This window comes from Pararhizobium polonicum (assembly GCF_001687365.1).
Classification (GTDB): domain Bacteria; phylum Pseudomonadota; class Alphaproteobacteria; order Rhizobiales; family Rhizobiaceae; genus Pararhizobium; species Pararhizobium polonicum.
Genome location: NZ_LGLV01000004.1, coordinates 453979 through 565287, shown reverse-complemented (window position 1 = coordinate 565287; position 111309 = coordinate 453979). Strand labels below are relative to the sequence as shown.

At 61.8% G+C, this 111309-nt stretch carries 112 protein-coding genes (1 of these 112 only partly in view); 76 read left to right on the top strand and 36 right to left on the bottom strand.

Annotated features, from left to right (window positions below):
- Window positions 1-242: 242 nt before the first annotated feature.
- The 3 genes from ADU59_RS04420 (at window position 243) to ADU59_RS04410 (ending at window position 4758) form a co-directional block, all read left to right on the top strand.
- Window positions 243-1127 carry a helix-turn-helix domain-containing protein gene (locus tag ADU59_RS04420; protein WP_068952013.1) on the top strand — a complete coding sequence of 295 codons (885 nt, stop codon included), beginning with the start codon at window positions 243-245 and terminating at the stop codon, window positions 1125-1127.
- A gap of 182 nt (window positions 1128-1309) precedes the next feature.
- Window positions 1310-3475, top strand: coding sequence for a TonB-dependent siderophore receptor (locus ADU59_RS04415; RefSeq protein WP_068952596.1), 2166 nt, complete (start codon window positions 1310-1312; stop codon window positions 3473-3475).
- A 290-nt stretch (window positions 3476-3765) separates the two neighbouring features.
- Complete coding sequence (locus tag ADU59_RS04410; RefSeq protein WP_068952011.1) at window positions 3766-4758, top strand: BMP family lipoprotein; 993 nt, start codon at window positions 3766-3768, stop codon at window positions 4756-4758.
- A gap of 86 nt (window positions 4759-4844) precedes the next feature.
- On the opposite strand, the gene ADU59_RS04405 is transcribed toward ADU59_RS04410, so the two are convergent.
- Window positions 4845-5048: a SlyX family protein gene (locus tag ADU59_RS04405; RefSeq protein ID WP_068952009.1), complete on the bottom strand. Its 204-nt coding sequence runs from the start codon at window positions 5046-5048 to the stop codon at window positions 4845-4847.
- 291 nt (window positions 5049-5339) lie between these two features.
- On the opposite strand from ADU59_RS04405, the gene ADU59_RS04400 reads away from it, so the two are divergent.
- The 7 genes from ADU59_RS04400 (at window position 5340) to deoA (ending at window position 12407) form a co-directional block, all read left to right on the top strand.
- Window positions 5340-6875 carry an ABC transporter ATP-binding protein gene (locus ADU59_RS04400; protein WP_068952007.1) on the top strand — a complete coding sequence of 512 codons (1536 nt, stop codon included), beginning with the start codon at window positions 5340-5342 and terminating at the stop codon, window positions 6873-6875.
- On the top strand, window positions 6872-8005 hold the full coding sequence (locus ADU59_RS04395) for an ABC transporter permease (RefSeq protein ID WP_068952005.1): 1134 nt from the start codon (window positions 6872-6874) through the stop codon (window positions 8003-8005). The genes ADU59_RS04400 and ADU59_RS04395 overlap by 4 nt, the downstream gene beginning before the upstream one ends.
- 3 nt (window positions 8006-8008) lie before the next feature.
- Window positions 8009-8980, top strand: a complete 972-nt coding sequence (locus ADU59_RS04390; protein WP_068952003.1) for an ABC transporter permease — start codon at window positions 8009-8011, stop codon at window positions 8978-8980.
- A gap of 2 nt (window positions 8981-8982) precedes the next feature.
- Window positions 8983-9375 (top strand): cytidine deaminase, encoded by a 393-nt coding sequence (locus ADU59_RS04385; RefSeq protein ID WP_099050742.1) that lies wholly within the window; start codon window positions 8983-8985, stop codon window positions 9373-9375.
- Entirely contained in the window at window positions 9372-10169 is a 798-nt protein-coding gene (locus ADU59_RS04380) for a purine-nucleoside phosphorylase (RefSeq protein WP_068952001.1), read from the top strand. The genes ADU59_RS04385 and ADU59_RS04380 overlap by 4 nt, the downstream gene beginning before the upstream one ends.
- Before the next feature lie 133 nt (window positions 10170-10302).
- Window positions 10303-11076 carry a deoxyribose-phosphate aldolase gene (gene deoC / locus ADU59_RS04375; protein WP_068952590.1) on the top strand — a complete coding sequence of 258 codons (774 nt, stop codon included), beginning with the start codon at window positions 10303-10305 and terminating at the stop codon, window positions 11074-11076.
- Window positions 11073-12407 carry a thymidine phosphorylase gene (gene deoA / locus ADU59_RS04370; protein WP_068952592.1) on the top strand — a complete coding sequence of 445 codons (1335 nt, stop codon included), beginning with the start codon at window positions 11073-11075 and terminating at the stop codon, window positions 12405-12407. Before deoC ends, deoA begins: the two co-directional genes overlap by 4 nt.
- On the opposite strand, the gene ADU59_RS04365 is transcribed toward deoA, so the two are convergent.
- The 7 genes from ADU59_RS04365 to ADU59_RS04335 form a co-directional block, all read right to left on the bottom strand.
- Window positions 12397-12915, bottom strand: a complete 519-nt coding sequence (locus tag ADU59_RS04365; RefSeq protein ID WP_068951999.1) for a TIGR02281 family clan AA aspartic protease — start codon at window positions 12913-12915, stop codon at window positions 12397-12399. The two genes, deoA and ADU59_RS04365, sit on opposite strands and share 11 nt — an antisense overlap.
- A 152-nt stretch (window positions 12916-13067) precedes the next feature.
- Complete coding sequence (gene upp / locus ADU59_RS04360; protein ID WP_068951997.1) at window positions 13068-13697, bottom strand: uracil phosphoribosyltransferase; 630 nt, start codon at window positions 13695-13697, stop codon at window positions 13068-13070.
- A gap of 109 nt (window positions 13698-13806) precedes the next feature.
- Window positions 13807-14775 carry an adenosine deaminase gene (locus ADU59_RS04355; protein ID WP_068951995.1) on the bottom strand — a complete coding sequence of 323 codons (969 nt, stop codon included), beginning with the start codon at window positions 14773-14775 and terminating at the stop codon, window positions 13807-13809.
- Window positions 14772-15992: a phosphopentomutase gene (locus ADU59_RS04350; RefSeq protein ID WP_068951994.1), complete on the bottom strand. Its 1221-nt coding sequence runs from the start codon at window positions 15990-15992 to the stop codon at window positions 14772-14774. Before ADU59_RS04350 ends, ADU59_RS04355 begins: the two co-directional genes overlap by 4 nt.
- 174 nt (window positions 15993-16166) lie before the next feature.
- A complete protein-coding gene (locus ADU59_RS04345) occupies window positions 16167-16823 on the bottom strand; it encodes a TadE/TadG family type IV pilus assembly protein (RefSeq protein ID WP_083198116.1) in 657 nt (218 codons plus the stop codon).
- Between the two features lie 11 nt (window positions 16824-16834).
- Window positions 16835-17422 carry a TadE/TadG family type IV pilus assembly protein gene (locus ADU59_RS04340; protein ID WP_068951991.1) on the bottom strand — a complete coding sequence of 196 codons (588 nt, stop codon included), beginning with the start codon at window positions 17420-17422 and terminating at the stop codon, window positions 16835-16837.
- A 212-nt stretch (window positions 17423-17634) separates the two neighbouring features.
- Complete coding sequence (locus ADU59_RS04335) at window positions 17635-18060, bottom strand: pilus assembly protein N-terminal domain-containing protein (protein WP_083198115.1); 426 nt, start codon at window positions 18058-18060, stop codon at window positions 17635-17637.
- 255 nt (window positions 18061-18315) lie between these two features.
- On the opposite strand from ADU59_RS04335, the gene ADU59_RS04330 reads away from it, so the two are divergent.
- The 9 genes from ADU59_RS04330 (at window position 18316) to ADU59_RS04290 (ending at window position 27300) form a co-directional block, all read left to right on the top strand.
- A complete protein-coding gene (locus ADU59_RS04330) occupies window positions 18316-18492 on the top strand; it encodes a Flp family type IVb pilin (RefSeq protein ID WP_068951989.1) in 177 nt (58 codons plus the stop codon).
- Between the two features lie 155 nt (window positions 18493-18647).
- Window positions 18648-19160: an A24 family peptidase gene (locus ADU59_RS04325; RefSeq protein WP_068951987.1), complete on the top strand. Its 513-nt coding sequence runs from the start codon at window positions 18648-18650 to the stop codon at window positions 19158-19160.
- Between the two features lie 177 nt (window positions 19161-19337).
- The gene (gene cpaB, locus ADU59_RS04320; protein ID WP_068951985.1) at window positions 19338-20153 is read left to right on the top strand and encodes a Flp pilus assembly protein CpaB; all 816 of its coding nucleotides are present in this window, start codon (window positions 19338-19340) and stop codon (window positions 20151-20153) included.
- Between the two features lie 20 nt (window positions 20154-20173).
- On the top strand, window positions 20174-21697 hold the full coding sequence (locus ADU59_RS04315) for a type II and III secretion system protein family protein (RefSeq protein WP_425331995.1): 1524 nt from the start codon (window positions 20174-20176) through the stop codon (window positions 21695-21697).
- Between the two features lie 12 nt (window positions 21698-21709).
- Entirely contained in the window at window positions 21710-22441 is a 732-nt protein-coding gene (locus ADU59_RS04310) for a CpaD family pilus assembly protein (RefSeq protein WP_083198114.1), read from the top strand.
- A gap of 53 nt (window positions 22442-22494) precedes the next feature.
- A complete protein-coding gene (locus ADU59_RS04305) occupies window positions 22495-23784 on the top strand; it encodes a CpaE/TadZ family protein (RefSeq protein WP_068951982.1) in 1290 nt (429 codons plus the stop codon).
- Between the two features lie 31 nt (window positions 23785-23815).
- Window positions 23816-25282: a TadA family conjugal transfer-associated ATPase gene (locus ADU59_RS04300; RefSeq protein ID WP_068951980.1), complete on the top strand. Its 1467-nt coding sequence runs from the start codon at window positions 23816-23818 to the stop codon at window positions 25280-25282.
- A gap of 8 nt (window positions 25283-25290) precedes the next feature.
- On the top strand, window positions 25291-26301 hold the full coding sequence (locus tag ADU59_RS04295) for a type II secretion system F family protein (protein WP_068951978.1): 1011 nt from the start codon (window positions 25291-25293) through the stop codon (window positions 26299-26301).
- A gap of 12 nt (window positions 26302-26313) precedes the next feature.
- Window positions 26314-27300: a type II secretion system F family protein gene (locus ADU59_RS04290; protein WP_068951976.1), complete on the top strand. Its 987-nt coding sequence runs from the start codon at window positions 26314-26316 to the stop codon at window positions 27298-27300.
- A gap of 120 nt (window positions 27301-27420) precedes the next feature.
- Here the strand turns inward: ADU59_RS04290 and ADU59_RS04285 are convergent, their stop codons facing one another.
- A complete protein-coding gene (locus ADU59_RS04285) occupies window positions 27421-28242 on the bottom strand; it encodes a tetratricopeptide repeat protein (protein WP_068951974.1) in 822 nt (273 codons plus the stop codon).
- A gap of 140 nt (window positions 28243-28382) precedes the next feature.
- Between ADU59_RS04285 and ADU59_RS04280 the strand changes: the two genes are divergently transcribed.
- The gene (locus ADU59_RS04280; RefSeq protein WP_068951973.1) at window positions 28383-29774 is read left to right on the top strand and encodes a leucyl aminopeptidase family protein; all 1392 of its coding nucleotides are present in this window, start codon (window positions 28383-28385) and stop codon (window positions 29772-29774) included.
- Between the two features lie 88 nt (window positions 29775-29862).
- On the opposite strand, the gene dnaA is transcribed toward ADU59_RS04280, so the two are convergent.
- The 3 genes from dnaA to mutM all read right to left on the bottom strand — a co-directional run bounded on the left by dnaA (window position 29863) and on the right by mutM (window position 33755).
- On the bottom strand, window positions 29863-31314 hold the full coding sequence (dnaA, locus tag ADU59_RS04275; RefSeq protein ID WP_068951972.1) for a chromosomal replication initiator protein DnaA: 1452 nt from the start codon (window positions 31312-31314) through the stop codon (window positions 29863-29865).
- A gap of 1080 nt (window positions 31315-32394) precedes the next feature.
- Window positions 32395-32661: a 30S ribosomal protein S20 gene (rpsT, locus tag ADU59_RS04270; RefSeq protein WP_068951970.1), complete on the bottom strand. Its 267-nt coding sequence runs from the start codon at window positions 32659-32661 to the stop codon at window positions 32395-32397.
- A 203-nt stretch (window positions 32662-32864) separates the two neighbouring features.
- On the bottom strand, window positions 32865-33755 hold the full coding sequence (gene mutM / locus ADU59_RS04265; RefSeq protein WP_068951968.1) for a bifunctional DNA-formamidopyrimidine glycosylase/DNA-(apurinic or apyrimidinic site) lyase: 891 nt from the start codon (window positions 33753-33755) through the stop codon (window positions 32865-32867).
- A gap of 183 nt (window positions 33756-33938) precedes the next feature.
- Here mutM and ubiE point away from each other — a divergent pair, with 183 nt between their 5' ends.
- The 6 genes from ubiE to ADU59_RS04235 all read left to right on the top strand — a co-directional run bounded on the left by ubiE (window position 33939) and on the right by ADU59_RS04235 (window position 40711).
- Window positions 33939-34715: a bifunctional demethylmenaquinone methyltransferase/2-methoxy-6-polyprenyl-1,4-benzoquinol methylase UbiE gene (ubiE, locus tag ADU59_RS04260; protein WP_068951966.1), complete on the top strand. Its 777-nt coding sequence runs from the start codon at window positions 33939-33941 to the stop codon at window positions 34713-34715.
- A gap of 62 nt (window positions 34716-34777) precedes the next feature.
- The gene (ubiB, locus tag ADU59_RS04255) at window positions 34778-36352 is read left to right on the top strand and encodes a 2-polyprenylphenol 6-hydroxylase (protein WP_068951964.1); all 1575 of its coding nucleotides are present in this window, start codon (window positions 34778-34780) and stop codon (window positions 36350-36352) included.
- Window positions 36353-36470: 118 nt separating this feature from the next.
- Window positions 36471-36734 (top strand): hypothetical protein, encoded by a 264-nt coding sequence (locus tag ADU59_RS04250; RefSeq protein WP_068951962.1) that lies wholly within the window; start codon window positions 36471-36473, stop codon window positions 36732-36734.
- A 218-nt stretch (window positions 36735-36952) separates the two neighbouring features.
- Window positions 36953-38206 carry an efflux RND transporter periplasmic adaptor subunit gene (locus ADU59_RS04245; protein ID WP_068951960.1) on the top strand — a complete coding sequence of 418 codons (1254 nt, stop codon included), beginning with the start codon at window positions 36953-36955 and terminating at the stop codon, window positions 38204-38206.
- Window positions 38207-38217: 11 nt separating this feature from the next.
- Window positions 38218-40164 (top strand): MacB family efflux pump subunit, encoded by a 1947-nt coding sequence (locus ADU59_RS04240; RefSeq protein ID WP_068951958.1) that lies wholly within the window; start codon window positions 38218-38220, stop codon window positions 40162-40164.
- A 79-nt stretch (window positions 40165-40243) separates the two neighbouring features.
- Window positions 40244-40711 carry a nucleoside deaminase gene (locus tag ADU59_RS04235; RefSeq protein WP_068951955.1) on the top strand — a complete coding sequence of 156 codons (468 nt, stop codon included), beginning with the start codon at window positions 40244-40246 and terminating at the stop codon, window positions 40709-40711.
- 150 nt (window positions 40712-40861) lie between these two features.
- Here the strand turns inward: ADU59_RS04235 and ADU59_RS04230 are convergent, their stop codons facing one another.
- Window positions 40862-43132: a heavy metal translocating P-type ATPase gene (locus ADU59_RS04230; protein ID WP_068951954.1), complete on the bottom strand. Its 2271-nt coding sequence runs from the start codon at window positions 43130-43132 to the stop codon at window positions 40862-40864.
- An 85-nt stretch (window positions 43133-43217) separates the two neighbouring features.
- On the opposite strand from ADU59_RS04230, the gene ADU59_RS04225 reads away from it, so the two are divergent.
- Window positions 43218-43640 carry a MerR family transcriptional regulator gene (locus ADU59_RS04225; protein ID WP_068951952.1) on the top strand — a complete coding sequence of 141 codons (423 nt, stop codon included), beginning with the start codon at window positions 43218-43220 and terminating at the stop codon, window positions 43638-43640.
- 83 nt (window positions 43641-43723) lie between these two features.
- Complete coding sequence (gene coaBC, locus ADU59_RS04220; protein ID WP_068951950.1) at window positions 43724-44932, top strand: bifunctional phosphopantothenoylcysteine decarboxylase/phosphopantothenate--cysteine ligase CoaBC; 1209 nt, start codon at window positions 43724-43726, stop codon at window positions 44930-44932.
- On the opposite strand, the gene ADU59_RS04215 is transcribed toward coaBC, so the two are convergent.
- On the bottom strand, window positions 44915-45742 hold the full coding sequence (locus ADU59_RS04215; RefSeq protein WP_068951948.1) for a class II glutamine amidotransferase: 828 nt from the start codon (window positions 45740-45742) through the stop codon (window positions 44915-44917). The two genes, coaBC and ADU59_RS04215, sit on opposite strands and share 18 nt — an antisense overlap.
- 275 nt (window positions 45743-46017) lie before the next feature.
- On the opposite strand from ADU59_RS04215, the gene ADU59_RS04210 reads away from it, so the two are divergent.
- From ADU59_RS04210 to ADU59_RS04175, 8 genes are all read left to right on the top strand, one after another.
- Window positions 46018-47154, top strand: coding sequence for a Gfo/Idh/MocA family protein (locus ADU59_RS04210; RefSeq protein ID WP_068951945.1), 1137 nt, complete (start codon window positions 46018-46020; stop codon window positions 47152-47154).
- 114 nt (window positions 47155-47268) lie between these two features.
- On the top strand, window positions 47269-48126 hold the full coding sequence (locus ADU59_RS04205) for a MurR/RpiR family transcriptional regulator (protein ID WP_068951944.1): 858 nt from the start codon (window positions 47269-47271) through the stop codon (window positions 48124-48126).
- Between the two features lie 108 nt (window positions 48127-48234).
- Window positions 48235-50166, top strand: a complete 1932-nt coding sequence (locus ADU59_RS04200) for a bifunctional 5-dehydro-2-deoxygluconokinase/5-dehydro-2-deoxyphosphogluconate aldolase (RefSeq protein WP_068951942.1) — start codon at window positions 48235-48237, stop codon at window positions 50164-50166.
- Window positions 50167-50345: 179 nt separating this feature from the next.
- On the top strand, window positions 50346-52196 hold the full coding sequence (gene iolD / locus ADU59_RS04195) for a 3D-(3,5/4)-trihydroxycyclohexane-1,2-dione acylhydrolase (decyclizing) (protein ID WP_068952582.1): 1851 nt from the start codon (window positions 50346-50348) through the stop codon (window positions 52194-52196).
- Between the two features lie 151 nt (window positions 52197-52347).
- Window positions 52348-53265: a myo-inosose-2 dehydratase gene (gene iolE / locus ADU59_RS04190; RefSeq protein ID WP_068951940.1), complete on the top strand. Its 918-nt coding sequence runs from the start codon at window positions 52348-52350 to the stop codon at window positions 53263-53265.
- A 252-nt stretch (window positions 53266-53517) separates the two neighbouring features.
- Complete coding sequence (iolB, locus tag ADU59_RS04185; protein ID WP_068951938.1) at window positions 53518-54318, top strand: 5-deoxy-glucuronate isomerase; 801 nt, start codon at window positions 53518-53520, stop codon at window positions 54316-54318.
- 37 nt (window positions 54319-54355) lie between these two features.
- A complete protein-coding gene (locus ADU59_RS04180) occupies window positions 54356-54760 on the top strand; it encodes a GFA family protein (protein ID WP_068951936.1) in 405 nt (134 codons plus the stop codon).
- Window positions 54761-54928: 168 nt separating this feature from the next.
- Complete coding sequence (locus ADU59_RS04175; RefSeq protein WP_068951935.1) at window positions 54929-55603, top strand: HAD family hydrolase; 675 nt, start codon at window positions 54929-54931, stop codon at window positions 55601-55603.
- A 73-nt stretch (window positions 55604-55676) separates the two neighbouring features.
- Here ADU59_RS04175 and ADU59_RS04170 read toward each other — a convergent pair whose 3' ends face one another.
- Window positions 55677-57260, bottom strand: a complete 1584-nt coding sequence (locus ADU59_RS04170) for a peptide chain release factor 3 (RefSeq protein ID WP_068951933.1) — start codon at window positions 57258-57260, stop codon at window positions 55677-55679.
- Window positions 57261-57353: 93 nt separating this feature from the next.
- Between ADU59_RS04170 and dut the strand changes: the two genes are divergently transcribed.
- Both dut and ADU59_RS04160 read left to right on the top strand, forming a co-directional pair.
- Entirely contained in the window at window positions 57354-57824 is a 471-nt protein-coding gene (dut, locus tag ADU59_RS04165) for a dUTP diphosphatase (RefSeq protein ID WP_068952580.1), read from the top strand.
- On the top strand, window positions 57825-58721 hold the full coding sequence (locus tag ADU59_RS04160) for a GNAT family N-acetyltransferase (protein WP_068951932.1): 897 nt from the start codon (window positions 57825-57827) through the stop codon (window positions 58719-58721).
- 3 nt (window positions 58722-58724) lie between these two features.
- Here ADU59_RS04160 and ADU59_RS04155 read toward each other — a convergent pair whose 3' ends face one another.
- Complete coding sequence (locus tag ADU59_RS04155; protein WP_068952578.1) at window positions 58725-59168, bottom strand: Lrp/AsnC family transcriptional regulator; 444 nt, start codon at window positions 59166-59168, stop codon at window positions 58725-58727.
- Window positions 59169-59301: 133 nt separating this feature from the next.
- On the opposite strand from ADU59_RS04155, the gene ADU59_RS04150 reads away from it, so the two are divergent.
- Together ADU59_RS04150 and ADU59_RS04145 are read left to right on the top strand one after the other, a co-directional pair.
- Window positions 59302-60198, top strand: coding sequence for a DMT family transporter (locus ADU59_RS04150; RefSeq protein ID WP_068951930.1), 897 nt, complete (start codon window positions 59302-59304; stop codon window positions 60196-60198).
- 19 nt (window positions 60199-60217) lie between these two features.
- Window positions 60218-60523, top strand: a complete 306-nt coding sequence (locus tag ADU59_RS04145) for an NIPSNAP family protein (RefSeq protein ID WP_068951928.1) — start codon at window positions 60218-60220, stop codon at window positions 60521-60523.
- A 19-nt stretch (window positions 60524-60542) separates the two neighbouring features.
- Here ADU59_RS04145 and ADU59_RS04140 read toward each other — a convergent pair whose 3' ends face one another.
- Window positions 60543-61100, bottom strand: coding sequence for a cysteine hydrolase family protein (locus ADU59_RS04140; protein ID WP_068951926.1), 558 nt, complete (start codon window positions 61098-61100; stop codon window positions 60543-60545).
- A gap of 37 nt (window positions 61101-61137) precedes the next feature.
- Window positions 61138-61770, bottom strand: a complete 633-nt coding sequence (locus ADU59_RS04135) for a LysE family translocator (RefSeq protein ID WP_068952576.1) — start codon at window positions 61768-61770, stop codon at window positions 61138-61140.
- A gap of 156 nt (window positions 61771-61926) precedes the next feature.
- Here ADU59_RS04135 and ADU59_RS04130 point away from each other — a divergent pair, with 156 nt between their 5' ends.
- Together ADU59_RS04130 and cysK are read left to right on the top strand one after the other, a co-directional pair.
- On the top strand, window positions 61927-62544 hold the full coding sequence (locus ADU59_RS04130; protein WP_068951924.1) for a LysE family translocator: 618 nt from the start codon (window positions 61927-61929) through the stop codon (window positions 62542-62544).
- Window positions 62545-62678: 134 nt separating this feature from the next.
- Complete coding sequence (cysK, locus tag ADU59_RS04125) at window positions 62679-63647, top strand: cysteine synthase A (protein ID WP_068951922.1); 969 nt, start codon at window positions 62679-62681, stop codon at window positions 63645-63647.
- A 71-nt stretch (window positions 63648-63718) separates the two neighbouring features.
- On the opposite strand, the gene ADU59_RS04120 is transcribed toward cysK, so the two are convergent.
- The 3 genes from ADU59_RS04120 to ADU59_RS04110 all read right to left on the bottom strand — a co-directional run bounded on the left by ADU59_RS04120 (window position 63719) and on the right by ADU59_RS04110 (window position 68355).
- Window positions 63719-65251 (bottom strand): YifB family Mg chelatase-like AAA ATPase, encoded by a 1533-nt coding sequence (locus tag ADU59_RS04120; protein ID WP_068951920.1) that lies wholly within the window; start codon window positions 65249-65251, stop codon window positions 63719-63721.
- Window positions 65252-65506: 255 nt separating this feature from the next.
- A complete protein-coding gene (gshB, locus tag ADU59_RS04115) occupies window positions 65507-66454 on the bottom strand; it encodes a glutathione synthase (RefSeq protein ID WP_068951918.1) in 948 nt (315 codons plus the stop codon).
- 764 nt (window positions 66455-67218) lie between these two features.
- Complete coding sequence (locus ADU59_RS04110; protein ID WP_068951917.1) at window positions 67219-68355, bottom strand: GGDEF domain-containing protein; 1137 nt, start codon at window positions 68353-68355, stop codon at window positions 67219-67221.
- Window positions 68356-68699: 344 nt separating this feature from the next.
- Here ADU59_RS04110 and ADU59_RS04105 point away from each other — a divergent pair, with 344 nt between their 5' ends.
- Together ADU59_RS04105 and ADU59_RS29500 are read left to right on the top strand one after the other, a co-directional pair.
- A complete protein-coding gene (locus tag ADU59_RS04105; protein WP_068951915.1) occupies window positions 68700-68933 on the top strand; it encodes a hypothetical protein in 234 nt (77 codons plus the stop codon).
- Window positions 68934-69207: 274 nt separating this feature from the next.
- A complete protein-coding gene (locus tag ADU59_RS29500) occupies window positions 69208-69408 on the top strand; it encodes a hypothetical protein (protein WP_083198132.1) in 201 nt (66 codons plus the stop codon).
- A 92-nt stretch (window positions 69409-69500) separates the two neighbouring features.
- Here ADU59_RS29500 and ADU59_RS04100 read toward each other — a convergent pair whose 3' ends face one another.
- The 6 genes from ADU59_RS04100 to rsmI form a co-directional block, all read right to left on the bottom strand.
- Complete coding sequence (locus tag ADU59_RS04100; protein ID WP_068951913.1) at window positions 69501-70610, bottom strand: sn-glycerol-3-phosphate import ATP-binding protein UgpC; 1110 nt, start codon at window positions 70608-70610, stop codon at window positions 69501-69503.
- 12 nt (window positions 70611-70622) lie between these two features.
- Entirely contained in the window at window positions 70623-71465 is an 843-nt protein-coding gene (gene ugpE, locus ADU59_RS04095; RefSeq protein WP_068951911.1) for a sn-glycerol-3-phosphate ABC transporter permease UgpE, read from the bottom strand.
- A gap of 14 nt (window positions 71466-71479) precedes the next feature.
- Window positions 71480-72304 (bottom strand): ABC transporter permease subunit, encoded by an 825-nt coding sequence (locus ADU59_RS04090; RefSeq protein ID WP_099050757.1) that lies wholly within the window; start codon window positions 72302-72304, stop codon window positions 71480-71482.
- 455 nt (window positions 72305-72759) lie between these two features.
- Window positions 72760-74058 (bottom strand): extracellular solute-binding protein, encoded by a 1299-nt coding sequence (locus ADU59_RS04085; protein WP_068951909.1) that lies wholly within the window; start codon window positions 74056-74058, stop codon window positions 72760-72762.
- A gap of 104 nt (window positions 74059-74162) precedes the next feature.
- Window positions 74163-74531, bottom strand: a complete 369-nt coding sequence (locus ADU59_RS04080) for a YraN family protein (RefSeq protein WP_068951907.1) — start codon at window positions 74529-74531, stop codon at window positions 74163-74165.
- Window positions 74521-75450: a 16S rRNA (cytidine(1402)-2'-O)-methyltransferase gene (gene rsmI / locus ADU59_RS04075; RefSeq protein ID WP_068951905.1), complete on the bottom strand. Its 930-nt coding sequence runs from the start codon at window positions 75448-75450 to the stop codon at window positions 74521-74523. The genes ADU59_RS04080 and rsmI overlap by 11 nt, the downstream gene beginning before the upstream one ends.
- Window positions 75451-75708: 258 nt before the next feature.
- On the opposite strand from rsmI, the gene dnaN reads away from it, so the two are divergent.
- The 4 genes from dnaN to pyrF all read left to right on the top strand — a co-directional run bounded on the left by dnaN (window position 75709) and on the right by pyrF (window position 78999).
- On the top strand, window positions 75709-76827 hold the full coding sequence (gene dnaN / locus ADU59_RS04070; RefSeq protein ID WP_068951903.1) for a DNA polymerase III subunit beta: 1119 nt from the start codon (window positions 75709-75711) through the stop codon (window positions 76825-76827).
- Window positions 76828-77107: 280 nt separating this feature from the next.
- A complete protein-coding gene (gene pmtA / locus ADU59_RS04065) occupies window positions 77108-77704 on the top strand; it encodes a phospholipid N-methyltransferase PmtA (RefSeq protein ID WP_068951901.1) in 597 nt (198 codons plus the stop codon).
- A gap of 9 nt (window positions 77705-77713) precedes the next feature.
- Complete coding sequence (locus ADU59_RS04060; protein WP_068951899.1) at window positions 77714-78304, top strand: histidine phosphatase family protein; 591 nt, start codon at window positions 77714-77716, stop codon at window positions 78302-78304.
- On the top strand, window positions 78301-78999 hold the full coding sequence (gene pyrF, locus ADU59_RS04055) for an orotidine-5'-phosphate decarboxylase (protein WP_068951897.1): 699 nt from the start codon (window positions 78301-78303) through the stop codon (window positions 78997-78999). Before ADU59_RS04060 ends, pyrF begins: the two co-directional genes overlap by 4 nt.
- Here the strand turns inward: pyrF and ADU59_RS04050 are convergent, their stop codons facing one another.
- The gene (locus ADU59_RS04050; RefSeq protein ID WP_244506338.1) at window positions 79000-80082 is read right to left on the bottom strand and encodes a NosD domain-containing protein; all 1083 of its coding nucleotides are present in this window, start codon (window positions 80080-80082) and stop codon (window positions 79000-79002) included.
- A 144-nt stretch (window positions 80083-80226) separates the two neighbouring features.
- On the opposite strand from ADU59_RS04050, the gene ADU59_RS04045 reads away from it, so the two are divergent.
- From ADU59_RS04045 to ADU59_RS30835, 3 genes are all read left to right on the top strand, one after another.
- Entirely contained in the window at window positions 80227-80514 is a 288-nt protein-coding gene (locus tag ADU59_RS04045) for a DUF1330 domain-containing protein (protein ID WP_068951894.1), read from the top strand.
- A gap of 121 nt (window positions 80515-80635) precedes the next feature.
- Window positions 80636-81616, top strand: a complete 981-nt coding sequence (locus ADU59_RS04040) for a complex I NDUFA9 subunit family protein (RefSeq protein WP_068951892.1) — start codon at window positions 80636-80638, stop codon at window positions 81614-81616.
- A gap of 250 nt (window positions 81617-81866) precedes the next feature.
- A complete protein-coding gene (locus ADU59_RS30835; RefSeq protein ID WP_099050741.1) occupies window positions 81867-82031 on the top strand; it encodes a hypothetical protein in 165 nt (54 codons plus the stop codon).
- A 98-nt stretch (window positions 82032-82129) separates the two neighbouring features.
- On the opposite strand, the gene ADU59_RS04035 is transcribed toward ADU59_RS30835, so the two are convergent.
- Window positions 82130-82936, bottom strand: coding sequence for an undecaprenyl-diphosphate phosphatase (locus ADU59_RS04035; RefSeq protein WP_068951890.1), 807 nt, complete (start codon window positions 82934-82936; stop codon window positions 82130-82132).
- 164 nt (window positions 82937-83100) lie between these two features.
- Here ADU59_RS04035 and ADU59_RS04030 point away from each other — a divergent pair, with 164 nt between their 5' ends.
- The 10 genes from ADU59_RS04030 (at window position 83101) to ADU59_RS03985 (ending at window position 94999) form a co-directional block, all read left to right on the top strand.
- The gene (locus tag ADU59_RS04030) at window positions 83101-83793 is read left to right on the top strand and encodes a glutathione S-transferase family protein (protein WP_068951889.1); all 693 of its coding nucleotides are present in this window, start codon (window positions 83101-83103) and stop codon (window positions 83791-83793) included.
- 66 nt (window positions 83794-83859) lie between these two features.
- Complete coding sequence (queG, locus tag ADU59_RS04025) at window positions 83860-85020, top strand: tRNA epoxyqueuosine(34) reductase QueG (RefSeq protein WP_068951887.1); 1161 nt, start codon at window positions 83860-83862, stop codon at window positions 85018-85020.
- Window positions 85020-85892: an SDR family oxidoreductase gene (locus ADU59_RS04020; protein WP_068951885.1), complete on the top strand. Its 873-nt coding sequence runs from the start codon at window positions 85020-85022 to the stop codon at window positions 85890-85892. Before queG ends, ADU59_RS04020 begins: the two co-directional genes overlap by 1 nt.
- 469 nt (window positions 85893-86361) lie before the next feature.
- Window positions 86362-86724 carry a septal ring lytic transglycosylase RlpA family protein gene (locus ADU59_RS04015; protein ID WP_068952572.1) on the top strand — a complete coding sequence of 121 codons (363 nt, stop codon included), beginning with the start codon at window positions 86362-86364 and terminating at the stop codon, window positions 86722-86724.
- 181 nt (window positions 86725-86905) lie between these two features.
- Window positions 86906-88195, top strand: a complete 1290-nt coding sequence (locus ADU59_RS04010; RefSeq protein WP_068951883.1) for an RsmB/NOP family class I SAM-dependent RNA methyltransferase — start codon at window positions 86906-86908, stop codon at window positions 88193-88195.
- Window positions 88196-88400: 205 nt separating this feature from the next.
- Window positions 88401-89681: an imelysin family protein gene (locus tag ADU59_RS04005; RefSeq protein ID WP_068951882.1), complete on the top strand. Its 1281-nt coding sequence runs from the start codon at window positions 88401-88403 to the stop codon at window positions 89679-89681.
- Between the two features lie 50 nt (window positions 89682-89731).
- Complete coding sequence (locus ADU59_RS04000) at window positions 89732-91330, top strand: di-heme oxidoreductase family protein (protein ID WP_083198113.1); 1599 nt, start codon at window positions 89732-89734, stop codon at window positions 91328-91330.
- A complete protein-coding gene (locus tag ADU59_RS03995; protein WP_068951880.1) occupies window positions 91330-92460 on the top strand; it encodes an imelysin family protein in 1131 nt (376 codons plus the stop codon). The genes ADU59_RS04000 and ADU59_RS03995 overlap by 1 nt, the downstream gene beginning before the upstream one ends.
- Before the next feature lie 217 nt (window positions 92461-92677).
- Window positions 92678-93667: a magnesium transporter CorA family protein gene (locus ADU59_RS03990; protein ID WP_068951878.1), complete on the top strand. Its 990-nt coding sequence runs from the start codon at window positions 92678-92680 to the stop codon at window positions 93665-93667.
- A gap of 225 nt (window positions 93668-93892) precedes the next feature.
- Window positions 93893-94999: a DUF1513 domain-containing protein gene (locus tag ADU59_RS03985; protein WP_068951876.1), complete on the top strand. Its 1107-nt coding sequence runs from the start codon at window positions 93893-93895 to the stop codon at window positions 94997-94999.
- 32 nt (window positions 95000-95031) lie between these two features.
- Here ADU59_RS03985 and ADU59_RS03980 read toward each other — a convergent pair whose 3' ends face one another.
- The gene (locus ADU59_RS03980; RefSeq protein ID WP_068951874.1) at window positions 95032-95586 is read right to left on the bottom strand and encodes a GNAT family N-acetyltransferase; all 555 of its coding nucleotides are present in this window, start codon (window positions 95584-95586) and stop codon (window positions 95032-95034) included.
- A 242-nt stretch (window positions 95587-95828) separates the two neighbouring features.
- Here ADU59_RS03980 and ADU59_RS03975 point away from each other — a divergent pair, with 242 nt between their 5' ends.
- From ADU59_RS03975 to guaA, 3 genes are all read left to right on the top strand, one after another.
- Complete coding sequence (locus ADU59_RS03975; RefSeq protein ID WP_244506352.1) at window positions 95829-96215, top strand: PaaI family thioesterase; 387 nt, start codon at window positions 95829-95831, stop codon at window positions 96213-96215.
- On the top strand, window positions 96212-96850 hold the full coding sequence (locus ADU59_RS03970; RefSeq protein ID WP_068951870.1) for a 5'-methylthioadenosine/S-adenosylhomocysteine nucleosidase: 639 nt from the start codon (window positions 96212-96214) through the stop codon (window positions 96848-96850). Before ADU59_RS03975 ends, ADU59_RS03970 begins: the two co-directional genes overlap by 4 nt.
- Before the next feature lie 108 nt (window positions 96851-96958).
- Window positions 96959-98521: a glutamine-hydrolyzing GMP synthase gene (guaA, locus tag ADU59_RS03965; RefSeq protein WP_068951868.1), complete on the top strand. Its 1563-nt coding sequence runs from the start codon at window positions 96959-96961 to the stop codon at window positions 98519-98521.
- Between the two features lie 82 nt (window positions 98522-98603).
- Here guaA and ADU59_RS03960 read toward each other — a convergent pair whose 3' ends face one another.
- A complete protein-coding gene (locus ADU59_RS03960) occupies window positions 98604-99251 on the bottom strand; it encodes a TetR/AcrR family transcriptional regulator (protein WP_007694468.1) in 648 nt (215 codons plus the stop codon).
- Window positions 99252-99341: 90 nt separating this feature from the next.
- Between ADU59_RS03960 and ADU59_RS30550 the strand changes: the two genes are divergently transcribed.
- The 3 genes from ADU59_RS30550 to ADU59_RS03945 are packed head-to-tail and all read left to right on the top strand — an operon-like array spanning window position 99342 to window position 100932.
- The gene (locus ADU59_RS30550) at window positions 99342-99548 is read left to right on the top strand and encodes a hypothetical protein (protein ID WP_007694466.1); all 207 of its coding nucleotides are present in this window, start codon (window positions 99342-99344) and stop codon (window positions 99546-99548) included.
- On the top strand, window positions 99541-100437 hold the full coding sequence (locus ADU59_RS03950) for an NAD(P)/FAD-dependent oxidoreductase (RefSeq protein WP_068951864.1): 897 nt from the start codon (window positions 99541-99543) through the stop codon (window positions 100435-100437). Before ADU59_RS30550 ends, ADU59_RS03950 begins: the two co-directional genes overlap by 8 nt.
- Before the next feature lie 21 nt (window positions 100438-100458).
- A complete protein-coding gene (locus ADU59_RS03945) occupies window positions 100459-100932 on the top strand; it encodes a methyltransferase family protein (protein WP_007694462.1) in 474 nt (157 codons plus the stop codon).
- A 321-nt stretch (window positions 100933-101253) separates the two neighbouring features.
- Here ADU59_RS03945 and ADU59_RS03940 read toward each other — a convergent pair whose 3' ends face one another.
- Both ADU59_RS03940 and ADU59_RS03935 read right to left on the bottom strand, forming a co-directional pair.
- The gene (locus ADU59_RS03940; protein WP_068951862.1) at window positions 101254-101856 is read right to left on the bottom strand and encodes an NADPH-dependent F420 reductase; all 603 of its coding nucleotides are present in this window, start codon (window positions 101854-101856) and stop codon (window positions 101254-101256) included.
- A gap of 204 nt (window positions 101857-102060) precedes the next feature.
- Entirely contained in the window at window positions 102061-102795 is a 735-nt protein-coding gene (locus ADU59_RS03935; RefSeq protein WP_068951860.1) for an SDR family NAD(P)-dependent oxidoreductase, read from the bottom strand.
- 211 nt (window positions 102796-103006) lie between these two features.
- Between ADU59_RS03935 and ADU59_RS03930 the strand changes: the two genes are divergently transcribed.
- Window positions 103007-103903 carry a LysR family transcriptional regulator gene (locus ADU59_RS03930; protein ID WP_068951858.1) on the top strand — a complete coding sequence of 299 codons (897 nt, stop codon included), beginning with the start codon at window positions 103007-103009 and terminating at the stop codon, window positions 103901-103903.
- A gap of 149 nt (window positions 103904-104052) precedes the next feature.
- Here the strand turns inward: ADU59_RS03930 and ADU59_RS03925 are convergent, their stop codons facing one another.
- Window positions 104053-104439 (bottom strand): winged helix-turn-helix transcriptional regulator, encoded by a 387-nt coding sequence (locus ADU59_RS03925; RefSeq protein ID WP_068951856.1) that lies wholly within the window; start codon window positions 104437-104439, stop codon window positions 104053-104055.
- Between the two features lie 151 nt (window positions 104440-104590).
- On the opposite strand from ADU59_RS03925, the gene ADU59_RS03920 reads away from it, so the two are divergent.
- Both ADU59_RS03920 and ADU59_RS03915 read left to right on the top strand, forming a co-directional pair.
- Complete coding sequence (locus ADU59_RS03920; protein ID WP_068951854.1) at window positions 104591-104980, top strand: DoxX family protein; 390 nt, start codon at window positions 104591-104593, stop codon at window positions 104978-104980.
- Window positions 104981-105023: 43 nt separating this feature from the next.
- Window positions 105024-105767 (top strand): SDR family NAD(P)-dependent oxidoreductase, encoded by a 744-nt coding sequence (locus ADU59_RS03915; RefSeq protein WP_068952568.1) that lies wholly within the window; start codon window positions 105024-105026, stop codon window positions 105765-105767.
- Between the two features lie 32 nt (window positions 105768-105799).
- On the opposite strand, the gene ADU59_RS03910 is transcribed toward ADU59_RS03915, so the two are convergent.
- A complete protein-coding gene (locus ADU59_RS03910; protein WP_068951852.1) occupies window positions 105800-106363 on the bottom strand; it encodes a methylated-DNA--[protein]-cysteine S-methyltransferase in 564 nt (187 codons plus the stop codon).
- A 60-nt stretch (window positions 106364-106423) separates the two neighbouring features.
- Entirely contained in the window at window positions 106424-106921 is a 498-nt protein-coding gene (locus tag ADU59_RS03905; protein ID WP_068951850.1) for a methylated-DNA--[protein]-cysteine S-methyltransferase, read from the bottom strand.
- Window positions 106922-107123: 202 nt separating this feature from the next.
- Between ADU59_RS03905 and ADU59_RS03900 the strand changes: the two genes are divergently transcribed.
- The 6 genes from ADU59_RS03900 to ADU59_RS03875 all read left to right on the top strand — a co-directional run.
- A complete protein-coding gene (locus tag ADU59_RS03900) occupies window positions 107124-107762 on the top strand; it encodes a 2'-5' RNA ligase family protein (RefSeq protein ID WP_158515696.1) in 639 nt (212 codons plus the stop codon).
- Window positions 107763-107849: 87 nt separating this feature from the next.
- On the top strand, window positions 107850-108908 hold the full coding sequence (locus ADU59_RS03895; RefSeq protein WP_068951848.1) for a succinylglutamate desuccinylase/aspartoacylase family protein: 1059 nt from the start codon (window positions 107850-107852) through the stop codon (window positions 108906-108908).
- 82 nt (window positions 108909-108990) lie between these two features.
- On the top strand, window positions 108991-109341 hold the full coding sequence (locus ADU59_RS03890) for an ArsC family reductase (RefSeq protein ID WP_068951846.1): 351 nt from the start codon (window positions 108991-108993) through the stop codon (window positions 109339-109341).
- Window positions 109342-109344: 3 nt separating this feature from the next.
- Window positions 109345-109818: a Cys-tRNA(Pro) deacylase gene (ybaK, locus tag ADU59_RS03885; protein ID WP_068951844.1), complete on the top strand. Its 474-nt coding sequence runs from the start codon at window positions 109345-109347 to the stop codon at window positions 109816-109818.
- 10 nt (window positions 109819-109828) lie between these two features.
- Window positions 109829-110713, top strand: coding sequence for an MBL fold metallo-hydrolase (locus ADU59_RS03880; RefSeq protein ID WP_068952564.1), 885 nt, complete (start codon window positions 109829-109831; stop codon window positions 110711-110713).
- A gap of 189 nt (window positions 110714-110902) precedes the next feature.
- Window positions 110903-111309, top strand: partial view of an aminopeptidase gene (locus ADU59_RS03875; protein WP_068951842.1) — the 5' end (the start) only. Its footprint extends 838 nt past the window's final position; 407 of the gene's 1245 nt are visible here — the first part of the coding sequence; its start codon is at window positions 110903-110905; its stop codon lies off the right edge, out of view.

Genomic DNA, 111309 nt, shown 5'->3' with positions numbered 1-111309 from the left:
TGATCTGTGACAGGCACGTTTGATCTGCCGCGCCCCGAATAGGCGCGGCATTTTTGCGCGTGCTGCCGGCATGGGAGATAAGCGCCCGGGGGCGGGCATGGCGAAAAGGTCACAACAGCCGGGAAAGCTTGGCTTTGCGGGCATTTCAGCAATTGCAAAGATGGGAATTTGGGGCTAGTTAAACTTGACTATAAAAAGAAAGTTTTAGACAGGCAGCTTGAGCTGCGCCGCCGAGACACCGGATGACCTTCCAGCCGCGCATGAACAACAGGATTTCCGGGTTTTCCGTCATCGGCGGGCTGAACCGGCGCGCGTGGAACGGCATTGTCGCCGATCTCTGGGATGTCGAATGTGCGCCGGCCGCCGGCGGCTTCTATGTGGCCGACGACCCGCGGCTGTTCATCGTGCTGGATGCCAAGGGTGGCGACCGGCGCAATATCCGGCTGCGTCAGACCCGGCAGGCCGTTGCCGAAGACAGCCGCCGGCAGGTCATTTCCTATATTCCTGCTGGTATGGAACTCTGGGCGGAAATGGTCGATGTCCATTACGTTCGCCATCTCGATCTGCATTTCAATGCCGAGATCCTCAGCCGCCGTCTGATGGAAGACCTCGACAGGCGCAAGCTGGATGTGCCGCGGCTGATGTTTTCGGAGCCGCGCTTCCTGGCACTGGCCGAGTTGATCGCGGCTGAATGCATCAATCCGCAGCCGTTGCACGATCTCTATGGCGATGGGCTTTCGGTGGCACTGTTCGTCGATGTCATGCGGCTGGGTCCTGTCAGGTCGCGCAAGCGCAGCGAACTGGCCGCCTGGCAGCTGCGCCGGTCGATCGACTATATCGAGAGCAATTGCCTGCGCGGCATCCGGCTGGAGGAGCTCGCAGCGCTGACCGGCCTGTCGCAGTCCTATTTCAGCCATGCCTTCAAGGCTTCCACCGGCCTGCCACCGCATCAATGGCAGATGAAGGCCCGCATCGAGCGCGCCAAGCAGCTGATGCTCAAGGGCGAGCTGCCGATGAGCGTGGTTGCGGCAGAAACCGGCTTTGCCGACCAGGCTCATTTCACCCGCGTCTTCCGCAAGACGGTTGGCGCCACGCCGGCGACCTGGGCGAAAAGCCAGAGGGTCTGAGCCTCGGCACCTTGCCAGGGTGCAATGCGGAATATGGACCAGAATCGTTCAATTACCGCAGTCAGAGACAATCCCGGCCGCATATAGTTGAGCTAAACACTCAGCTTATTTTCATGGAAATGCCGGATCGCGTGCCGCCGACGGGGGCGCAAACGCCCGGTTTTGAGCGGGGTGGCGAAGTGATGCGGATCAAGGGGACGGATCTCTACCGGGTATGGATGGCGAGCGCGGCGATCGTGGCGATGGCCGTCCCGCAGGTGGCGCAGGCGCAGGATGCGGCAACGGGCGATGCGACGATGCTGGAGCGCCTGACGATCGAAGGCGGCAAGGACACGGACAGGCAGGCCACAGGGCCGGTTGACGGCTACGTGGCAAAATCCACCGGCACCGGTTCCAAGACGGCGACGCCGGTCTCCGAAATTCCGCAGTCGGTATCCGTCATCGGGCGTCAGGAACTGGACGATCGCGGCGTCGTCACCAAGATCGACGAGGCGCTGCGCTACACCGCCGGCGTTTCGACCGAACCGTTCGGCAGCGATCCGGATACCGACTGGTTCTACATCCGCGGTTTCGACGCGACGCAGACCGGTGTGTTCCTCGATGGCCTCAATCTGTTTTCCTACGGCTTCGGCGGCTTCCAGACGGATGCCTATATGCTGGAGCGTGTCGAGGTGCTCAAAGGTCCGGCCTCGGTTCTTTATGGTGGCTCGAATCCCGGCGGCATCGTCGATCTGGTCCGCAAGCGGCCGCAGGCCGAGCCTGCCTATTCCACCGAGATCGGCATCAACAATTTCGGCAACGCCTTCTTCGGCTTCGATGCCAACGACAAGCTGAACGCCGACGGCACGCTGACCTACCGCATCACCGGCAAGATCGCCGGCGGCGACAATTACTCGGACTATTCGGAAGACCTGCGCGGCTTCCTGATGCCGCAGATCACCTATGCGCCGGATGATGCGACCTCGCTGACGGTCTATGCCATCGCGTCCGCGCTCGACCAGACCCATGTCGGCAACGGCTTTTTGCCTTATGAAGGCACCGTGGTTGACGGCCCATTTGGCGGCAAGATCGACCGCGATTTCTTCTTCGGCGAGCCGGATCACGATTACGGCCGTTATGACCAGCAGATGCTCGGCTACGAGTTCTCGCACGAGTTCGACAACGGCTGGAAGCTCTCGCAGAACCTGCGCTACAGCCATCTCGATAAGGCCGAGGAACTGGTCTATCCCTATGCCTATACGGCGACCAACGATCTCGCTCGCCTCGGCTTCAAGCATGATACCAGCGTCGATAGCTTCAATGTCGACAATCGCGCCGAGAAGGAATTCTCCACCGGTCCGCTCGACCATTCGCTGCTGCTCGGGCTCGACTACAAGAACTATAAGATCGACCAGACACAGGCATCCGCCTGGCCGGCATCGGATCTTGACCCGGAGAACCCGGTCTATGGCAGCGGGTCGCTGATTTATGCTGATCCCTATATCGATAGCGTCACGCGCATGCAGCAGGTCGGTGTCTACGCGCAGGACCAGATCCGGTTCGGCGATGGCTGGCTGCTGACGGCGAACGGCCGTTATGACTATGTCAAAACCGACGTGGACTCCCGGCTTGCGACGGGCTCCTATGAATCGAACGACAGCGCGCTCAGCGGCCGAGTGGGCCTTGCCTACAAATTCGATAATGGCTTAACGCCCTACGTCAGCGCTGCTACCTTCTTCAATCCGCTGGTCGGCACTGTCGTTGGCGGTGGCGCGATGAAGCCGGAGGAGGGCCACCAGTTCGAAGGCGGGATCAAATATGAGCCGACCTTCATTGACGGCGTGTTCACCGCCTCGGTCTATCACATTGTCAAGAAGAACGTGGCGCTGACACGTCGTGACTTCCTGCAGGAACAACTCGGCGAAGTCAGCTCCACTGGCCTCGAGCTGGAGGGTAAGGTCAATCTGGATCAGAACTGGAGGCTGCTCGGCTCCTACACTTACAACGACCTGGAAGTGGCCGAGGACCTCAACGCGGCGCTGGTCGGCAACCGGCCCTACCTGATCCCGACACATCAGGCGGCACTCTGGCTTGAATATCTGGTGACGGACGGTGCGCTGGAAGGCGTCAGTGTTGGCGGCGGCCTGCGCTACCAGGGCGAATCCTATGCCGATATGGCCAATACGGCCAAGGTTCCCGACGCCCTGGTTGCCGACGCTGCCATCCGCTACGAAAAGAACGGCTGGGGCGCTGCGCTCAACGTCACCAACCTGTTCGACAAGGAATATGTCAAGGGTTGCCAGGGCACCTTCACCTGCGGCTATGGCGATCAGCGGACGGTAACGCTGAAGCTCAGCAAATCCTGGTAAGCTGAAACAGTCCCGTATTATAAAGGCCGTGGCGCAAGAGCGCCGCGGCCTTTTGCCGTTTTAATGTTCCGATTCTGCCTCGAAAATCACTGATTTTGCCGTCTTTTTGGGCCATTTACCTTTTTTTACCAATTGAAAAATTTTGAGTGAATTTTGATTTGAGGCATGCAAGGATGCGCCCCAGCCAGACATATCCCTTGAAAAGGGAGTGGTGGTTCCGCAGACATGCTCCCGAAAGAGGGGCTTGCGGGAGGACCCAACAAGATCAATAGCAACAACAGGGCTGCACAATGAAAAAAACCCTCCTCGGTCTCCTTGCCTTCTCGATGATGTCGGCCACGGCGCTCGCCGCCGATATCAAGCCGGCGATCATCTATGATCTCGGCGGCAAGTTCGACAAATCCTTCAATGAGGCAGCCTTCAATGGCGCTGAGAAGTTCAAGACGGAAACCGGCATCGAATACCGCGAATTCGAAATCGCCAACGACGCGCAGCGCGAGCAGGCGCTGCGCCGCTTTGCCGGCGACGGCAACAACCCGATCGTCATGGCCGGCTTTTCCTGGGCCGCGGCGCTTGAAAAGGTCGCCGTCGAATATCCGGATATCAAGTTCGCCATCATCGACATGGTCGTTGACAAGCCGAACGTGAAGTCGGTCGTCTTCAAGGAACAGGAAGGCTCCTACCTCGTCGGCGTCCTGGCCGGCATGGCTTCGAAGTCCAAGACCGTCAGCTTCATCGGCGGCATGGATATTCCGCTAATCCACAAGTTTGCCTGTGGCTACATCGGCGGCGCCAAGTCCGTCGGTCCCGACGTCAAGGTTCTGGAAGCCTATACCGGCACGACGCCGGACGCCTGGAACGATCCGGTCAAGGGCGGCGAAATTGCCAAGTCGCAATTCGATCAGGGATCTGACGTGGTCTATCATGCGGCCGGCGGCACCGGTGTCGGCGTGCTGCAGGCAGCAGCCGATGCGGGCAAGCTCGGTATCGGCGTCGATTCCAACCAGAACGGCATGCAGCCGGGCAAGGTCCTGACCTCGATGCTCAAGCGCGTTGACGTCGCCGTCTATGACGCCTTCTCGTCGGCCAAGAACGACACGTTCACCGTCGGCATTTCCAATCTCGGCCTCAAGGAAGATGGCGTCGGCTATGCGGTCGATGACAACAACAAGGCGCTGATCACGCCGGAAATGCAGGCCGCTGTCGATAAGGTCAAGGCCGATATCATCGCCGGCACAGTCCAGGTTCACGACTATATGTCGGACGAAGCCTGCCCCTATTGATCCCTTGGGGTTTGAATGAAGAAACCGCCGGTCTGTGGAAGGCCGGCGGTTTTTTCCTGTCTGCTCGAGATGTGGACCGGGCGGGCTCAATAATGCGGCGGCCGGGTATTGGCCGGCGCTTCGATGCTCTGTTCTTCGAGGTTGAGAAACCGCTCCGTCAGACGGTCGAGTTTGGCGCGAACCTGCTCGACAACCGTCCACTGCTCCGCCAGTTGGTCCGACAGTTCCTCGATGGTTTTCGCCTGGTGGGCGATCGTCTCTTCGAGCCGGGTGATGCGTGCTTCGCTCATGTTTGTCTCCTGCGGCCGCGCTGTGGTTTCGCGTTTGCGGCTCGTTTATCACATCGATTGCGATTATGCAGGCGATGTGCCGTAATTCCACTCGCGCACGCAACTCTGCGGATGTAAATGGCGCTGGACTCTCTCCAATGAACTGGGAAGAGTGGATGGGCTTTCGATTTTTGGGCTTTCGCGCCCGGATTTCGATGCTAAACTTATACCAATTGGTAAAAAAATCGATGCCGGGACTACTGCTGTCAAAGTGGAGTAAACCGGGCCGAGCTTCGGGGAACATGGGTCAATATGAGCGATATTGCCATCGAGTTGCGTGGCATAGACAAGAGCTTTGGCCTTGTCCATGCCAACAAGAACATCAACCTGACTGTCCGCAAGGGCACCATTCACGGCATCATCGGTGAAAACGGCGCCGGCAAATCGACCCTGATGTCGATCCTCTACGGCTTCTACCAGGCCGATAGCGGCGATATCGTCGTCGATGGCAGCAAGGTAACGATCAAGGACCCGAATGCGGCGATATCGAGCGGTATCGGCATGGTCCACCAGCATTTCATGCTGGTCGAAAACTTCACGGTGCTCGAAAACGTCATGCTCGGCGCCGAAGACAGCCAGATCCTCAATGCCAGCATCTCCAAGGCCCGGGTCGAATTGAAGCGGCTGGAGCGCGAATACGCGCTGGAGGTCAATCCGGATGCGCTGATCGAGGAACTTCCGGTCGGCCTGCAGCAGCGCGTCGAAATCCTCAAGGCCCTCTATCGCAAGGCCGATATTCTCATCCTCGACGAGCCGACGGGCGTCCTGACGCCGCCGGAAGCCGATCACCTGTTCCGCATCCTCGGGCAGCTGAAGGATCAGGGCAAGACGATCATTTTCATCACCCACAAGCTGCGCGAGATCATGGCGATCACCGACGAGGTCTCCGTCATGCGCCGCGGCGAGATGGTGGCAACGCGCAACACCCGTGAAACCTCCGTCGAGGAACTGGCCGAGCTGATGGTCGGCCGTCGCGTTCTGCTACGCGTCGACAAGGGTGCGGCCAATCCGGGTGAGGTGAAGCTGTCGGTCAGGAACCTGACCGTGCGCGACGGGCGTGGCGTGACCATGGTCGACGATGTCTCCTTCGACCTTCGGGCCGGCGAGATCGTCGGCATCGCCGGTGTTGCCGGCAACGGCCAGTCGGAACTGCTGGAGGCGATCTCCGGCATCCGCAAGGCAATCTCTGGCACAGTGCTTCTGAATGGCGAAGCGGTCGATGTCACCGGCCATGCCGATCCCGCCGGTTTGCGCACGAGAGGCCTCGCCCATGTGCCGGAAGATCGCCATCATGTCGGCCTCGTGCTGAAGTTCGAGGAGAGCGAAAACGGCATTCTCGGCTATCATCGGGACAAGAAATATCTGAACGGCGTCTTTCTCAACACCCGGGCGATCCAGGCCGACGCCGAGGAAAAAATCAAGAGATACGATATCCGCCCGCCCAATCCGCGTTTGAAGACCGCCAATTTTTCCGGCGGCAACCAGCAGAAGATCGTGCTGGCGCGCGAGATGGAGCGCAATCCGGATGTGCTGATCATCGGCCAGCCGACACGCGGCGTCGATGTCGGCGCCATCGAATTCATCCACAAGCGGATCATCGAGATGCGGGATCAGGGCAAGGCTGTGCTGCTTGTCTCCGTCGAACTTGATGAAATCCGCGCCCTGTCGGACCGCATTGTCGTGATGTTCGCCGGCCGCGTTGTCGGCGAGCGGGATCCGGATGCGACCGAAGGGGAACTCGGCCTGCTGATGGCCGGGGTCGAAGGCCACAAGGAGGCCGCCGAATGAGCAATCCATATGCGAAACTGCCGGCCTGGGCCGAATATGGCCTGATCCCGCTGGTCAACCTTGTCGTTGCCTTCCTGGTCGCCGGCCTTGTTGTGCTGCTGGTCGGCGAAAATCCGCTCAAAGCCGCCTATCACATGATCAACGGTGCCTTCGGCCGCGGCGAATATATCGGCTTCACGCTCTATTACGCCACGACCTTCATCTTCACCGGCCTCTCGGTAGCCGTCGCCTTCCATGCCGGTCTGTTCAATATCGGCAGCGAGGGGCAGGCCTATATCGGCGGCATCGGTGTGGCGCTCGCCTGTCTCTGGCTCGATCGGACCATGCCGTGGTTCGTGGTCTTTCCGGTGGCGATCATCGGTTCCGCCGCCTTTGGCGCGCTCTGGGCCTTCCTGCCCGGCTGGCTGCAGGCCAAGCGCGGCAGCCATATCGTCATCACCACCATCATGTTCAATTTCATCGCTTCCAGCATCATGGTCTATCTTCTGACCAAGGTGATGAAGCCGCTCGGCTCGATGGCCACCCAGACCCGCACCTTCGAGGCGGGCGGGCAATTGCCGAAGCTGGACTGGCTTTTGGCGATCTTCGGACTGAATGTCGGCAATGCGCCGTTCAACGTGTCGTTCCTGCTGGCGCTGCTCGCCGCCTTCGGCGTCTGGGTGCTGATCTGGCGCACGCGGTTCGGCTACGAGTTGCGCACCATGGGCCATAGCCCTTCGGCGGCGCGCTATGCGGGCATCAGCGAAACCCGCATCACCATCATCGTCATGATGATCTCCGGCGGGCTTGCCGGCATGATGGCGTTGAACCCGATCATGGGCGAACAGTTCCGCATGCAGCTGGATTTCGTGCAGGGCGCAGGTTTCGTCGGCATCGCCGTGGCGCTGATGGGCCGCTCCCATCCGGCCGGCATCATTCCGGCGGCGATCCTGTTCGGCATGCTCTATCAGGGCGGTGCCGAAATCGCCTTCGAAATGCCGTCCATCTCGCGCGACATGATCGTCATCATCCAGGGTCTGGTCATCCTGTTTGCCGGCGCACTCGAAAACATGTTCCGCCCCGCGATCGGACGGGCATTTGCAGCCATCGGCAGCCGCTCTGCCGCCGCCGCGCAGACACGGGGAGCCTGAGCCATGGACCTTTTCCAAACCATCATCGCGCTCCTGGAATCGACCATCCGCGTCTCGGTGCCGCTGATTTTTGCCGCCCTTGCCGGATTGTTCACGGAGCGGGCAGGGGTCTTTGACATCGGTCTCGAAGGCAAGATGCTGGGCTCGGCTTTTGCCGCAGCCGCCGTCGCCGCCGTGACCGGCTCCGTCTGGGCGGGGCTTCTCGCCGGTATCCTGATCTCGGTTCTGCTGGCGCTGGTGCATGGCTATGCCTCGATCACCCAGCGCGGCAGCCAGATCGTCTCCGGCGTCGCCATCAATTTCGTCGTTGCCGGTTCGACCGTCATTCTCGGCGAAGCCTGGTTCCGCCAGGGCGGCCGCACGCCGGCGCTGTCGGGCGACGCCCGCTTCCAGACGATCGAATTTCCGTTTGCGGATGCGGTGAAGGAGGTGCCGGTCCTCGGACCGATCTATTCCGATCTGCTGTCCGGCCATTTCATCCTCACCTATCTCGCTTTCGCCATGGTGCCGATCAGCTGGTGGATACTCTATCGCACCCGCTTCGGCCTGCGCCTGCGCGCCGTCGGTGAAAACCCGGGTGCGGTGGATACGGCCGGCATCTCGGTGATCTGGCTGCGCTATCGCGCCGTCATCTGCGCCGGTATCCTCTGCGGCTTTGCCGGCGCCTATCTGTCGCTCGCCATGAATGCCGGCTTCGTCAAGGGCATGACGGCGGGCAAGGGCTATATCGCGCTCGCCGCCCTGATCTTCGCCAAATGGCGGCCGGTCAATATCATGCTGGCCTGCCTGCTGTTCGGTTTCCTCGATGCCTTTGCCATCCGCCTGCAGGGCAATCCGTTGCCGCTGATCGGCCAGGTGCCGGTGCAATTTATGCAGGCGCTGCCCTATATCCTGACCGTCGTCCTGCTTGCCGGCTTTATCGGCAAGGCGATCCCGCCGAAGGCCGGCGGCGTACCCTATGTGAAGGAGCGCTGACCATGGAAAACGAACTTTTCGAAGCGGCACGCGAGGCGATGGCGAAGGCGCATGCGCCCTATTCCAAGTTCCCCGTCGGTGCCGCCATCCGCGCCGAAGACGGCAGGATCTACACCGGCGCCAATATCGAAAACCTGTCCTTTCCGGAAGGCTGGTGCGCCGAGACGACCGCGATCAGCCATATGGTGATGGCCGGTCAGCGCAAGATCGTTGAGGTGGCGGTCATCGCCGAAAAGCTGGCGCTCTGCCCGCCCTGCGGCGGCTGCCGCCAGCGGCTGGCTGAGTTTTCCGGAGCCAGCACCCGCATCTATCTCTGCGACGAGACCGGCGTGAAAAAGACGCTCGCTCTCTCCGATCTGCTGCCGCATTCCTTCGAGACCGAGGTCATCGGATGACCGCCGCTGCCGGGATGCTCAGGAGCCGGCTTGCCGGCCGCTCGCCCCGTTACGGCATCGTGCTGGGCTCGGGGCTCGGGTCGTTGGTCGAGGCGGTGAGCGATCCGGTGCGGATTTCCTATGCCGATATTCCGGGCTTTCCGGTCAGCGCCGTTTCCGGCCATGCCGGTGAACTGGTTGCGGGAGAGATTGGCGGCGTCCCGGTCATCGTCCTGTCCGGCCGTGTCCATTTTTACGAGCGCGGCGACGCCAATGCGATGCGCGGCCCGATCGAGACGCTGAAGGCGCTGGGTGTCGAGACGCTGATCCTCACCAATTCCGCCGGGTCATTGCGCGAAGACCTGCCGCCCGGCTCGGTGATGCAGATCACTGATCATATCAATTTTTCCGGCGTCAGCCCGCTGATCGGCGTCGATAGCGACGATCGTTTCGTCGGGCTTACCTCTGCCTATGATGCGGAACTGACCGAGCGCATGCGTGCTGCGGCGACCAAGCTGGATATTCCGATGGGTTCGGGGGTCTACATGTGGTTCTCCGGTCCGAATTTCGAAACGCCGGCCGAAATCCGCATGGCCCGCATTCTTGGTGCCGATGCGGTCGGCATGTCGACCGTGCCGGAGGTCATTCTCGCCCGCTTCTTCGGCCTGAAGGTCGCGGCCGCCTCGGTCATCACCAATTTTGGTGCCGGCATGACGGGCGGCGAACTCAGCCATCACGAGACCAAGGACATGGCGCCGATCGGCGGCCGGCGGCTTGCGTCCATCCTCACCGAAATGATCTCGTCAGAAGCCTGACCGGCCCGCCCGGTTTGCGCCGCCGCGCGCAACGGCTTTGCGTGATCGCCTCAAGCGTATAGAACAACCGTTCGTGACCGGCCGCCGCCTCGGTCACGAACCACTGCGACCAAGGAAATGGACGGACCCCATGATGCTCGAAGTCAACAATCGCCAGATAGCCGCGCTTTCGCTGTCGTTGCTGGATCTCACCGATCTGACCGACGATTGCACGCCACAGGCGATCGAAGATCTCTGCGCTTCCGCTCGCACGCCGCATGGTCATACGGCCGCGATCTGCATCTGGCCGCGTTTCGTCGCCCAGGCCCGGTCGATCCTTGGGGCCGACAGCGCGGTGAAGATCGCGACCGTGGTCAATTTTCCCGCCGGGGAGCTGCCGGTCGAAACGGTCGTCGCCGAAACGCAGCAGGCGATTGCCGATGGTGCCGACGAGATCGATCTGGTCATTCCTTACCGCGCCTTCATGGCCGGCGATGAGCAGGCGGTCCGCACGATGATCTCGGCGGTGCGGCAGGCCTGCCCGTCGCCTGTCCTGCTGAAGGTCATTCTGGAGACCGGTGAAATGAAGGATCGCGGCCTGATCCGCAACGCCTCGCACATCGCCATCCAGGAAGGTGCCGATTTCATCAAGACCTCCACCGGCAAGGCGGCAATCAATGCAACGCTGGAGGCGGCCGATATCATGCTGACCTGCATTCGCGAAAGTGGCCGCAAGGTCGGCTTCAAGCCGGCCGGCGGTGTGCGCACCATCAGTGACGCCCGCCTCTATCTCAATCTTGCCGCCATGATCCATAGCCCCGATTGGCCGATGCCCTCGACCTTCCGCTTCGGCGCCTCCGGCCTGTTGGACGACATCCTCTCCGTGCTGGAAGACCGCGAACCGGTCGCCGGCGCGACGGCTTACTGATCATGATCCCGCAGGAAATCATCCGCCGGAAGCGAAACGGTGAAGCACTGGAGAAGGCGGATATCGCCGCCTTCGTCCACGGCCTTGCCGATGGGGCGATTTCCGAGGGACAGGTGGCGGCCTTTGCCATGGCCGTCTGGTTTTCCGGCATGAACCTTGACGAGATCGTCGCGCTGACGCTTGCCATGCGCGACAGCGGCGACGTGCTGTCCTGGGCGGATATCGATAGCCCGATCGCCGACAAGCACTCGACCGGCGGCGTCGGCGACAACGTGTCCCTGATGCTGGCGCCGATCGTGGCCGCCTGCGGTCTCGCGGTGCCGATGATCTCCGGCCGGGGGCTGGGGCATACCGGCGGCACACTCGACAAGCTGGAATCGATCCCGGGCTATGACATCAAGCCCTCGGCCGCGCTGTTTCGGCAGACGGTGCGGGAGGCGGGCTGCGCCATCATCGGCCAGACGGCCGATCTCGCACCGGCCGACAGGCGGCTGTATGCCATTCGCGATGTGACGGCGACCGTCGATTCGGTGCCACTGATTACCGCCTCGATCCTGTCGAAGAAGCTTGCGGCCGGCCTGCAATCGCTGGTGCTCGACGTCAAGATCGGCAACGGCGCCTTCATGGTCGGGCTCAAGGAAGCCGAGACGCTGGCCCGTTCGCTGGTCGATGTCGCCAATGGCGCAGGCGTGAAGACGACCGCCCTGATCACCGACATGAACGAACCGCTGGCGGATGCGGCCGGAAACGCCGTCGAAATCGAAAACTGCCTTGCCTTCCTGCGCGGGGAGAAAGCCGGGACCCGCCTTGAAGCGGTGGTGATGTCCTTTGCGGCCGAGATGCTGATGACTTCGGGTATTGCGGCAAGTCCGACGGAGGGAACCGATCTCGCCCGGCGAGCCCTGCAGACCGGCGCGGCGCTGGAACGCTTTGGCCGCATGGTTCACAGCCTCGGCGGCCCCGCCGATTTCGTGGAGCGGCCGCAGGCCTATCTGGTCAAGGCGCCCGTCATTCTCGCTGTCGAAGCGCCGCAGGATGGGTTCCTGCAGAGCTGCGATGCGCGTGATGTCGGAATGGAAGTGATCGCGCTTGGCGGCGGCCGCACCCGGCCGGACGAACCGATCGATCACCGCGTCGGTTTCAGCGGCCTGAAGCCGCTCGGCACGAAGCTTGAAAAAGGCGAGCCCATCGCCTTCGTCCATGCAGCCGGTGTCGATCAGGCCGAGGCATCACGCGCCCGGCTTCTGGAGATTTATGCGATCGGCGACGAAGCACCGCCCGAGCGTCCGGTGATTGTGTCCAAGGTTAGCGGGTCCAGAATTAGCGGGTGAGGTGCAGCGCACCGTTTTCGACCCGGTAGGACGAAAGCCTGTTGAGAAAACTCATGCCGACCAGCATGCCGGACAGGGATTTGTCCGGTAGCACCATGGCCTCGACGTCCCTGACGGCAATCGTGCCGATCTCGACGCGATCGAGCACGACACGGGCGGCCTTGATCGCGCCATTGGCCGTATTGACCTGTGCGCTGAAGGACAGCGAACCAGTGGAAATGCCTAGCCGCCGCGCCGTCGAGATGTTGATGGCGATCACGCTGGCGCCGGTATCCACCAGGCCATCTTGCTTGCGGCCGTTGATCGTGAACGTGCCGAAGAAATGCCCGCCGGCACTAGCCTCCAGCAGCACACCCTTGCCGCCGGCATATTTCGCCGGGCTCGCCTGCGCGGGCTTGGCTGGCGTGTCGTCGGTCGGCGCGCGGTTGAGATAGGACGTGGCAAGACCCGGCAGCAACATGGCGGCAAGGACCATACCTCCGCCAAAGACGGCCAAACGTAAAAGCATCCTGTCCTATCCCGGCTATGGAAACAGCGTTCAGCTAAGCATGAAGCCCACTAACAGGATGCAAAAAGCCGCCGGATTTTCCGGCGGCCGGTGGTTCATGTGAAAATCTGGTTAAGGAATCGGCAAGATTTGGGTCTGCCTGTACGGCGAACCTACTTCGTTCCGTACATCCGGTCGCCGGCATCGCCGAGACCGGGAACGATATAGCCCTGTTCGTTGAGGTGGCTGTCGATCGAGGCGGTATAGATCGGCACATCCGGATGGGCGGCCTGGAAGTTCCGTATGCCCTCGGGGGCGGCGAGCAGGCAGAGGAAGCGCAGCTTGGTGGCACCGCGTTCCTTCAGCTTGTCGATGGCGGCAATCGAGGAGTTGCCGGTGGCCAGCATCGGATCGACGACGATGACGAGCCGTTCGGACATGCTTTCGGGCGCCTTGAAGTAATATTCGACCGCTTCCAGCGTTTCATGGTCGCGGTAGACGCCGACATGCGAGACGCGGGCGGAGGGCACCAGTTCGAGCATGCCTTCGAGCAGGCCGTTGCCGGCGCGCAGGATGGAGGCGAAAACCAGTTTCTTGCCTTCGAGCACCGGCGCCTGGATGGTCTGCATCGGCGTCTCGATGGTTTCCATCGTCAGTTCGAGATCGCGGGTGACCTCGTAGCAGAGCAGGGTGGAAATTTCGCGCAGCAGCCGCCGGAAACCTGCCGTCGAGGTCTCCTTCTTGCGCATGATGGTCAGCTTGTGCTGAACAAGCGGATGATTGATGACTGTAACGCCGTCCATGGCCAAGCCTTCCTGCGGAAACCGGATTTAAAATCCTTTTTTCACGGAAAGCCGCACCGCTGCAAGGCCTCGGCAGCGCTTTGCCCTGTCATCCCCAGCCCACAGGCGCTCAAATCGCTGAGAGCAGGCGCTTTCGCGTCGGCTCGTCGACGAAGGCGGCCTCGATCGCCGTGCGCGTCATGCCGTTGATCTCGTCGTCGCTAAAACCCATCACTTGCGAGGCGATCTCGTATTCCTGTTTCAGCGATGTGTGAAAGAACGGCGGATCGTCGGAGTTGAGCGTCACCCGGCAGCCGGCCTCATAAAGGGCGCGCAACGGATGGGCGGCGAAATCCGGAAAGACCTGCAACGATACGTTGGATCCGGGGCAGGTTTCGAGCACGACGCCTTCGGCGGCGATCCGCTTGACGAGATCGGCATCCTCGATGGCGCGCACGCCGTGACTGATGCGCGACGGGCGCACATGGTCGAGCGCATCGCGCACGCTGAAAGCGCCGACCATCTCGCCGGCATGAATGGTGATGCCGAGGCCGCAATCACGGGCAATATCGAAGGCGCGGGCAAAATCCGCGACCTTGTGCATGCGCTCCTCGCCGGCGAGGTTGAAGCCGGTCACCAGCGGATGCTCCCGTCTGGCCGCGTAAAGAGCCGTTTTCTCGGCCGCTTCCGGCCCCATATGCCGGATAATGGTGATGATCATCCGGCCTTCGATGCCAGTTTTCGCCTTCGCGGCCTCGATGCCGGCGGCAAGCCCGCGGATATAGGCATCGCTGCCGATGCCGATCGTGTTGCCGTGATCGGGCGAAACGATGATCTCGCTGTAGATCGTCCCCGCCTGCGCCAGTTCCGTCAGATAGGCTTCGGCCAGCAGCGCGTAGTCTTCCTCCGTGCGGAAAAGCTCGGCAACGGCGTCGTAGCATGTGAGGAAATGGCTGAAATCCGCCCAGACATAGGCCCCGTCCTCGATGATGCCGCGGACATCGACATTGTATTTGCGCGCCTGGGCAAGGGCGAGCGCCGGTGGAGCAGCACCCTCGATATGGCAGTGCAGCTCAGCCTTCTTCAGATGTGCGGTCACAGAAAACTTCTCCCATGGAGGCCCGGTTCAAGGCCAAGATGTTTGGCTATGCTTTCGCCGATCCCGGCAAAGCCCGGCAGGACACCGATGGATCGGGTGCGGATCTCGGGGCCGAAGACGAGGATCGGTACACGCTCGCGCGTGTGGTCCGTGCCGCGCCAGGTCGGATCGCAGCCGTGGTCGGCCGTCAGGATGACGATATCGCCGGGTTTCAGCTTGCGGTCGAGATCGGGCAGCCGCTGATCGAAGGCTTCGAGAGCTGCGGCATAGCCGGGCACATCGCGGCGGTGACCGTAGAGCATGTCGAAATCGACGAAGTTGGTGAAAACCAGATCTCCGTCTTCGGCCTCGTCCATGGCCTTCAGGGTCGCTTCGAACAGGTCCATGTTGCCATTGGCCTTGATCGTCCGGCCGATCCCCTGATGAGCGAAGATGTCGGCGATCTTGCCGACCGCATGAACGGTTCGGCCCGCCGCCTTCAGCCGGTCGAGAAGGGTCGGTTCGGGCGGCAGCACCGAATAATCCCGGCGGTTGCCGGTGCGGACGAAATCCTTTGGCGTGGTGCCGACAAAAGGCCGGGCGATGACACGGCCGATATTGTAATCGTCGAGCAGGCGGCGCACCGTCTGGCACAATTCCAGCAGTCGTTCCAGGCCGAAGGAATGTTCGTGCGCGGCGATCTGGAAGACGGAATCCGACGAGGTATAGCAGATCGGCTTGCCGGTGCGCATATGCTCATCGCCGTATTGCGCAATGATGTCGGTGCCCGAGGCATGACAGTTGCCGAGAATGCCAGGCACTTCGCCTTCGCGGCAGATCGCCTCGACCAGTTCGGCCGGAAAAGCGTCGCCTTCGTTCGGAAAATAACCCCAGTCGAAGGTCACCGGTGTGCCGGCGATCTCCCAGTGACCGGAGGGCGTATCCTTGCCGCGCGAGACTTCGCTGGCCGCGCCATAGAGCCCGAAAACCCTCTCAGGCAGCGGCATGCCGGCGGGCAGACGCTTGTTGGCGAGTTTTGCCGCATGCAGCAGGCCGAGCGCCGACATGTTGGGAAGCGTCAGCGGCCCCTCGCGCAGGCCCTTCCTGTCACCGGCACCCGCGGCGCAGAATTCGGCGATATGACCGAGCGTATCGGCGCCGTCATCGCCAAATTCGGCAGCGTCCGGGGCTCCGCCGATGCCGAAGGAATCAAGAACGAACAGAAAGGCACGTGCCATGGATCACCCGCAATGCTGCCGCGGGCCGGGCGCGATGGGGCAGACGGCTTGCGACAGGACAGTTGTTGTCCGCCTCTCGCGGTGTTGCGGCGGTTGAGACGAAAGCGCGAGGAATACTCCGGGGCAGGGCAGATTGCAAATGGCGGAACCGCAGCGATGGCCCCGGAACCCCGGTTAGGTCCCGCAACCGCTGCAGGTTATGTGGTCGCCGATGCGCTGGCGCAAATAATAGGTCTTGGAAATATTGAATGACGATGAAGCCGTACCGGAACTCCAGTTCAGCAGTTTCACGGTGTAAGGCACCGTCAGCTCAGTGCGAACGATAAAGGCGTTCATGGTCGAAACATCGTTGGGAATAGCGACCGTCGAGTCTTTTACGTAAGGTGTCGTGGTGGTGACCATGGACGAGGTGTAGCCCTGCGAAGGATCGAGCTTGTCGTTCTCCTTCCAGGACCAGCCACGCGACCATGCGACGACACCCACCCCTGGAGCCGTAATTTTGATGCCGGTTACCTTGAGATTGGACCCCGCAGACAGCGCAAAGGGATCGATGATGCCCCTGACGACCGCCGGCATACCGTCAAGCGCCGAAACCTGCACGGTGTCGTCGCGGGTCGTCATATCCGCGACCGTGCTGGCGGCCCGGGCGACCTTGCGGGCGATGTTGAAGCCGGCGGAGATTTCAAACGCGCCGACATAGGCCACGATCAGCAATGGCAGGACGATGGTGAATTCAATCGCGCCGGTGCCCTTCCGGTCGCGCCAGAACGCTTCGAGCATCCCGGCTTTTCCGAAAAACTTGGCAATATGGCGATGGACTGTTGCTTTCATGGCAATTTCCCTCAGTAGCTTTCACTGCGGAACACCGCCGTCGCCGCCATAAGATAGTCGCTCGGCATGCTGCTGCCGGCGGGACGCAAATTGGTAGTATAGGCACGGTAGTAGTCGACCGTGACGGGCCAGCGGTAATAGGCTCGTACGACGTTGATCGTGTTTGGGCCGCCCGGTGCGAACTTGAAACCGCTGGTATCAAGATCGGAACCGGCTGTTGTGCCTTTCCGGGGAATGCCGGCGCGGACTTCGGAAAAGTCGGCAACGCTTCGCACATCGATGAAAAGCCGGTTTGCCGTTTTACCCTCTGTTGCCGAACAGGTTATCAGGATCGAAATTTCGGCACAGAAAGCCTGCCTGAATTGCTCTTCCGATGTGTACACAACTTCGCCGGTTCGAAGCCTGCGGGCCATCGTATCGGTTGCATTGACGAAAACCTGCTCGGCGATGAAGGCCGTAAATGTTTCGAAAGGCGGAAAGAGCGCAATCAGAAAAACCGGAACCAATATTGCAAATTCAAGAGCCGCAGCACCCGTGCGGTCCCCGATGAGCCGCCGCAGAAAGCCGTTGCCGCGCCGGAAAACCGCATTGCCGGCCATGCCACCATCGGGGGTCTCATTCTGCCTTTTCAACATTTGGTACATTCCGCCCGGCCGCCACACGATGAGGCAACTTAGAAAGCGACTGTTGATATTTCGTATGCAAGAGCAGGGGAGATTTGAATGGAAATGCTTACGGTGCGGTAAGGATTTGGCGAACTGTGCCAAAGCTTACGTCTTTGAAGGCAAGGACTCTGACTTGGCTGGCTGGTCTAGTCGCTCGCCGCCGTCTTTTGCGCGGCATGAACTTCGCAGTTGGGCGTACAGGAAAGCACGGAACGGCTGGTCTGGCGGAAAATGCGAACAGTGTTGCCTTCGTCGATCGAGACCAGAATGCGTTCGTCGACGATGGCATTGCCGTCAATATCGAGAAGAACAATATTGGTCGTGCCGAAGCTGCGTCCGGTCACCACGATGGTCTTTGAATCCGCGACCGTCGCATCGGCCACATCCGAATTGCCGATAATGACTTTGCTGACCGGCCGGTCGAGCTTGAGAACGCGCGCATGGTCCATATAGACGCGCAGCATGTCTTCGTCAGCCTGAACGGGGCTGGCAGCGAGAAGAGCGGCCAAGGCAAGGCCTGCGCCGGCCGTGGCCAGCAACCAGGCGCCGGGGGCTGTGTTTCGCGAATTCATGGCTGTTCCCTGACGATGCGGATAAGCCAGTATCGCCGTTTTTGGTGAATGAAGGGTTAAGGTGCTGGGATGGCTCTGAATGCACGCAAAACTAGCATCGCGTTTACCAAAAAAACAGCCCGCCGCCGTTAAGGTTTCGATAACTGTTTTCTTTAAGACGATTGAAATTCGCGCTGTGTAGCTTTGGCTTACCCGATCAACGGATAACAGTTGGCGGAAGTGCTGAACAACAGATAGTGAAGTAGGAGAAATGATATGACCAAGATTTTCGCACGTTTCATGAAGGATGAATCCGGCGCGACCGCGATCGAATACGGCCTGATCGCCGCCCTCATCTCCGTCGCCCTGATCACCGGCGCAACGGCCCTCGGCAGCGCGCTCGACGCCAAGTTCACAGAACTCGGTACCACGCTCAAGGACGCTGGCAAGTAATAAGCTTCTGAGTTTGACGTTGAAAGCCGCCCGTTGGGGCGGCTTTTTCATTTAATCGAGTAGGGGCTTAGCCGTTGGATTGTTAAATCCTAAATGCTTTGCTGTGTAACATGAGATGGAACAGTGATTCTGTCCGGGCCGGAGGGTGTCGAAGCATGATCGAGGCAGCCATTTTTGTTATCTTCCCGCTTTGCCTGGCCTTTGCGGCATTCTCCGATCTGTTCACGATGACGATCCCGAACCGGGTCTCGATTATTCTGCTCGGTGCCTTTCTGCTGGTTGCGCCGTTGGCAGGTCTCGGTGTCACCGCGATCGGCATGCATCTGGCGGCCGGAGCGATCGTCTTCTTCAGCTGCTTTGCGCTGTTTGCCCTCAATATCATGGGCGGCGGCGATGCGAAATTGCTGACGGCGAGTGCGGTGTGGTTCGGTTTCAACGCCGCGCTGTTCGAGTTCCTTCTTTATGTGTCGATCTTCGGCGGTCTCCTGACGTTGCTGATCCTCGCCCTGCGCAGTTATGAAAACACCATCCTCGCATCCGGACTTCGCGTGCCGCATCTCCTCTTTACGGCAAAGAAAGTCCCCTATGGCATTGCCATCGCATTCGGTGGTTTTGTCGCCTATCCTGCATCGCCGCTGATGCAGGCCGCACTCGCGCAGATTCGTTAATCGCTTCGCATCATTCTGACCCGGCAGCGCCGGTCTCAGTGCAACGAACCGCGTTCTGGTTGTGGCTTTATTGCTCAATCATTTGTTAACCACGAATGTAAGCTGTCCGTTAACTATAATTACACCAATTCCGGGTCATTCTGCGGTGAGCATATTCTCAGGCTGCAGGGAACGATCATGAAACCGGTGCGTGTTATTATTCTGGCAGTCGCCGTCGTGTCGGCGGGGCTGGCTGGATTCCTGGCACTCAAGCTGACCAGCGGCAAGACCGTTGTCAGCACTGCCGAGCCGGTCATCGAACGCGAACCGACCGTCAATGTTCTGGTTGCCAGCAAGAGCCTGCCTGTCGGTTCAAGGCTCAATCCGGATTCCATCCACTGGATTTCCTGGCCGAAGGACGGCATCGTCGATGGATTGATCACCGAGGAGGTGCGTCCGAACGCGGTGACGGATCTTCAGGGCGTGGTCGTGCGCCTGCCGATTTTCAATGGCGAACCCGTGCGCCAGGAGAAGATTGCCGATTCCTCGAGCCGGATCATGTCCTCGCTGCTTCCGGCCGGCAAGCGCGCCGTCGCCACGGAAATTACCGTCGCCACCGGCGCTGGCGGTTTCATCCTGCCGAATGACCGTGTCGATGTGATCATGGTGCGCAAGGCCGATGGTGGTTCCTTCCTCACCGAAACAGTTCTCAGCAATGTTCGCGTCCTCGCCATCGATCAGCAGGTCGAGGAAAAGGACGATGGATCCAAGTCGGTGGTCGGAACCACCGCGACGCTGGAGCTGACGCCGGACCAGTCGAAAGTCATGACAGTGGCCCAGCAGATGGCCGAACGCCTGTCGCTGGCACTGCGCAGCGTTGCCGACGCGCAGGAGCCGGATACGATCGCAGCAGACTATCTGCTCAGCGGCGATGGGAGGCCCTCCATTCAGGTGATCAAATCGGGCTCCATCGTCCCGAGCAATGAGGGCTCTACCATGAGCCTGGCGAAATGATGTGTGAGCGGGAGCGAAACGTGAACCGGATCGGAAACAAATTTCGTAGCTCTGTCGTAATCGGATTGGCCTTCTGCTTGGCCTTTTCCGACATGCCCGGACAGGCTTTTACCGCAGAGGCGGCGTCTGAATCGGTGGTGCGCATCGTCGATAGCGGGCCGGGCGTGAAAAAGACCATCAAGCTGGGGCTGAACAAGGCGATCGTTGTCGACCTTCCGGCCGATGCCCATGACATTCTGGTTGCCGACCCGAGCCTGGCCGATGCCGTGACCCGCACCTCGCGGCGCATCTATCTCTTTGGCAAAACCGTCGGGCAAACGAATATCTTCGTCTTCGGGCCGAACGGCGAGGAAATCGTCAGTCTCGATCTGGAGATCGAGCGTGATGTCGCTGGTCTGCAAGCCAATTTGCGGCGGTTCCTGCCGGATTCCGATATCAATGTCGAAATCATCTCGGACAACATCGTCCTGACCGGTACGGTTCGCACGCCACTCGATTCGACCCGCGTCGAAGAGCTCGCGCGGGCCTTTATCAAGGGCGGTGAAGCGACAACCCGCAACATCACAGCAGAAGGCAATGCCGGCAGCACCGCAGATATTTTTGCAGAAACCCGCCAGCAATCCCAGATCGTCAATCTTTTGAGGATCGATGGCGAAGATCAGGTGATGCTCAAGGTGACCGTGGCTGAAGTCTCGCGCCAGGTGCTCAAACAGCTCGGCTTCAGCGGCTCGATCTCCAAGGGGAATGACAACATTCTTTTCTCCAACCCGGCCAACCTTGGCAGCGCCGTCAACCCGTTCTCTTCGGTCATCACCTCTTCGATCGGTTCGACCGGCATATCGAACTATATCAATGCCATGGAGCAAGCTGGCGTGATGCGCACGCTCGCGGAACCCAGTCTCACGGCCATTTCCGGCAAGAAGGCCAGTTTCTCCGTCGGTGGTGAATATCGTCTTCCATCCAGCCAGGAGATTGGCGACGATGGGACCCTGTCACGCGAGACCGAAACGGTGGAATACGGCATCGGCCTCGACTTCACACCAGTCGTTCTCGGCCCCGGCCGAATTAGCCTGGAGATCGCCACCGAAGTGTCCGAGCCGACATTCGAAGGCTCCAATGTCAGCGGCAACGCCGGCGCTCTGCGGATCGGTGCTCCGGGGCAGACCTATATGTCGATCCGCCGCCGCAAGGCATCGACCAGCATCGAGCTTCCCTCCGGCGGCTCCATTGTGATCGGCGGTCTGGTTCAGGACAATATCCGCCAGGCGATGTCGGGTGTCCCCGGCGTGTCGAAAATCCCGGTTTTCGGCGCCCTGTTCCGGTCCAAGGATTTTGTCCGCAACGAGACCGAACTTGTCATCATCGCGACGCCTTATCTGGTGCAGCCGGTGGCGCGCGCCGCCCTGTCGCGCCCGGATGATAATTTCAACGCTGCCAACGATCTTTCCAGCTTCTTCCTTGGCGAGGTCAATCGCATCTATGGCAACCGTCAGGCCGCGCCCGCTGGGCAGTATCACGGCAATGTCGGCTTCATCTACAAATAGGCGGGAACGGACATGGCAACCAAGATCATCCTGAACCGCAATCTCAAGAGGCATTCGACCATGTGGCCAAACACCTTGACCGGTCCGGTTCGTCTCGCACGCACCCTGGCGATCGGCGTCCTGCTGGTGGCTGGCACGAGCCTTGCCGGCTGCGCCAATCGGGACGGCATGTCGACCGGCGCCTTGCCGGACGACTACCGCACCCGCCATCCGATCGTGATTGCCGAAGCGGAACATGCGATCGATGTGCCGGTCGCATCGAGCGATCGGCACCTGACAAAGGGCGCGCGTGACGTCATCCGCGGGTTTGCATCGGCCTACAACGATTCCGCGACGGGCACGATCCAGATTCTGGTGCCGAGCGGTTCGGCCAACGCCCAGGCAGCGTCCATGCTGCGCAAGGAAATTCGCGGTGTACTGGTTGGGACCGGAATCCCGGCGACGCGCCTCGTCGAGGTTAGCTACCAGGCGAGCCCGCAGGGCGACGCGGCGCCGATCCGGCTGACATATACCGCCGTGACTGCGACGACGGCCCCTTGCGGCAACTGGCCGAAGGACCTTGTCAGCAATACGGTCGAGAATCGCAATTACGAGAATTTCGGTTGCGCCAGCCAGGCCAACCTTGCCGCACAGGTCGCCAATCCGATGGATCTGATCGGTCCGCGCGCCATGTCGCCGATCGATGCCGTCCGGCGCGGTCAGGTGATCAAGGACTATCGCGGTATTTCGACCGGTGAAGACTAGACGCGCATCATTGGCGGCAATGACCAATTCGGGCAGCTTGACGGGATAGCACCATGAGCACGATTGACTACAAGATCGAGACCGGCGCCGGCGAACCGGACACCGTCAACGATGCGATCCGCTCGAATGATATCGATCATTTGCGGCCGCTTCCGCGGATTTCCGTGCATGCCTTCTGCGAAACGGAAGGGTTGCTGCGGGTTATGGAGCGTTGCGGCCAAGACCGGCGGATGACGAAGGTGACGCTGCGGATCAACCGCGGCACCATTGCCGCCGCCGCCAGCATGTTCTCGACGACGCCGACGCCCAACCTGATCATTCTGGAAACGGCCACCGAGCCCCGCCTGCTGATGGAAGAGCTCGCTCCGCTGGCGGCGGTCTGCGACCCCAGCACCAAAGTCATCATCATCGGCCGTTACAACGATATCCCGCTCTATCGCGACCTGATCCGCAACGGGATTTCCGAATATATCGTCGCTCCGGTCGCCATGCCCGATGTCCTGAGCGCCATCGCCGCCATCTTCGTCGATCCGGAAGCCGAGCCGCTGGGCCGCAGCATCGCGTTCATCGGCGCCAAGGGTGGCGTTGGTTCCTCGACGCTGGCCCACAATTGCGCCTGGGGCATTTCCAATCTGTTTTCGACCGAGGTGGTGCTTGCCGATCTCGATCTGCCCTATGGTACGGCCAATATCAATTTCGACCAGGATCCGCCGCAGGGCATTTCCGAAGCGGTTTTTTCGCCCGAACGCCTCGACGAAGTCTTCCTCGACCGTCTTTTGACCAAGTGCTCGGAGCATCTGTCGTTGCTTGCGGCGCCCTCCATGCTCGACCGGCCCTATGATTTCGATGCGGCGGCGTTCCAGCCGCTGATGGAAATTCTGCTGCGCAACGCGCCTGTATCGGTGCTCGACGTGCCGCATCTATGGGCGGACTGGACGCGCACGGTACTGGCGGAGGCCGACGAGGTCGTGATCACCGCCGTCCCCGATCTTGCCAATCTGCGCAATGCCAAGAACCTTTTGGACTCGCTGAAGAAAATCCGGCCGAACGACAAGATGCCGCATCTGGTGCTGAATCAGGTCGGCATGCCGAAACGCCCGGAAATATCGCCGGCCGACTTCTGCGATTCGCTTGAGATCGAGCCGGTTGCGATCATTCCGTTCGATGCCGTGCTGTTTGGAAATGCTGCCAACAGCGGCCGGATGATCGCCGAGATCGACAAGAAAGCGCCGACGGCCGAGACCTTCTCACAGCTCGCCCATCTGGTGACGGGCAGGGTGACGGCCAAGAAGGCCAAGAAGGGCGGACTTGGCAAGATGCTCGGAATGCTCGGACGCAAGTAATTGACAGTCAAACGAAAACCGGATTGAGCGCATGTTTGGTAAACGAGGAAACGAAGGCTTCGGAAAGGGCGGCACGATCAGCCCTCCTGTGCACGCGATCATGCCGGTGGCTGTCGCCGAGCGACCGGCTGCACCCGTTCTTGCCGAACCCGCTCGCGAAACGATCCCTGTCACCCGTGGACAGGCGTCTCCACCGCCCGTTCGTAAAAAGGCGGTTCGGACCGAAGACTATTACGACACCAAGAGCCAGGTGTTTTCGGCACTGATCGACACGATCGATCTCTCCCAACTCGCCAAGCTCGACACGGAGAGCGCGCGCGAGGAAATCCGCGACATCGTCAACGATATCATCACGATCAAGAATTTCGCGATGTCGATCTCCGAGCAGGAAGAACTGCTGGAGGACATCTGTAACGACGTGCTTGGCTATGGTCCGCTGGAGCCGCTGCTTGCACGCGACGATATTGCCGACATCATGGTCAATGGCGCCGGACAGACCTTCATCGAAGTCAACGGCAAGACCATCGAATCCGAGGTCCGCTTCCGCGACAACGCCCAGCTTCTGTCGATCTGCCAGCGCATCGTGTCGCAGGTCGGCCGCCGCGTCGATGAATCCAGCCCGATCTGCGACGCGCGTCTTCCCGATGGCAGCCGCGTCAACGTCATTGCGCCGCCGCTGGCCATCGACGGTACGGCGCTCACCATTCGTAAGTTCAAGAAGGACAAGCTGAAGCTCGACCAGCTGGTCAAGTTCGGTGCGATCACGCCGGAAGGTGCTGTTCTTCTCCAGATCATCGGCCGCGTCCGCTGCAATATCGTCATCTCCGGCGGTACCGGCTCCGGCAAGACCACGCTTTTGAACTGCCTGACCGGCTATATCGATCTGGAAGAACGCGTCATCACCTGCGAGGATACGGCCGAACTGCAGCTGCAGCAGCCGCATGTGGTTCGCCTCGAAACCCGCCCGCCGAACATTGAGGGCGAGGGCGAGATCACCATGCGCGATCTCATCAAGAACTGCCTGCGTATGCGGCCCGAACGCATCATCGTCGGCGAAGTGCGCGGACCGGAGGTTTTCGACCTTTTGCAGGCGATGAACACCGGTCACGACGGCTCGATGGGCACCATCCATGCCAATACGCCGCGCGAATGCCTCAGCCGCATGGAATCGATGATCGCCATGGGCGGCTATTCGCTGCCCGCCAAGACCGTGCGCGAAATCATCTCAGGCTCGATCGATATCATCATTCAGGCCACCCGTCTGCGTGACGGCTCGCGCCGCATCACCCACATCACCGAGGTGATCGGCATGGAAGGTGACGTGATCATCACCCAGGACCTGATGCGATATGAAATGGACGGCGAGGACGCCAACGGCAAGATCATCGGCCGGCACAAATCGACGGGCATCGGCCGGCCGCACTTCTGGGAGCGCGCCCGCTACTTCAACGAAGACAAGCGGCTGGCCGCGACGCTCGACGCGATGGAAAAGGACTGAGGCGCTTCATGTTCGGAATAGATGTCACCATTCTGGCGATTGTCGGTCTCGTCGCGCTTGCGACGGCCGGACTTGCCTATGGCATTCTGTTCACGCGCATCGAAACCGAAAAGAAGGCCGAGAGCCGCGTCCGCAAGGTCAAATCCGCCGAAACCGACAGGGTTCAGGTCAAGGCTGCGCGCGACCGCATGAATGAAATGTCCAAGCGGCGGAAATCCGTTCAGGATTCCCTGAAGGATCTTGAGAAAAAGCAGCAGGAAAAATCGGCCAAGGCCAAACCGAGCCTGAAGATCAGGTTGATGCAGGCCGGTCTCAAGATCTCGATCGCCCAGTTTTATATCGCCAGTGTGATCTTTGGTATTGTGGTCGGCCTGCTGGCGCTGATAGGCGGGGCCAGCCTGCTGGTGGTCGGCGGAATCTTTGTCGTCGGTGCAGCCGGTTTTCCGCGCTGGTTCGTCAATTTCATGGTCAAGCGCCGTTGCAAGGCGTTTCTGAACGAATTCCCGAATGCGCTCGACGTCATGGTGCGATCGATCAAGTCCGGCCTGCCGCTGAACGATGCCATCCGGCTGATTTCCAGCGATGGCCAGGAACCGGTCAAGACCGAGTTCAGGCGCATCATCGAGGCGCAGCAGGTCGGCCTGAACATTCCGGAAGCCTGCGCGCGCATGATCAACAGCATTCCGCTGCCGGAAGTCAATTTCTTCGCCATTGTCATCGCCATTCAGGCGCAGGCCGGCGGCAATCTCTCCGAAGCGCTCAGCAATCTCGGCAAGGTGCTGCGCGAGCGCAAGAAGATGAAGGCCAAGGTCCAGGCGCTGTCGATGGAAGCCAAGGCATCGGCCTATATCATCGGCGCGCTGCCGTTCATCGTCTCGCTTCTCGTGTACCTGACATCGCCCGAATACATGATGATCCTGTTCACCGATCCGCGTGGCCATTTCATCATGGGCTGTTCGGCGGTGTGGATGAGCATCGGCATCTGGGTCATGCGCAACATGATCAATTTCGATATCTAGGAAAGGCCGGGCATGAGCGAGGGACTGATCAATACCCTGACCGATCCGAACATCATCGTCGCCTTTCTGGTGTCGGTGGCGGTGCTGGCGACGTTCTATTCTCTGGCCGTTCCCTTCTTCGAGAAGGGCAACCTGGACAAGCGGATGAAATCGGTCGCCACCGAGCGCGAATTGATCCGCGCCCGCGAACGCGCCCGTCTGAACAGCGAAACGGTGAGCAACAAGGCATCGTTGCGGGCACAGAACAATACCTCGATCCGGCAGGTCGTCGAACGGCTGAATCTGCGCAAGGCGCTGGTGGACGACAAGACCGTCAACCGGCTGAAATCAGCCGGCTATCGCTCGCAGAACGCCCTCAACACCTTCCTGGTCGCGCGTTTCTGTCTGCCCTTCGTGTTTATGGCCGTCGGCGCCTTCTACATCTTCGTCCTTGGCTATCTCGCCGACAAGGCGCTGCCGGTGCGCCTGCTGGCGGTGATCGTTATCGCCTATGCCGGGTTCTATGCGCCGAACATCTTCATTTCCAATGCGGTGAGCAAACGGCAACAGTCGATCCGCAGGGCCTGGCCGGACGCGCTCGACCTGCTGCTGATCTGTGTGGAATCGGGCATCTCCATGGAACTCGCCATGCGGCGCGTGGCCGATGAAATCGCCGTCCAGTCGGCGCCGCTCGCTGAAGAACTGGTTCTGACCACGGCGGAACTGTCCTTTCTGCCGGATCGCCGCGTCGCGCTTGAAAACCTGGGGACGCGCGTCGGGATCGATGATGTGAAGTCCGTCATGCAGGCGCTGATCCAGGCCGACCGCTACGGCACGCCGATTGCCCAGGCCCTGCGCGTCCTGGCGCAGGAAAGCCGCGACCAACGCATGAACGCGGCCGAAAAAAAGGCGTCTGCGCTGCCGCCCAAGCTGACCGTGCCGATGATCCTGTTCTTCCTGCCGGTCCTGATCGCCGTGATCCTTGGCCCGGCCGGCATCCAGGTCTCCGACAAGTTCTGAAAACCATTGCCGCACAATGTCAAAGGCACCACCACGATAATGCGGTAGTGCCTTTGACATTGTGCGGTATCAGAGGGCAGACGGTCCGCCGGTCGGCAACAGTGGCCGGCAGCGGTTTTGTCAGTTGGTATTCTTGTCTTCCTTGGACAGCTTCTGCCAGGCGTTCTGCTGCGACATGATCGAGCGCAGATATTTGACATTGGCTTCCGCCTGGTCGGGCGAGAGTTCCTGGCGGGCGATCTGCTCGGCCTCGGGGAAGCGCCCCTGCAGGCCGATGGCGAGCGCCAGATTCTGCCGGACGCTGCTATCGGCACCGGGCTGGTTGACCGCCGACCGCAGATAGGTTTCCGCCGTCTTCAAATCCTTGGCAAGCAGATAGGACATGCCGAGATTGGACAAAACGGTCGGCTCGTTCGGCTGGATGTCGAGTGCCTCGCGGTAGCGCTGGCGCGCCTCGGGCGCGCGGCCGAGTTGATCGAGGATCGCGCCTTCGGCCGATTTCAGCTTCCAGTCCGGCCGATCCGGCGTCTGGGCGCGGGAAATCGTGTTCAGCGCTTGCTCCAGCTGGCCCGCGGCCGCCTGCGATTTGCCATAGGCCGCCAGCACTTCGCGGTCGGTCGGGAAATTGATCGCCACCTGCTGCATGACGGCCAGGGCCTGATCATTGCGGCCGGTCATCCTTAGCATATTGGCATAGTTCAGGCCGGCGGCACGGTCCTTCGGGTTGCGCGTATAGGCCTTGCCGATGCTTTCCGCCGCGGCGGAAAGTTCGGTGGCATTCATCGATTGCACCGGTTTGGAGAAGCTGGGGGAGGAAATGGAACCGGTTGTCAGTTCTTTCTTCTGCGTTCCGCAGCCAGCCAGCGACAAGGCGACGATCGCCATCGCGGCGCCCCGCAGGAGCCTGCGGCTGGAAAGAGACATGTGTCCGTGTGAAATCATTGCCAACGCCCCTCAGCATACGTTCAAGCACCGGACGCAATCCCCAACATGTCGGCGCAATCTTCACTCCATCAATAATCTGTTAACCCTAATAGAGTGTTAATCGCATGATTCTGCACCGCTCCTTCGGAAGGTTTTCCATGGCCGCCTACCAATTCATCGACCGTCCGTCGCCGTTCAACACCAGCGCTGGCAAGACCCTGCCGATCTTCGCGGTGACACCGGCTCATATCGAGCTCGGCGCCATCGACCCCATCGCGCTCGACTGGGCGCGCAAGGCAGGCTTCAAGGCCGAGTCGGGCGCGGTGCTGCTGATCCCTTCGGAAGATGGCCATCTCGGCGGGGCTCTGTTCGGGCTTGGCGCCAATCCGTCCGAAGCGCCGTTCCTGACCGGTAAGCTGGCGCGCACATTGCCAGCCGGAAAATGGCATATCGAGACCGCCCCGTTGACGGCAAACCGTCTGGCGCTTGGCTACGGCCTCGGCTCCTACCGTTTCGACCGCTACAAGGCTGCGGCGAGCGAAGCGCCGACCCTGATGATTCCCGCCGATGCCGATGCCGCCGATATCAAGCGGCAGCTCGCCGGCGTCTTTCTTGCCCGCGATCTCATCAACATGCCGACCAACGACATGGGCCCGAATGCGCTGGAAGACGCATTCCGGGCGCTGGGCGACCATTACAAGGCCACGGTTTCGGTCATTTCCGGCAACGATCTGCTCAAGCAGAATTTCCCGCTGATCCACACGGTCGGCCGCGCCAGCGCCGAGGCGCCGCGCCTGCTCGAGATGCGCTGGGGCAAGAGAGGTCACCGTAAGGTGACGCTGGTCGGCAAGGGCGTCTGCTTCGATACCGGCGGCCTCGACATCAAGCCGGCGGCCTCCATGCTTCTGATGAAGAAGGATATGGGGGGCGCCGCCAATGTCATGGGGCTCGCCCTGATGATCATGGATGCCAAACTGAAGGTGGACCTGCGCGTGCTGGTCCCGGTCGTCGAGAATTCGATTTCCGCCAATGCCTTCCGTCCGGGCGATATCTATCGCAGCCGCAAGGGGCTGACGGTGCAGATCGACAACACCGATGCCGAAGGACGGCTGATTCTTGCGGATGCGCTTGCCTATGCGGACGAGGAGGAGAGCGACCTTCTGATCGACATGGCAACACTGACGGGGGCCGCCCGTGTTGCGCTCGGCCCGGATCTGCCGCCCTTCTATACGGATGACGCGGACCTGGCCGAGGATCTCAACGAAGCCAGCCTGACGGTCGATGATCCCATGTGGCGCATGCCGCTCTATAGAGGTTACGAGAAGGACATTTCGGCTCGCATCGCCGATCTGACCAATGCACCGTCCGGCGGCATGGCCGGATCGATCACGGCAGCACTTTTCCTCAAGCGCTTCGTCACGAATACCAGAAGCTGGGCTCATTTCGACATTTTCGGTTGGGCACCGGCGGAACGCCCGCATTCACCGCTTGGCGGAGAGGCGCAGGCGATCCGGGCGCTGTACCATCTGATTGCCAAGGGGAAAAAGTGATCTTCGACCGCCGCTTGATATGAGCATGGCCCCCGTCCGTCGCGAACAGGGGCCATGCTTCGATCACTATACGTCCTGAAGGGGATGCCTACTCGTTGATCAGCCGCTTCAACAGCTCGATCTCATGCGACAGCTTGGTATCGCCCGTGATCAGATCTTCGATCTTGCGCACGGCGTGCAGCACGGTCGTATGATCGCGTCCGCCGAAACGGCGGCCGATTTCGGGGAAGGAGCGGGGGGTCAAAGTCTTGGCCAGATACATGGCGATCTGGCGCGGTTTGACGATGACGCGGGTGCGGCGGTTGGAAACCAGTTCCTGACGCGACACGTTATAGTGCTTGGCGACGACGCGCTGGATGTCCTCGATGCGTACCCGGCGCGGTTCGCCGGCATTGACGAGATGGCCGAGCAGTTCATCGACCCGCTCGATCGACAGCTGCGGTTCGAAGGACAGGCGGAAGAGCAGCTGGTTGAAGGCGCCTTCGAGCTCGCGGCCGCTGGCCGTGATGTTGCGTGCGACATGGCTGAGGATATTGGCGGGAATGTCGAGCGAGGCGTCGTCCAGGCGGGCGACTTCGAGGCGGCGCTTGAGGATTTCAAGACGCATCTCGTAATCCGGGCCTTCCATCTCGATGGCAACGCCACCCTGCAGGCGCGAGCGGACGCGCGGATCGAGTGATTCCAGCTCCCACGGCGCACGGTCGGCGGCAACGACGACCTGCTTGGCGCTGTCGAGCAGCATGTTGAGAAGATGACAGAATTCATGCTGGATCGACTTGCCCTGCAGAAACTGCATGTCGTCGATCACCAGAAGGTCGATGTTGCGCAGCGTTTCCTTGAGCGACAGCGCATCGTTGTCACGGATCGCCGTTGCGAAACGCCACATGAAATATTCCGCCGTCAGATAGACGACGCGGGGTGCCCGGGCACTCTGGATCGCGGCGGTGGCGATGGCCTGCAAAAGGTGGGTCTTGCCGAGGCCGACCGTCGAATGGATGAACAACGGGTTGAAGCGCACGGCGCCAGCGCCGGCTTCGGCGATCGTCTTGGCCGCGGCAAGGGCGACGCGGTTCGAGGAGCCTTCGACGAAGCTCTCGAATGTGTAGCGTGAATCGAGTGGCGAACCGAACAGCGGTCCCGCGACCGGCTGCAGTTTCTGAAGATTGCCGACTGTTGCGGCCGCATGATGGGCAAGGGTCTGCGGCGCGGACCGGCGCGAAGAGGCTGGCGTCGCGACATCGCTGCGGTTTGCCTGCGGCGCATCTTCCTGAAGGCCGGGCCGGGTGCTGCGGGTCGCGCTGCGCACCAGGATTTCCACCTTGAGGATTTCGGCATCTTCCTGCTGGAAAATGCTGGTGATCAGGTCGAGGTAACGGTTGTTGATCCACGACTTCAGAAAGGTCGTGGGAACGGAAAGCCGCACAACGCTCTTGGAGACCGAATGCAACTTCAGCCGGCCGAACCAGCTGGCAAAAACATCAGGGCCGACCTGGGCTTTCAAACGCGCACTAACCCGCTCGAAAAGTGCGCTATGAATCATCTCGCCTTTTTCCCCCGCCGTGACATCAGACTGCGTTACCGCGATCTGACGTGCATTCTCCCCATTTTCGAACGCACCCGCCGCCGTCACCGAATTACTAAGCATATTGCCGCCTTCCAATATCATTCCGCGACGCCGCCATTGCTGCCGGCGTCAGCCTTTATGTTTGTCTCGTGCGGCCCTTTTCAAAGGCATGCCGCCAATCCAAACGCTCTCCGTTCCGCCAGAGGAATCCTCATTCCCCTCCGCCGGCACGGTTTCCGTACAAATCCGCTGGGCTGAAAGCCAAACGGATGTCCCGCTTGCACGGTCCAATGTCCAGGCAGGCCTCGTATAAAGCCCGTCCTGTCTTTCACCGGCCTTCCCAACCCTCGTTAAAAGAAGGGTGGCCAGTCGTCGCAAATGCGTCCTCATCCGCATTCCAGCTGCCGTCTCCGGGTCGCGACGGCAAAAGCCGTCGTGACGCCTCGTCCGGCGCATCGAGGGGGTATGCGCATCCACAATCAGAAGTCGCAGAACGTCGTCCCGAGCAAAGAGATTGCACGGCTGAAAACGCCCTGTTCTGATTGATGGAACGTTGTGGAACCACCCCGTTACAGAAAGCTTAGGTGAGATCGTGCTGCCCGTTGAAAGGCTGCCTTTCCATTCTATCCACAGGTATATCCTGCGCCTTCTGTGAAAGGCATTTAGGCAGGATCGGGACCCAAGATCAATCGCGAATTTTAGCGCTTGGGAGGAGCTGGGCGTTGACTCTCATAGCGTGTCCTGCATGGACCGGAGGCCTGCGGAAGAGAATCGCTTTTGAATCAAGGGCTTTGAATTTTCGCTCTGAAGTTAGCTGACGAAAAACAAAAAAAATAAAAAATTTCTTGACTCGCCACACACCTTAACAGGCCTCGGCTGGAGGAGGGCAGGTCCGAGTATCCTCCTGTAAGTATTTGATTTTGCTGTAAATATCATGTCATTGCGATGACATAATGATTTGCACAAGGATTAACCATCCAGAAGGCTGAAGTCTGAATCGGAAAAGCCCGGTCGCAGGACCGGGCTAATTCATTGATGATATTTTAATAAGCCGGCTTAGGCCGAAAGCGACTTTACGCGGCTCGCAAGACGCGAAACCTTGCGCGATGCCGTGTTGGCATGCAGCACGCCCTTAGTGGCTGCGCGCATCAGTTCCGGCTGGGCTGCCTTCAGGGCTGCCTGGGCGAGAACCTGGTCGCCGGAAGCAATCGCTTCTTCGACCTTGCGGATGAAACCGCGAACGCGCGAACGGCGGGACTTGTTGACTTCCGTGCGGCGTGCGATCTTGCGGGTCGCTTTTTTCGCCGAAGTTGTATTGGCCATTTGGTGTCTCTCTTCGAAATCTGACAAAAACTCTCAACCGCCGTGCCGGGTCACTGCGACCTGTCGTCCAAGCAAGTAGGGAGCAATATCGGAAAACCTTGGAGCGGCTTTCCAAACTGTGGGCGGCATATAGCCTTAAACACCGCCTGCGTCAACGCGCTATTTTTTAAAAGGCGGCGCGTGGGACTTCCTCGTCGCTCACGCTATTTCTGGCATTTCGGGCAGTGGAAGGTCGACCGTCCCGCCTGAACGACACGGGCGACAGTCCCGCCGCAGCCGGGCGTCCGGCATGGCTCGCCCTCACGATCGTAGACCGAGAATGAATGCTGGAAATAGCCGAGCGTGCCGTCGGTCTGGATATGGTCGCGCAGAGACGACCCGCCGGCCGCGATCGCATCGGCGATCACGGCACGGATTGCCTCGGTCAGGAGCACAAGCGTCTTTTTCGGCTTTCCCTTTGCATCCACCAATGTTCCTGCGGCTCGCAGCGGCGACAGGCCGGAGCGCCACAGCGCCTCGCAGACATAGATATTGCCGAGGCCGGCAATGTTCTTCTGGTCGAGCAGCGCGGATTTCAGCGGTTGGGCCTTTCCGGCAAACCGGGCGGCCAGGTAGTCGGCGTCCAGCACATTGCCGGTCGGCTCCTCGCCGAGATCGCGGAAGAAGGCGTGGGCGGTCAGCGTATCGCGCCGGGCGATGTCCATGAAACCGAAGCGGCGCGGATCGTTGTAGATGACCCGGGCCGGCCCTCCAGCATTTTCCAGGTGGAAGACCACGTGGTCGTGTTTCTCGTCCTTGCCGCGCGGGTGATGAAAATCGCCGGGCATATCGGATGCCCGGCCTTCTTCCACGCGAAAGGACCCGGACATGCCGAGATGAGCGATGATCACGTCGTCGCCCTCGAGATCGATCAAAAGGTATTTCGCCCGCCGTCCGAGCGAGATGATGCGCCGGCCGGACACGAGCGCGGCGAAGCCGGCAGGGAAGGGGAAGCGCAGGTCCGGCCGGCGCAGCTCGGCGCGGACCAGCAGGGCGCCCTCCATGGCAGGCGTCAGGCCCCGCCTGACCGTTTCCACCTCGGGAAGTTCCGGCATTCATATCTCCTTGCCCCATCGTCCGGGGCTATTTGGCAATTCCATTCGCCACGTACATATCCTATAGCAGGCCGGCTCTCGTCGCGGGCGGGAATGCCGCAGGCGAGTGTCCGCCGCAGAGATAGCGTGGATGAAGCGAATTCGCTATGGTCGGCGCGACAGGATAAAACGGAGTGTTTGTTGATGACAGGTGAGCGCACGTCTGCCGATGGCGGCATGGAAACCTCCTACGGTTTTCGTCAGGTTGGCCAGGGTGAGAAGCAGGCGCTCGTCAACGACGTCTTCCATAAGGTTGCCAAGCGCTACGACATCATGAACGACGTCATGTCCATGGGCCTGCACCGGGCCTGGAAGGACGCGATGATATCCGCGCTCAATCCGCGCCGCTCCGAGGACTACAAGGTTCTCGACGTCGCCGGCGGTACCGGTGACATTGCCTTTCGCATCGTCGAGGCGTCGGACCGCATGGCGCATGCCACCGTGCTCGACATCAATGGTTCGATGCTTTCAGTCGGCGCCGAGCGGGCCGAGAAAAAGGGGCTGTCTCCCAATCTCACCTTCGTCGAGGCCAATGCCGAGGAACTGCCCTTCGAGGCCAATTCCTTCGATGCCTATACGATCGCGTTTGGCATCCGCAATGTGCCGCGCATCGATGTGGCGCTCTCGGAAGCCTATCGCGTGCTGAAACGCGGCGGCCGCCTGCTGGTGCTGGAGTTCTCCGAGGTCGAGATGCCGCTGCTCGACAAGGTCTATGACGCCTGGTCGTTCAACGCGATCCCGAAATTCGGCCAAATGGTCACCGGCGATGCCGAGCCCTATCAGTATCTGGTCGAATCGATCCGCAAGTTCCCCAACCAGCGCGATTTCGCCGCCATGATCACCAGGGCCGGCTTCGCGCGCGCCACCTTTACCAATTACACCGCCGGCATTGCCGCGCTGCATTCCGGCTGGAAGATCTGACGCATGATGCCCATTCTCGCGAAGCGCTCCAAGGGGCTGCCCCTGCGCGGCGGTAATCCGCTATGAGCACGCCCGCAGCCTATCTTCGTCTTGTCCGGATCGGCTGGGTGCTGGTGCGCGAAGGCGTGGTCTCGGCCTTGCCGTCGGAAAACCTGCCGGCGCTGCCCAGGGCGGCACAATCCTTTGCAGGCCTGTTCGCCCGCCGCCGTGCGAAAAAGGAGGATCGCAGCGACCGGCTTGCCCGGGCCATAGAACGGCTCGGTCCGTCCTATGTGAAGATCGGTCAGTTCCTCGCCACCCGTCCCGATGTCGTCGGCGCCGAGTTTGCCCAGGATCTGTCTTTCCTGCAGGACCGGATGGCGACCTTCCCGGTGGAGGAAGCCCGCGCCGCCATCGAAGGTTCGCTCGGCCGTCCGGTCGCCGACCTCTACGCCCATTTCGGCGAGCCGATCGCCGCTGCCTCGATCGCCCAGGTGCACCCGGCCATCGTGCTGCGCGACGGCGTCGAGGAGAAGGTCGCGGTCAAGGTCATCCGCCCCGGCGTGCGCCAGCGTTTCGCTCATGATCTGGAGGCGATGTTCCTCGTTGCCGGGCTGCAGGAGCGTTTCCTGCCGCACTCGCGCCGCTTGCGCCCGGTCGAAGTGGCAAAGACGCTGGAGCAGACGACCAAGATCGAGATGGATCTGCGGCTTGAGGCCGCCGCCCTGTCGGAACTCGGCGAGAACGCGGCGAATGATCCGGGGTTCCGCGTACCGAAGGTCGATTGGGAACGCACCGGCCGCGACGTCGTGACGATGGAGTGGATCGACGGCACCAAGATGTCGGATGTCGAGGGGCTGCGCGCTGCCGGCCATGATCTCGATGCGTTGGCCGATACGCTGATCCAGTCCTTCCTGCGTCACACGCTGCGCGACGGCTTCTTCCATGCCGATATGCATCAGGGCAATCTCTTCGTTGATCCAAAAGGAATGGTCGTCGCCGTCGATTTCGGCATTGTCGGCCGTCTCGGCAAGAAGGAGCGCCGCTTCCTCGCCGAGATCCTCTATGGTTTCATCACCCGTGACTACCGCCGCGTCGCCGATGTGCATTTCGAAGCGGGCTATGTGCCCGGTCACCATGACGCCGCAAGCTTCGCCCAGGCGATCCGTGCCATCGGCGAGCCGATCCACGGCCAGCCGGCCGAAACGATCTCCATGGCCAAGCTTCTGACGCTGCTGTTCGAAGTCACCGAGCTCTTCGACATGGAAACGCGGCCGGAACTGGTCATGCTGCAGAAAACCATGGTCGTCGTCGAAGGTGTTGCCCGCACGCTCAATCCGCGTTTCAACATGTGGAAGGCCTCCGAGCCGGTGGTCGGCGCCTGGATACGCGACAATCTCGGTCCCAAGCGCATTCTGGGGGATGTGAAGGAAGGGCTTCATGCCGCCCTGCGTCTTGCCGAGGCCGCGCCCGAGATCGCCGCCAAGACGGAAAAGTTTTCCCGCGAGATCACGGCGATGGCCGAAAACGGCCTGCGCTTCGATGTCGGGACTGCCGAGGCGATCGGCCGCTCCGAGGCCCGCCACAGCCGTTCAGGCCGCGTTGCTCTCTGGGTTATCGCGCTGGCGCTGGTCTTCATCGCCTGGAAGCTCGCCTGATTTCAGGACCCGGCCGCACCCTGTTCCATTGGGAACTGCGGTCTTGCCGGGACACCGGCATTCTCCTCTTCAAGGATGAGGCGGGCTCATCCGGCCAATCATCTGAGGAGAGACCACCATGCGCAAACTGATTATCGCCTCCATTGTTGCCGCTGGTGCGGCTCTTTCTTTCGCAGCCCCGTCCGAAGCCGGCGGTTATTATGGCGGCGGCTACAATGATGGCTATTACGGCGGCGGCTACGATACTGTCGATCACTCCTATGGTCACAGACGCCACCACTACAAGCGGAGCTATTACGAGCCCCAGTGCTGGATCAAGAAGGTCCGCCAATACGATTATTACGGCAATCTGGTCGTCAAGCGGATCAGGGTCTGCAGCTGATCGGCCTCCCCGGCAGCGCAGTCCTTGGCGAAGGCCGGCGGGTTTCCCACCGGCCTTTTCGCTGCCGGTATCGCTGGTCCATGGAAACACTGCGAAACCAAAAGCGGGAAACATTACAAACATTTCATGCCATTGGACTTCAATAAGGCGTAGTCTCCGCCTAGTTGAATACGGAAATTGCATGACTGTATGCCCAAATCGATTTGAGAGATGTTTGAATGGCGGATGCCACCCGAAAAATGCCACCCGCGATCGAAGCGGCTGAGACACCCGTCGTCCAGCCCGCACCGCTGCCGAAAAAGCGGACCCGGTCGGGAAGGCGATGGCTGATCCTGTCTGCCCTGGTTCTGGTTGCCGCCGCCGGCTGGTACGGCTGGTCGACCTACGGAAAGCAGAGCACCACCGACGCCGTCGTGACCGAAACGCCGGTTCGCGGTGACATCGAAAACAGCGTGACGGCCTCGGGTCTCTTGAGCCCGATCAAGGATGTCGATGTCGGCGCCCAGGTTTCCGGCCAGCTGAAAAGCCTCAAGGTCGAGATCGGCGACAGCGTCAAGCAGGGGCAGCTGATCGCCGAGATCGACAGCGCGTCGATCGAGACGCAGATCGAGATCGCCGACGCCGAGATCGCCAATCTCCAGGCCCAGATGATCGACAAGACGGCGCAGGTTGTGCTGTCCGCCGCCACCCTGACGCGCCAGCGCGCGCTCGTGGCCGGCAATGGCGCGGCGCAGTCGGCGCTTGACGCGGCGATCGCGGCGCTGGCGACGGCCGAGGCCAATGTCGATGCGCTGAAAGCCCAGATCCGCAAACAGCAGGCGACGCTGAAGGATGCGCGCATCAGTCTCGGTTATACCAAGATCTATGCGCCGATGACCGGCACCATCGTCAATACATCCGCCAAGGAAGGCCAGACGCTCAACGCCAACCAGACGGCCCCGACCATCGTCACCATCGGCGACCTCTCGACCATGACGGTCGAGGCACAGGTGTCGGAAGCCGATGTCGGCAAGCTGAAGGTGGGGATGAATGCCTATTTCACGCTGCTCGGGCAGCCGGGCAAGCGCTATCCCGGCACCCTGCGCCAGATCCAGCCGACGCCCGCGACCGAAAACAACGTCGTCCTCTACTACGCGCTGTTCGACGTGCCCAATCCCGAAGGCACGTTGATGATGAACATGACGGCGCAGGTCTTTTTCGTTCAGTCGTCGGCCGAAAACGTGCTGACGGTCCCTGTCGCCGCCGTTCGCCAGGGTGCCGATCGCAAGTCCGGCGAAGTCACGGTGGTCACCGCGTCCGGCGCCCGCGAAACCCGCAAGGTCGAGACCGGCATCCGTAACCGTGTTCGCGTCGAGATCACCGGGGGGCTCGACGAGAACGATGCCGTGGTGGTCGGAACGGGCTCGGCGGACAAGGCCGCGTCTTCCGGCCGTTCCAATTCGCGGCGCAACATGCCGCCGCCGATGTTCTAGGGGCGCTTGCCATGACCGCGCTCATCTCGCTCCAGAATATCCGCAAGACCTTCGTCAACGGCGACGTGGCCGTCGAGGTGTTGCGCGGCGTCTCCCTGGATATCCAGCCGGGCGAGTTCGTCGCCATCGTCGGTGCGTCCGGCTCGGGCAAGTCGACGCTGATGAACATCCTCGGCTGCCTCGATACGCCGACCGGCGGCCGCTATCTGCTCGAAGGCGAGGACGTATCGGGTCTGAACGCCGACGAACTGGCATCGCGCCGCCGGCAGATGTTCGGCTTCGTCTTTCAGAGCTACAATCTGGTGCCGACCGCGACCGCGCAGGAAAACGTCGAGATCCCCGCCATCTATGCCGGCATGCCGGCGCGGGACCGGCGCGAACGGGCGGAAACCCTGCTGCGCTCGCTGCGGCTTGGCGACCGCCTGGATCATCTGCCCAACCAGCTGTCCGGCGGCCAGCAGCAGCGTGTCTCGATCGCCCGCGCCTTGATGAACGGCGGCCAGATCATCCTCGCCGACGAGCCGACCGGTGCGCTCGACAGCCAGAGCGGCAAGGAGGTGATGGCGACGCTGCGCCAGATGAACGATGAGGGCCATACGGTCATCATCATCACCCATGCGCCGGAACTGGCCGAATCCGCCGACCGCGTCATTGAGATCAGCGACGGCCTGATCGTCGCCGACCGCATCCCGGGCAATATCCGGCGGATCGGCCGCAGCAAGCCGACGCTTGCGGCACGCGCCGCCGGCAAGGCCGCCATCGTTACCGATGTGGCGGAGGCCGTGCGCATGTCGTTGCGCGCGCTCAGAGCCAATCTGTTCCGCACCATCCTGACGCTGCTCGGCATCGTCATCGGCGTCAGCTCCGTCGTCGCCATGCTGGCGATCGGCACGGGCGCGCAGGATTCCGTCTTGAGCCGCATCGCGGCCATGGGGTCCAATCTTCTTGTGGTGCGGCCCAACATGGCCAATTTCCGCGGCGGTGAGGGGGGCAGCATCGTCTCGCTGATCCCGTCCGATGCCGACGCCATTCTCAACCTGCCAAACATCAGCTTTGCCGTGCCGGAAATGTCGAGTTCTCTCACCGTGCGCGTCGGCAATCTCGATACGCAGACCACCGTCAACGGCACGGTGCCGCAGTTCCCCGAGGCCAAGTCGTGGGCGGTGGAGGATGGCGCCTTTCTCGAAAAATCGGACATGGATGCCTATTCGACCGTCGCCGTTCTGGGGCGGACGGTTGCCGACACGCTGTTTCCCGACGGTGCCGATCCGCTCGGCCAGTATATCCTCATCAAGAACATCCCCTTCCAGGTGATCGGCATCATGTCGAAAAAGGGGGCAACCGCCGGCGGCAACGACCAGGACGACACGGTTCTGGTGCCGCTCTCGACCGGCAATCTGCGCCTGTTCGGCGCGCGCAACGTCCGTTCGATCACCGTGCAGGTGAAAGACGACAGCGCCATCAACGTGACGCAGGATCAGATTCAGGCTCTGCTCGACGAGCGCCACAAGCGGCAGGATACGCAGATCACCAATCTCGCGGCGATCCGCGAGGCGTTTACCGAAACCTCCAACATCCTGAAGATATTCCTCGGCTCCATCGCGGCGATCTCGCTGCTGGTCGGCGGTATCGGCGTGATGAACATCATGCTGGTCTCCGTCACCGAGCGCACCCGCGAGATCGGCATCCGCATGGCAACGGGCGCGCGCGGCCGCGATATCCTCACGCAGTTCATCGTCGAGGCGCTGGTCGTCTCCGCCCTCGGTGGCCTGATCGGCGTGGGATTGGGCTTGAGTATCGGCGCGGTGGCGCAGGCCTTCGGCATCGCCGTCAGCTTTGCGCCGGGGCCGGTCATCCTTGCCTTCGGCAGCGCCTTCCTCACCGGCCTCGTCTTCGGTTATCTGCCGGCCTACAACGCCTCGCGCCTGCAGCCCGCCGTGGCGCTGGCCTCGACCTGATCACTGGTCCAGCTCCCTCCCGGTTGACGCCCGTCTTCTGATCGTTTCCACTGGTGCAAGCGAAACAGGAGGGAGCCCAATGTCGGACGCAGATCGCTTCATGACCGAGGCCATCGCGCTTGCCCGCGAGAATGTCCGCAGAGGCGGACGCCCGTTCGGTGCCGTGTTGGTCATGGATGGCGAGGTCGTCGCCCACGGCGTCAACGGTGTGGTGGAAACGCATGACCCGACGTCCCATGCCGAAATTCTCGCCGTGCGCGCGGCGGCCATCAAGCGCCATTCGCCCATCCTGAAGGGCGCCACCATGTACGCCAGCGGCCACCCATGCCCGATGTGCCTCGCCGCCATGCGTCTTGCCGGCATCACCGATATTTTCTACGCCTATTCCAACGAGGACGGTGCACCTTACGGGCTGACTTCGGCTGTGCTCTATGACGACCTCAGAAAACCCTTGGCCAAACAGCAGATGAGTTTTGCCTACCATCCGGTGCGGCCGCAGGGCGAGGCCGATCTTTATGATCTATGGCGGGAGATGCAGGAGGGGTAATCCGCCTCCCCGCTCGCGGGAGAGGGGACGACAGGAGTATGCGGCTTGGTCTTTCTCCCCGTCATGACGGGGAGAAGGTGCCCGCCACTCATTGTTGGAAGGGGGGCGGATGAGGGGCGTGGCGATGAGCACCCGCCACCCCAAAACAACTCAAGCGTTCCGCACTGGCGCCAGCAGCCTCAGCGCATTGATCGTTACCAGCACGGTCGCACCCGTATCGGCAAGGATCGCCGGCCAGAGCCCGGTAATGCCGGCAATCGTCGTCACCAGGAACACGGCCTTCAAGCCCAGCGCAATGGTGATGTTCTGGCGGATATTGCCCATCGTTCGCTTCGACAGGTCGATCATCTGAGCGACATCGCCGACCCGGCCGTGAAGCACGGCGGCGTCCGCGGTCTCCAGTGCCACATCGGTGCCGCCGCCCATGGCAATGCCGATATCGGCCGCCGCCAGTGCTGGCGCGTCGTTGATCCCGTCACCGACCTTGGCGACGACAAAACCCTGCTGCTTCAGTTCGCCAACGATCCGCTGCTTGTCTTCCGGCATCAGTTCGGCGCGAACCTCGATGCCCAGCTGCTTGCCGATCGCCGTTGCGGTCCGCTTGTTGTCGCCGGTCAGCATGACGATCTTTACGCCAGCATCCGTCAGCGCCTTCAGTCCGGATTTCGCATCCGCACGCGGCTCGTCGCGCATGGCGATGGCGCCCGCCAGTGTCTCGCCGATGATCAGCACGGACACCGTCTTGCCCTCGTCATTCAGCGCGGTGATCTGTGCCGCCTGCTCGGCCGACAGCGCCACACGATCGCCGGCCGCCTGTGGCGATCCGAGGAAGACCGCCTTGCCGTCCACGGTCGCCGTTACGCCCTTGCCGCCCAGCGCCTTGGCATCGGATACGGAGGGAATGGTTATCTTGTCGGTGGCGGCCCGGTCGAGGATCGCCTTGGCCAGCGGATGGCTCGATCCGGTTTCGAGCGCCGCCGCAAAAGTCAGGACCTCGGTTTCAGAATGGCCGAAGCTGATGATGTCGGTGACCTTGGGTTTGCCCTCGGTCAGCGTGCCGGTCTTGTCCAGCGCCACCGCGGTGATCGTACCGAGCGTTTCCAGCACGGCGCCGCCCTTGAGCAGCAGACCGCGCCGCGCTCCTGCCGAAAGCGAGGCGGCAATCGCCGCCGGCGTCGAGATCACCAGCGCGCAGGGGCAGCCGATCAAGAGAATGGCAAGCCCCTTGTAGACCCACTCACTCCACGCGCCGCCCAGAAACAGCGGCGGAATAATCGCAACCAGCGCACCGACGATGACGACGCCGGGCGTGTAATAGCGCGAGAACCGGTCGATGAAACGCTCGGTCGGCGCCTTGGATTCCTGCGCTTCCTCGACCAGCTTGACGACGCGGGCAATGGTGTTGTCGGCGGCGGCCGCCGTGACCCGGACCCGCAAGGCGGCATCGCCATTGATCGTGCCGGCAAAGACCTTGTCGTCGACGCCCTTGCGCACCGGCGTGCTTTCGCCCGTCACCGGCGCTTCGTCGATGGCGCTTTCACCCGACAGGATCACGCCATCTGCGGAGACCCGGTCGCCGGGGCGAACCAGGATAACCGCGCCAACGGCAAGGCTTTCGGCCGGAACCGAACGTGTCTGCCCATCGACCTCAAGCAGCGCCTCCTTCGGCACCAGCGCCGTTAGCGACTGGATGCTTTGACGCGCCTTGCCCGCCGCCACACCCTCGAGAAGCTCGCCGACCAGGAAAAGGAAAACCACGGCGGCGGCCTCTTCGCCGGCATCGATGATGACGGCGCCGACGGCCGCGATGGTCATCAGCATCTCGATCGAAAACGGCGTGCCCGCCATGGCGGCCATGATCGCCCGGCGCGCGATCGGGATGAGCCCGATCAGCATCGCGGCAACGAAGATGTAAGACGCGATCGAAGGCACGAGATGACCGATCGCATAGGCGACGACAAGCGCCGCACCCGACAGGATCGTCAGCTTGCCCTTTTTGCTCGCCCACCAGGGGCCGGTCGCCGGGCCATGGTCGTGTCCGTGAAAACCTTCGATTTCGGCCGCCCCGGCCTGCTTGGCGTGGTCATGTCCAGCGTGGTCATGGCGGGCATGATCGTGATCCGCATGCGCGTGGCCGTCCGTGCCGTGATCATGGCCGCATCCCGCATGCGTGTCTTCGACAGCCGTCGTCGCCGCCTTGCCCGCCAGCTGCGAGACCGAATAGCCAAGGCCGGTTACCTTCTTTGCAATGGCGGCAAGGTCGCTCGCATCGTCATGATTGACGGTCATGGTGCCGGCGGTCACCGAGACCGAAACGTCGCTGACACCCGGCATGCGCCGGACGGCCGTGTCGATCTTTGCCGCGCAGGAGGCGCAATCCATGCCTTCCACCCGGTACCGTGTCTGTATCGCCTCTGTCATGATCCGCTTCCTGTGTGCGCTTGCTTGTCAAACTGAAGCATCTTTCCTACATCCTCTAGCGACTAGAGGTGCAAGAGGAAAATTCATGAAAAAGATTACCATCGGCGAGGCGGCCCGCCAAAGCGGCGTCAAGGTGCCGACGATCCGCTATTATGAAGGCATCGGCCTGCTGCGGGCGCCCAGCCGCAGTGAAGGCAATCAGCGCGCCTATGAGCCATCGGACCTCAGCCGCCTGACCTTCATCCGCCACGCCCGCGAACTCGGCTTCGAGGTCGAGGCGATCCGTACGCTGCTCAGCCTGCAGGACAATCCCCTGCAGCCTTGCGCCTCCGCCGATGCCATTGCCAAGGCGCGGCTCGCTGACGTCGAGCAGCGCATCCGCAGCCTGACGGCGCTCAAGGCGGAGCTGGAGATGATGGTCGAAGGCTGCGGCCATGGCCGGGTCGATCAATGCCGGGTCATCGAGGTGCTTGCCGATCATGCCGAGTGCATGCATCACGCGCACTGATCGGGGCATCGGGCTGCTGCAGATTGCGCGCACCATGCGGCTCGGCTACGGTCACCGCACAGAACACACAAAGACGGATCGTCATGACGCTTCAGGGAAAACGCATCCTCCTCATCATTTCCGGCGGTATCGCGGCCTACAAGAGCCTCGATCTCATCCGCCGCCTGCGCGAGCGCGGCGCTGCCGTCCGCCCGGTGATGACGGCAGGCGCGCAGGCCTTCGTCACGCCGCTGGCCGTCGGCGCTCTGGCGGCCGACAAGGTGTTTACCGAGCTGTTTTCCCGCGAGGACGAGCAGGATGTCGGGCATATCCGGCTGGCCCGCGATTGTGACCTGATTGTCATCGCGCCTGCCACCGCCGACCTGATGGCGAAGATGGCCAACGGCCTTGCCGATGATCTTGCTTCGACCGTCCTGCTGGCGACGGACAAACCGGTGCTTGCCGCACCCGCCATGAACCCGAAGATGTGGTCGCATGCCGCCACCCGCCGCAACCACGCGACGCTGGTTGCCGACGGCATCCGTTTCATCGGCCCATCCTCCGGCGAGATGGCTGAAAGTGGTGAGAAGGGCGAGGGCCGGATGGCCGAACCGCTGGATATTGCCGCCGCGGCCGAAGCGCTGCTCGACACGGGCCCGAAACCGCTGGCCGGCAGGAAGGCGATCGTTACCTCCGGTCCGACGCATGAGCCGATCGATCCGGTGCGCTACATTGCCAATCGTTCTTCCGGCAAGCAGGGCCATGCCATCGCTGCCGAACTTGCCCGCCTCGGCGCGGATGTGACGCTGGTCAGCGGGCCGGTGACGATCCCTGATCCGAAAGGTGTCGTCGTCATCCATGTCGAGCGGGCCGAGGAGATGCGCGATGCCGTCCTTGCGGCGCTGCCCGCCGATATCGCGGTGATGGTCGCAGCCGTCGCCGACTGGCGGGTGGCGACGGCCGCCGGCAACAAGATCAAGAAAAAGCCCGGCGAAGCGCCGCCGCCGCTGCTGCTCACCGAAAACCCGGATATCCTGAAGACCGTCGGCCATCATGCCAAACGCCCGAAACTGGTCGTCGGCTTTGCGGCGGAAACGCAGAATGTCGCCGAAAACGGCCGCTCGAAACTGGAGCGCAAGGGCGCGGATTATATCCTTGCCAATGACGTTTCGCCCCATACCGGCATCATGGGCGGTGACCGCAACACGGTGAAGGTGATCGGAAAATCCGGCGACGAGGACTGGCCGGAGATGGACAAGCAGGCGGTCGCCGAACGGCTCGGCCGGCTGATTGCCTCACATTTTTCCGGATGACATCCGCGCCATGCGGGAGGTGTCCGGGGCAGCCCCCGCTGTTCCGAACAGGCGGACGTCGACGCCGTTTTCACCGACGATGACGGCGGTCCCGTCAGGGATCTCCACCCAGGTGTTGTCGTCGTCGTTGAGCGGTTCGGAAACGAGGCAGTAACCGCCGCTCGGTCCCATCGGCGCTGCATAAAGCGTCGGCGCCTTCCAGTCCGAGGCATAGCGCACGGCGTAGAGATCATGGCCGTCCGAAAGTGCCGCGGTGAAGCGCACCAGGACTTCGCGCTCCAGATGCTCCGCCAGACGCTCGACGAAGGCCAATGTCTCGGCAATCGCCCCCAGCGGATCATGCTCCAGGCCGAATTGCAGCGCCAGAAGGAACAGCAGTTCGCTATCGGTGGTGCCGGTGCGGGCGCTGTAGAGATCGTTGTCGAGCATGGCCTCCATCGGCCGGCGCAGCGTGTCGAAATCGCCGATCTGGCCGTTGTGCATGAAGCTCCAGCGCCCGTGCACGAAGGGATGGCAATTGTCGCGCCGCGTGCCCCCACCGGTCGCGGCCCGCACATGGGCGAGAAACAGCGGTGAGCGGATCTGCCGGGCGATGCTTTTGAGGTTGCAGTCCGACCAGGCGGGCAGGATATCGCGGTAGCGGCCGGGTTCCGGATGGTCGCCGTACCAGGCGATGCCGAAACCGTCGCCGTTGGTGGCGGTCTTGGCCCGGGTGGCGCAATGGGACTGCTCGATCAGGGAATGCGCCGGAGACGATACCAGCTCTTCCAGATAAAGCGGCTCTCCGCGATAGGCTGCCCAGCGGCACATGAAGGATACTCCGGATCGCGGGGATAGCCCGCCTTGATGGTTCATTAACCATAATACGGTCCGATAATCCGGCCGAACATGGTAAAAATACGTTAACGAACGGCATCATTTTCACATCTTGCCGGTCACGCTAGCGATTTTTGACGGTGCGATCTGTTCCCTTTGGAACGGAGGTGTATAAATATTCGAATAAACATTCCATATTGACAAAGTTTGCACAATTCATTTCATTCTGCGCGAAAGCCGCGTGTCGCGGCTATGGGAGGAGTGCAGGCATGAGTGGCAAACGCAGAATCGGCGTAGGCTTGATCGGAACGGGTTTCATGGGCAAGGCCCATGCACTGGGCTTTACGATCGCTGCACGGGTTTTCGATCAACCGTTCGATCTCGATCTGGTATCCGTCGCCGACGTCTCGCTCGACGGCGCGGAAAAGGCTCGCCGCAACCTCGGTTTCCGCAAGGCGACGGACGACTGGCGCACGCTTCTGACCGATCCGGATATCGACATCATCGACATCACCACGCCCAATCTTCTGCACAAGGAGATGGCGCTGGCCGCCATCGCCCACGGCAAGCATGTCTATTGCGAGAAGCCGCTGGCTCCGACCGTGGCGGAATGCGCCGAGATGGTCGCCGCCGCGGAAAAAGCCGGTGTGGTGACGCAGGTCGGCTTCAACTACCTGAAGAACCCGATGATCTTCCTGGCCAAGGATCTGATCGAAAGCGGCGAGATCGGCGAAATCCGCTCGGTGCGCGGCATTCACGCCGAAGACTTCATGATGGATGCATCCGCCCCCTGGGGCTGGCGTCTCGACCCGAAGAGCGGCGGCGGCGCGCTGGCTGATATCGGCAGCCATATCATCGCCTCGCTGCGTCATCTGGTCGGCCCGATCACCTCGGTTCTGGCCGAAACCATCATCCAGGTTCCGGAACGGCCGGTTGCTCGCGGATCGAGCGAGATGCGGGCCGTCGAGGTCGATGACATCACTCGCGCTTTCGTGCGGTTCGAAAGCGGTGCCACCGGCAGCTTCGAAGCCAACTGGAGTGCTACCGGCCGCAAGATGCAGCATGATTTCGAGATCTACGGCTCCAAGGGCAGCATCGTCTTCACGCAGGAGCGGATGAACGAACTGAAGCTCTGGTTGGCCGGCGACGATATCCGCAGCCGGGGCTACCGCACCATCTGGGCCGGCCCCGAGCATCCGCCCTACGGCGCATTCTGCGTTGCGCCCGGCCACCAGATCGGTTTCAACGACCTGAAGGCCATCGAGGCGAACGAATTCCTGGCCGCAATCGCGGCGGGCACCAGACCCGGAACCGATTTCCGTGAAGGTTTCGAAGTTCAGAAAGTGGTCTCGGCGACCTATCAATCGGCCAAGACCAATGAATGGGTGCGAATCGGCAACGATTAAGACGAATTGCGAAACGGTGAGAAAAATGGAATTATGGAATGGATATTCTATTCTTCGATCCATTCCTCGCATAAGGTTTGGCGACAGCGTCAACTCAGAAAGAGACCCGCTTACATGGCCGAAACGGAAAGCAGCACCGTCATCCCGCAGGACTTTGACGGTCTGAAGACGATCATCCTGGAGCGCAAGGCGCATTTGCCCAAGCGCCTGCGCCAGGTGGCGGCCTATGCGCTTGATAATCCGGACGAGATCGCCTTTGGCACGGCGGCGAGTATCGCCACCTCGGCCGAGGTGCAGCCCTCGACGCTCGTCCGCTTCGCCCAGCATTTCGGCTTCGAGGGGTTCTCCAGCCTGCAGCAGATTTTCCGGGCCCGCCTGCGCGAGCGCACGCCGGGCTATGACGAGCGCCTGCGGGCACTCAGCGGCAATGATCACAGCAAGCTGGAAAGCGGTTCGATCTTTAACGGTTTCGTCGCCGCCGCGCATCGCTCGCTCGATAATATCGCCACGTCGGTCGATCCGGAGGCATTCGAGCGCGCCGTCAACATCCTGGCCGGTGCCGAGACGATCTATCTGGTTGCCAAGCGGCGTTCCTACCCGATTTCCGGCTATATGGCCTATGCCTTCGGCAAGCTGAAGGTCAAATACCAGATGGTTGGAACGGCCGCCGGCGTCGATGATGACATTCTGGCGATGGCGGGGCCGAAAGACGCCGCCTTCGCCGTCAGCTTCTCGCCCTATGCCTCTGAAAGCGTCAATCAGGCAAAACTGCTCGCCAGCCGCAAGGTGCCGGTCGTGTCGCTGACCGATTCGGCATTTTCACCCCTGGCGGAATCCTCCAAGGTCTGGTTTGAGCTGGTCGAGGCCGATCATGCCGGCTTTCGCTCGCTCTCGGCCAGCATGGCTTTCGCTATGGCGCTGACGGTGGCGGTCGCCGAAAAACGGCGGCGGAATGCTCCAGAACGTGAATAGAATGAAAATTCCATATTGACGAAACGACGGAATTTATGTTTCATAAGGTGGTACCCCACCAGCCAATAAAAATGTCGGCGCGACGCAAGCGCCCGCCGGGAGGAAGCAGTGAGCCAGACCAACGGGACGCAGGCAGACAAGCCGCTCGATATCATCACCATCGGCCGGGCCTCGGTCGATCTTTACGGCCAGCAGATCGGAACGCGTCTTGAGGACGTCGCCAGCTTCGCCAAATCCGTTGGCGGCTGCCCGACCAATATTTCCGTCGGCACGGCCCGCCTCGGCCTGAAGTCGGCTCTTCTCACCCGCGTCGGCAAGGAGCAGATGGGCCGCTTCATCCGCGAGCAGCTGGAGCGCGAGGGCGTCGAGACCAGGGGCATCGTCACCGATCCCGAGCGTCTGACGGCACTGGCCATCCTCGCGGTCGAAAGCGATCATTCCTTCCCGCTGCTGTTCTACCGCGACAACTGCGCCGATAGCGCGCTCTGCGAAGGTGATGTCTCGGAAGACTTCATCCGTTCCGCCCGCGCTATCCTCGTCACCGGCACGCATTTCGCCAAGCCGCATACGGATGCCGCCCAGCGCAAGGCAATCCGCATCGCCAAGGAAAGCGGCGCCAAGGTCGTCTTCGATATCGACTACCGGCCCAACCTCTGGGGCCTTGCCGGCCATGACGCCGGCGACAACCGCTATATCGCCTCCGAAAAGGTCTCGGCACACCTGAAGACGGTGCTCGCCGATTGCGACCTGATCGTCGGTACGGAAGAGGAAGTGCTGATTGCCTCGGGCGACAGCGATCTGCTGACTGCGCTGAAGACCATCCGCGCCAATTCCAAAGCAACGATCGTGCTGAAGCGCGGACCGATGGGCTGCATCGTCTATGACGGCCCGATCTCCGACAATCTCGAAGACGGCATCGTCGGCAGGGGCTTCCCGATCGAGGTCTACAATGTGCTTGGCGCCGGCGACGCGTTCATGTCCGGTTTCCTGCGCGGCTGGCTGAAGGGCGAGCCGCACGCGACCTCCGCCACCTGGGCCAATGCCTGCGGTGCCTTCGCCGTGTCCCGCCTGCTCTGCGCGCCGGAAATTCCGACCTGGACCGAGCTGCAGTTCTTCCTTGAAAATGGCAGCACCGAAAAGGCGCTGCGCAAGGACGAGGCGATCAACCACGTTCACTGGGCAACCACCCGTCGCCGCGAAATTCCGCAACTGATGGCGCTGGCCATCGATCATCGCAGCCAGCTGGAAGATCTGGCTGGTGGCAATGCCGAGCTTCTCGCCCGCATCCCGGCCTTCAAGGTTCTCGCCGTCAAGGCCGCCGAACGTATCGCCAACGGCCGCCCCGGCTTCGGCATGCTGATCGATGACAAGTACGGCCGCGACGCCCTGTTTGCGGTCAACAAGAATTTCTGGATCGGCAAGCCGATCGAGCTTCCGGGCTCGCGGCCGCTGCAGTTCGAGTTCAGCCAGGATCTCGGTAGTCGGCTCATCGAATGGCCGGTGGATCACTGCATCAAGGTCCTGAGCTTCTTCCATCCGGATGATCCGGCTGAGATGAAGGCCACTCAGATCGCCAAGCTGCGCTCCGCCTTCGAGGCGGCGCGAAAAGTCGGCCGTGAAATCCTGATCGAGATCATTGCCGGCAAGCATGGTACGCTCGATGACAACACGATCCCGCGTGCGCTCAACGAACTCTACGATGCCGGTCTGAAACCCGATTGGTGGAAGCTCGAGCCGCAGGCAAGCCGCGCGGCCTGGGCTGCGATCGATGCCGTCATCGAGAAACGCGACCCGCTCTGCCGTGGCGTCGTTCTGCTGGGGCTGGAGGCGCCTTACGAGGCTTTGAAGGAAGGTTTTGCGGCGGCGCGTTCGTCGAAGACGGTCAAGGGCTTTGCCGTCGGCCGGACGATCTTTGCAGACGCAGCCAAGTCCTGGCTTGCGGATGAGATCAGCGACGAACAGGCGATCGCCGATATGGCGGGCAGGTTCGAGGCGCTGGTGAACCTGTGGCTCGGGTTGGCGGAGACGAAGGCGGCTTGATCGGTCGGTGAGCACCACCTCCCCCTTGAGGGGGGAGGTCGCAGCGAAGCTGCGGGTGGGGGTGATCCGTTGGGTGTCGTGGAAGTCACCCCACCCCGGACCTGCGGTCCGACCCTCCCCCTCAAGGGGAGGGTGTGAAGTAGAAAACCGAGGCAATGTCCTCGTTCGAGGAGGAAACAATGAGCCAGAAGACCGTTCGCCTGACCATGGCGCAAGCCGTCGCGCGGTTTCTCACGAAGCAGATGACCGTGATCGACGGCGAGAAGACGCCGATCTTCGGCGGTGTCTTTGCCATTTTCGGCCATGGCAATGTCGCCGGTATCGGCGAGGCGCTGCATGGCATCAAGGACACGCTGCCGACCTACCGCGCACAGAACGAGCAGGGCATGGCCAATGCCGCGATCGCGTTCGCCAAGGCGAGCTTCCGCCGTCGCTTCATGGCCTGCACCACCTCCATCGGCCCCGGCGCGCTCAACATGGTGACGTCGGCCGCCCTTGCCCATGTCAACCGCCTGCCGGTCCTGCTTCTGCCCGGCGATGTCTTCGCCAATCGCCGCCCCGATCCGGTCCTGCAGCAGATTGAGGATTTCGGCGACGGTACCATGACCGTCAACGACTGCTTCCGCCCCGTCTCGCGCTACTTCGACCGCATCACTCGGCCCGAACAGATCATCCCGGCCCTGCGCCGCGCCATGCAGGTGCTGACCGATCCCGCCGATTGCGGCCCGGTGACGCTGTCGCTCTGCCAGGATGTGCAGGCGGAGGCCTATGACTATCCGGAAAACTTCTTCGACGAAAAGGTCTGGACCACCCGCCGCTTGCATCCGGATGCGGACGAACTGGCGCATGCGATAACAGCGCTGAAGGCTGCCAAAAAGCCGGTGATCATTTCCGGTGGCGGCGTGCTTTATTCCGAAGCCAGCAAGACGCTTGCCGCCTTCGCGGAAAGGCATGGCATTCCTGTGGTCGAGACCCAGGCCGGAAAATCGTCGCTGCCGCACAGCCATCCGCTCAACATGGGCTCGGTCGGTGTCACCGGCACGTCGGCGTCCAATCAGATGGCCGAGGATGCCGATGTGGTACTCGCCGTCGGCTCGCGCCTGCAGGATTTCACCACCGGTTCCTGGTCGCTGTTCAGGAACGATAACTTGAAGATCATCGGCCTCAACACCCAGGCCTTCGACGCTGCCAAGCATGAGGCCCTGCCGCTGGTGTCTGACGCCCGTGTTGGCCTCGATGCGCTGAGCGCCGGCCTCGGTTCGCACAAGGTCGATGCCGCCTGGACGAAGAAGGCGGTGGACGGCAAGGCCGAATGGCTGAAGGCAGCAGACAAGGCGACCGCGGCGACCAATGCGGCGCTGCCGTCCGACGCCCAGGTGATCGGCGCCGTTCAGCGCGCCCGCAAGGAAAACACCACGCTCGTCTGCGCCGCCGGTGGTCTGCCCGGCGAATTGCACAAGCTCTGGCAGGCGGAAACGCCCGGCAGCTATCACATGGAATACGGCTTCTCGACCATGGGCTACGAAGTGGCCGGCGGTCTCGGCGTCAAGCTGGCCAAGCCCGACAGCGACGTCATCGTCATGGTCGGCGACGGCAGCTACATGATGCTGAATGCCGAGATCGCCTCGTCGATCATGCTCGGCGCCAAGATCACCATCGTGCTGCTCGACAATGCCGGCTACGGCTGCATCAACCGGCTGCAGATGGCAACCGGCGGCGCCAACTTCAACAACCTGCTCCGCGACACTCATCACGTCACGCTGCCGGCCATCGACTTCGCCGGGCATGCCGCCGCGATGGGGGCCTTGACCCGCAAGGTCGCCTCGATCGGCGAGCTGGAAATCGCGCTGAAGGAAACCGCCGGCGAAAACCGCACCACCGTCATCGTCATCGATACCGATCCGCTGATCACCACGGACGAGGGCGGCAACTGGTGGGATGTGGCGGTGCCGGAAGTCTCCGTCCGGCCTGAAGTCAACGAGGCCCGCAAGGGCTACGAAAAGGCGCTCGCGTCCCAGCGTATCGGTTAGGACGGGCAATCACAAACGCCGTCATTCGCGGGCTAAGCAACGCCGTCATCTTCGGGCTTGACCCGAGGATCCAGCCGCGAGGCCCCGCCGGGGACGACGGGAATATTGGATGATAAGGAAGGCCGGTCGCCTTCCTCCAGGGAGAATTTTCATGAAAGCCAAACTTGGCATGTCGCCCATCGCCTGGTGGAACGACGACCTTCCCGAACTCAGCGACGACGTGTCGCTCGAGGAATGCCTGCGCCAGTCGCGCAGCGCCGGTTTCACCGGCATGGAGCAGGGGCGCCGCTTTCCGAACAATCCGAATGAAATGCTGCCGATCCTGCGCGCCGCCGACGTGACGCTCTGCGGCGGCTGGTTCTCCGGCACGCTGGTCGATGAGGAACTGTCGGCCAACAAGGACCGCATCGCACCGATGATCGAGCTGTTCAAGGCCGTCAACGCGCCCTGCATCGTCTATGGCGAAGTCGGCCGTTCGATCCAGGGCGACCGCTCCAAGCCGCTCGCCACCAAGCCGCGCCTGGGCGATGACGAGATGAAGGCCTATGCCCGCCGCGTCACCGAATTCGGCGAATGGTGCGCCGATCAGGGCATGCCGCTGTCCTACCATCACCACATGGCCGCCGTCGTGGAAACAGAGCCGGAACTCGACGCATTCATGAAGAATTCGGGTGAGGGCATTCCGCTGCTTTTGGATGCCGGCCATCTGGCTTTTGCCGGCGGTGACGTGCTGCGCGCCATCGACAACCACCATGCCCGCATCAACCATGTGCATGTGAAGGACATCCGTCAGGCGGTTGTCAGTGGTCTGGATCGCAGCAGGCAATCCTTCCTCGATGCCGTGGCGCTCGGGGCCTTTACGGTGCCGGGCGACGGCTCGCTCGATTTCGGCGCCATCGTCCAGCGTTTCGCCGACTATGGCTATGAAGGCTGGTTCGTCGTCGAGGCCGAGCAGGATCCGCGCAAGTCGCCGCCGCAGAAGATGGCGGAGATCGGCCATGTCGAACTGATGCGCGTCATGACTTCCGCGGGCTATACGGTGGAAACGGAAGGGTTTCCCAAGGGGTGATGTCGATGGGGGGCTTCACCCCTCACCAACTTCGGCCAAGGGTTCACTAGCGTTCACCCGGCCTTCGTATCCTCTCCCGCAAGGGGAGAGGTAGGACCGCGGCATTTCCGGTGCCACAATCACAGGCCCGCGCTTGTGGCACCCTTCCTCTCCCCTTGCGGGAGAGGATAGTAAGCCCCGTGAGGCGTAGCCGAACGTTGGGCGCACTTGGTGAGGGGTAATACCTTCGAACACAATTAGGAGCACACCACCATGCCGAACCTTCTCGTCAAGCCAAACGGCACCAGCGGCCTCGTCCACGACATCACGCCGCAATCCGCCGGCTGGACCTATGTCGGTTTCGGCCTCAACCGGTTGGCTGCTGGCGAAAAGGCGGCGGGCGAAAGTGCTGACCGCGAAACCTGCCTCGTGCTGGTCTCCGGCAAGGCAAAGGTCTCGGTCGATGGCGAGGATTTCGGCGAACTCGGCGAACGCATGACGCCATTCGAAGGCCAGCCCTATGCGGTCTATGTGCCGAAGGGCAGCCGCTGGGAAGCGACGGCAACGACGGCGCTTGATCTTGCCATCTGCTCCGCCCCGGGCGGCGAGGGCTACAAGGCCCAAGTCATCGCGCCCGGCAGGCATCCGCAGATGACGCGCGGCAAGAATACCAACACACGCTACGTCACCAACATCATGCCGGAAGACGATAACGCGGCCCATTCGCTGCTGGTGGTCGAAGTCATCACGCCCGGCGGCCACACCTCGTCCTATCCGCCGCACAAGCATGACGAGGACAATCTGCCGGCCGAAAGCTTCCTCGAGGAAACCTATTATCACCGCCTGAATCCGGCTCAGGGCTTTGCCATGCAGCGCGTCTATACCGACGACCGGTCGCTGGACGAGACGATGGCAGTCGAGGACGGCGACGTGACACTGGTGCCGAAGGGTTATCATCCGGTCGCCGCCATTCATGGCTACGATCTCTATTATCTCAACGTCATGGCCGGTCCGTCGCGGGCGTGGAAATTCAACAACGCCAAGGAGCATGCCTGGCTGTTCACCGGCGTCTGATGGGTTATCCTGTCTCCCACGAGAAGGGAGATGTCGCATGAAGATCGATGGGCAATGCCATTGCGGCGCGATCGCTTACGAAGCGGAGATCGATCCGGGCGCGGTTGGCATCTGCCATTGCACCGATTGCCAGCATCTGACCGGCTCGGTCTATCGTGTCACGGTGTCCGTGCCAAAAAACGATTTCCGCATCACGGCGGGCGAGCCGAAAACCTACGTCAAGACCGGCGACAACGGCCGCACCCGCTTCCAGATGTTCTGCGGTAACTGCGGCTCGCCGATCTATACCACCGGTACCGACGAGGACGCCGAAGAGATCGGTATCCGCTGGGGCAATATCCGCCAGCGCCGCGACCTTGCGCCGAAAAGCCAGATCTGGTGTTCTTCGGCGGCCAGCTGGTTTGGCGAGCGCGATGCGCTGCCGGGCCGGGATCGGGATTGAAGAGCGTTTGACGGATGCGGCTTGCGCTCTCTGCACGGTGATCGGCGGGCTTTGCGTCCGCGTCGGCCGATATCCGTTTGATCTCAAGAGGGAATCCCCTTATTCGAAAGGGCAGGACCGCATGCCGCCAGACCGGCGGACAGCCAGATCAATAAAGGAGTCCGCCCTTTGTCTTCCGCGTCATCGCCGGTGTTCGGCAAGAAATATTCCGCCTTCCTGTTCGACATGGATGGAACGCTGCTGAGCTCGATTGAAGCCGCCGAACGGGTCTGGGGAAGCTGGGCCGAACGGCATGGATTGGATGTCGCCACATTCCTGCCGACCATGCACGGCAAGCGCGGTGTCGATACGATCCGCCAGCTCGGTCTGCCGGGTGTCGATCCGGAAGCCGAGGCCGCGATCATCACGCAGCTGGAGATCGACGACATCGAAGGCGTGAAGCCGCTTCCGGGCGCGATCGAGTTCCTGAAAAGCCTGCCGCCCGAGCGCTGGGCGATCGTCACCTCTTCGCCGCGCGAACTCGCCAAGGTGCGCATCGCCGCGGCCGGCCTGCCGGAACCGAAGTTCATCGTCATCGCCGAGGATGTCTCGCGCGGTAAGCCGAGCCCGGAATGCTACCTGCTCGGCGCAAAGCGCGTCGGCTTCGATGCCAAGGATTGCCTGGTGTTCGAGGATGTCGCAGCCGGGGTGATTGCCGGGGAATCCGCCGGTTCGGACGTGATGGTCATCACCGCCACCCACACCCATCCTTTCGAGACCGCACACCAGACGATCCCCGGCTATATCGGCATCGAAGTCTCGGTCGATGAAAACGGCGATATCACCCTGACCGATCGCCGGTAGGCGCGGGCCTTCCGGAACCTGTATGGCGCCCCGAACGACAGGGGCGCCGTACAATGGAAAATCTGGACAGAGATCACGCCGCCTTGGCGACGTGATATTCCTTGATGGCGATCATCTTGATCGCCGGGTAACGCTCCGCCTCATAGCGCAGCGAGAACGAATCCTGCGCCAGGAACACCGGATCGCCGTCGAGATCGCGGGCGATGTCGCCGCGACGGGCGGTGATGAATTTGTCGAGGTCCGCCGGCTGGTCGGCCGAGATCCAGCGGCAGACGGAAAAGCGCGCCACGTCGAAGGACACCGGCAGACCGTATTCCGATTGCAGCCGTTCCTTCAGAACGTCCAGCTGCAGCGCGCCAACGACGCCGACGATGGCCGGAGAGCCGTCTTCCGGCGAGAACAGCTGCACGACGCCTTCTTCGGCCATCTGCTGCAGCGCTTCTTTCAGCTTCTTTGCCTTCATCGCATCTTCCAGGCGCACGCGGCGCAGGATTTCCGGCGAGAAGTTCGGCACGCCCTGGAACACCAGCTGTTCGCCTTCGGTGAGCGTGTCGCCGATGCGCAAGGTGCCGTGGTTCGGAATGCCAACCACGTCGCCGGCATAGGCGGTATCGGCCAGCTGGCGTTGTGAGGCGAAGAAGAATTGCGGCGCTGTCAGTCCCAGCTGCTTGCCGGTGCGCGCCAGCCGCGCCTTCATGCCGCGCTCCAGCTTGCCGGAGCAGACGCGGGCAAAGGCGATGCGGTCGCGGTGGTTCGGGTCCATATTGGCCTGGATCTTGAAGACGAAGGCGGTCATTTTCTCGTCGGTTGCGTGGACCGTGCGGATGTCGGCCACCTGGTCGCGCGGCGGCGGCGCGATGTCGCCGAGCGCGTTGATGAGGTCGCGAACACCGAAATTTCTAAGCGCCGAGCCGAAGAAGACGGGCGTCAGATGGCCTTCGAGGAAAGCCTTCTTGTTAAAGGGCTTGCAGGCTTCGATGGCCAGCGACGTCTCGTCGATGAAAGCCTCGCGCTCATTTTCCGGCAGGCGGTGGGCGACCATTTCCGGGCCGTTGACCTTGGTGGGAATTTCCTGCGTATCGGCGCCGCGCACGGTGTTGTCGGCCAGGTGATAGGAGCCGCAGAAGGTCTTCGAACGGCCGATCGGCCAGGTCACGGGCGCGCAATCGAGCGCCAGCTTCTCTTCCACTTCATCGAGGATCTCGAACGGATCGCGGCTTTCGCGGTCCATCTTGTTGATGAAGGTGATGATCGGGATGTCGCGCATGCGGCAGACTTCGAACAGCTTCAGCGTCCGCGGCTCGATGCCCTTGGCGGCATCGATGACCATCACGGCCGCATCGACGGCCGTCAGCGTGCGATAGGTGTCGTCGGCGAAGTCTTCGTGGCCGGGCGTGTCGAGAATGTTGAAGACATTGCCGTGATATTCGAAGGTCATCACCGAGGTGACGACGGAAATGCCGCGTTCGCGTTCGATCTTCATCCAGTCGGACCGCGTCTGGATGCGATCCTTCTTGGCCTTCACCTCGCCGGCAAGCTGGATCGCGCCGCCGAACAGCAGCAGCTTTTCGGTCAGCGTCGTCTTGCCCGCATCCGGATGTGCGATAATAGCAAAGGTGCGGCGGCGGGAAACCGCCTCGGCGATACTTTCGGCCATGTGTCGAGATTCCTGTGAGTTGTGGGCTATCTAGCGATTTCAGCCCGACTTTGCAATTGACCCGCAGTCTCCGGCGGCAAAGTAATGAGCGCCATGACCCTGCACGCACAAACCCGCCCGACCCTGAACCTTGTTCGCCTGCCCAATGGAGCCGGCATCGATCTGCCCGCCTATGAGACATCCGGCGCGGCCGGCATGGACCTGCGCGCCGCGGTCGAGGCCGGGCAGCCGCTGGTGCTGTCTCCCGGCAAGCGGGCACTTGTGCCGACCGGCTTCATCTTCGAGGTTCCGGCGGGATACGAGGCGCAGATCCGGCCGCGCTCCGGTCTTGCCTTCAAGAATGGCATCACCTGTCTCAACTCGCCCGGCACGATCGACAGCGATTATCGCGGCGAGGTGAAGGTGCTGCTGATCAATCTCGGCGACGCCGATTTCGTCATCGAACGCGGCATGCGCATTGCCCAGATGGTGATCGCGCCAGTGACGCAGGTTTCCGTCCGCGAGACGGCGGACACCAGCGAAACGGCGCGTGGTGCCGGCGGTTTCGGCTCCACCGGCGTCTGAATGCCTGGTGCGGCCGACAGCCACGGTCTGACCCTCCGGCAGGACTATTTCGGTGATCCGGCGGCATGGGCCGGGCTGGTGGCGCTGCTGCAGGATACGTTCGGCATCGATGTCGGCATTCAGGATCGCTTCGGCGGGCCGGATCCGACCAGCATGCCGTTTGGCTATTTCGACGGCAGCGGCGCCTGCGTTGCCAATTTCAGTGCGTTTTCCATGCCCCTGATGATAGAAGGACGCCGCGTCAAGGCGGCCGGCTTCCAGTCCGGCGCGGTGCGGCCCGAGTGGCGGGGGCGGGGATTGTACCGTGACCTGATGCGCCGCGCGTTCGGCTGGTGTGATACGCAGGGCTTCGAGCTTGCTCTTTTGCTGACAGACAAGCCGGCATTGTACCAGCCCTATGGGTTCAAGGTCTTGCCGCAGTACCAGTTTTCTGGGCCGCCGCCGGCACATGCCGGACTTGCGGGGTCTTCGCGTGCGCTCTTGCTGGACGATCCGGATGATCTGGCCCTGGTCATGCGGGTCTTGCGTGAACGGACCGCGGTTTCGTCGGCCTTTTCGGTTGCCGCGCAAGCGGAGATGTTCCTGCTCAACAGCCACTTCGATCCGGATATCCGGCTTGCCCATCTCGAGCAATCCGGCGCGATTATTGCCTGGAGATCCGGCGAGGCGGCGTTTCAGCTGCTTGATGTCGCCGGCAGAACGATCCCGCCGCTCTCCGTCATTCTGGCCGCGCTCGATCAGCGCCCGGGCCGCATTGAAGTCTGCTTTCCACCGGACCGGCTGGGTTGGCAGGGCACCCCGGAGCCGTTTGTCTCATATACCAGCCTGATGGTCCGGGGAGATGCTGCCGATCGTTTGACCGGGCCGGTGATGCTGTCGCCGATGGCCGAATTCTGACGATTATGCACTGGCGAGCGGCGGGAGCCTGCGTTTCACCGGCGACGATTTGACGATCGAGGTATTGGTCTGGGATTTCTCGGCGATGCGGTCGAGAATCGTGTCGAGCTGTTCCATGTCGCGCACCAGCAATTTGGCGATGAAGCAGTCGTCGCCCGTCACCTTGTCGCATTCGACGAATTCCGGTGTCTCCTGGATTATCTTCTCGACGATATGCAGCATGCCGGGCATCGGGCGAACGCGCACGACTGCCTGCAGCGTGTAGCCAAGTGCAGCCGGATTGACGGCGACAGTAAAGCCGGTGATGACGCCGCGATCCTCCAGCCGCCGCAGCCGGTCGGCCGTGCTCGGCGAGGACAGGCCCGCCTCCTGCGCCAGTTCTTTCAGCGAGATACGGGCATTGACGGAGAGGATGTCGAGCAGGCGCCGGTCGAGATCATCGAGCAAGGAAACCTCCATAAGGGAAAATATCTAATTCGCCTTCCATGATAAGGTAAAATATCACAGCTGCCTTCCAGAATCCATATATCGGCGCGTCACAGCATATTATTCTTCTGCTTCGTTCAAAGGAGTGGATGCAATGGAAAAGGACGTCAAAACCGGCAGCATCGAAATGACCGCTGCCATGCTGATTTCGGGAACGATCGGCTGGTTCGTGCTGGCGTCCGGCCAGCCGGTGATCGATGTGGTGCTCTGGCGCTGCCTGTTCGGGGCGCTGACGCTGCTGGCCATCTGCGCCTCGCTCGGTCATTTCCGCGCCGGCATCCTGACATGGCGGCTGTTCGGGCTTGCGGTCCTTGGCGGCGTCGCCATCGTCGTCAACTGGCTGCTCCTGTTCGGCGCCTATTCACGCTCGTCGATTTCCATTGCCACCATGGTTTATAGTACCCAGCCCTTCATGCTGCTGGCCATCGGCGGGCTGTTTTTCAGGGAAAAGATCACCCTCACCAAGCTTGCATGGCTCGGTATTGCCTTCGCCGGCATGGTGGCGATCGTTGAGGCAAAACCGGCGGGCGATTTCACCGGCGGCGACTATCTGACGGGGATCGCCATGGCGCTGGGTGCGGCATTCTTCTATGCGCTGGCGGCCCTCGTCGCCAAGCGACTGAAGGGAACGCCGCCGCATCTGATCGCGCTGATCCAGGTCGCCACCGGCCTTCTGATGCTGGCGCCATTTGCCGGGTCGTCCGGCCTGCCGGCGCAGCCCTTTCAATGGGCGCTGCTGGTGACCATGGGCGTGGTGCACACCGGCCTGATGTATATTCTGCTCTACAGCGCCATCCAGAAGCTGCCGACCCATCTGACCGGTGCGCTGTCCTTCATCTATCCGGTGGCAGCGCTTGCCGTCGACCGCATCGCCTTCGGGCATCTTCTGCAGCCGGCGCAACTTCTCGGCTCGGTTGCAATCCTGATCGCGGCGGCCGGCATGACTTTCGGCTGGACATGGCCCCGCCCGGTGCGGCATCAGGCGGGCTGAACCATCCATGGAGAAACCAATGATCACCTGCACCCTGCGCTACGTCATCGACCCCTACAAGCTGGCCGAATTCGAAGAATACGCCAAGCTCTGGATCCCGCTGGTCAACCGGCTGGGCGGCACGCATCACGGCTATTTCCTGCCGCATGAGGGGGCGAACAACATCGCGCTGGCCCTCTTCAGCTTTCCGAGCCTTGCGGCCTACGAAGGCTATCGCGAGCGCATGGCCAAGGATGCCGAATGCCTGGCGGCTTTCGCGCTTGCCGAGAAGACCCGCTGCATTCTCAGCTACGAGCGCAGCTTCATGCGGCCGGTGTTTGAATAGCGATTGCTTCGACCAATCCTCAGAACGTGATTTCGTTCGACCGGCGCAACTCGATCGTCTGTGCGCCGGCGCGGAAACCGCCAAGCAGGCGGTTGTGGTGGGCGATGATCTGCGAAAAACTCAGCTCTCCCATGTCGCCGGTCATATGGCCGTCGGACAACAGGGTGACGTCATAGCCGAGCGATACGGCCCGGCGCGCGGTCGTATCGACGCAATATTGCGTCTGACAGCCGCCGATAACCAGATGCGTGACGGCGTGTTTGGCCAGCTGCTCCTGCAGATCGGTCTGGAAGAAGCTGTCGCTACTCATCTTGTGGACCACGGTCTCGCCGGGAACCGGCGCGATCTCGCGGCGCAGGCCCCAGCCATTGGACGACCGTGCCAGCGGATCGCCCGCGCCGCCGTCATGCTGCACGAGGATGACCGGAATATGCGAGGCCCGCGCCCGTGCCTGGATCGACTGTAGCCGGCCGACGGTTTCGTTGAGTGCGGCATCGATCACCGGCTGGCGCTCGGGCGAGCCCTCGCCATCGAGAATGGCGTTCTGAACATCGATGATGAGCAGCGCTGTTGTCATGATAATCTCAAATCTGTGTTGGGAGGATGGAAGTGCCTCAGCGGCGGCTTTCCATGGCCATGCGCAGGGCCAGCGCGCCGAGCACACCGCCCATCAGCCAGCGTTGCATCGAGAGCCAGGCCGGACGGCCGGCAAGGAAAGTGGCGATGGAGCCCGCCGTCAGCACGATCAGGGCGTTGACGAGGACGCTTGTGGCGATCTGGATCATGCCGAAGACGATGGACTGGGAGAAGACATCGCCAAGCGCCGGGTTGATGAACTGCGGCAGCAGCGAAAGATAGAGCACGGCGATCTTCGGATTGAGCACGCTGGTCGCAAAGCCCATCAGGAACAGGCGCCGCGGCGGATCCTGCGACAGGGTGCGGACTTCGAAGGCCGATCGTCCGCCGGGACGCACCGCCTGCCAGGCGAGATAGAGAAGGTAGGCGGCACCCGCGACCCGCAGCACATCATAGGCATAGGGCACGGCAAACAGCAGCGCCGTGATGCCGAAGGCTGCCGACAGCATATAGACGAGGAAGCCGAGCGCGACGCCGGTGAGCGAGACCAGTCCCGCCGCCGGCCCCTGGCAGAGCGAGCGGGAGATCAGGTAGATCATGTTCGGCCCGGGCGTCAGCACCATGCCCAGCGCGACAAGGGCAAAGGCGGCAAGGCTGGCTGCTTCGGGCATGAACGGCATCTCCATCTGCGCGTGGCGCAAGGCCAAAGTCTCGGCCATGCTGCGATCATGCATTAGCCGGAACAGCGGCTTCTATCAATGCCGCGGAAATTGCCAGCATCCGGAAAACCGGTTAGAGACAGCCTTTAAAATTCTCCGGAGCCGACGATGAGCCTCGCCACCCTTCTTGCCTATTGCACAGCGCTTTTCATCGCCGCTGTGATCCCCGGGCCCGGCATGACGGCGATCGTGGCGCGTGCGCTTGGTTCCGGTTTCCGCGAGACGTTCTTCATGGGCCTTGGCCTTGTGCTCGGTGACCTCCTCTACCTGACGGGCGTTATCATGGGGCTTGCCTTTGTTGCGCAGACATTCACCACGACCTTCATGGTGATCAAGATCCTCGGCGCGCTCTATCTGGTCTACATCGCCTACAAGCTCTGGACCGCCGGCCTGTTGCCGCAGGATATCCAGGCGAGGAAAAGCACGAACATGGGCATGTCCTTTCTGTCCGGCCTGCTGGTGACGCTCGGCAATCCGAAGACCATGCTGTTCTATGTGGCGCTGGTGCCGAGCTTGATCGACTTGCATGCCATCGGCCTCAACGAATATGCGGTGCTCGTCGGCGCGACCTTTCTTGTGCTGATGGCGGTTTTGATTCCGTATATCCTGCTGGCCTCCCGCGCCCGTCTGCTGCTCAAGCAGCCGCGCGCGCTGAAGTCGCTGAACCGGATTGCCGCCGGCATTATCGGCACGACCGCGGCCTATATCGCCACGCGGGCCGCCTGAAAAATTCGTTCTGCAACGGGCGGTTCTGCAATAGTTTTTTCCAATCGAAACAAAGCGGTGGGGAATGGCACTCTGGCAAGCCGCTTGCTTTGCCCCTATTCTCTCTGCAATTGATGAGAAAAGGGAGAAGCACCATGTCAGAACAGCGCAAGCCCGGCCGCGGCCGGATCTATTCCTCGATCACCGAGACGATCGGCGACACGCCGATCGTTCGCCTGGATAAGCTGGCCAGGGAAAACGGCGTCAAGGCCAATCTTCTGGCGAAACTCGAGTTCTTCAATCCGATCGCCTCCGTCAAGGACCGTATCGGCGTCGCGATGATCGAGGCGCTGGAAGCGCAGGGCAAGATCACGCCCGGCAAGACGACGCTGGTGGAGCCGACATCCGGCAATACCGGCATCGCGCTCGCCTTTGCCGCCGCTGCCAAGGGCTACAAGCTCATTCTCACCATGCCGGAAACCATGTCGATCGAGCGCCGCAAGATGCTGGCGCTGCTGGGCGCCGAGCTGGTGCTGACCGAAGGTCCGAAGGGCATGAAGGGCGCCATCGCCAAGGCCGAGGAACTGGCGGCGACACTGCCCGACGCGATCATTCCGCAGCAGTTTGAAAACCCGGCCAACCCGGAAATCCACCGCAAGACCACGGCCGAGGAAATCTGGAACGACACCGACGGCGGCGTCGATATCCTGGTGTCCGGCATCGGCACCGGCGGCACGATCACCGGCGCCGGCCAGGTGCTGAAGGCGAAGAAGCCTTCGGTCAAGGTCATCGCGGTGGAGCCGGCCGAATCTCCGGTTCTCTCCGGCGGCGCGCCCGGCCCGCACAAGATCCAGGGTATCGGCGCCGGTTTTGCGCCTGCCATTCTCGACACGAAGATTTATGACGAGATCGTCACCGTCTCGAGCGCCGAGGCCATCGAAACGGCCCGCCACGTGGCGCGTCTCGAAGGCGTGCCGGTCGGCATCTCGTCGGGTGCCGCCCTGACGGCTGCCATCCGGATCGGCCAGCGCCCGGAAAACGAAGGCAAGACCATCGTCGTGATCATTCCGTCCTTTGCCGAACGGTATCTGTCGACGGCCCTGTTCGAGGGTCTCGGCGGCTGATCGCACGCCCGTCCGTATCGGTTTTGCAACGACGGCCGCTCTCGAAAGGGGGCGGCCTTTTTCGTTCGATCTCATGCCGCCGCCGTCAGCCGCTCGCCGGCGATCCGGTAGGAAATCGCTTCAGCCAGATGGATGCGTCCGACCGTCGCCTTCTCGTCGAGATCGGCCAGCGTGCGGGCGACTTTCAGGACCCGGTGATAGCCGCGCGCCGAAAATTTCATCTTTTCGGCCGCGTCACGCAGCAATTGCAGCCCGCCGGCGTCCGGCTCGGCCATCGTCTCGATCACCGATGTCGAGCAGCGGGCGTTGGACAGGATCTGCGGCATGCCCAGCGTGATGAAGCGGTCCGCCTGGATTTCGCGGGCACGCGCCACCCGCCGGGCGACCACGGCGCTCGGTTCGGCCGGTGCGGGACGGATCAGGTCGGCGGCGGTGACGGAGGGGACATCGATGCGGATATCGATCCGGTCCATCAGCGGCCCGGAGATGCGGCCCTGATAATCGGAGACGCAGCGCGGACCGCGGGCGCAGCTATGGCCCGGTTCTCCCGCCATGCCGCAGCGGCAGGGGTTCATGGCGGCGACGAGCTGGATGGCCGCCGGATAGGTGACGCGGTGATTGGCGCGGGCGATGATGCATTCGGCGGTTTCGAGCGGCTGGCGCAGCGCATCGAGCACCTGCGGCGTGAATTCCGGAAATTCGTCGAGAAACAGCACGCCATTGTGCGCAAGTGAGGCCTCGCCCGGCTTGGCACGCAGGCCGCCGCCGATCATCGCCGCCATGGTGGCGGAATGATGCGGGGTGCGGAACGGCCGCCGGTCCGACAGCTTGCCGCCCGGCAATTGCCCGGCGATCGAATGGATCATCGAGACTTCGAGCAGCTCGGTGGGTGACAGCGGCGGCAGGATCGAGGGCAGGCGGGCGGCAAGCATCGATTTGCCGGAGCCTGGCGGACCGACCATCAGCAAATTATGATTTCCCGCCGCCGCCACTTCCAGCGCCCGCTTGGCGCTTTCCTGCCCCTTGATGTCCGCGAGATCGGGCATGTTGGCGGCGCTGGCGCGCACCGCCGGCTCCGGCCGCGACAGGACCTGCGTGCCGCGAAAGTGATTGGCAAGCGCGATCAGGCTGCGCGGCGCCAGGATGTCGATCTCCGAACCGGCCCAGGCCGCCTCCGCGCCGCTGTCGGCCGGGCAGATCAGCCCCTTGCCCAGCCCGTTGGCGCCGATTGCGGCGGGGAGCGCGCCGGCAACGGCAGCGATCGTGCCATCGAGATTGAGTTCGCCGATGACGACGTAGCCGGCAAGCGCATCGCCGGGAATGGCGCCCAGCGCCGCCATCAGGCCAAGGGCGATGGGAAGGTCGAAGTGGCTGCCTTCCTTGGGAAGGTCTGCCGGGGCGAGATTGATGGTGACCTTCTTGGCGGGCAGCGACAGGCCGGAGGCGTGCAGCGCCGCCTGGACGCGCTCGCGGCTTTCGGCCACCGCCTTGTCCGGCAGGCCGACGATCTGGATGCCGACCTTGCCCGGCGCGACCATCACCTGAACGTCGACAGGCACGCCTTCTATGCCCTGAAATGCAACCGTGCTGACACGCGCGACCATGATTGCCCCTCTTGCCGCGAGGCAGGCCGACAACCCGCCACCACAACCTTCATCGGTTGTAGCGGAAAATCTTGCACGAATAACGGAATAAAACAAGAACAATTATCGAACAGATTCACTGCTACCGATCACTCATGCCGGGGCAGGCTCTCTTCCGCGAAGGCAGCGGCACAACCGTAAGGGCCGGAGGGATGAAAGCGGTTGTGGTACGGAAGGGCCAAAGCCGTCCCGCACCCCGTCCGCATTCAGATGCCGTCAGGCGCGCTTGCGCTCGATCGCATCCCAGAGCAGGGCGGCGATATCGGCGCCGCCGAATTTCTTCACTTCGCGGATGCCGGTGGGCGAGGTGACGTTGATCTCGGTCATCACGTCGCCAATGACGTCGATGCCGACAAGCAGGAAGCCGCGCTCCCTCAAGGCTGGTCCGATGCGGGCGCAGATTTCCTTTTCGCGCGCCGTCAGCTCCGTCGGCATCGGCGTGCCGCCGGCATGCATGTTGGAGCGGGCGTCATGTTCGGCCGGCACCCGGTTGATGGCGCCGACCGGCTCGCCGTCGACCAGAATGATCCGCTTGTCGCCCTTGCGCACCGCCGGCAGGTATTCCTGGGCGATGAAGGGTTCGCGGAACATCTGGCCGAACATTTCGAGCAGCGACGACATGTTGCGGTCGTCGCGGGTCGAGTGGAACACACCGGCGCCGCCATTGCCATAGAGCGGTTTCAGGATGATGTCGCCCATCTCGGCGCGGAAGCTGGCGATCTCGGCCGGGTCGCGGGTGATCAGCGTCTTCGGCATCAGGTCGGGAAATTCGGTGACGAAGATCTTTTCCGGCGAATTGCGCACCCAGGCCGGATCGTTGACGACCAGCGTCTTCGGATGAATGCGCTCGAGCAGATGCGTCGAGGTGATATAGGCCATGTCGAAGGGCGGATCCTGGCGCAAAAGCACCACGTCCATGGTCGACAGGTCGATGCGCTCGGCGTCGCCCAGCGTGTAGTGGTCGCCCTTGACGTCGCGCAGTGTCATCGGCTCGACGGTGGCGATCACCTTGCCGTCGCGCAGCGACAGCTGGTTGGGCGTATAGTGGAAGAGCTTGTAGCCGCGCGCCTGCGCTTCCAGGCTCATGGCGAAGGTGCTGTCGCCCGCAATGTTGATGCCGGAGACGTGATCCATCTGGACCGCGACATTGACGATTCGTGCCATGAGTCATTTCCTGTTGATCGTGGGCGTCGTTGAACGAGGATTGTCTATATCAAATCACGTCCGGGGAACCATACAGATTTCTGCCGGCGTCTCCATTTGGGCACGCCTTCTCCGTCACGCGGCGGCTTTCGCCCGTGGCTTGAACTGGTCTCCGTGCGCCGGCTTTCAAAAAGCGCGGCAAGTGGCCGGGGCACAACGTATGCCTCAGAGTAAAGTAGTTAGGTGACACACGCTGTGCCCCGTTTCGGTGTCTTTTGCCGCGCTTCTCAGGTTCTTCTACGCTTTTGCCTCTTGTGAAGGAAAAAGCCTCCAATGCCCCAGCCCGGCCGCTTATCCGCCGGGCCTTTCAATGCGGCGGGGTTTAGCCCTGGACCCTTGGACGGCAAAGCCGTCCGGCGGGGTGAACCGCCCGTGGTGTGGCTACCCGGCACGCCCGATCCGCTTTCACGAACCGGAGGAGAACCGCCTTTCACGCAGCCCCGGGGATCTGACGCGCGTTTCGCCAAACCGTCCGGGCACCGGCCCCGCCTCGCCGGCAACGCTAACCGGTGTATCCTCGGCGGAACAAGGTCATGATGGCATGGAACAAAAGGGCGGGGATGAACGGGGATGAAATTTTTTGGTGGGGCGGATGACGTTAGTGGCTGATCTACGCCAGGAGCAAACGTCGGCCCACGAGCGACGAATGTCATAATTGGGGTCGATCGCGGATAGTCGGTCCGGCGTTTGCAGTAGCCCATCTGAGATGGCCATGTTAGCGTGGCTTACTCGGCAAGATTAACGCGATCTCGACCGTTGCCCTTTGCCCTATAGAGGGCATGATCGGCACGCTCGATCAAAGACGGGAGGCCTTCATCCTCCCGCGCAATCGCGACGCCAAAACTGGCCGTCGGGTGTGCCTCGCCCGCTACGGTGTCAAATGCGATTTGTTTAAACGCCGTTCTTATCTCTTCCGCCAATTGGTAGGCAGAGGCGCTCGCGTTTGAAGGCAACATGACTGCGAATTCTTCACCACCAAGACGCGCCGTGATCGCATCGCCGGGCGCCTTCTGCTTGAGAACCTCGGAAAACCTCCGAATGATCAAGTCGCCACCGCTATGGCCGAATAGATCGTTGATCGATTTGAAGTGGTCGAGATCAGCGAGGATCATGGCAGGCGGGTTGCCGGCCGTCCGCTTCGCTAATGCTCCTAGTGCGCGCGGCTCGAAGCCGCGGCGATTGAACAATCCGGACAGGGTGTCGATCAGTGCTTCCGTCTTGATTTCATCCATCACGTCGCTTGCAATAACCGCAAGCACACCAACAGCAGTCATCGCGCAGATAAGAGCATCGGAAATCGAAACGACAAGCCAGTAGGAATCTTCGAACCGCTCGCCGGCGGCCCCTGACGCGATCAGGAAGAGCGGGCGAAGAAGATAGCCTGCGCAAGATACGAGCAATAACCCGAGTAGCACCTGCTCGACCGGCGAGTGGCGCGGCGTCCTCGCGACATCCCACAACATCAGGAGGCTGAGCAGGGCCAGCCCGGAATTGAGAATGATGACGCGGGCGAGCAGGTTCGGTTCGATGAACTGATAATAGTAGAGCGGTCCGAGCGTGGCCGCAGCGATAGCCAAGAGAGCGCCGTAGCGAGGCTGTCGCAAGCGCCGATTGGACAAGCCGATAGAGAGCAGCATGATCGCGAACAGGAGAAAGATGTTCGCCGAATATCGCAAAGCCGGATTTTCAAGGGAGAAGGCAAAGTAGAAAATGCCGAAGCATAGCGACCGGATCCCATAGGATAGGCCGAGCACCCTTATATATTTCAGGGCGCGATTGTTTCGCCATATCGTTAGCAGCGCGATACAGAATATCGCAGCCATACTGGTGTTCAGCAAACCGATGACATTGTAATAGTTCATACATCCAATCAGTCGTGAAAATCCGGACCGGCCCGAATGATCGGAGAGGTTGCCATAATCCCGGTAAAGGCGACGTTAAGGTCATTCCCAAGCGAACGACCGCGTGAGAGATGATCGAGTGCGGCACCGAACGACCGATCCGAGGGCGTAAGCTGTCGTAGGAAAATCGAGTATCAGTGGCCGCTACGGGCCGGTTCCCGCCGGTCTGCTCCGATGCCGCATATTCGAAAGCGGACGCAATGCTCTAATCCATCGTCACCCGTTGACTTCAGCATTTTTCACCGCGATAGGGTCAAGCCAAAAAATGCAGCAAGCGCCAGCCAGACAACAATAGGAGTGCAAGAGTGAGCGAACCGACCGTAGCAGAGGCCACAAACCGCATTTATGATTCGCTCCAGGCGGACAATGCCGACATCGACGTGCATATCGCCACTCTCAAGGCAGCGTTGACACGAGCGGGTCTGAAAGAAGCCCTGTTCGACCCGGCCAGGCTCGTGCAGAACAATCGTTCCGGCAGGAAGCTCATGCAGGCCTACTTCCGGCAACGTGGCGTGACTGTGACATTCTCGGCTTCGTGACGCTTTGCTCGGACGTCAGACGGATCACAGCATCACGGCTGATGTGGTCAACCTTAACGCGGCCTGACGCCAAGCCTTTGCCTTCGGGTGTGAATTGAACTGCCTCCTCCGTTCCGGGGCGCAACGCTGCTGAAGCAACTTGGCAGATTTCGGCCCCATGCGGCCGAGACGCCACGGCTGTGACACCCCGGACGCAGACATTGCGGCGGCGCAAGCACGAAGCTATGTGTTTCGGCGGTATGCACAGCAATGGAGAAACGAGATTATCAAGATCATGGTATTGCTGCACAGCGCCGCTGGCGCTGATTGGCAGTCTCCCCCTAAAGGCACAAGCCTGAAGACTTTAAGCGAAGCCGAAGAGCAGGGCTTCATCCTGATCCGAGGGGAATTTCAGAAGCGGCAATTCCGCCTGACGGAGCTGGGCTGCGAATATGTCGAGCGCGACAAGCGGCGGCTGGACGCCCGCCGGCTCTGAAACGATCTCGTCGCGCTGCGCCGGGTTCAAAGGGCGGCGGCGAATGTCTGACCGGCCGGTTTCTCCTCCGGGCCGAAAGCGGCCTTGCCGGCTCACACGCCAGCGATCTCCAGTCTCTCCACACGCTTCCCCTCGGATAGCGCGAACGGTTGCGCCAGTCGCTTGCCGGTATCGGCGTCGAAGAAATGCAGCCGTTCCGGGGCGATGGAGAGCGACAGGCTTTCGCCGATCTCGATCTCGGGAGACAGCGATGCCGTCAGCTTCTTGCCGTCGACGGTGCCGTGAACCAGCCGTTGCGCACCGAGTTCTTCGATATAATCGACCTTCAGCGTCAGTGCCTGTTCGCCGGGGTTAGCGATCCGCAGGTCTTCGGCGCGGATGCCGACGGTGATCTGGCCCGGGAAGGCGGCGGGGCGGCCGAGGTCGAGGACCTGGCTGCCGAAATGCAGCTGCCTGCCTTCACGCGTGCCGCGCAGCAGGTTCATGGCCGGCGAGCCGATGAAGCTGGCAACGAAGGTGGAGGCGGGCGTGTGATAGACGTCGAGCGGCCGGCCGATCTGTTCGATCTCGCCACCGTTGAGGACGACAAGGCGGTCAGCCAGCGTCATCGCTTCCAGCTGGTCGTGGGTAACGTAGAGCGAGGTCGTGCCGAGACGCTTCTGCAGCTGCTTGATTTCGCCGCGCATGGAAACGCGCAGCTTGGCATCGAGGTTGGAGAGCGGCTCGTCGAACAGGAAGGCCGCGGGTTTGCGCACGATGGCGCGGCCCATGGCCACACGCTGGCGCTGGCCGCCGGAAAGGGCGCGCGGCTTGCGGGTGAGATATTGCTCGATCTCCAGCATGCGGGCGGCTTCCGCCACGCGCGCCTCGATCTCGGCCTTCGGCGTGCCGCGGTTTTTCAGGCCGTAGGCGAGGTTGTTGTAGACGGTCATGTGCGGGTAGAGCGCATAGTTCTGGAACACCATGGCGATGTCGCGCTCGGCCGGCTCGACATCGTTGATCACCCGGTCGCCGATTTCGACGGTGCCCTTCGAGATGGCCTCCAGCCCCGCCACCATGCGCAGGAGCGTGGACTTGCCGCAGCCGGACGGGCCGACCAGAACGATGAATTCGCCGTCATCGATGTCGATCGACACGGATTTCACCGCCTCGACGCCGCCTGCGTAGATCTTCGAAACATTGGTGATGTTGATCGCTGCCATTGTGGCGTTCCTCTACTTGTCGCTTTCGGTGAGGCCTTTGATGAACCAGCGCTGGAAGATCATGACGATCATCACCGGCGGCACCATGGCAAGGATCGCCAGGGCAAAGGCCTCGTTATAGTCGGGAATGTTGGAGCCGACCCAGACCAGCAGGATCTGCTTGATGCCGCGCACCAGCGTGAAGAAGCTCTCGTCGGTGGTCATCAGCGTCGGCCAGAGATACTGGTTCCAGCCATAGACGAACATGATGATGAAGATCGCCGCGATCATGGTTTTGGAGAGCGGCACGATCACGTCGATGAAGAACTTGAAGGGTCCGGCGCCATCGATGCGGGCGGCCTCCAGGAGTTCGTCGGGGATCGATTTGAAGAACTGGCGGAAATAGAAGGTGCCGGTGGCCGACGCCAGTAGCGGCACGATCAGGCCGGTATAGGTGTTGGTGAGGTGCAGCGTGTTCATCACCTCGTAGGACGGCAGAATGCGCACTTCGAGCGGCAGAAGCAGCGTCGTGAAGATCATCCAGAAGGTGATGGTGGCAAAGCGGAAGCGGAAATAGACCAGCGCATAGGCGGCCAGCATCGACAGGACGATCTTGCCGGCGGCAAAGCCGATGCCGAGGATCAGCGAGTTCATCATCATCCGAAGCCCGGTGATCTTGCCGGTAAAGCCGCCCTCTTTCGTCAGCACCTTGGTGTAGGTGTCGATGAAATGGCCGCCCGGCAGGATCTGCAAGCCGTTGCGGTGGATTTCGACCGCCTCGTGGCTGGACGTCATCAGTGCCACCAGAAGCGGGCCGACCATGAAGAACACGCCCATGATCAGGATGAAATGGTCGAAGATTTTCGTGCGATGCATGGTCTCGCCTCCGCTCAATTGTAGTGGACGCGCCGCTCGATGAAGCGGAACTGGAAGATGGTGAGCACGAAGACGATGATCATCAGGATGACGGATTGCGCCGAGGAGCTGCCGAGGTCGTTGCCGCGGAAGCCGTCCATATAGACCTTGTAGACCAGCGTGATCGGGTTGTTGGCGGCCTTGTCCTTCACCATCACGTCGATCACGCCGAACGTGTCGAACAGCGCGTAGGTGGTGTTGATGATCAGGAGGAAGAAGGCGGTCGGGGCAAGCAGCGGCAGGATGACGGTCCAGAAACGGCGAAAGCCGGAGCGGCAATCCATCAGGGCTGCCTCGCGCACCGACACCGGAATGCCCTGCAGCCCGGACAGGAAGAAGATGAAATTGTAGGGGATCTGCTTCCAGACCGAGACGATGATCATCGCAATGGCTGTGTCGTTGTAGTTGAGCCCGACCTGCATGTTCCAGCCGAACAGGGCGGCGAATTTGACCAGCGGGCCGATATGCTGGTCGAACAGCATCATCCCCATCAGGCCGGCCACCGGCGGGGCGATGGCGTAGACCCAGATCAACAGCGTCTTGTAGGTGGCATTGCCCTTGATCACGCCATCGGCCTTGACGGCCAGCAGCAGGCCGATCGCCAGCGAGAAGAAGGTGACGAGGGCTGTGAACACGGCGGTGAAGCGGGCAATGCCCAGATATTCGCCGGATTTCAGCACATCGGTGTAATTGGCCATGCCGACAAAGGTGGAGCCGAAGCCGAAGGGGTCTTCAAGGTAGAAGGACGACTGGATCGCCTGGATCGAGGGCCAGTAGAAGAACACGACGATGATGATCATCTGCGGCGCAAGGAAGAGATAGGGCAAAAGCGGCGAGCTGAATTGCACGCGCTTGGCCGCGCTGTCTTCCGGCGGCTTGCTCGGGGAGGTTCGCGGGCCGAAAAGGCGCGAAAACCCACCGGCGGCGGGGGCGGCGAGCGTTGCGGACATGGCCGAAGATGTGGGCGTGTTCGTCATGAACGGACTTTCAAGATTTGAAATACACCGGGCAAGATTTGAAATACACCGGGCGGCGAGGCCTGCCCCTCACCCTAGCCCTCTCCCCGCAGGCGGGGAGAGGGGATGAGGGAGTTTGCCGCCTGTCCTTCTCCCCGTCATACGGGAGAAGGTGGCCGAAAGGCCGGATGAGGGGCGCTCCCTCCCCCTTGTGGGGAGGGTTGGGGAGGGGATTTTAAAAAAGAACCCCTCCCGACCCTTCGGGCCACCCTCCCCACAAGGGGGAGGGAGATCAGAGATCAACCAGCCGTCTTGGCAAACCGGGCGAGAAGCTCGTTGCCTTCCTTCTCGATTGTGTCGAAGGCGTCCTTGACGGAGACTTCGCCCGCGAAGATGCGGCCGTATTCGCGTTCCATGATTTCGCGGATCTGCGGATAGAAGCCGAGGCGATAGCCCTTCGACCATTCGCCGGCCGGCAGCATCAGCTGCTGGATGCCGACTTCGGCGGCCGGCTTCTCGTTGTAGTAGCCTTCCTTCTTGGCCAGCTCATAGGCCGCCTTGGTGATGGCGACGTAGCCGGTGGCCTTGTGGTAGAAGACCTGGATTTCCGGCGAGGTCAGGAACTGGAAGAAGTCGGCAACGCACTTGTTTTCTGCGTCCGTCTTGCCGGACATGGCAAACAGGGCAGCGCCACCGATGAAGGACGAGGTGCCGGCGCCCTTGATCGAACCCCAGTAGGGTAGGAAGGTGGCCGAGAACGGCATCTGTGCCGTCTTGGTCAGGCCGCCGAACGAGCCCGAGGAGCCGATCCACAGAGCAGCCTTGTTTTCTTCGAACATTTTCTGGTTGTCGTTCCAGCTGGCGCCGTAAAAGGCGAAATAGCCTTCGTCCTTCCAGGCCTTCAGCTTGTCGAACATCATGATCAGGTTCGGGTCGGTGACCTTCAGCGTCGTATCGGTGACGCTGTCGTAGCCGTTGTTGTTGGAGGCGAACTGGATGTTGTTGCGCGAGAAGAAGTTCTCGGTGAACTGCCAGGTGAGCTGCGACTGGACGAGCGGGATGTAGCCGGCAGCCTTCAGCTTCGGCGCGGCGGCTTCGAACTCTTCCCAGGTCTTCGGCGCTTCGACGCCGGCCTTCTTCAGGGCCTCGTCGTTGATGTACATGATCGGTGCCGAGGAGTTGAACGGCATGCCGACAAACTTGCCGTCGCTGTCGGCGTAGAAGTAGCGAACGCCGTCGATGAAGGCGTCGCGGTCAAACTTGTAACCGGCCTTGTTGATCAGGTCTTCAGCCGGGATGACGGCGCCCTTGGCGTTGATGATCGTTGCCGCACCCGCGTCGAACACCTGCAGGATGTTCGGCTGTTCGCCCGAACGGAAGGCGGCGATACCGGACGCGAGCGCTTCCTCGTAGGTGCCCTTGGAAACCGGGGTCAGCGCGCAAGCGGTCTGGGCGGCGTTGAACTTGGTCGCGACTTCGTTGATGACTTCGCCGTTGCGGCCGGCCATGCCGTGCCACCAGGTGATGTTGGTCGCAGCAAACGAGGAGGTGGCGGAGAAGACCAGCGCGAGGCCGGTCATCGTGAATTTCCTGATCATGGCAGTTCCTTTCACCAGGTTTAGAGTGAGGAACCGGCTAAAGCCCTTTCGTGACGCGCGGATAACGCTTTTGTGTCGGAACGATTACAACTGTGCACAGCTGTTCAAAAAGCATCGGGAAGATGGACCGGCCAGCGCCACGGCGTGACGGAAACGATGTCGTAGCGGATTGAAAGACGTGCAAAATCCGGCTGCCTGGCCAGCCAGAGATCGCTTGCAGCGCGGATGCGGCGCTGTGCAAAATCGGAAACGGCGAAAACGGATTCGTCCAGCGAGCGGCGGGCTTTGACTTCGACGCACGCAATCAGATTGCCCTTGCGTGCAATGATGTCGATCTCGCCGAGCTTGGTGCGATAGCGAAAGGCGACGATGCGGTAGCCTTTGAGAAGCAGCGAAAGGGCGGCGCGATATTCCGCCAGCGCGCCGCGCCGGAGCGCCTTCAGTCTCTTCTTGTCGGGCGGCTCACGGTTCATTCCGGTCTTTGAGCTCCAGCAGCCGGTCGTAGAGATCCTTGCGGTTGAGGCCGGTCTGCTTGGCCGCTTCGGTTGCCGCCTTGCCGGTCGACATGTCCTTGACCAGCTTCAACAGGATGGCATCGACATCGTCAGCCTCGGGGGCTGCCGGCGCATCCGGCGGGCCGATGACAAGCACGATCTCGCCCTTGACGGTGGCGCCCTCGTCATAGAATGCCTTGAGCTCGGCCAGCGTGCCGCGGCGGAATTCCTCGAAGGTCTTGGTCAGTTCGCGGCAGACGGAAGCGCGGCGTTCGGGCCCGAGCACATCATGGGCGGCAACGATCGTCGCGGCGATCCGGTGCGGCGATTCAAAAAACATCAGGGTGGCGGGAATGGCGCTCAGTTCCGCGAACCGGTCGCGCCGCGCCTTGTCCTTGGAGGGCAGAAAGCCCGCGAACAGAAACGCATCGTTGGGAAGGCCCGAGCCGACAAGCGCTGCCAGCGGCGCGGACGCGCCGGGAATGGGAACGACCCGGTGGCCGGCCTCGATGGCGATCTGGCCGAGCCGGTAGCCGGGATCGGAGACCAGCGGCGTGCCCGCATCCGAAACCAGGGCAACGGATTTGCCCTCGTCGAGCGCGGCCAGAAGTTTTGGCCCGACTTCGTTGGCATTGTACTCGTGATAGGCATAGGGACGGTTGACGATGCCGTAGCGGTCGAGCAACACGCGGGTGACGCGTGTGTCCTCGCAGGCCAGCACATCGGCGCCGGCCAGCGTTTCCAGTGCCCGCAGCGTAATGTCGGAGAGATTTCCGATCGGGGTGGCGACGAGATAGAGCGCCGGTTCCAGCGGCCGGGCGGGCACGGCAATATTGTGCAGCCGGTAGCCCTTCTGCCGCTCGTTCGTCTGCGTTTCGCCCGATGCCTGCTTTTCCAAAACTGCTTACCTTTATGCCTTCGCCCGCCGTCGAACCGGCGTCTTTTCTTTATGGGTGAGCGCTCACGCTTCGGCAAGAGCGGCGGAATCGGGCAGAAGCAAACATTACTGGGGCTCTGCCATGGTTACCCCTTGCTTTCGACGGCTTTTTTCTGCCATTTTGCCCGTCCACATCTTTCCCGTCTGAAAGCGGGCACTTCAAAAGTTCAAGCCGGGAGGCGCGGCCCGCCCGGCGATGGTTGAAAGCGGTAGCATCCCATGCGCATTACTCTCGAGCGGTCCAATCTTCTGAAGTCGCTGAACCACGTTCACCGTGTGGTCGAGCGTCGCAATACCATTCCGATCCTCTCGAACGTGCTGCTGCGCTCCGATGGTGCAAGCCTTGAAATGAAGGCGACCGACCTCGACCTCGAAATCACCGAGGCGACGCCTGCACAGGTCGAGACGCCCGGCGCAACGACGGTGCCGGCGCATCTGCTTTACGACATCGTCCGCAAGTTGCCGGATGGTTCCGAAGTGGCGCTCGCCACCAATGCCGAAGGCACGGCGATGACGGTGCAGTCCGGCCGCTCGAAGTTCTCGCTGCAATGCCTGCCGCAATCGGATTTCCCGGATCTGACCGCCGGCGCCTTTACCCATACCTTCCGCATCAAGGCGACGGACCTGAAGATGCTGATCGATCGCACCCAGTTCGCGATCTCGACGGAAGAAACCCGCTACTACCTCAATGGCATCTATATCCACACGATCGAAAGCAAGGGCCAGCTGAAGCTGCGCGCCGTTGCCACCGACGGCCACCGTCTGGCCCGCGCCGATCTGGAAGCGCCATCGGGTTCCGAGGGCATGCCGGGCATCATCATTCCGCGCAAGACGGTCAGCGAATTGCAGAAGCTGGTCGACAATCCGGATGTGATCGTCACCGTCGAAGTGTCTGATGCCAAGATCCGTCTCACCATCGGTTCGATCATCATGACCTCGAAGCTGATCGACGGCACCTTCCCGGATTACCAGCGCGTCATCCCGGCCAACAACGACAAGGAACTGAAGATCGACTGCCAGTCCTTCGCCCAGGCCGTCGACCGCGTTTCGACGATCTCGTCCGAGCGTGGCCGCGCCGTCAAGCTGGCCCTGAGCGAGGGGCAGCTGACGCTCACCGTCAACAATCCCGACTCGGGCAGCGCGACGGAAGAATTGGCGGTCGGTTACGACAGCGATCCGCTGGAGATCGGCTTCAACGCCAAATACCTGCTCGATATCACCGCGCAGCTTTCCGGCACCGATGCCGTCTTCATGCTGGCCGATGCCGGTTCGCCGACGCTGGTGCGCGACATGGCGGGCGACGACGCACTCTACGTGCTGATGCCGATGCGGGTTTAGGCGCCAGGACGCCACATTCAAATGAAAGCGACGGCCGGATCATTCTCCGGCCGTTTTTGTACCTGCCCGGTGCCGCGCCTGTGTTATGGGACCTTCACAAATTGTATCGGCGGAACGCCTGCCAACGGAGTTGTTGGCTTGTCGATTTAATGGCGTGAAAAGACTTGTTTTTGTCGCAGTTGGCAACACATAATCGTTTTATAATTTAGGGTGCTGCGTCTGCGCCGACAGGCATGATATGCTGTTCAGCGCGCCGGCGACGTATTTGGTGGAGATACGCATGAATTTTCGTCTGAAAGAGCGTTTTGGCAAGAAATTCGACGAGGAAATTCGCTTCTTCAAGGGTTGGCGCAGCAATATGAAGGCGGTTGGCTCGATTGTGCCGACATCCGGAGTAACCGCCCGAAGAATGGCAAGCGTCGTCAATCCGCATTCGGGCCTGCCTGTTCTGGAGCTTGGACCGGGCACGGGCGTCATCACCAAGGCGATCCTGCAGAAGGGCGTGCAGCCTCAAAACCTGGTCTCCGTCGAATTTTCCACCGATTTCTTCCAGCACCTGGTCCGCACCTATCCCGGCGTCGATTTCATCAACGGCGATGCCTTCGATCTCGACAAGACGCTGGGCGCGCGAAACGGCCAGCAGTTCGACAGCGTCATTTCCGCCGTCCCCCTCCTGAATTTTCCGATGCATATGCGCGTGTCGCTGATCGACGACCTGTTGTCGCGGGTGCCCGTCGGCCGTCCGGTGATCCAGATTTCCTACGGTCCCCTGTCGCCGGTCGTGGCGATGCCCGACCGTTACCAGATTTCCCATTATGATTTCGTCGTCCGCAACATTCCGCCGGCGCAGTTGTGGGTCTATCGCAAGACGCATTGAGACCTCCCGATGTTCGGCATCTATCTGACGCATCCGCAAATCCGCATGGAGCCGGATGTGCCGGTCCCGCGATGGGGATTGTCCGATATCGGCAAAGCCCGTTCCGAGGCCGCGGCCCGGTGTGACTGGGCCAAGGCGCTGACCCGTATTGTCTCGAGCGACGAGACCAAGGCTTTGGAAACGGCAGCGATCCTGGCGGGGGCGGGCGGTATTCAGGTCGAGGTGCTGGCGCATGCCGGCGAAAACGACCGGTCGGCGACCGGCTTCCTGGTGCCGGACGAATTCGAAAAGGCGGCGAACTGGTTCTTCGCCAATCCGCAAGACAGCTTTAACGGCTGGGAGCGTGCCATCGATGCCCAGAAGCGGATCGTGACGGCTGTCACCTCCGTGCTCGACCGGCACGATCCGGCAAGGCCCATTGCGTTTGTCGGGCACGGCGGTGTCGGAACGCTGCTGAAATGCCATCTGGCCGGCCTGCCGATCGCGCGCAGCCACGACCAGCCGGCGGGCGGTGGCAATCTCTTCGCATTTGCTCTTGCAGACAGGTCCCCTGCATGCGACTGGACCGCCATGGAGCTCTGGCAAGGATGGCAACAATGACTGCGACCGCGCGCGACCGGCTGATCGTCGGCCTTGATATCCCCACCATCGGCGAAGCCGAGACGATCGTCAAAACGCTCGGCGACGACGTGCTGTTTTACAAGATCGGCTATCAGCTGGTCTTCGCCGGCGGGCTGGAGTTCGCCCGCGACCTTGCCAAGGATGGCAAGAAGGTCTTCCTCGACATGAAGCTGCTCGATATCGACAACACGGTTGCCAAGGGCGTCGAGAATATCGTCAAGATGGGCATGTCGATGCTGACGCTGCACGCCTATCCGAAAGCGATGCGGGCGGCGGTGGAGGCGGCCAGGGGATCGGACCTCTGCCTGCTCGGCGTCACCGTGCTCACCTCCATGGACGAGCAGGACGTCATCGACGCCGGCTACGAATATGATCCGCACACGCTGGTGCTGCGGCGCGCCGAACAGGCACGGGCAGCGGGCATGGGCGGCATCGTCTGCTCGGCCGAGGAATCGTCTGCCGTGCGCAAGATCGTCGGCCCGGATATGGCCATCGTTACCCCCGGCATCCGGCCGGCCGGCAGCGACAGGGGCGACCAGAAGCGCGTGATGACGCCGGCCGATGCGCTTGCCGCCGGATCGAGCCATCTCGTCGTCGCCCGCCCGATCGTCAAGGCCGCCGACCCGCGTGCTGCGGCGCGCGCCATCCTCGCCGAGATGACCGGCGCGCTCTGATTATTGGCCGTTGCCGGTAACGATGTTGCTGGGATCGGTGTTGCGGATGAGCGATGGCCCGCCGCCGATCAGGCGGTTGCCCGTGACCGTGTTGAACTGGGCAAAGTCCAGCGAGCTGAGGCTGCTGCCAAAGGGATGGGCGGGGTCCAGAAAGCAGTGACGCTGGACGCCGTTGCGTGAATTGAGCCAGACGGCGGGCTTGGCCGCGTAAGCCATCTGATAGGTGAATGTGTTGCCGGATATGGTGTTGTGCTGCGGTTTCTGATGCCGGATCGTTCCGCCTTCGCCGCAATTGCGATAGAGAAAAATCCCGCCGCTGATCGGATTGTCGAAACTGTTTCCGGAGATCGTGTTGTAGGCGGAACCGTCGATGGCGATCTGCTCGCGCTTGCCGACGATGCCAAAGTGATTTCCGCTGATCGTATTGCGCGCCGATTCGGCGTCAAGGTAGACGGCAAGGCCGTTGGTCCTGCCGGTCAAGGAGGATTTTTCCAGCGTAACACCGGTCACGCCGGGGCCGATATAAAGGGGAACCCTGCCATCGGCGAGAAAGGTCAGTTTGGAGAGCAGGATATGCGAAGGGGCCGATGCCTGGGCATGCGCCGTGTGATCCGGCGTCAGCGAGGACAATTGCACCTCCTTCGCCTGTCCGTTGGTGCCGAGCCCCTGAAGGCGAAGCGAGCCCCTGATGACGCAGTTGCGCACGGTGATGTCGGACGGCACGCTCCAGTCGCCGGTCTTGCTCTTGGTGGAGCGGATCAGCACCGTCGGCTTGCCGAAATTGAGCGTACTGCGCGAGCCGTCCAGCGTTGCGCCGTTGCAATCCAGCGTCGCTCCGGATGCTTTGGCGCCTGAAAAGATCAGGCGTTTGCTGATGACATCCGTCGGCGCAAGGCTGAGGTCGCAGCGGATCTCTACGCTTGCAGCCTGTGGGGTCGCAGGGGCCGTTGCGGCCGCGGTGACGTCCGGGGCGCATTGCATGGGTTTGGCGAGAGCGGGGTGCGCAGTCCCGGAACAGAGATAGAGCAGCACCGCCGCGCTCGTTGCCGCTGCCGTTTTGGCGGCTGACATCATACCTGACATTCCGGATCTCCAGCGTTTGTCCTGTCCGGCACGTTTGAAGGAACTGTCCTGCAAAGAGTGCCGCTGCGGCTTGACCCGCCAAATGAATTGACGGAATAAACCAGACGAATATTGCCGGGTTACGACGAAATTAGGGAGAAGGTCATGGCAAAGGGCTACTGGATTGCGCGGGTCGATGTCCGCGATGCCGAGCGTTACAAGGACTATGTCGCCGCGGCCAAGCCGGCGTTCGAGAAATACGGGGCGAATTTTCTGGCCCGCGGCGGTGCATTCCAGCGCCTGGAAGGCGATGTGCGCGGCCGCAACGTGGTGATCGAGTTCCCGTCGCTGCAGGCGGCCGTCGATTGCTACAATTCCCCGGAATACCAGATTGCCGCCGCCATCCGGCAGGAAGTCGCCGATGCCGAAATGGTCGTCGTCGAAGGCGCCTGACGGACCGCCGGGACTGCGGCGGAAGGTGGCAGAAAAGCCATTGCGATAAGCCTTTCCGTCGCCCGATGATTGGGCTATGTAGCTCACATACACCATGCTGAAGATCAGGAGTGCCTGTGCCATGACCTTGTCCAATCTCCCGCCGCTCGTCACTGTTTTCGGCGGGTCCGGATTTGTCGGCCGTCATGTCGTGCGGGCGCTTGCCAGGCGCGGCTTCCGCATCCGCGTCGCGGTCCGCCGGCCGGATCTTGCCGGTTTCCTGCAGCCGCTCGGCAATGTCGGCCAGATTTCCTTCGTTCAGGCCAATCTGCGGTATCGCAAATCGGTGGACGCGGCGGTGCAGGGCGCCGATCATGTCGTCAATTGCGTTGGTCTCCTGTTCGAGAGCGGCCGCAACACCTTCGATTCGGTGCAGGATTTTGGCGCCCGCGCGGTGGCCGAGGCTGCCCGGGGTGCCGGTGCGACGCTGACCCATATCTCCGCCATCGGCGCCGATGCCTCAGCCGAATCGCTGTACGCCCGCAGCAAGGGCCGCGCCGAAAAGGCGATCCTCGAGACGGTTGCGGACGCGGTCATCCTGCGGCCGTCGATCGTCTTCGGTCCGGAGGACGGTTTCTTCAACAAGTTCGCCGAAATGTCCCGCTTCTCGCCGGTCCTGCCCCTGATCGGCGGCGGCAAGACGGCGTTCCAGCCTGTTTATGTCACCGATGTCGCCGATGCGGTTGCCAAATCGGTGGAAGGCAAGATTGCCCGGGGCCGGATCTATGAAATCGGCGGCCCGGACGTCCTCACCTTCAAGAACTGTCTCGAGATCATGCTGAAGACCATCGATCGCCAGCGCGTGCTGCTGCCGATCCCCTTCGGCATTGCCTCGATGATCGGCTCGGTCGCGTCGATGGTACCGTTGATCACGCCGCCGCTGACCGTCGATCAGGTGACGCTGCTGAAGAGCGACAATGTCGTTTCCGCCACGGCACAGGCCGATGGACGCACGTTGCAGGCGTTCGGTATCGAGCCGACGTCGGTCGAAGCGGTTCTGCCCTCTTACATGGTGCGTTACCGCCCGCAGGGCCAGTATACCCGGTCCGGCAGCACCGCCTGAGCCATCGGCCGAAGGCGAAAATTCCTGGTTGCAATGAAAACCGCCGGCATCCACCGGCGGTTTCTTTTTGGTCGGCGCTGAACAAAGCGTTGCAGTTCTGCCTCACTTAAAAAAGCGATTGGCATTTACCGTCGATTCAACATGTGTCGATATTGATAACGTTGGTTCCAGCGCATAGACAGCAGCCGCGCCGCATCGTTCGGATCAGGACGACGGGCGCCGTCACATCATCTTGAGAGGCACATTCTTTATGGGCAAGTCGATCGCGATTTTCTTTGCGTGCGCGGCACTTATCATCCTGGCTGGATCCTTCGCTGCGCCGAAGACGGTCGCCAGCAATCACAGCGGTTGCGCGCCGGCCTATGGTGTCGATCCCTGCACCACGGCATCGATCGATACGCTCGCCGGCAAGTAAGATTTTCCGCCTCAAAACGGGCGGCACGAACTATGGCGGGGGCCAGGAACCGCATGCATCCTTTCAAACGGGATGCATGCGGTTTTTTTGTTGCCTGATCAGCTGACCCAGCCGACAGTCACCATGCCGAGAAGGGCCGCACCGAAGATGATGCGATAGATGGCAAAGGCGGTGAAACGGTTGTTCTGGATATAGTTCAGCAGCCATTTGACCGCGATGAATGCGGTGATGGTCGAGACGACGAAGGCGATGCCCAGCGACGTCCAGTCCTCGCTGCCGATACCGCCATCCTTGATCGTCGACAACAGTTCAAAGGCGCTGGCGGCATACATGGTGGGTATGCCGACCAGAAACGCGAATTCCGTTGCCGCGGCGCGGTTGCGGGTGCCGAAAATCATGGCGGCGAAAATGGTGGCGCCGGATCGCGACGTTCCAGGGAAGATGCCGGCAACGATCTGCGCCAGACCGACGATCACAGCGACCGTCCAGCTCACATGGCTGCTTTCAGGCCGCCGTGCCGCGATCTTTTCCGCGGCGATCATCCATAGCCCGCCGATGATGAGCGCCCAGGCGATGGGCGTGACACTTTCGGGTAGACGGAAGCCGAGCTTCTTGACGACCAGGCCGAGGATTGCCGTCACCAGAAATGCCAGAATCAATTTTCCGGCGTAGCTGCGGTTTTCCGGGTTGCGCCAGCCGATCAGAAGGGACAGCAGGCGCTGCCAATAGATGATGGTGACGGCAAGGATCGCGCCCGCCTGTATGACGATATTGAAGGTGTCGGAGCGCTGCCCCAGCCATTGCTCGGCAATGAGCAGGTGGCCCGTGCTGGATATCGGAAGAAATTCCGTAATGCCTTCGATAATCCCCAGAAGGATTGCGCTGATAATCGAGTGATCGCCCATAAGTTAAGCATCCCTGAAGAATTTGGGTTTAGAAACGTGGAATCGCCGCTACCTTGTGCCCGCGGCCATAAATTCCTATAGCTCTTTCCTGTAGACCGTGGCCAGCCGTAACCGCCGCGACAAAACCGTCTCCTCCCAATCGAACTGATGAAGCCTGACCAGCCATGCCGACACTTTATCATCACCCCATGTCCACCTCGTCGCGGTTCGTCCGACTGATCCTGTCGGAATACGGTTATCAGACGGAACTGGCGGAGGAACAGCCCTGGGAAAAGCGGCGTGATTTCCTGACGCTCAATCCCGCTGGCACGTTGCCGGTCTATGTCGATGACAGCATGAGGGCACTCTGTGGCGCGACTGTGATTTCCGAATATCTCGATGAGACCAATGGCGTCCTGAAGCGCGATCGCCGGCTTCTGGCCGAGGACCCCTTCCAGCGCGCCGAGATCCGCAGGCTGGTCGAATGGTTCCTGCAGAAGATGGAAGCGGACGTGACGCGGCCGCTGGTGCGCGAACGGATCTTCAAGCTGCAGATGACGCCGGATCAGGGTGGCGGTGCGCCCGATTCGAAGATGCTGCGCACGTCGCGCTCCAACATCCGCCAGCACCTGAAATATCTGGGCTGGCTCGCGGGCTCGCGCACCTATCTGGCCGGCGACCGGCTGTCCTATGCCGATCTTGCCGCCGCTGCCGCCATCTCGGTGCTGGATTATCTGGGCGAGATCGACTGGTCGGAGGCGCCCGCGGTCAAGGACTGGTATCAGCGGCTGAAGTCGCGGCCGTCCTTCCGGCCGTTGCTGGGCGAACGCGTGCGCGGCGTGACGCCCGTATCCCATTACGCCGATCTGGATTTTTAGAGCATGATGCCGAACAGTGTGAAGCGGTTTTCGGCCAATATCATGTTCCAGCGATAGGAGACGTCCGTGCCCGGCGATGCGCTCCACACGGAGAAGCATGACAAGAGGCTCCGGACGCTCACCCGCTTCCTGAAGGAAGAGGCCCGCGACAAGGGCTTCGATGTCTGCCGGGTGACGCTGCCCGATTCCATCCCGCAGGCCCCCGAACGCCTCGCCGATTTTCTGGATCGCGGCTATCACGGCACGATGGACTGGATGGCCGAGACGGCGGCCCGCCGGTCCGATCCACGCGTGTTGTGGAGCGATGTGCGTTCGGTCGTGCTGTTCGGCATGAATTATGGGCCGGACGAGGACCCGCGTTCGATCCTTGGCAAGCCCGATCTCGGTGCGATCTCGGTCTATGCCCGCAACCGTGACTATCACGATGTGATCAAGGGCAAGCTGAAAGAGGTCGCGACCCGTTTCGCAGCCAGGGCTGGCGTCGATGTCAAGGTGTTCGTCGATACGGCTCCGGTGATGGAAAAACCGCTGGCCGAGCAGGCCGGCCTCGGCTGGCAGGGAAAACATACCAATCTCGTCAGCCGCGAGTTCGGCTCCTGGCTGTTCCTGGGCAGCCTGTTCACCACGGCCGAACTGCTTGTCGATGCGCCGGAGCGCGATCATTGCGGTTCCTGCCGCGCCTGTCTGGACGCCTGTCCGACGGATGCCTTTCCAGCACCCTACAAGATCGATGCGCGCCGCTGCATTTCCTATCTGACGATCGAGCACAAGGGGCCGATCGATCCCGGCATTCGCGCGCGGATCGGCAACCGCATCTACGGCTGCGACGACTGTCTGGCCGCCTGTCCCTGGAACAAGTTTGCCGCGGCGGCCTCAGAGATGAAGCTGCAGGCGCGCGAGGATCTGAAGGCGCCGCCGCTGTCATATCTGCTGACGCTCGACGACACGGCGTTTCGCACGTTCTTTTCCGGCTCTCCGGTCAAGCGCATCGGCCGCGACCGGTTCGTGCGCAACTGTCTGATCGCCGCCGGCAATTCCGGCGATGCCGGCCTGATCGATATCTGTGCAGAATTGTCGAAGGATACATCGCCGACGGTGCGCGGCATGGCCATCTGGGCGTTGTCACGGCTGATGGCGGCTGGCGATTTTACGCATTTTGCGGCAAGACGGCATGGCGAGACCGATCCCGAGGTGCTCGCCGAATGGAAAATGGCAGGAGTTGTCTGATGCACGTTCTCACTCTCGGCGCCGGTTTCTCCGGTTCGGCAATTGCCAAAGCCTTCCTGCCGCTCGCGCAATCGGTGACGGGGACCACGCGGGGACCAGACAGGATTGCCGGCCTTCGGCAGCTGGGTATCGATGCGCTCGTTTATGACGGCGTGAGCATTTCGCCGGACCTTGCGGCCGCCATGCAGCGCACGACACATCTGATCCAGTCCATTGCGCCCGGCCATGACGGCGATCCGATGATGCATCCGCAAACGCCGCCGCTTGCCGAGCTGATGCCGAACCTGAAATGGGCGGGTTATCTCTCGACCGTCGGCGTCTATGGCGATCACGGTGGCGCATGGGTCACGGAGGCGGCGTCGCTGGAGCCGGTCTCCGCCCGCTCGGTGGAGCGTGTCGCCGCCGAAAAGGCGTGGCTCGCCTTTGGCGAGGAGAGCAATATTCCGGTCGCGGTGCTGCGCCTGTCCGGCATCTACGGTCCCGGCCGCAACGCCTTCTGCAATCTTGCCGCCGGCACGGCACGCCGGTTGATCAAGCCGAACCAGGTTTTCAATCGCATCCGTGTCGAGGACATTGCCGGTGCCGCGCTGTTCCTGTCCGGACGCGCCATCGGCGGCATCTTCAATGTCACCGATCACGAGCCGGCGCCGCCGCAGGATATCGTGGCGGAAGCCGCCCGCCTGATGGGGGTGACCCCGCCCCCTGAAATCCCCTTCGAGACCGCCGAACTCACGCCGATGGCCCGGTCTTTCTATGGTGAGAACAAGCGCGTCTCCAATGCACGCCTGCGTGATCTCGGCTTCGTCTTTCGCTTTCCGGACTATCGGATTTCGCTAGCGGATTTATGGAATGGCGGACACTGGCGGGGTTGATCTTCGCAGTAATGCGTGTCGGCGATAGTGTATGAACGATTGCTGACAGATCGGTCTTCCGGCTGTCGCAGTATCCACGGAAAAGTCGTCGTTTGATCTATAAAAGTGGATAGAATATCTCTCTATACTTGGCCAATTGAATGCAACCAAAGCGGGATTATGTGGTTTTCCAGCTCGCGGATCTGCCAGATTTAGCCAATTTCAAAAAATTGAATCGTTTTTTATGTGCACCGATGAGTTCACGGCGGCGTGATCGCGCGATCTTGGATTACCGACTGATTCCAAAGCATTTCTGCGGATATGTGACAGCAATTCAACATTTCGTAATTTTAGTTTTTCGTAGATCGTCAATATATCCTAATGCAAAGTTAATGGTTGAGGCACGTTTTCGCCATTTTTCGCCCCGACAAGCACGACCTTCGTAAGGATTGACTAAATTTCAACCGAAGGGGTCATCTGTTTGATCAAGATGAAGTTCACGTCTGCTGCGCTGGCAGCACTCTTTGCCGTGGGGGCAACCTTTACATCTGTGACACCAAGCCAGGCTGCCGGAACCGGCTGCGGCGGCGCATCCTGGTACGCGCTGTCGTCACGCACGGCATCCGGCGAACGGATGAACGCCTCCTACCTGACGGCCGCGCATCGCAATCTCAAGTTCGGCACCAAGGTCGCCGTCACCAACAAGCGCAACGGCAAGACCGTCGTCGTTCGCATCAACGACCGGGGCCCTTTCATTCGCGGCCGCGTTCTCGATCTCTCCAAGGCTGCCGCCTCCCATATCGGCATGATCAATTCCGGCACTGCGAGCGTCTGTTATCGCATCGTCAGCTGATATCGAAACGTGCCTGTCCGGATTTTGTTCCGGCTGGGTTTGATCCGGTACGATCGGGGAGGGACCGCCTCCCGCATCGGCCATCGCCTCGCATCCGGTCAGCAATCGTCACGGTCCGCCGCATCCCGGCTTGCTCTTGACGGCCATCACCGCTACCACGGCGGAAAATGGAGTTTGAAAGATGCGACTGGGTGGCAGGCTCGCCGGAGCCATTGAGGTTCTTGCCGATATAGAGACGCGCAAGCGTCCGGTTGCCGATGCTCTCAAGGATTGGGGGCTGGCACATCGTTTCGCCGGGTCCGGCGATCGCGCCGCGATCGGCAATATCGTCTATGACGCCCTGCGCATGAAGCTCTCGCACGCCTATCTGATGGACAGCGACAGCGCGACAGCGCTCGGCCACGCCGTGATGTTCCGCCAGTGGGGCGTTTCGCCCGAACAGCTGGCCGGTGAACTGGAGGGCGACAAGTTTGCGCCTGAGCCCCTGACAGCCGAGATGATCGCCGCTTTTGCCAGCCGCAAGCTCGAAGATGCGCCGGCGCATGTCCAGGGCGATATCCCGGAATGGGTGCAGCCGTCCTTTGAGGAAAATTTCGATGAAGACTGGCTCGCCGAAGCCAAGGCGCTGGCCGGACGCCCGGCGCTCGACCTGCGCGTCAACACCCTGAAGGCAACGCGCGAAAAGGTTCTGAAGGCGCTGGATCGCAGCGCCGTCGAGCCGGCAGCGATCGCCCGGCAGGGTATCCGCGTCCAGGCGGGCGAGGGCGCATCGCGCCTGCCCAATGTCACGGCGGAGATCTCGTTCGAGAAGGGCTGGTTCGAGGTTCAGGACGAAGGCTCGCAGATCGTCGCCGATCTCGTCATGCCGAAGGAAGGCGACCAGATCCTCGATTATTGCGCCGGCGGCGGCGGCAAGACACTGGCGATGTCGGCGGCCATGAACAACAAGGGCCAGATCCACGCCTACGACACCGATCGCAAGCGTCTCGCGCCGATCATCGAGCGGCTGAAGCGGGCAGGCACCCGCAACGTCCAGGTCCATGACCGGCTGGAAGGCCTGACGCCGCTCATCGGCCGGCTCGATCGTGTTCTCGTGGATGCCCCCTGCACCGGCACCGGCACCTGGCGGCGCCGTCCCGACACGAAGTGGCGGCTGACACAGAAGAATCTCGAGGAACGGCTGGGCCAGCAGCGGCAGGCGCTTGCCGGTGCAGCACCCTTCGTGCGCGTTGGCGGCCATCTCATCTATGTCACCTGTTCGGTGCTGCCGGAGGAAAACGAGGCGCAGGTCTACGCTTTCTGCGAGGACAATCCGGAATTCGAAATCCTGTCCGCAGCCGATAGCTGGGCTGACCTGTTCGGCACCGACAAGAAGCAGCCGTGGTCGGCCGACATGAAGACGGTGACGCTGACGCCGGCCTCCACCGATACCGACGGATTCTTCTTCTGTCTGATGGGCCGCAAGGGCTGAATGGCGGATGCCGTCCGGTGCTCTTCGCATCCGATTCTACATTGAAAATGTTCTAAACTATACGCTTTGACACAAGTTTAGTTTTGGTTCATGAAATCCGGGCTGAACAGCCAACGTCCATCGATCGGGCCGCGCGGCTTGCGCGACCGTTGACACCGGACGGCCGGGAACGCCGACTTCAATCGGCAACATACCAGGAGAGATCATGACCACATCATTCCTTCGCAACGCCGCGCTGGCGCTTGTCACCGCAACCTCGGTGCTCGCACTGCAGCCAGCGCAGGCCGCAACCGATGCCGCTGCCGTCGTCAAGCATTATGCCGACGTGGCGTTTGCCAAATATTCGGACGCCCTGACGACCGCCGAGACGCTCGACAAGGCCGTCGACGCGCTGATCGCCACCCCGAGCGAAGCGACGCTGAAGGCGGCGCGCGAAGCCTGGCTTGCCGCCCGCAATCCCTATCAGGAAACCGAAGTCTACCGCTTCGGCAACCCGATCGTCGACGAGTGGGAAGGCAAGGTCAATGCCTGGCCGCTGGACGAAGGCCTGATCGATTACGTCGATCCGAGCTACGGCACGGAAAGCGACGAGAACGCGCTGTTCACCGCCAACGTCATCGCCAACAAGACGATCAAGATCGACGGCAAGGATGTCGACGCCACCAACATCACGCCGGAATTCCTGTCGGGCACGCTGCAGGAGGCTGGTGGTATCGAGGCGAACGTCGCCACCGGCTATCACGCCATCGAATTCCTGCTCTGGGGCCAGGACCTGAACGGCACGGGCCCGGGCGCCGGCAACCGGCCCTACACCGACTACGATACGAAGAATTGCACCAACGGCAATTGCGACCGCCGCGCCACCTATCTGAAGGCTGCGACCGATCTCCTGGTGTCCGACCTGAAGGACATGGTCGCCAACTGGACGCCGGATGGCGCCGCCACCAAGAATATCGAGGCCGATCCCAAGGCTGGCCTCGGCGCCATCCTGACGGGCATGGGCTCGCTTTCCTATGGCGAGCTTGCCGGCGAGCGCATGAAGCTCGGCTTGCTGCTGCACGATCCGGAAGAAGAGCACGACTGCTTCTCCGACAACACCTACAACTCGCATCTGCACGATGCGATCGGTATCCAGGCCGCCTATACCGGCGAATATACCAGAGTCGACGGCACCAAGCTGACCGGTCCTTCGCTGTCGGAAATCGTTGCCGCCAAGGATCCGGCGCTCGACAAGGAAATGAAGGAAAAGCTGGCCACCACCATGGCGGCCATGGAAGCCATGGCCAAGCGCGGCCAGACCGTCGAAGCCTATGACCAGATGATCGGCGAGGGCAACACCGAGGGCAATGCCGTCGTTCAGGCCGCCATCGATGGCCTCGTCGCACAGGCAAAGACGGTCGAGCGCGTCATTGCGTCACTGGATCTCGGCGCGATTGAGCTTGAAGGTTCCGACAGCCTGGATAATCCTAACGCTGTCTTCAAATGAGAAAGCAAAGGCGGGCCGTCGCGTGTCGTGAGCGGCCCGGTTTTTTCTGAATGCGTATTTGGGGTCTCGCGCGTCTGAGATTGCCGCTTGCTGTCGCACTCTGTTGCGCAGCGGGCGGCTTTTCCGTTTTTGGCGAGAGTCTCTCGCCCGGGACAGAGGAGGGGAAGGCCCCGGTAAAAACGGAAAGCCTTGCGGAAACAATTCCGCTGTCCTCCAGCCGCGACGACCTGACGGACGCCGACCGGGCCCGCGTCCAAACCGTCACCCGCCCCGCCACCCATTTTTCCAAGCCCGAGACGTTCGAGGCCATGTCCGGTGGTGCCGGTACCTCCATCGCGTCGGTCAACCGGGACAGTTTCTCGCAGTTCTCAGCCAATATCACCTTTGCCGAGGAAGAAACTTTCAAGCTTGGCAATGCGCTGTTCCGCAAGCTCTGGGTCTCGTCACCGTCGTCGACGCAGGCCTCCGATGGCCTTGGCCCGCTCTACAATGCCCGTGCCTGCCAGACCTGCCATGTGAGGGATGGCCGCGGGCATCCGCCGGAAGGGGCTGATGCGACATCGATGTTCCTGCGGCTGGCCCGCGCGCCGAAAACGGATGCCGAGCGGGCGGCAATCGCAGCTCATGAGGTCCTGAATTTTCCCGATCCCGTCTATGGCGCACAGTTGCAGGACAGGGCGGTGCCCGGCCTGCCCGCTGAAGGCCATATGAAGATCAGCTATACCGAAACCCCGGTTAAGCTTGCCGGCGGCGAAACGGTTTTGCTGCGCAAGCCGCACTATACGGTCGAGAACCTTGGCTACGGCCCTCTCGATGAAACGACGACGCTGTCGCCCCGCGTCACGCAGGCCATGGCCGGGCTCGGGCTGGTGGAAGCCATCCACCCGGCCGATATCATGGCGAATGCCGATCCGGACGACAAGGATGGCGACGGCATTCGCGGCAAGCCGGCGCTGGTACGCGATCCCGTGTCCGGCAAGCTGGTGCTCGGCCGCTTCGGCTGGAAGGCGCAGAGCGCCACGGTGCGCCAGCAGACCGCCGATGCGCTGGCCGGAGATATCGGCATTTCGTCGCCCGCCGCAAAGCGCAACTACGGAGATTGCACGCCCGCCCAGACCGCCTGTTTCGCCATGGCCAATGGTGTGCAGGCGCGGCTGGGCGATACGGAGGCGCCCGATCCCGTGCTTGACCTCATCACCTTCTACTCGGAAAACCTGGCCGTGCCCGCGCGGCGCAAGGCAAGCTTTCCCGAAACGCTCGCAGGCAAGAAGGTTTTTTACGAAACCGGCTGCATCTCCTGCCATGTCCCGAAATTCGTCACCCGCCGCGATGCCGCCAACACGGCGCATGCGTTCCAGTTGATCTGGCCCTATTCCGATTTTCTGCTGCATGACATGGGCGAGGGGCTTGCCGACGGCCAGCAGGTGGGCGAAGCATCGGGCAGCGAATGGCGCACGCCGCCGCTTTGGGGTATCGGTTTGACGAAGGTGGTGAGCGGCTACACCTTCTTCCTGCATGACGGCCGCGCCCGCAATCTGACGGAAGCCATTCTCTGGCATGGCGGCGAGGCGGCAAAGGCCCGCGACCGGTTTGCCGCTCTTGAAAAAGCCGATAGACAAGCCCTGATCACATTTCTGGAGTCTCTTTGATGCGCCACCGGCATATCCTGCTTTTCAGCCTCGGCCTGATGGTCCTGCCCTTGCCCGCCATGGCCCAGGATGCCGAAGAGATTTCACCGCCGCGCGCCGGGTTGAACCAGGATGCCGTCCCCGGCGTCATGCAGAAGGCCGTCGACGATTTCATCCGCCCCGGCTACCGCGACTTGGCGGAGGGCACCGAAGCGCTCGCCGAGGCAGCGCACATGCTCTGCGAGAAGCCGTCCGACGAGACGCTGGGCGATGTGCAGATGAGCTTTGACGAAGTCGTCCAGCAATGGTCGACGATCGAGATCGTCCGCGTCGGACCGGTCGTCGACGGCAACCGTTTCGAGCGGTTCCTGTTCTTTCCGGACCGCAAGAGCACCGGCCTGAAACAGGTGCAGCGCATTCTGGCGGCGAAGGACGAAACCGCCACCTCGGCGGAAACGCTGAAAGGAAAGAGCGTGGCCGCCCAGGGCCTCGGGGCGCTCGAATATGTGCTCTACGGGACGGATGCGGAGGTTCTGTCCTCGGAAAAGAACGGCTTCCGTTGCCGCTATGGCGCGGCCATCACGGACAATCTGAAGTCCGTGGCTGCCGAGCTTCATGCCGATTGGGAAAAGCCGGATGGAATTCAGGCCGCCTGGAAAAAGCCCGGTCCGGACAATCCTGTCTACCGCGACGGCAAGGAGGTGGCGACCGAGCTGCTCGGCATCCTCGTCCATGGGGTCGAAGGCATCCGGGACCAGCGGCTGCGGCCCTTCTATGCCGGCATCATCAAGGGCGAGCCTGACAAGGGCCATCCGAAAATGGCGATCTACTGGCGCTCCGGCAACACCATGCCGGCGATCTCGGCGAACTTCACGGCGCTGCAGACCCTGTTCAACGCCAGCGACATGCAGGCCCTGCTGCCGAAGGAAGACCAGTCCGTGGTGAGCGCCGTCAACTATGTCCTGCAGGCCATCGTCGACGATGCCGACCAGATCGACCTGCCGATCGACGAGGCGATTGCCGATGACGAGCAGCGCGGCAGGCTGAACCGCATCCTGCAGAACACCAACGACGTTCTCCAGCGCCTCAATCTCGACTTCGGGGCGGCGATCGGGCTTGGTGCGGGCTTCTCCTTCGCCGACGGCGACTGAGCGTGGCGGTACCATTTCGAGCTTTCGCAAGCGGTTGACAACAAATGAACATTGGCGCAAGGGATCGGCTGTGCTCCATCCGCGGGCACGGCCAAACAAGGATCAACGGATCATGAACCCCGACAGTCGAAGTAGTGCTTCGATTTTCTCGACCGTCAGGCCCTGATAGCAAGGGGTTTGCCCTGGCGGTCGCAGACCTGCCAGATTGGAACCCGATATGCTGCGCATCTACACCAGCCAGAACAATCAGCTTGCCCTGCTCGAAACCGCCACGGATCTGGTGGAAACCACGCCGATCGTCTGGTTCGACCTGTTCAATCCCGCCCAGGACGAAACCCGCATCGTCGAGCAGCATCTCGGCATCGAAATCCCGACGCGCGACGAAATGCAGGAGATCGAGCTCTCCGACCGCCTCTATCAGGAAGACGGCGCCGAGTTCATGACGATGACGGCCGCGACCGAACTGGATGGCGACAATCCGGTCAAGGTGCCCGTCACGTTCATCCTCAAGGGCGCGACCCTGGTAACGGTGCGCCATGCCGACCCGAAGCCGTTTCATCTCTATGCGGCGCGCATGCAGCGCCTGAATGGCGCGTCCTGTGAAAGCGGCGAACTTGTCATGCTCGGGCTTCTGGAGGCAATGATTGACCGGACCGCCGACGCTTTGGAGCGGATCGGCAACGAGATCGACGGCATCTCGCGGGAGGTGTTCCGCAAGACCAATTCCAGCGCCACGAAAAAGACCCGAGACCTGCAGTCGCTGATCGAGCAGATCGGCCAGAAGGGCGATTTCCTCAGCGTCATCCGCGAAAGCCTCGTCAGCGTCGGCCGCCTCGTCGCCTATCACACGGCGCTCGATGGCATCGGCACGCGCAAGGCGGTCAAGGAAAGCCGCCAGCGCGTCAAGCTGATCCAGCGCGACGCGGCGTCGCTCGGCGATCACGCGCTGTTTCTGTCGAACAAGATCAACTTCCTGCTCGATGCGACGCTGGGCCTGATCAATCTCGAGCAGAACCAGATCATCAAGATCTTCTCGGTGGCCGCTGTCGTCTTCCTGCCACCGACCCTTGTCGCCTCGATCTACGGCATGAATTTCGATGCCATCCCGGAGCTGAAGTTCCAGTTCGGTTATCCGATGGCGCTGTTCATGATGATACTTTCGGCGGTCCTGCCCTTCCTCTATTTCAAGCGGCGGGGCTGGCTTTAGGCCGAGAATTTTATGATGATATGGATCAGTCGCTCCATTCTCCGTCATCCTCTCCTCGGGTTTAACCCGAGGACTTGTGGCGGGGATCCAGCCCGCTCACGTCCGTGAGCGAAAGACGCCTTCACGCGACGGACGTCGCGTGGCTGGATTCCTGTGACAAGCACAGGAATGACGGAGAGGGAGGGGCCAAGCCGGTCAACGGCAATTTATGCTGACGGAAATCTCATGGCATATCGAAATATACCCACCGGTCAAACCCCCACCGACCGCCGCGCCTTCCTCAAAATGGCAGGCGCCGCCTGGGCAGCCACCCTTGCACCGCAAGCCGCCTTTGCGCTGTCACGCACCGATGCCGTCTATGCGTCCGCATTCATGGCGCCGGATGGTTCCTATGGCGTGGCGACACTGAGCGAGGCGGGGAACATCATCGAGCGGGTGCCGCTGCCGGCGCGCGCCCACGGCATGACCTGGTCGCCGGTCACCAATCGTGCCGTTGCCTTTGCCCGCCGTCCTGGCACCTATGCGATGATCTTTGCGCCGGATGACAGCGTCGAGCCGATCGTCATCACCTCCGTCGAAGGCCGGCATTTCTACGGTCACGGCTGCTTTTCGGCGGACGGACGCCTGCTCTATGCGACCGAAAACGACTTCGCCAACAATCGCGGCATGATCGGCGTCTATGACGGTACCAACAATTTTGCCCGCATCGGCGAATTTCCGTCCTATGGCATCGGCCCGCACGACATGACGCTCGGGCAGGACGGCAAGATGCTGGTGATCGCCAATGGCGGCATCGAGACCCATCCGGATTTCGGCCGCACCAAGCTCAACCTCGATCACATGGAACCGTCGCTGGCGCTGGTCGATACCGCGACCGGCGCGCTGATCGAACGCCACGCCATGCCGGACAATCTGCGCCAGCTTTCGACCCGCCATGTCGATATCGATGCCGATGGCAAGGTCTGGTTCGCCTGCCAGTACGAGGGCGCCCGCAACGACCTGCCGCCGCTCGCCGGTTCCTTTGCACGCGGCGAGGACATTCGCTTTCTCGAGTTGCCGGACGAAACAACAATGGCGCTAGCCAACTATGTCGGCGCCATCGCCGTCAATCGCCATGACGGGCTGGTCGGACTGACATCGCCGAAGGGCGGAACGGCGGTGACGATCGATGCCAAGACGGGGAAGGTTATCCGGCAGGATGCTCTTGCCGATGCCGCCGGGATCGCGCCATCTCCGCACGGCTTCGTTGCGTCGTCCTATTCGGGGCAGTTCGGCGATACGCAGAGCAAGGTCGCCTGGGACCAGCATATTGTCAGGATCGGCAAGCTCTGACATCGGACCATTCAGGATGAATGGCTGGACAATCATCCTGAATGGCCGGCCTGTCGAGAAAGGCCGGCAATGTCCTCCCAGAGATAGGCAACCTGCTCGTAACTCTGATCGCCGAGCCCGATTCTGCTGGTTTCGGCCGCCTTTGCTCCCATTCGCTCATAGAATTGCCGATTGGGATTGCCGGCGAGAACCCAGGCAAAAAGGGATGTCGCGCCTTGCCCGGCGCAATGCTTCGCCGTTAGGCGGACAAGCGCGCTGCCGATTCCCAAGCCTTGATAATCCGCCCGGACATACAGCGCATAGAGCTCATGGACATGGGCCGGTGCGGCCCCGCGCGCCGGTCCGAAATTGGCGAAACCGATGATGTCGCCTGCCAAAGGCTCCACGGCGACGAGATAGGACACGCCGGCTTGGCCCATGCGCCGCGCATGGCGCACGGCCTGCTCCTCGCGTGACATGCCGTCGAGAAACGCGTCTGCCAACAATCCGCGAAAGGTCGAGCGCCAGGTATCGACCAGCACCCCGGCGATCATCAACAGATCGTCGCCGGTACCCGGCCTAATCTTGATGGGGCTGCCGTCTTGCATGCAACCGATATGGGGATGGTATGGTCCAATTTTAAAGCGCCGCAATCGGCATTCGTTCCGGAACACTCTGCCTCACTGCGGCCACGCCGCTCAACACATCGATTTTCCTCATGAATTGAGACTTGTCCTTGTTTTTCCGCCATGCGACTGTCTGTGCAACGGTGACCAGAAACTGAGACGACAGAGAGCACACGGTGGAATTTCGCGAGCGCATCCGCAACAGCTTCGGCAGGCAGGCCGCCATGGCGACGATCGGCGCCGAACTGACGCGGGTGGAGCAGGGCTCGGTCGAGATCGAGCTTCCGTTCGACGAGAAGCTGACCCAGCAGCACGGCTTTCTGCATGCGGGGATCATTTCGGCCGCGCTCGATGCCGCCGGCACCTATGCCGCCTATTCGGTGATCGACCCGGATGCCTCGATCCTGACCATCGAATTCAAGGTCAACCTGATGTCTCCGGGCCGGGGCGAACGCTTCCTGTTTCGCGGCGAGGTGACGAAGCCCGGCACGACGATCATCGTCTCCGATGGCCGCGGCTATGCGATCTCGGCGGATGGTCCGGCCAAGCTGATCGCCTCGATGACCGGCACGATGATGGTGATCCGCGGACGCGAGGGCATTGAAGGATGACATTCGAACTGAAATCCGTGGCGGGCAGGACGCTGCTCTATGTCATGGCCGCCGATGCGGAATATGGTGTGCACCTGCGCCAGCGCATCTCGCCCTTGATGACCGGCGTCGGCCCCGTCGAGGCGGCGGTGACGCTGACGCGCACGCTGGCCGAACTATCTGGTCGGAGTAGCCTGCCCGATCTCGTGGTCTCGCTCGGCTCGGCCGGGTCGGCCCGGCTCGAACAGGCCGAGATCTATCAGGCGACCTCGGTTGCCTATCGCGACATGGATGCCTCGCCATTCGGTTTTGAAAAGGGTGCGACGCCGTTTCTCGATCTGCCGGTCACGGTCGATCTGCCGCTGCGTATTCCCGGCGTGAAGGCGGCAAGTCTTTCGACCGGCGCCAACGTTGTTTCCGGTGCGACCTACGACACCATCGCCGCCGATATGGTCGAAATGGAAACCTTCGCCGTCCTGCGTGCCTGCCAGTCCTTCGGCATTCCGCTGATCGGTCTGCGCGGCATTTCCGACGGCAAGGCGGAACTCAAGCATATCGGCGACTGGACCGAGTATCTGCACGTGATCGACGAGAAGCTGGCAGACGCTATCGATGCGCTGGAAAAGGCCGTTGCATCAGGCGAAATCGCCGTCTGAAGCCGCAAAATTGTCCGGGTGCAATGTAATCGTTGCGCTTGGAGCCGCCTTTAATTAAAGGCACGCCATAGTTCCCCATCAGATGATCCAAGCCAGCGGAAGCGCGTCATGACAGCGACAGTCCATCCCGATACCGTTCTCATCATCGATTTCGGCAGCCAGGTCACTCAGCTGATCGCCCGCCGCGTGCGCGAGACCGGCGTCTATTGCGAGATCGTGCCCTTCCAGTCGGCGGAGGAAGGCTTCAAGCGGCTGAACCCGAAGGCGATTATCCTCTCGGGCAGCCCCGCCTCGACGCTGGAGATCGGCTCTCCCCGCGCCCCACAAGTGGTGTTCGACAGCGGCCTGCCGGTTCTCGGCATCTGCTACGGCCAGCAGACCATGTGCGAACAGCTCGGCGGCAAGGTCGAGGCCGGCCATCACCGCGAATTCGGCCGCGCCTTCATCGAGATCGACAAGGAATGCGCCCTCTATGACGGTATCTGGACCGTCGGCTCCCGCCATCAGGTGTGGATGAGCCACGGCGACCGCGTCACGGCGATCCCGGCCGGCTTCGAGGTGGTCGCCACCTCGCCCAACGCCCCGTTCGCCTTCATCGCCAATGAAGCGAAGAAATTCTACGCCGTGCAGTTCCATCCGGAAGTCGTGCACACGCCCGATGGCGCCAAGCTGCTGGCCAATTTCGTCCACAAGATCGCCGGCCTCAAGGGCGACTGGTCGATGGCCGCCTATCGCGACAAGGCCGTTGCCAATATCCGCGCCCAGGTCGGCGACAAGCGCGTCATCTGCGGCCTGTCCGGCGGCGTCGATAGTTCCGTTGCGGCGCTGCTCATCCACGAGGCGGTCGGCGACCAGCTGACCTGCATCCTCGTCGACCACGGCCTGATGCGCAAGAACGAGGCAGCCGACGTCGTTGCCATGTTCAAGGAGCACTACAACCTGCATCTGGTCCATGTCGATGCGTCCGACATGTTCATCAATGCGCTGGAAGGCGAGAGCGATCCGGAAACCAAGCGCAAGACCATCGGCCGTCTGTTCATCGACGTGTTCGAAGCCGAAGCCAAGAAGCTCGGCGGCGCCGATTTCCTCGCCCAGGGCACGCTCTATCCGGACGTGATCGAAAGCGTTTCCTTCACCGGCGGCCCTTCGGTCACCATCAAGTCGCACCACAATGTCGGCGGACTTCCGGCCCGCATGAACATGCAGCTGGTCGAGCCGCTGCGCGAACTCTTCAAGGATGAAGTCCGCATCCTCGGCAAGGAACTCGGCCTTCCCGATAGCTTCATCGGCCGCCATCCCTTCCCGGGACCGGGCCTAGCCATCCGCTGCCCGGGCGGCATCACCCGCGAAAAACTCGAAATCCTGCGCGAAGCCGACGCCGTCTATCTCGACGAAATCCGCAAGGCCGGCCTCTACGATGCCATCTGGCAGGCCTTCGCCGTGCTGCTGCCGGTCCAGACCGTCGGCGTCATGGGCGATGGCCGCACCTACGAATTCGTCTGCGCCCTTCGCGCCGTCACCTCCGTCGACGGCATGACGGCCGATTTCTACCACTACGACATGGACTTCCTCGGCCGCGCCGCCACCCGCATCATCAACGAAGTTCGCGGTATCAACCGCGTCGTCTATGATGTGACCAGCAAGCCGCCGGGCACGATCGAGTGGGAGTGAAGTTCAATTTTGCGCTGGGTGCAGAAGATCCTCGTCGAATACGAAAATGAACTTCGTGCTGTTGCCGAGAGAGTTGCTGGGGCTATCCGCCAGCCTGGTCGTTGCCACCGTGCGCAGCGATGAACATGGCGACAGCCGACCGGCAATAGGATTCGATTTCGTTGTCGTCCTCTGCTCTCGCCTGATCGAAGCGTGCGATAATCAGGAGATCGGATCCTTTGATAAGCGCGGCAAACAAGCGGGCGGACCGGAGAGGATCGGGCACGTTCAGAGCCGCCTTCGCGTGTAACTGACGCAATAGGGCCTCGATTTGGGCGATGACATAGGCGGGGCCTGCTTCGTAATGGAGCTTGCTTAATGAATTTTGATTCGTCTTGTCGGCCATGATCATGGCTTCGACACTGCGGACGTCCGGGCTCAACAGCGTGCGAAGCAGGTATGTTCCAACCGCCATGAGTTGATGTTCTGCCGAACCGCCGACGCTTTCAATAAGAGCCTGAGGTGCAAACTGTTGGCAGTGGGCTGCGATGGCTGCGCTGAACAGCGCCTCCTTGTTCTCGAAGTGCCGATAGATGCTGAGCTTGGATATCCTCGCTCGCTGGGCGACCTTGTCCAATGTCGTCGCTTGAAAACCCAATTCCACAAAGAGTTCGCATGCGGCGTCGACTATCGTTTGGCTAAGCGCCTCGTTGGCGGGGCGGCCGCGCCGGGCCTGGCTGTTTTGGGTCACGATAATTACAGTCCTTGACAGTATCTCAATTCTTGGATTACGATACCATATAGTATCCAAAATATGCAAGCCAATGGGTGGGTTTTAACAATGTCCTCCAAATCAAGTTTCCCGAGGCCGCTCGGCGATATCGAATGCGGCATCGTCCGGCCGGTCAATACAGTGATCGGCGACAGTCTCGGCGATGCCGGAGCCCTGCTCGCTGCCCGTCTCGAGCGCGTATCGCTGGACGCGATTTCGCGCCAGACCAAACCCACTCCCCTCCATCCTCAACACGGAGCCCATCACCATGGATGACGTCATCATCATCGGCGGTAGCTTTGCCGGCCTCGCCGCCGCCCTGCAGCTCGGCCGTGCCCGCCGCAAGGTCACCGTTCTCGATACCGGCCTGCCGCGCAACCGCTTCGCCGGCCACTCGCATGGTCTGCTCGGCCACGATCACAAGTCACCGCTGGACATCCTGGCCGAGGCGCGGCAGCAACTGGCGCGCTATCCCGCGATCAGGCTGGTCAATGCCCGGGCCGACAGCATCTCCGGCGCCATCGACAATTTCTCCGTCCTCACCGGCGATGGCGAAAGCCTTGGCGCGCGCCGCCTGATCCTGAGCTATGGCGTTGTCGACCAGATGCCTGCTGTTCCGGGCTTTGCCGAAAGCTGGGGCACGTCCATCGTGCCCTGTCCCTATTGCGACGGCTTTGAAGTCGCCGGCCAGCATTGGGGCCTCGTCTGGTCCGGCCCGCAGTCGATGAATCAGGTCAGGCTGTTCCACGACTGGACCGACAGATTGACGGTCTTCGCCGATGGTCACGACATTCCGCCCGATATCCGGGCCGATCTGGCTCGCCGCAACGTCCCTGTCGTCGATGGCCGGATCACTGGGATCGCCCAACGCGGGGCCCAGAACGCCACCGTCAAGCTCGATACCGGCCCCGATGTCGCGGTCGACATCCTGTTCGCGCATCCGCGCAACAAGCCGTCCGCAAGCCTGCATGAATCACTGGGGCTCGCCACGGTCAAAACACCTCTCGGCATCATCCTCAAGGTCGACGAGCGCCGCGAAACCAGCATGCCCGGCATCTACGCCGCCGGCGACCTCGCCAACCCCATCACGCCGCCATCGGTCACCCTAGCATCGTCGCACGGCGCGATGGCGGGTATCTTCGCCCAGCAGTCGATGCTGGTTTGAGAGCGCAGATTGGAGATGAACATGGCCGTCGAACCGGACAGCGCGGGTGTGCGCTTCCCTCCGCCCTTCATCTATCTGGGAGCGCTGCTGTTGGGGCTGGCGGCGGAGCGGTTCGTCACCCTGCGCTCTTTCGGCACCGACTGGCGGTCGCTGATCGCAGCAGGCGCGCTGCTGTTCGTTGCCGGCGCGGCGGTGATGCTTGCGGCGGCGGGGCTGTTCCGGCGGCTGGGCACCAATGTTCGGCCGTCGCAGCCAACGACCCTCATCGCGACGACCGGTCCTTATCGGTGGACTCGCAATCCCATGTATCTCGGCATGGCGCTTGTCTATGCGGGCCTCGCGATCGGCTTCGACGGGCCGATCGCCTTCGCCTTGCTCCCGTTGGTGCTGATCGCAATCCAGACGCAGGTGATCGCCCGCGAGGAGCGCTACCTCGAAGCGAAGTTCGGCGACGACTACCGCCGTTACAAGGCCGAGGTTCGCCGCTGGCTCTGACTATTTCGCCGCTGCCGCCTGCGGGGCCTCCGCTTGCTGAGGGCCAGTGGGTCCGGAAAAGCGATCGACTTCGATAGATGCCGAAACCGCACAAAAATTTTCGTGCTATTTTTCCCTTTGAAATCAAAACTGTAACGTTTTGACGGCCCATGGGGCGGCTTTTTGCGCGGAAACGAATAAAAAACCTAGAGATGTCAATGTCTTAACTAGATTTAGAGCAATCGAGTGGGAGTGACGGGGAGGACCGTATTCGGTCGCGCCGCTCGAAGACGTTAGCGCGCGCGACCAGTTCTCGGTGTCGATCACACGGTCGTCGATCGATTACTGCTCCTTCTTGAACAGATCCTGGAAGATGAGCTGGCCCCAGGTGCGCTCGTGTGCGTGCACCAGCGCGCCACCCTCGTTGAGCTTTCCGAGCTTCACGGGGGCGAACCCGAGTTGTTTGGCCAAATCCGCCACGGGAGCGATCGCGTCCTCGTCATCGCTTGACAGAAAGACCACCCGGTGGCCGCCCGCGACGACCGGATCGGCCGCCAGGGTGGCTGCGATCAGGTGATTGAAGCCTTTCACGAACCTGGCACCGGCGAACGATTTCGCAACGAAGGCGGAGGACGGGAGGCCGTCCAGCTCTTCAGGAGGTGCTGGAAACGCGTTCATCGCGTCGATGACCGTCTTGCCTTTCCAGCTCGGCAGGGCTTTCGCAACGTCGCGATGCTCCCCGAACGGGACCGCCAGGATGATCGTGTCGGCCTCGAGTGCTTCCCGCAGCGACCTGGCGACGATCGTGGGTCCAATCGCCCGAGCCTGTGGCGCCAAATTCTCGGGCGGCCGGCGGCTTGCCACGATCACGTCGATGTTTTTACGGGCGAAGGCGTGGGCGAGGGCCTGGCCTATCTTGCCGAATCCTACGATTGCGTAGCTCATCATACTTCTCCTATCCGTTTTGATATTGAAACCCTGGCGTTCGACGGCGCGGGGTTATCCGTTCTGCTGTGTGGCGAGCTTTGCGTAGACGTCTCGCCGTGTAAGACGTCCACGCGGCTGGACTGGCCGTTCAGCGCGGAAGCCGTTCCACCATGGACAAGCCAGTTCCCGCCGGTTGGCCGCTTCCGGCGATCCGGCGCGATTTCAGATGGCCGAGAAACCGCCGTCGACAGACAGCTCCACCCCATTCACGAAGCTCGAATCGTCTGAAGCAAGAAACAGCGCGGCCGCTGCAATTTCCTCAGGACGCCCCATCTTTCCCCGCGGGATCAGGGATTCGAACATTTGCTTCGCCTCCTCGGTGAGAACTTGGTCCTGCATCGGTGTGGCGATCGGTCCCGGATGCAGCACGTTCACCCGGATATTCCTAGCCTTGAGTTCGTTGAGCCACCCGCGTGCGAATGCGTGCAGCGCCGCCTTGCTCGCCGCATACACGCTGTAGCCAGGAAACCCTTTGATCGAAGCAACCGACCCAGTCATGAAGATCGATCCGCCATCGTTGAACAGCGGCAACGCCTTTTGAACGGTAAACAGCGTGCCGCGCGTATTCAGGCCGAAGGTGGCATCGAAATGCTGCTCGGTAATCTCGCCCAATGGGACGGCTTCGCCCGTGCCGGCGCTCGCATACAGGACGTCGATCTTGCCCTTTTCCCGCTTGACTGTATCGAAGAGGCGGTCGAGGTCGCCGAGATTGGCTGCGTCGCCGCGCACGCCGGTCACGTTCCGGCCGATCAGCTTGACGGCCTCGTCCAGCGCCTCTTGTCTCCGGCCCGTGATGAAAACATAGGCGCCTTCTTCAACGAACCGCTTGGCGCTCGCCAGCGCCATGCCGCTCGATCCACCCGTGATGACTGCAATCTTACCTTCAAGCTTTCCCATGTTCTTTCCTTTCGTCGTGTCGGACAGCGTTTGCCTCCGAGACGCTCGAAATGGGTCCGCCGGCATCGGTTGTTGAGTGCGCAAGCGCGCACATCGGTGGTGCGAAAACGATCCGGCCGACGCGATATTCTGGTCTGAGTGCCTGTTTTGCTCTAGGAGGGGATGGGAATACGGGTTTTGGAGAGCGCACCGCGTGGTGCCGGATTGCACCATGATCGACTGGGATGATATTCGCTATTTTCTTGCCGTGGCGCGCGGAGGCTCCGTGCGGGCTGCCGCCGAGGGCCTCGGGGTGTATCACTCGACCGTGCTGCGACGCATCGCACAGCTCGAGGAACGCCTCGGCGCGCAGATGTTCGAAAAGCTGCCTTCGGGCTACCGCCTGACGGCTGCGGGCGAGGAGGTCCTCGAGCTCGCGAACCAGATGGAAGCGTCGTCGCACCAGCTGGAGACGCGCGTCTTCGGGCGCGACCAGAGCGTGCGCGGGCTTCTGCGGGTGACGTTGGCTCCGACCCTTGCGACACATCTGCTCATGCCGGACCTCGCCGATTTCGCGCGTCTGCATCCGGATATCGAGATGGACATCCTGTCGTCCGGCGAGCTGGCAAATCTGACCAACCGAGAGGCCGACGTGGCGATCCGCGTCGTCTACGACCGCAAAACCCTGCCGCTCAATCTTCACGGCCTGAAGGGGCCGGAGCTGTTCGGCGGCGTCTACATGTCCCGCGATCGACTGGCCGCATGGCGTGCGGGTGCGCCCGATCCCATCCGGTGGATCGTCATAAGCATCCACGGCATCCCGGACTGGGCCAGCGCGGGCGAGGTTCGCACCACAGGGGTTCCGTTCAGGACCACGGACGGCGAGGCGCAGATCGTTGCAGTCCGGCAAGGGCTCGGGATCACGACACTGCCGTGCTTCGTCGGAGATGCCGACCCCCTGCTGGTGAGGGTGCCGGGCACAGACCTTCACATGTACGGAACGCTCTGGCTTCTCACACAGGGGGAGACACGCAAGACGAAGCGCGTCCGGCTCTTCACCGAGTTCGTAACCCACAGGCTCGCCGCCTACGCTCCGCTTCTCGCGGGATTGTCTGTATCGCGCGACTGACGCCCGGCAGGTTGCCGGCGACGCTGGCAGTCTTTTGGCAGGCTGGAGATGCCACTATTTGGCGGTCATCGGGCTTCTGGAACATGCCGGGCGGATTGGTTCCCCTCTCTGAATTCGCACCTTCGATATGCGTCCAATTGAGGGGGCGTCTATTTGACGTCTTTCGCCCTGCGCCCACTCGAGACCGACCGCTTCTGCGGTACGCTGCTTCCATGCTCGCTCCACCAAGCCGTCAGGGCCTCCATCGTCGGTCCGAGCCCGCGGGCCTTTGAGGTCATTTCATAATCAACTCGCGGAGGCACCTCCGCGAACACGGTGCGCGAGATCAGGCCGTCTGCCTCAAGCTCCCGGAGCTGTGCGGTGAGCATGTGTTGGGTGATCCCCGGGATCCCTTTCCGCAGTTCCCCGAACCGGTGCACCCGCTGATTGAGCAGCCAGAGAATTTCCAGCTTCCATTTGCCGGAGAGCAGCGCGAACGCGCGCCGCATTTCCTCATGCATGTTGATCCCGTCGTGGGCCATGGTCTGGTTTCCCATACTTACCGCAAGTTTTTCATCCTACTTGCATATATCCATCTTAGTCGACATTTTCAATCTGCACAGTGGGCGTGCGAATAGATGCGCCCGGATCAAGCAACAAAGTCGATGAAAGAGATGTTGCGCAAGCAACATCGATCAGGAACATCCTATGTCTGAAAATTATGTCTACTGGATCAGCACGGCGCTGTTGTCCCTGCTCTATCTGGCTTCCGCGGTTACCTACATCGTAAAAAAACAATGGGTCCGGGAGACGATCGTCGGGTTTGGTTATCCCGGATATCTCGTGCCGATCCTCACTGCGGTGAAATTCCTGGCCGTGGCGGCCATTCTGTCGCGCGTCAGTGTCGCGCTCAGCGATCTCGCCTATGCCGGCGTGTTCTATCATCTGCTGTTGTCAGGCCTTGCACATATCGGCGTCCGCAAGCCTGGCGGGGCTCTGCCGGCTGCGGTGGGCCTCGCGCTGCTGGCTGCCTCCTTCGTCACCCAGAATGCCGCCCGCGAAATCCCGTCGCCCTACGTGCAGGCGGCTGTGCGCTGACGCTGTGAAAACACCGACAACCTTTCAACGGATGGAGATGAACATGGGTCGCCTCGACGGAAAAGTCGCTGTCATAACGGGCGCCGGGCGCGGCATCGGCCGTGCCGCTGCAAAGTTGCTGGCGGCGGAGGGCGCGAAGGTGGCGGTTCTTTCGCTCACGCCCGCGAATGTGAACGCTGTTGTCGCTGACATCGAGGCCGCAGGCGGGACCGCGCTGGGCGTTGTCTGCGACATCAGCCGTGCCGATCAGATCAAGGCGGCAGTGGAGAAGGTAGCCGCCGCCTATGGCGGGATCGACATCCTGGTGAACAATGCGTTCGATTCATCCGCGCCGTTTTCATCTGTCCTCGATCTCTCGGTGGAACAGGTGCAGCGCAACTTCGATACGGGCCCGATCGCCCATCTGCGCATGATGCAGGCTGCCTATCCCTATCTCAAGGCCAGCGGGGAAGGACGGGTCATCAATTTCGGGTCGCCCGCCGGGATTATCGGCCTGGTGGGCTATGCGCCCTATAACATGGCAAAAGAGGCGGTGCGTGCACTGACCCGGACGGCCGCCCGCGAGTGGGGCGCCGACAAGATCACCGTGAACAATATCCTGCCGGTCGCGGAAACATGGGGCGCGGAGGCCGACGTGCCGCCGCCGACCAACGCACTTGCTCGATACGGCTTGCCGGAGGACGATATCGCGCCAGTGGTCCTTTTCCTTGCGAGCAAGGATTCGCAGTTCATCACCGGCTCGAGCCTCACGCCGGATGGCGGCTTTATCATCGACGGCGCCCGCTAGATGTGCTTGGCCGTGTCCTGTGGTCAGGCAGGCTACAGCAGCAGCGACTGCTGCGCAGGCTCCGGTGGAGCGAGCCGCACGCCTTCCAGTTCCAGCATGTGGACCTTGGCGGTCGCCCCGCCGGGTGCGGAAAAACCGCCGACCTTGCCGCCGGCCGCCAGAACCCGGTGGCACGGGATGATCAGCGGTACCGGGTTCTTGGCCATGGCCTGGCCGACATCGCGGGCGGCTTGCGGGCCGGCGCCGAGTTCCTTGGCCAGCGTGCCATAGGTGGTGGTATGACCCCAGCCGACGCGGCGCAGGGCATCGTAGATCTGCCGGAAGAAATCCTCCTGCCCCTCGAGATCGAGCCGGAAGTCGGAAAAATCGATCTTCTCGCCGTTAAAATAGCGCTTCGCGGCAGCGATGGCCTGGCTGATCTCGGGCGTCGGATCGGCGGGCTGCGCGGTGGGATCGCGCCGCCGCAGGTTGCGCTCCGTGGCATCGGCGCTGCGTGTCGGCAGCTGGAACCGCGATATGCCGCGGCTGCTCCAGGCGATGCCGCAATAGCCGCCGGCGGTTTCGAAGATGTGATACCGGTGTTCTATTTCAGCCATTCCGTTGCTCCTTCCGTTCGAATCCGCGAGGTGGCGCATGTGTTTCCGTTGCCGGGCATATTATACAGCAGCCATCTCCCTTTTGCGCTCCAGCGCCAGCAGATATCGCTTGGCATCCAGCCCGCCGGCAAAGCCGTGCAGCGTGCCATCCGACCCGATCGCCCGGTGACAGGGAACGATGATCGAAATCGGGTTTCGGCCATTGGCGGCGCCCATGGCGCGAAACGCTTTCGGGCTGCCGATCTGGCGGGCGATATCGGCATAGCTGCGCGTTTCGCCGAACGGGATCGTCAGCAGCGCATTCCAGACGCGTTTCTGGAAATCGGTGCCGGCCATGTCCAGATCGATGCTGAAGCCGGTGCGTCTGCCGGCAAAATACTCGCCCAGCTGCTGCTCCGCCTGAAGCAGGACGGGATGCGCGGGGTCGGGATCGAGTGGGCCCAGCCGCACCCGTTTCGGATCGTCCCTGTCCCAAAGGATCGCCGCCAGACCCTTGCCGCTGGCGACCAGCTTCAGCTGCCCCACCGGTGAGGCGATGATCTTGTAGATATAAGCCATGCCTGATCTTGGTCCAGATTCGGCGTCCATGCCACCCGTTTCTTGCCGTGTTTGAAACCATGCGAAGACGGCGGAGCCGTCTCGGTTGCCGGCGGAAACTGGTCGCAAGCTATGGGAATAAATTCATATGTTCATGATTTGTTCTTGACGGAGAGTGCGGCTTGGCTATACTGGCGTCATTCAAAAAGGGATGAGGTCTGCCATGCTGGGAAAAGCCGGGAATGAAGTCGTGCGCCATAATCAGCAGTCGTTTGCGTTCGGCGATGCGGGCGGCCTGCGCTCGCGGAAATTTGACGAAACGGTCAAGAGCAATCTCTTTCTCGCCGTCGTGCCGGAACGCGAAACGGCGCTCCAGGCAGTTGAAATCGGCAGACGGATATCCGCTGAACATGGCCTGTCGCGGAATGTCCGTCCGCATCAGCTGATGCATGTCTCGCTGAATGGCGTCGGCGCCTATCCGCACCTGCCCGAAGATGTCGTCTTCACGGCGTGCGAGGCGATGTCGAACGTCAGGGCGATGCCTTTCGAGGTGACGTTCGATCGGGTCATGAGCTTTGCCAATGGCTATGCACGGCCGCTGGTGCTTGCCGGCGGCGTGCGCAGCGAGGAGATGATGGATCTGCATGTCCAGCTGGCAAAGGAGATGTGGAGCGCCGGACTGACCTTTTCCTACAATCCGCGCTTCAAGCCGCATATGACGCTGCTATACGACGAGGCGAGCGTGCCGGAGCGCGAACTGGCGGAGCCGGTTCGCTGGATGGTCCGCGAGTTCGTCCTGATCCATAGTCTGGTGGGGCGGGGCGAGTATGAATATCTCGGGCGCTGGCCGCTTCTGGGGTAATGCGGCTATGATTCGCCGCTTGCAGTTTGGGCCGGAACCGGCAAGAAGCGTTGCAGCGTTTAGGCCCATTTCAGGAAAGAGCAAGCGGTGGAAATTTCGGAGATCGTCATCAGCGGAGATACGCCCGGCATCGCGTGGCGGCTTCCCATCTTCCGGTTCAAGGGCAGCGACGATGCGGCGCCGAAAGTCTATATCCAGGCGGCGCTGCATGCCAATGAGCTGCCCGGGACAGCACTCCTGCATTTCCTGTGCGAGCGGTTGCGCCGGGCGCAGGGCGAGGGTGCCATCCGTGGCGATATCACCATCGTGCCGCAGGCCAATCCGATCGGCACGGCGCAATCGCATTTCGGCGAGCTGCAGGGCCGCTTCGATCTCGGTTCACGCACCAATTTCAACCGAGACTTCCCGCTGATCGCGCTCGGCGATCGGCAGACGCTGATCGATGATCTCGATCGCTATCCGGCGACCGAGCGGCTGAAGCGCCAGCTGCTGCATATGGCGCTCGGCGCCGATCTGGTTCTCGATCTGCATTGCGACGACGAATCCCTGCAATATGCCTATATCGACGAGGCTTTCTGGCCGGAGGCCTCCGATCTGGCCGCGGCACTCGACATGGAAGCCGTATTCCTCGCCGATGGCGAAAGCAGCGCCTTCGAGGAGGCTGTCGGCTATGCCTGGAAATATGAAGCCGCTGAAAAGGCAACGCGGCTGCCTGGCCGTCTGTCGGTGACCGTCGAACTGCGCGGCACGCGCGATGTCTATCCAGACATGGCCCGCAAGGATGCAGACGGGCTCTGGCGCTTCCTCGCCGGACGCGGCATCGTTGGTGATGACACCGTCAGCGTCGAGCCGTTCAGGGGGCAGGCGACACCGCTCGACAATATCGAGATGATCCGCGCGCCAGAACCGGGCGCCGTGCTGTTTCACCGCACGATCGGCGACACCGTCGCGGCCGGCGATCTGCTGGCCACGATCATCACCGCGCCGGGCACCGAAGGCGGCACGATCGATCTTCATGCTCCCCAGGCCGGCCTGATCGCCACCCGCACGTCGCAGCGCTTCGCCCGCCGCCGGGACAATCTGATGAAGATCGCCTGCGCCGGGCCGGCAAAGGCCGCGCGCAAGCCGGGAACGCTGGAAGCCTGACGACGGGCGGCTTCGCCCGGCGTTTGCAGTTTTGCCACTTCATGCTATCCCGCTTGCCGATAGCTAAGGGATGGCATGAAGCATGAGCCTGACGATCTACGGTATCAAGAACTGCGATACGATGAAAAAGGCGCGGACCTGGCTGGACAGCCACGGCATCGCCTATGATTTCCACGACTACAAGGCGTCCGGCATCACGGCAGAGGTGCTGCAGCGCTGGTGCGCGGCGCTCGGCTGGGAAACGGTGCTCAACCGCGCCGGCACGACGTTTCGCAGCCTGCCGGATGCCGACAAGCAGGGCCTGAACGAAGACAAGGCGATCGCGCTCATGCTCGCCCAGCCGTCGATGATCAAGCGGCCGGTGCTCGACCGCGATGGCACGCTGATCGCCGGGTTCAAGCCGGATGTCTATCAAAGCGCGTTTCCGGGATAGGCCATGTCGAAAAGCACGCGGGCGACACTTGCGCTGACCAAGGCCGGGGCCGCCTTTACCGTTCATACCTACGATTACGATCCTTCAGCGGATCGCATCGGCATGGCGGCGGCCGAGGCCCTTGGCGAAGAGCCGCGCCGTGTGCTGAAGACCTTGATGGCGGAGGTGGACGGCAAGCCGGTCTGCGTCGTCGTCCCGTCCGACCGCGAGGTCAGCATGAAAAAGCTGGCGGCGGCCTTTCACGGCAAGTCGGCCAACATGATGAAGCCGGCCGAGGCCGAGCGGCTGACCGGCTATCATGTCGGCGGCATCAGTCCGTTCGGACAGAAGAAGCCGGTGCCGACGGCGATCGAGGAGCAGGCCCTTGCCGAGCCGCTGGTCTATATCAACGGCGGCCAGCGCGGCCTGCAGGTACGGCTGGCCCCCGATGATGCCCGCAAGGCGCTGAATGCCGCCGCGGCTTCGCTCGTGGCCTGAGAGGACGATGATGTCTGAGATGACCGAGACGCTTTCGATCCTTGAACCCTATCCCGGAATTTTCGCCTATTATGACGGGCGGGTCGAGGGCAGGCGGCTGCATGGCGATGGCCCCAACTGGCTGGATGACGGCGCCTATTCGCTGGGTGTTGCCTCCTATGCCATCGTCGATGGCGGTGAAGCGCTGGTCTATGACACCCATGTCTCGCTGGCGCATGCGACCGCGATCCGCGCGCATCTCACAGGCCTCGGCGTGCGCACCATCCGCGTCGTGCTCAGCCACTGGCACAAGGACCATATTGCCGGCAACGCCGTCTTCGCCGATTGCGAGATCATCGCCCTGTCGTTGACGGCGCAGCAGCTGGAGGAGAACCGCGGCAGGATCGAAGCGGCCAACCCGCCGATTGTGCCGCTGGTCATGCCGACACGGCTGTTTGACGAGAAACTGGAGCTCACCGTCGGCGGGCGCCGGGTCGAGCTGCTTCATTTCGCAATCCACAGCGCGGACGGCAATGTCGTCTGGCTGCCGGACGAAAAACTGCTTCTGGCCGGCGATACGCTGGAAGATACCGCCACCTATGTTTCCGAGGCCGCAGAGATCGCCACCCATATCGGCGAACTGGCGCGCATGCGAACCTTGCCGATCGCAAGGATCCTGCCGAGCCATGGCGATCGGGCGCGGATTGCTGAGGGCGGATATAGTCCGGCCTTGATCGACGCGAACCGGACCTACCTCGAGCGCCTGTCGGGCGCGATTGCGCAGGGAGACACTGTCACCCCCTCGCTGAAGGATTTCGCCGCCGAAGAGATCGCCTCGGGCGCCATCCTTTATTTCGCGCCCTATGAGGAGGTTCACCAGCGCAATATCGCCACCGTCATCGCTGCCGTGCGATGATCACTGCATAATTCCTTAAACCGGAATCGGTTTAAGGATGAAATTATGCAGCAGATATAATGGGTTACAGTGAACCTTGGCGTGTCGTGGATGACGCGCGGCGCTGTAGCGGGCGCGAATGCATCTTCAATTTCGCCGCAAAGCGCACTAAGTCTTTCGCTTGATATCAATCCAGCAGACAGGCACGTCATGACCTTTCCCGCCCATTCCATCGATCCCGTCAAACTGGACAAGCTCGCCGAAGTCGCCGTCAAGGTCGGCTTGCGGCTGGAGCGCGGGCAGGATCTGCTGATCACCGCGCCGATCGCGGCTTTGCCGCTGGTGCGACTGATCACCAAACATGCCTATATTGCCGGTGCCGGGCTGGTGACGACATTCTACTCGGATGAAGAAACGACGCTTGCCCGCTACGCGCATGCGCCGGACGAAAGCTTCGACAAGGCGAGCGGCTGGCTTTACGACGGCATGGCCAAGGCCTTCGGCAGCAACACCGCCCGTCTGGCCATTTCCGGCGACAACCCGATGATGCTGGCGGCGCAGGACCCGGCCAAGGTGGCGCGCGCCAACAAGGCGATGTCGATGGCCTATAAGCCGGC

What these genes read in the sequence shown, in the direction of transcription:
- ADU59_RS04420 (WP_068952013.1), top strand. Translation starts at nt 243, where the DNA reads ATGACCTTCCAGCCGCGCATGAACAACAGGATTTCCGGGTTTTCCGTC.
- ADU59_RS04415 (WP_068952596.1), top strand. Translation starts at nt 1,310, where the DNA reads ATGCGGATCAAGGGGACGGATCTCTACCGGGTATGGATGGCGAGCGCG.
- ADU59_RS04410 (WP_068952011.1), top strand. Translation starts at nt 3,766, where the DNA reads ATGAAAAAAACCCTCCTCGGTCTCCTTGCCTTCTCGATGATGTCGGCC.
- ADU59_RS04405 (WP_068952009.1), bottom strand. Translation starts at nt 5,048, where the DNA reads ATGAGCGAAGCACGCATCACCCGGCTCGAAGAGACGATCGCCCACCAG.
- ADU59_RS04400 (WP_068952007.1), top strand. Translation starts at nt 5,340, where the DNA reads ATGAGCGATATTGCCATCGAGTTGCGTGGCATAGACAAGAGCTTTGGC.
- ADU59_RS04395 (WP_068952005.1), top strand. Translation starts at nt 6,872, where the DNA reads ATGAGCAATCCATATGCGAAACTGCCGGCCTGGGCCGAATATGGCCTG.
- ADU59_RS04390 (WP_068952003.1), top strand. Translation starts at nt 8,009, where the DNA reads ATGGACCTTTTCCAAACCATCATCGCGCTCCTGGAATCGACCATCCGC.
- ADU59_RS04385 (WP_099050742.1), top strand. Translation starts at nt 8,983, where the DNA reads ATGGAAAACGAACTTTTCGAAGCGGCACGCGAGGCGATGGCGAAGGCG.
- ADU59_RS04380 (WP_068952001.1), top strand. Translation starts at nt 9,372, where the DNA reads ATGACCGCCGCTGCCGGGATGCTCAGGAGCCGGCTTGCCGGCCGCTCG.
- deoC (WP_068952590.1), top strand. Translation starts at nt 10,303, where the DNA reads ATGCTCGAAGTCAACAATCGCCAGATAGCCGCGCTTTCGCTGTCGTTG.
- ADU59_RS04365 (WP_068951999.1), bottom strand. Translation starts at nt 12,915, where the DNA reads ATGCTTTTACGTTTGGCCGTCTTTGGCGGAGGTATGGTCCTTGCCGCC.
- upp (WP_068951997.1), bottom strand. Translation starts at nt 13,697, where the DNA reads ATGGACGGCGTTACAGTCATCAATCATCCGCTTGTTCAGCACAAGCTG.
- ADU59_RS04350 (WP_068951994.1), bottom strand. Translation starts at nt 15,992, where the DNA reads ATGGCACGTGCCTTTCTGTTCGTTCTTGATTCCTTCGGCATCGGCGGA.
- ADU59_RS04345 (WP_083198116.1), bottom strand. Translation starts at nt 16,823, where the DNA reads ATGAAAGCAACAGTCCATCGCCATATTGCCAAGTTTTTCGGAAAAGCC.
- ADU59_RS04340 (WP_068951991.1), bottom strand. Translation starts at nt 17,422, where the DNA reads ATGGCCGGCAATGCGGTTTTCCGGCGCGGCAACGGCTTTCTGCGGCGG.
- ADU59_RS04335 (WP_083198115.1), bottom strand. Translation starts at nt 18,060, where the DNA reads ATGAATTCGCGAAACACAGCCCCCGGCGCCTGGTTGCTGGCCACGGCC.
- ADU59_RS04330 (WP_068951989.1), top strand. Translation starts at nt 18,316, where the DNA reads ATGACCAAGATTTTCGCACGTTTCATGAAGGATGAATCCGGCGCGACC.
- ADU59_RS04325 (WP_068951987.1), top strand. Translation starts at nt 18,648, where the DNA reads ATGATCGAGGCAGCCATTTTTGTTATCTTCCCGCTTTGCCTGGCCTTT.
- cpaB (WP_068951985.1), top strand. Translation starts at nt 19,338, where the DNA reads ATGAAACCGGTGCGTGTTATTATTCTGGCAGTCGCCGTCGTGTCGGCG.
- ADU59_RS04310 (WP_083198114.1), top strand. Translation starts at nt 21,710, where the DNA reads ATGGCAACCAAGATCATCCTGAACCGCAATCTCAAGAGGCATTCGACC.
- ADU59_RS04305 (WP_068951982.1), top strand. Translation starts at nt 22,495, where the DNA reads ATGAGCACGATTGACTACAAGATCGAGACCGGCGCCGGCGAACCGGAC.
- ADU59_RS04300 (WP_068951980.1), top strand. Translation starts at nt 23,816, where the DNA reads ATGTTTGGTAAACGAGGAAACGAAGGCTTCGGAAAGGGCGGCACGATC.
- ADU59_RS04295 (WP_068951978.1), top strand. Translation starts at nt 25,291, where the DNA reads ATGTTCGGAATAGATGTCACCATTCTGGCGATTGTCGGTCTCGTCGCG.
- ADU59_RS04290 (WP_068951976.1), top strand. Translation starts at nt 26,314, where the DNA reads ATGAGCGAGGGACTGATCAATACCCTGACCGATCCGAACATCATCGTC.
- ADU59_RS04285 (WP_068951974.1), bottom strand. Translation starts at nt 28,242, where the DNA reads ATGATTTCACACGGACACATGTCTCTTTCCAGCCGCAGGCTCCTGCGG.
- ADU59_RS04280 (WP_068951973.1), top strand. Translation starts at nt 28,383, where the DNA reads ATGGCCGCCTACCAATTCATCGACCGTCCGTCGCCGTTCAACACCAGC.
- dnaA (WP_068951972.1), bottom strand. Translation starts at nt 31,314, where the DNA reads ATGATTCATAGCGCACTTTTCGAGCGGGTTAGTGCGCGTTTGAAAGCC.
- rpsT (WP_068951970.1), bottom strand. Translation starts at nt 32,661, where the DNA reads ATGGCCAATACAACTTCGGCGAAAAAAGCGACCCGCAAGATCGCACGC.
- mutM (WP_068951968.1), bottom strand. Translation starts at nt 33,755, where the DNA reads ATGCCGGAACTTCCCGAGGTGGAAACGGTCAGGCGGGGCCTGACGCCT.
- ubiE (WP_068951966.1), top strand. Translation starts at nt 33,939, where the DNA reads ATGACAGGTGAGCGCACGTCTGCCGATGGCGGCATGGAAACCTCCTAC.
- ubiB (WP_068951964.1), top strand. Translation starts at nt 34,778, where the DNA reads ATGAGCACGCCCGCAGCCTATCTTCGTCTTGTCCGGATCGGCTGGGTG.
- ADU59_RS04250 (WP_068951962.1), top strand. Translation starts at nt 36,471, where the DNA reads ATGCGCAAACTGATTATCGCCTCCATTGTTGCCGCTGGTGCGGCTCTT.
- ADU59_RS04245 (WP_068951960.1), top strand. Translation starts at nt 36,953, where the DNA reads ATGGCGGATGCCACCCGAAAAATGCCACCCGCGATCGAAGCGGCTGAG.
- ADU59_RS04240 (WP_068951958.1), top strand. Translation starts at nt 38,218, where the DNA reads ATGACCGCGCTCATCTCGCTCCAGAATATCCGCAAGACCTTCGTCAAC.
- ADU59_RS04235 (WP_068951955.1), top strand. Translation starts at nt 40,244, where the DNA reads ATGTCGGACGCAGATCGCTTCATGACCGAGGCCATCGCGCTTGCCCGC.
- ADU59_RS04230 (WP_068951954.1), bottom strand. Translation starts at nt 43,132, where the DNA reads ATGACAGAGGCGATACAGACACGGTACCGGGTGGAAGGCATGGATTGC.
- ADU59_RS04225 (WP_068951952.1), top strand. Translation starts at nt 43,218, where the DNA reads ATGAAAAAGATTACCATCGGCGAGGCGGCCCGCCAAAGCGGCGTCAAG.
- coaBC (WP_068951950.1), top strand. Translation starts at nt 43,724, where the DNA reads ATGACGCTTCAGGGAAAACGCATCCTCCTCATCATTTCCGGCGGTATC.
- ADU59_RS04215 (WP_068951948.1), bottom strand. Translation starts at nt 45,742, where the DNA reads ATGTGCCGCTGGGCAGCCTATCGCGGAGAGCCGCTTTATCTGGAAGAG.
- ADU59_RS04210 (WP_068951945.1), top strand. Translation starts at nt 46,018, where the DNA reads ATGAGTGGCAAACGCAGAATCGGCGTAGGCTTGATCGGAACGGGTTTC.
- ADU59_RS04205 (WP_068951944.1), top strand. Translation starts at nt 47,269, where the DNA reads ATGGCCGAAACGGAAAGCAGCACCGTCATCCCGCAGGACTTTGACGGT.
- iolD (WP_068952582.1), top strand. Translation starts at nt 50,346, where the DNA reads ATGAGCCAGAAGACCGTTCGCCTGACCATGGCGCAAGCCGTCGCGCGG.
- iolE (WP_068951940.1), top strand. Translation starts at nt 52,348, where the DNA reads ATGAAAGCCAAACTTGGCATGTCGCCCATCGCCTGGTGGAACGACGAC.
- iolB (WP_068951938.1), top strand. Translation starts at nt 53,518, where the DNA reads ATGCCGAACCTTCTCGTCAAGCCAAACGGCACCAGCGGCCTCGTCCAC.
- ADU59_RS04180 (WP_068951936.1), top strand. Translation starts at nt 54,356, where the DNA reads ATGAAGATCGATGGGCAATGCCATTGCGGCGCGATCGCTTACGAAGCG.
- ADU59_RS04170 (WP_068951933.1), bottom strand. Translation starts at nt 57,260, where the DNA reads ATGGCCGAAAGTATCGCCGAGGCGGTTTCCCGCCGCCGCACCTTTGCT.
- dut (WP_068952580.1), top strand. Translation starts at nt 57,354, where the DNA reads ATGACCCTGCACGCACAAACCCGCCCGACCCTGAACCTTGTTCGCCTG.
- ADU59_RS04160 (WP_068951932.1), top strand. Translation starts at nt 57,825, where the DNA reads ATGCCTGGTGCGGCCGACAGCCACGGTCTGACCCTCCGGCAGGACTAT.
- ADU59_RS04150 (WP_068951930.1), top strand. Translation starts at nt 59,302, where the DNA reads ATGGAAAAGGACGTCAAAACCGGCAGCATCGAAATGACCGCTGCCATG.
- ADU59_RS04145 (WP_068951928.1), top strand. Translation starts at nt 60,218, where the DNA reads ATGATCACCTGCACCCTGCGCTACGTCATCGACCCCTACAAGCTGGCC.
- ADU59_RS04140 (WP_068951926.1), bottom strand. Translation starts at nt 61,100, where the DNA reads ATGACAACAGCGCTGCTCATCATCGATGTTCAGAACGCCATTCTCGAT.
- ADU59_RS04135 (WP_068952576.1), bottom strand. Translation starts at nt 61,770, where the DNA reads ATGCCCGAAGCAGCCAGCCTTGCCGCCTTTGCCCTTGTCGCGCTGGGC.
- ADU59_RS04130 (WP_068951924.1), top strand. Translation starts at nt 61,927, where the DNA reads ATGAGCCTCGCCACCCTTCTTGCCTATTGCACAGCGCTTTTCATCGCC.
- cysK (WP_068951922.1), top strand. Translation starts at nt 62,679, where the DNA reads ATGTCAGAACAGCGCAAGCCCGGCCGCGGCCGGATCTATTCCTCGATC.
- ADU59_RS04120 (WP_068951920.1), bottom strand. Translation starts at nt 65,251, where the DNA reads ATGGTCGCGCGTGTCAGCACGGTTGCATTTCAGGGCATAGAAGGCGTG.
- gshB (WP_068951918.1), bottom strand. Translation starts at nt 66,454, where the DNA reads ATGGCACGAATCGTCAATGTCGCGGTCCAGATGGATCACGTCTCCGGC.
- ADU59_RS04110 (WP_068951917.1), bottom strand. Translation starts at nt 68,355, where the DNA reads ATGAACTATTACAATGTCATCGGTTTGCTGAACACCAGTATGGCTGCG.
- ADU59_RS29500 (WP_083198132.1), top strand. Translation starts at nt 69,208, where the DNA reads ATGGTATTGCTGCACAGCGCCGCTGGCGCTGATTGGCAGTCTCCCCCT.
- ADU59_RS04100 (WP_068951913.1), bottom strand. Translation starts at nt 70,610, where the DNA reads ATGGCAGCGATCAACATCACCAATGTTTCGAAGATCTACGCAGGCGGC.
- ugpE (WP_068951911.1), bottom strand. Translation starts at nt 71,465, where the DNA reads ATGCATCGCACGAAAATCTTCGACCATTTCATCCTGATCATGGGCGTG.
- ADU59_RS04090 (WP_099050757.1), bottom strand. Translation starts at nt 72,304, where the DNA reads ATGATCATCATCGTCGTGTTCTTCTACTGGCCCTCGATCCAGGCGATC.
- ADU59_RS04085 (WP_068951909.1), bottom strand. Translation starts at nt 74,058, where the DNA reads ATGATCAGGAAATTCACGATGACCGGCCTCGCGCTGGTCTTCTCCGCC.
- ADU59_RS04080 (WP_068951907.1), bottom strand. Translation starts at nt 74,531, where the DNA reads ATGAACCGTGAGCCGCCCGACAAGAAGAGACTGAAGGCGCTCCGGCGC.
- dnaN (WP_068951903.1), top strand. Translation starts at nt 75,709, where the DNA reads ATGCGCATTACTCTCGAGCGGTCCAATCTTCTGAAGTCGCTGAACCAC.
- pmtA (WP_068951901.1), top strand. Translation starts at nt 77,108, where the DNA reads ATGAATTTTCGTCTGAAAGAGCGTTTTGGCAAGAAATTCGACGAGGAA.
- ADU59_RS04060 (WP_068951899.1), top strand. Translation starts at nt 77,714, where the DNA reads ATGTTCGGCATCTATCTGACGCATCCGCAAATCCGCATGGAGCCGGAT.
- pyrF (WP_068951897.1), top strand. Translation starts at nt 78,301, where the DNA reads ATGACTGCGACCGCGCGCGACCGGCTGATCGTCGGCCTTGATATCCCC.
- ADU59_RS04050 (WP_244506338.1), bottom strand. Translation starts at nt 80,082, where the DNA reads ATGTCAGGTATGATGTCAGCCGCCAAAACGGCAGCGGCAACGAGCGCG.
- ADU59_RS04045 (WP_068951894.1), top strand. Translation starts at nt 80,227, where the DNA reads ATGGCAAAGGGCTACTGGATTGCGCGGGTCGATGTCCGCGATGCCGAG.
- ADU59_RS04040 (WP_068951892.1), top strand. Translation starts at nt 80,636, where the DNA reads ATGACCTTGTCCAATCTCCCGCCGCTCGTCACTGTTTTCGGCGGGTCC.
- ADU59_RS30835 (WP_099050741.1), top strand. Translation starts at nt 81,867, where the DNA reads ATGGGCAAGTCGATCGCGATTTTCTTTGCGTGCGCGGCACTTATCATC.
- ADU59_RS04035 (WP_068951890.1), bottom strand. Translation starts at nt 82,936, where the DNA reads ATGGGCGATCACTCGATTATCAGCGCAATCCTTCTGGGGATTATCGAA.
- ADU59_RS04030 (WP_068951889.1), top strand. Translation starts at nt 83,101, where the DNA reads ATGCCGACACTTTATCATCACCCCATGTCCACCTCGTCGCGGTTCGTC.
- ADU59_RS04020 (WP_068951885.1), top strand. Translation starts at nt 85,020, where the DNA reads ATGCACGTTCTCACTCTCGGCGCCGGTTTCTCCGGTTCGGCAATTGCC.
- ADU59_RS04015 (WP_068952572.1), top strand. Translation starts at nt 86,362, where the DNA reads ATGAAGTTCACGTCTGCTGCGCTGGCAGCACTCTTTGCCGTGGGGGCA.
- ADU59_RS04010 (WP_068951883.1), top strand. Translation starts at nt 86,906, where the DNA reads ATGCGACTGGGTGGCAGGCTCGCCGGAGCCATTGAGGTTCTTGCCGAT.
- ADU59_RS04005 (WP_068951882.1), top strand. Translation starts at nt 88,401, where the DNA reads ATGACCACATCATTCCTTCGCAACGCCGCGCTGGCGCTTGTCACCGCA.
- ADU59_RS04000 (WP_083198113.1), top strand. Translation starts at nt 89,732, where the DNA reads ATGCGTATTTGGGGTCTCGCGCGTCTGAGATTGCCGCTTGCTGTCGCA.
- ADU59_RS03995 (WP_068951880.1), top strand. Translation starts at nt 91,330, where the DNA reads ATGCGCCACCGGCATATCCTGCTTTTCAGCCTCGGCCTGATGGTCCTG.
- ADU59_RS03990 (WP_068951878.1), top strand. Translation starts at nt 92,678, where the DNA reads ATGCTGCGCATCTACACCAGCCAGAACAATCAGCTTGCCCTGCTCGAA.
- ADU59_RS03985 (WP_068951876.1), top strand. Translation starts at nt 93,893, where the DNA reads ATGGCATATCGAAATATACCCACCGGTCAAACCCCCACCGACCGCCGC.
- ADU59_RS03980 (WP_068951874.1), bottom strand. Translation starts at nt 95,586, where the DNA reads ATGCAAGACGGCAGCCCCATCAAGATTAGGCCGGGTACCGGCGACGAT.
- ADU59_RS03975 (WP_244506352.1), top strand. Translation starts at nt 95,829, where the DNA reads ATGGCGACGATCGGCGCCGAACTGACGCGGGTGGAGCAGGGCTCGGTC.
- ADU59_RS03970 (WP_068951870.1), top strand. Translation starts at nt 96,212, where the DNA reads ATGACATTCGAACTGAAATCCGTGGCGGGCAGGACGCTGCTCTATGTC.
- guaA (WP_068951868.1), top strand. Translation starts at nt 96,959, where the DNA reads ATGACAGCGACAGTCCATCCCGATACCGTTCTCATCATCGATTTCGGC.
- ADU59_RS30550 (WP_007694466.1), top strand. Translation starts at nt 99,342, where the DNA reads ATGTCCTCCAAATCAAGTTTCCCGAGGCCGCTCGGCGATATCGAATGC.
- ADU59_RS03950 (WP_068951864.1), top strand. Translation starts at nt 99,541, where the DNA reads ATGGATGACGTCATCATCATCGGCGGTAGCTTTGCCGGCCTCGCCGCC.
- ADU59_RS03945 (WP_007694462.1), top strand. Translation starts at nt 100,459, where the DNA reads ATGGCCGTCGAACCGGACAGCGCGGGTGTGCGCTTCCCTCCGCCCTTC.
- ADU59_RS03940 (WP_068951862.1), bottom strand. Translation starts at nt 101,856, where the DNA reads ATGAGCTACGCAATCGTAGGATTCGGCAAGATAGGCCAGGCCCTCGCC.
- ADU59_RS03935 (WP_068951860.1), bottom strand. Translation starts at nt 102,795, where the DNA reads ATGGGAAAGCTTGAAGGTAAGATTGCAGTCATCACGGGTGGATCGAGC.
- ADU59_RS03930 (WP_068951858.1), top strand. Translation starts at nt 103,007, where the DNA reads ATGATCGACTGGGATGATATTCGCTATTTTCTTGCCGTGGCGCGCGGA.
- ADU59_RS03925 (WP_068951856.1), bottom strand. Translation starts at nt 104,439, where the DNA reads ATGGGAAACCAGACCATGGCCCACGACGGGATCAACATGCATGAGGAA.
- ADU59_RS03920 (WP_068951854.1), top strand. Translation starts at nt 104,591, where the DNA reads ATGTCTGAAAATTATGTCTACTGGATCAGCACGGCGCTGTTGTCCCTG.
- ADU59_RS03915 (WP_068952568.1), top strand. Translation starts at nt 105,024, where the DNA reads ATGGGTCGCCTCGACGGAAAAGTCGCTGTCATAACGGGCGCCGGGCGC.
- ADU59_RS03910 (WP_068951852.1), bottom strand. Translation starts at nt 106,363, where the DNA reads ATGGCTGAAATAGAACACCGGTATCACATCTTCGAAACCGCCGGCGGC.
- ADU59_RS03905 (WP_068951850.1), bottom strand. Translation starts at nt 106,921, where the DNA reads ATGGCTTATATCTACAAGATCATCGCCTCACCGGTGGGGCAGCTGAAG.
- ADU59_RS03900 (WP_158515696.1), top strand. Translation starts at nt 107,124, where the DNA reads ATGCTGGGAAAAGCCGGGAATGAAGTCGTGCGCCATAATCAGCAGTCG.
- ADU59_RS03890 (WP_068951846.1), top strand. Translation starts at nt 108,991, where the DNA reads ATGAGCCTGACGATCTACGGTATCAAGAACTGCGATACGATGAAAAAG.
- ybaK (WP_068951844.1), top strand. Translation starts at nt 109,345, where the DNA reads ATGTCGAAAAGCACGCGGGCGACACTTGCGCTGACCAAGGCCGGGGCC.
- ADU59_RS03880 (WP_068952564.1), top strand. Translation starts at nt 109,829, where the DNA reads ATGTCTGAGATGACCGAGACGCTTTCGATCCTTGAACCCTATCCCGGA.